The organism is Niallia sp. (assembly GCF_031978665.1).
Taxonomy (GTDB): Bacteria; Bacillota; Bacilli; order Bacillales; family Cytobacillaceae; genus Niallia.
Genome location: NZ_DALZDK010000003.1, coordinates 37,082 through 152,424, shown reverse-complemented (window position 1 = coordinate 152,424; position 115,343 = coordinate 37,082). Strand labels below are relative to the sequence as shown.

General features: G+C 35.4%; 91 protein-coding genes and 2 pseudogenes (1 of these 93 cut by a window edge). 62 read left to right on the top strand and 31 right to left on the bottom strand.

Annotation, left to right across the window (positions count from 1 at the left end; genetic code table 11):
• A protein-coding gene (locus tag RTL21_RS02820) for a glycoside hydrolase family 27 protein (RefSeq protein WP_312093098.1) crosses the window boundary here: on the top strand, positions 1 to 1,061 show its 3' portion. It extends 202 nt beyond the left edge of the window; the window shows 1,061 of its 1,263 coding nt (coding positions 203-1,263); its start codon lies off the left edge, out of view; its stop codon occupies positions 1,059 to 1,061.
• A 40-nt stretch (positions 1,062 to 1,101) separates the two neighbouring features.
• Here the strand turns inward: RTL21_RS02820 and RTL21_RS02815 are convergent, their stop codons facing one another.
• The gene (locus RTL21_RS02815) at positions 1,102 to 1,956 is read right to left on the bottom strand and encodes a helix-turn-helix transcriptional regulator (RefSeq protein WP_312093163.1); all 855 of its coding nucleotides are present in this window, start codon (positions 1,954 to 1,956) and stop codon (positions 1,102 to 1,104) included.
• Between the two features lie 155 nt (positions 1,957 to 2,111).
• Between RTL21_RS02815 and RTL21_RS02810 the strand changes: the two genes are divergently transcribed.
• A complete protein-coding gene (locus RTL21_RS02810; RefSeq protein ID WP_312093096.1) occupies positions 2,112 to 4,778 on the top strand; it encodes a beta-L-arabinofuranosidase domain-containing protein in 2,667 nt (888 codons plus the stop codon).
• Between the two features lie 144 nt (positions 4,779 to 4,922).
• Here the strand turns inward: RTL21_RS02810 and RTL21_RS02805 are convergent, their stop codons facing one another.
• Positions 4,923 to 6,065, bottom strand: a complete 1,143-nt coding sequence (locus tag RTL21_RS02805) for a glycoside hydrolase family 88 protein (RefSeq protein WP_312093094.1) — start codon at positions 6,063 to 6,065, stop codon at positions 4,923 to 4,925.
• A 508-nt stretch (positions 6,066 to 6,573) separates the two neighbouring features.
• Between RTL21_RS02805 and RTL21_RS02800 the strand changes: the two genes are divergently transcribed.
• Positions 6,574 to 8,328 carry a glycoside hydrolase family 35 protein gene (locus tag RTL21_RS02800; protein WP_312093092.1) on the top strand — a complete coding sequence of 585 codons (1,755 nt, stop codon included), beginning with the start codon at positions 6,574 to 6,576 and terminating at the stop codon, positions 8,326 to 8,328.
• A gap of 399 nt (positions 8,329 to 8,727) precedes the next feature.
• Complete coding sequence (locus RTL21_RS02795; RefSeq protein ID WP_312093090.1) at positions 8,728 to 11,271, top strand: LamG-like jellyroll fold domain-containing protein; 2,544 nt, start codon at positions 8,728 to 8,730, stop codon at positions 11,269 to 11,271.
• Between the two features lie 125 nt (positions 11,272 to 11,396).
• Here the strand turns inward: RTL21_RS02795 and RTL21_RS02790 are convergent, their stop codons facing one another.
• Positions 11,397 to 12,263 carry a metal-dependent hydrolase gene (locus RTL21_RS02790; protein WP_312093088.1) on the bottom strand — a complete coding sequence of 289 codons (867 nt, stop codon included), beginning with the start codon at positions 12,261 to 12,263 and terminating at the stop codon, positions 11,397 to 11,399.
• Between the two features lie 40 nt (positions 12,264 to 12,303).
• Entirely contained in the window at positions 12,304 to 12,939 is a 636-nt protein-coding gene (locus RTL21_RS02785) for a hypothetical protein (protein ID WP_312093086.1), read from the bottom strand.
• A 267-nt stretch (positions 12,940 to 13,206) separates the two neighbouring features.
• On the opposite strand from RTL21_RS02785, the gene RTL21_RS02780 reads away from it, so the two are divergent.
• Positions 13,207 to 15,120 carry a glycoside hydrolase family 127 protein gene (locus RTL21_RS02780; RefSeq protein ID WP_312093084.1) on the top strand — a complete coding sequence of 638 codons (1,914 nt, stop codon included), beginning with the start codon at positions 13,207 to 13,209 and terminating at the stop codon, positions 15,118 to 15,120.
• A 181-nt stretch (positions 15,121 to 15,301) separates the two neighbouring features.
• Here the strand turns inward: RTL21_RS02780 and RTL21_RS02775 are convergent, their stop codons facing one another.
• From RTL21_RS02775 to RTL21_RS02720, 12 genes and pseudogenes are all read right to left on the bottom strand, one after another.
• The gene (locus RTL21_RS02775) at positions 15,302 to 17,008 is read right to left on the bottom strand and encodes an adenine deaminase C-terminal domain-containing protein (protein ID WP_312093082.1); all 1,707 of its coding nucleotides are present in this window, start codon (positions 17,006 to 17,008) and stop codon (positions 15,302 to 15,304) included.
• A 13-nt stretch (positions 17,009 to 17,021) separates the two neighbouring features.
• Entirely contained in the window at positions 17,022 to 18,080 is a 1,059-nt protein-coding gene (locus tag RTL21_RS02770) for an ABC transporter ATP-binding protein (RefSeq protein ID WP_312093081.1), read from the bottom strand.
• Positions 18,081 to 18,092: 12 nt separating this feature from the next.
• Complete coding sequence (locus tag RTL21_RS02765) at positions 18,093 to 18,881, bottom strand: ABC transporter permease (protein ID WP_312093080.1); 789 nt, start codon at positions 18,879 to 18,881, stop codon at positions 18,093 to 18,095.
• A 6-nt stretch (positions 18,882 to 18,887) separates the two neighbouring features.
• Entirely contained in the window at positions 18,888 to 19,709 is an 822-nt protein-coding gene (locus tag RTL21_RS02760; RefSeq protein ID WP_312093078.1) for an ABC transporter permease, read from the bottom strand.
• The gene (locus RTL21_RS02755; protein ID WP_312093076.1) at positions 19,706 to 20,662 is read right to left on the bottom strand and encodes a nucleoside hydrolase; all 957 of its coding nucleotides are present in this window, start codon (positions 20,660 to 20,662) and stop codon (positions 19,706 to 19,708) included. Before RTL21_RS02755 ends, RTL21_RS02760 begins: the two co-directional genes overlap by 4 nt.
• A 17-nt stretch (positions 20,663 to 20,679) precedes the next feature.
• Positions 20,680 to 21,729 carry an ABC transporter substrate-binding protein gene (locus RTL21_RS02750; protein WP_312093161.1) on the bottom strand — a complete coding sequence of 350 codons (1,050 nt, stop codon included), beginning with the start codon at positions 21,727 to 21,729 and terminating at the stop codon, positions 20,680 to 20,682.
• Positions 21,730 to 22,155: 426 nt separating this feature from the next.
• On the bottom strand, positions 22,156 to 22,476 hold the full coding sequence (locus tag RTL21_RS02745) for a DUF2294 domain-containing protein (protein ID WP_312093074.1): 321 nt from the start codon (positions 22,474 to 22,476) through the stop codon (positions 22,156 to 22,158).
• 441 nt (positions 22,477 to 22,917) lie between these two features.
• Positions 22,918 to 23,214, bottom strand: a complete 297-nt coding sequence (locus RTL21_RS02740; protein WP_312093072.1) for a hypothetical protein — start codon at positions 23,212 to 23,214, stop codon at positions 22,918 to 22,920.
• 185 nt (positions 23,215 to 23,399) lie between these two features.
• Positions 23,400 to 24,479 (bottom strand): metallophosphoesterase, encoded by a 1,080-nt coding sequence (locus tag RTL21_RS02735; RefSeq protein WP_312093070.1) that lies wholly within the window; start codon positions 24,477 to 24,479, stop codon positions 23,400 to 23,402.
• A 196-nt stretch (positions 24,480 to 24,675) separates the two neighbouring features.
• Positions 24,676 to 24,930, bottom strand: coding sequence for a SunI/YnzG family protein (locus tag RTL21_RS02730; RefSeq protein ID WP_312093160.1), 255 nt, complete (start codon positions 24,928 to 24,930; stop codon positions 24,676 to 24,678).
• Between the two features lie 185 nt (positions 24,931 to 25,115).
• Positions 25,116 to 25,328, bottom strand: coding sequence for a DUF3006 domain-containing protein (locus RTL21_RS02725; protein WP_396954414.1), 213 nt, complete (start codon positions 25,326 to 25,328; stop codon positions 25,116 to 25,118).
• 313 nt (positions 25,329 to 25,641) lie between these two features.
• A pseudogene (locus RTL21_RS02720) lies at positions 25,642 to 26,466 on the bottom strand (ComEC/Rec2 family competence protein); the annotation flags it as partial.
• A gap of 184 nt (positions 26,467 to 26,650) precedes the next feature.
• On the opposite strand from RTL21_RS02720, the gene RTL21_RS02715 reads away from it, so the two are divergent.
• The 8 genes from RTL21_RS02715 (at position 26,651) to dgoD (ending at position 38,430) form a co-directional block, all read left to right on the top strand.
• Positions 26,651 to 29,290 carry a YhgE/Pip family protein gene (locus tag RTL21_RS02715; protein ID WP_312093068.1) on the top strand — a complete coding sequence of 880 codons (2,640 nt, stop codon included), beginning with the start codon at positions 26,651 to 26,653 and terminating at the stop codon, positions 29,288 to 29,290.
• Between the two features lie 245 nt (positions 29,291 to 29,535).
• Positions 29,536 to 31,149, top strand: a complete 1,614-nt coding sequence (locus RTL21_RS02710) for a lactate permease LctP family transporter (RefSeq protein WP_312093156.1) — start codon at positions 29,536 to 29,538, stop codon at positions 31,147 to 31,149.
• Between the two features lie 290 nt (positions 31,150 to 31,439).
• On the top strand, positions 31,440 to 32,840 hold the full coding sequence (gene treP / locus RTL21_RS02705) for a PTS system trehalose-specific EIIBC component (RefSeq protein ID WP_312093066.1): 1,401 nt from the start codon (positions 31,440 to 31,442) through the stop codon (positions 32,838 to 32,840).
• A 106-nt stretch (positions 32,841 to 32,946) separates the two neighbouring features.
• The gene (locus RTL21_RS02700) at positions 32,947 to 34,632 is read left to right on the top strand and encodes a glycoside hydrolase family 13 protein (protein WP_312093064.1); all 1,686 of its coding nucleotides are present in this window, start codon (positions 32,947 to 32,949) and stop codon (positions 34,630 to 34,632) included.
• 116 nt (positions 34,633 to 34,748) lie between these two features.
• Positions 34,749 to 35,030 carry an excalibur calcium-binding domain-containing protein gene (locus RTL21_RS02695; protein WP_396954413.1) on the top strand — a complete coding sequence of 94 codons (282 nt, stop codon included), beginning with the start codon at positions 34,749 to 34,751 and terminating at the stop codon, positions 35,028 to 35,030.
• 497 nt (positions 35,031 to 35,527) lie between these two features.
• Complete coding sequence (locus tag RTL21_RS02690) at positions 35,528 to 36,181, top strand: bifunctional 4-hydroxy-2-oxoglutarate aldolase/2-dehydro-3-deoxy-phosphogluconate aldolase (protein WP_312093062.1); 654 nt, start codon at positions 35,528 to 35,530, stop codon at positions 36,179 to 36,181.
• Between the two features lie 18 nt (positions 36,182 to 36,199).
• A complete protein-coding gene (locus RTL21_RS02685; protein WP_312093060.1) occupies positions 36,200 to 37,207 on the top strand; it encodes a 2-dehydro-3-deoxygalactonokinase in 1,008 nt (335 codons plus the stop codon).
• Positions 37,208 to 37,281: 74 nt separating this feature from the next.
• On the top strand, positions 37,282 to 38,430 hold the full coding sequence (dgoD, locus tag RTL21_RS02680; RefSeq protein WP_312093058.1) for a galactonate dehydratase: 1,149 nt from the start codon (positions 37,282 to 37,284) through the stop codon (positions 38,428 to 38,430).
• A gap of 158 nt (positions 38,431 to 38,588) precedes the next feature.
• Here the strand turns inward: dgoD and RTL21_RS02675 are convergent, their stop codons facing one another.
• Positions 38,589 to 39,260: an NAD(P)H-dependent oxidoreductase gene (locus RTL21_RS02675; RefSeq protein ID WP_312093056.1), complete on the bottom strand. Its 672-nt coding sequence runs from the start codon at positions 39,258 to 39,260 to the stop codon at positions 38,589 to 38,591.
• Between the two features lie 291 nt (positions 39,261 to 39,551).
• Between RTL21_RS02675 and RTL21_RS02670 the strand changes: the two genes are divergently transcribed.
• Both RTL21_RS02670 and RTL21_RS02665 read left to right on the top strand, forming a co-directional pair.
• Entirely contained in the window at positions 39,552 to 40,127 is a 576-nt protein-coding gene (locus RTL21_RS02670; protein ID WP_312093054.1) for a TetR/AcrR family transcriptional regulator, read from the top strand.
• A 37-nt stretch (positions 40,128 to 40,164) separates the two neighbouring features.
• Positions 40,165 to 41,616 carry a DHA2 family efflux MFS transporter permease subunit gene (locus RTL21_RS02665; protein ID WP_396954416.1) on the top strand — a complete coding sequence of 484 codons (1,452 nt, stop codon included), beginning with the start codon at positions 40,165 to 40,167 and terminating at the stop codon, positions 41,614 to 41,616.
• 183 nt (positions 41,617 to 41,799) lie between these two features.
• Here the strand turns inward: RTL21_RS02665 and RTL21_RS02660 are convergent, their stop codons facing one another.
• A complete protein-coding gene (locus tag RTL21_RS02660; RefSeq protein WP_312093050.1) occupies positions 41,800 to 42,474 on the bottom strand; it encodes a YesL family protein in 675 nt (224 codons plus the stop codon).
• Between the two features lie 385 nt (positions 42,475 to 42,859).
• Between RTL21_RS02660 and RTL21_RS02655 the strand changes: the two genes are divergently transcribed.
• From RTL21_RS02655 to RTL21_RS02600, 12 genes are all read left to right on the top strand, one after another.
• Positions 42,860 to 44,197 (top strand): glycoside hydrolase family 30 protein, encoded by a 1,338-nt coding sequence (locus RTL21_RS02655; RefSeq protein WP_312093048.1) that lies wholly within the window; start codon positions 42,860 to 42,862, stop codon positions 44,195 to 44,197.
• A 41-nt stretch (positions 44,198 to 44,238) separates the two neighbouring features.
• Positions 44,239 to 45,294, top strand: coding sequence for a LacI family DNA-binding transcriptional regulator (locus RTL21_RS02650; RefSeq protein ID WP_312093046.1), 1,056 nt, complete (start codon positions 44,239 to 44,241; stop codon positions 45,292 to 45,294).
• Positions 45,295 to 45,381: 87 nt separating this feature from the next.
• Complete coding sequence (locus tag RTL21_RS02645) at positions 45,382 to 46,299, top strand: ABC transporter permease (protein ID WP_312093044.1); 918 nt, start codon at positions 45,382 to 45,384, stop codon at positions 46,297 to 46,299.
• Between the two features lie 9 nt (positions 46,300 to 46,308).
• Positions 46,309 to 47,235, top strand: a complete 927-nt coding sequence (locus RTL21_RS02640; protein WP_312093042.1) for a carbohydrate ABC transporter permease — start codon at positions 46,309 to 46,311, stop codon at positions 47,233 to 47,235.
• A gap of 221 nt (positions 47,236 to 47,456) precedes the next feature.
• Entirely contained in the window at positions 47,457 to 49,085 is a 1,629-nt protein-coding gene (locus RTL21_RS02635) for a type 2 periplasmic-binding domain-containing protein (protein WP_312093040.1), read from the top strand.
• A gap of 93 nt (positions 49,086 to 49,178) precedes the next feature.
• Complete coding sequence (locus tag RTL21_RS02630) at positions 49,179 to 51,512, top strand: glycoside hydrolase family 2 protein (protein ID WP_312093038.1); 2,334 nt, start codon at positions 49,179 to 49,181, stop codon at positions 51,510 to 51,512.
• A gap of 259 nt (positions 51,513 to 51,771) precedes the next feature.
• Entirely contained in the window at positions 51,772 to 52,698 is a 927-nt protein-coding gene (locus tag RTL21_RS02625; RefSeq protein ID WP_312093036.1) for an ABC transporter permease, read from the top strand.
• Positions 52,698 to 53,639 carry a carbohydrate ABC transporter permease gene (locus tag RTL21_RS02620; RefSeq protein ID WP_396954412.1) on the top strand — a complete coding sequence of 314 codons (942 nt, stop codon included), beginning with the start codon at positions 52,698 to 52,700 and terminating at the stop codon, positions 53,637 to 53,639. The genes RTL21_RS02625 and RTL21_RS02620 overlap by 1 nt, the downstream gene beginning before the upstream one ends.
• Positions 53,640 to 53,662: 23 nt before the next feature.
• Positions 53,663 to 55,129, top strand: a complete 1,467-nt coding sequence (locus RTL21_RS02615) for an ABC transporter substrate-binding protein (protein ID WP_312093032.1) — start codon at positions 53,663 to 53,665, stop codon at positions 55,127 to 55,129.
• A 71-nt stretch (positions 55,130 to 55,200) separates the two neighbouring features.
• Positions 55,201 to 55,815 (top strand): YesL family protein, encoded by a 615-nt coding sequence (locus tag RTL21_RS02610; RefSeq protein WP_312093030.1) that lies wholly within the window; start codon positions 55,201 to 55,203, stop codon positions 55,813 to 55,815.
• 12 nt (positions 55,816 to 55,827) lie between these two features.
• The gene (locus RTL21_RS02605; protein WP_312093028.1) at positions 55,828 to 57,519 is read left to right on the top strand and encodes a sensor histidine kinase; all 1,692 of its coding nucleotides are present in this window, start codon (positions 55,828 to 55,830) and stop codon (positions 57,517 to 57,519) included.
• A 16-nt stretch (positions 57,520 to 57,535) separates the two neighbouring features.
• On the top strand, positions 57,536 to 59,026 hold the full coding sequence (locus RTL21_RS02600; protein WP_312093026.1) for a response regulator transcription factor: 1,491 nt from the start codon (positions 57,536 to 57,538) through the stop codon (positions 59,024 to 59,026).
• A gap of 202 nt (positions 59,027 to 59,228) precedes the next feature.
• On the opposite strand, the gene RTL21_RS02595 is transcribed toward RTL21_RS02600, so the two are convergent.
• Positions 59,229 to 61,442: a GH92 family glycosyl hydrolase gene (locus RTL21_RS02595; RefSeq protein WP_312093024.1), complete on the bottom strand. Its 2,214-nt coding sequence runs from the start codon at positions 61,440 to 61,442 to the stop codon at positions 59,229 to 59,231.
• Positions 61,443 to 61,456: 14 nt separating this feature from the next.
• Entirely contained in the window at positions 61,457 to 62,485 is a 1,029-nt protein-coding gene (locus RTL21_RS02590) for a GntR family transcriptional regulator (protein WP_312093022.1), read from the bottom strand.
• A gap of 349 nt (positions 62,486 to 62,834) precedes the next feature.
• Here RTL21_RS02590 and RTL21_RS02585 point away from each other — a divergent pair, with 349 nt between their 5' ends.
• From RTL21_RS02585 to RTL21_RS02475, 23 genes are all read left to right on the top strand, one after another.
• Positions 62,835 to 64,130: a glycoside hydrolase family 125 protein gene (locus RTL21_RS02585; RefSeq protein WP_312093020.1), complete on the top strand. Its 1,296-nt coding sequence runs from the start codon at positions 62,835 to 62,837 to the stop codon at positions 64,128 to 64,130.
• A gap of 28 nt (positions 64,131 to 64,158) precedes the next feature.
• Positions 64,159 to 66,831 (top strand): alpha-mannosidase, encoded by a 2,673-nt coding sequence (locus RTL21_RS02580; RefSeq protein WP_312093018.1) that lies wholly within the window; start codon positions 64,159 to 64,161, stop codon positions 66,829 to 66,831.
• Positions 66,832 to 67,028: 197 nt separating this feature from the next.
• Positions 67,029 to 68,225, top strand: coding sequence for an MFS transporter (locus RTL21_RS02575; protein ID WP_312093017.1), 1,197 nt, complete (start codon positions 67,029 to 67,031; stop codon positions 68,223 to 68,225).
• Between the two features lie 224 nt (positions 68,226 to 68,449).
• Positions 68,450 to 68,740 carry a hypothetical protein gene (locus tag RTL21_RS02570; RefSeq protein ID WP_312093016.1) on the top strand — a complete coding sequence of 97 codons (291 nt, stop codon included), beginning with the start codon at positions 68,450 to 68,452 and terminating at the stop codon, positions 68,738 to 68,740.
• A 62-nt stretch (positions 68,741 to 68,802) separates the two neighbouring features.
• Positions 68,803 to 70,065 (top strand): CYP152 family fatty-acid peroxygenase CypC, encoded by a 1,263-nt coding sequence (gene cypC / locus RTL21_RS02565; RefSeq protein WP_312093015.1) that lies wholly within the window; start codon positions 68,803 to 68,805, stop codon positions 70,063 to 70,065.
• Positions 70,066 to 70,239: 174 nt separating this feature from the next.
• Entirely contained in the window at positions 70,240 to 71,529 is a 1,290-nt protein-coding gene (locus tag RTL21_RS02560) for a helix-turn-helix domain-containing protein (protein WP_312093013.1), read from the top strand.
• A gap of 163 nt (positions 71,530 to 71,692) precedes the next feature.
• Complete coding sequence (locus tag RTL21_RS02555) at positions 71,693 to 71,821, top strand: hypothetical protein (RefSeq protein ID WP_312093011.1); 129 nt, start codon at positions 71,693 to 71,695, stop codon at positions 71,819 to 71,821.
• 16 nt (positions 71,822 to 71,837) lie between these two features.
• The gene (locus RTL21_RS02550) at positions 71,838 to 72,455 is read left to right on the top strand and encodes a hypothetical protein (RefSeq protein WP_312093009.1); all 618 of its coding nucleotides are present in this window, start codon (positions 71,838 to 71,840) and stop codon (positions 72,453 to 72,455) included.
• A gap of 341 nt (positions 72,456 to 72,796) precedes the next feature.
• Positions 72,797 to 74,422 (top strand): peptide ABC transporter substrate-binding protein, encoded by a 1,626-nt coding sequence (locus RTL21_RS02545; protein ID WP_312093007.1) that lies wholly within the window; start codon positions 72,797 to 72,799, stop codon positions 74,420 to 74,422.
• Positions 74,423 to 74,501: 79 nt separating this feature from the next.
• Positions 74,502 to 75,437, top strand: coding sequence for an ABC transporter permease (locus RTL21_RS02540; RefSeq protein ID WP_312093005.1), 936 nt, complete (start codon positions 74,502 to 74,504; stop codon positions 75,435 to 75,437).
• A 6-nt stretch (positions 75,438 to 75,443) separates the two neighbouring features.
• Complete coding sequence (locus tag RTL21_RS02535) at positions 75,444 to 76,382, top strand: ABC transporter permease (protein ID WP_312093004.1); 939 nt, start codon at positions 75,444 to 75,446, stop codon at positions 76,380 to 76,382.
• 49 nt (positions 76,383 to 76,431) lie between these two features.
• The gene (locus RTL21_RS02530; RefSeq protein ID WP_312093002.1) at positions 76,432 to 78,474 is read left to right on the top strand and encodes an ABC transporter ATP-binding protein; all 2,043 of its coding nucleotides are present in this window, start codon (positions 76,432 to 76,434) and stop codon (positions 78,472 to 78,474) included.
• Positions 78,475 to 78,712: 238 nt separating this feature from the next.
• Positions 78,713 to 80,242, top strand: coding sequence for a BglG family transcription antiterminator (locus RTL21_RS02525; RefSeq protein WP_312093000.1), 1,530 nt, complete (start codon positions 78,713 to 78,715; stop codon positions 80,240 to 80,242).
• Between the two features lie 7 nt (positions 80,243 to 80,249).
• A complete protein-coding gene (locus tag RTL21_RS02520) occupies positions 80,250 to 80,720 on the top strand; it encodes a PTS sugar transporter subunit IIA (protein WP_312093154.1) in 471 nt (156 codons plus the stop codon).
• Positions 80,721 to 80,764: 44 nt separating this feature from the next.
• The gene (locus tag RTL21_RS02515) at positions 80,765 to 81,079 is read left to right on the top strand and encodes a PTS fructose transporter subunit IIB (RefSeq protein WP_312092998.1); all 315 of its coding nucleotides are present in this window, start codon (positions 80,765 to 80,767) and stop codon (positions 81,077 to 81,079) included.
• A 13-nt stretch (positions 81,080 to 81,092) separates the two neighbouring features.
• Positions 81,093 to 82,181 (top strand): PTS fructose transporter subunit IIC, encoded by a 1,089-nt coding sequence (locus tag RTL21_RS02510; protein WP_312092996.1) that lies wholly within the window; start codon positions 81,093 to 81,095, stop codon positions 82,179 to 82,181.
• Positions 82,182 to 82,253: 72 nt separating this feature from the next.
• Entirely contained in the window at positions 82,254 to 83,105 is an 852-nt protein-coding gene (locus RTL21_RS02505) for a class II fructose-bisphosphate aldolase (RefSeq protein ID WP_312092994.1), read from the top strand.
• A gap of 24 nt (positions 83,106 to 83,129) precedes the next feature.
• Positions 83,130 to 84,029, top strand: coding sequence for a ketose-bisphosphate aldolase (locus RTL21_RS02500; RefSeq protein WP_312092992.1), 900 nt, complete (start codon positions 83,130 to 83,132; stop codon positions 84,027 to 84,029).
• Between the two features lie 273 nt (positions 84,030 to 84,302).
• Positions 84,303 to 87,266: an EAL domain-containing protein gene (locus RTL21_RS02495; protein ID WP_312092990.1), complete on the top strand. Its 2,964-nt coding sequence runs from the start codon at positions 84,303 to 84,305 to the stop codon at positions 87,264 to 87,266.
• 239 nt (positions 87,267 to 87,505) lie between these two features.
• A complete protein-coding gene (locus RTL21_RS02490; RefSeq protein WP_312092988.1) occupies positions 87,506 to 87,829 on the top strand; it encodes a PadR family transcriptional regulator in 324 nt (107 codons plus the stop codon).
• On the top strand, positions 87,822 to 88,382 hold the full coding sequence (locus RTL21_RS02485) for an HAAS signaling domain-containing protein (protein ID WP_312092986.1): 561 nt from the start codon (positions 87,822 to 87,824) through the stop codon (positions 88,380 to 88,382). Before RTL21_RS02490 ends, RTL21_RS02485 begins: the two co-directional genes overlap by 8 nt.
• Positions 88,375 to 89,166, top strand: coding sequence for a DUF4097 family beta strand repeat-containing protein (locus tag RTL21_RS02480; RefSeq protein ID WP_312092984.1), 792 nt, complete (start codon positions 88,375 to 88,377; stop codon positions 89,164 to 89,166). The genes RTL21_RS02485 and RTL21_RS02480 overlap by 8 nt, the downstream gene beginning before the upstream one ends.
• 226 nt (positions 89,167 to 89,392) lie before the next feature.
• Positions 89,393 to 91,078 carry a methyl-accepting chemotaxis protein gene (locus RTL21_RS02475; RefSeq protein WP_312092982.1) on the top strand — a complete coding sequence of 562 codons (1,686 nt, stop codon included), beginning with the start codon at positions 89,393 to 89,395 and terminating at the stop codon, positions 91,076 to 91,078.
• A 99-nt stretch (positions 91,079 to 91,177) separates the two neighbouring features.
• Here the strand turns inward: RTL21_RS02475 and RTL21_RS02470 are convergent, their stop codons facing one another.
• Positions 91,178 to 91,888 carry a GntR family transcriptional regulator gene (locus RTL21_RS02470; RefSeq protein WP_312092980.1) on the bottom strand — a complete coding sequence of 237 codons (711 nt, stop codon included), beginning with the start codon at positions 91,886 to 91,888 and terminating at the stop codon, positions 91,178 to 91,180.
• Between the two features lie 214 nt (positions 91,889 to 92,102).
• On the opposite strand from RTL21_RS02470, the gene bglA reads away from it, so the two are divergent.
• On the top strand, positions 92,103 to 93,542 hold the full coding sequence (bglA, locus tag RTL21_RS02465) for a 6-phospho-beta-glucosidase BglA (RefSeq protein ID WP_312092978.1): 1,440 nt from the start codon (positions 92,103 to 92,105) through the stop codon (positions 93,540 to 93,542).
• A 286-nt stretch (positions 93,543 to 93,828) separates the two neighbouring features.
• On the opposite strand, the gene pepF is transcribed toward bglA, so the two are convergent.
• On the bottom strand, positions 93,829 to 95,637 hold the full coding sequence (pepF, locus tag RTL21_RS02460) for an oligoendopeptidase F (protein WP_312092976.1): 1,809 nt from the start codon (positions 95,635 to 95,637) through the stop codon (positions 93,829 to 93,831).
• 265 nt (positions 95,638 to 95,902) lie between these two features.
• Here pepF and RTL21_RS02455 point away from each other — a divergent pair, with 265 nt between their 5' ends.
• Positions 95,903 to 96,424 carry a VanZ family protein gene (locus tag RTL21_RS02455; protein ID WP_312092974.1) on the top strand — a complete coding sequence of 174 codons (522 nt, stop codon included), beginning with the start codon at positions 95,903 to 95,905 and terminating at the stop codon, positions 96,422 to 96,424.
• Between the two features lie 49 nt (positions 96,425 to 96,473).
• On the opposite strand, the gene RTL21_RS02450 is transcribed toward RTL21_RS02455, so the two are convergent.
• From RTL21_RS02450 to RTL21_RS02420, 7 genes are read right to left on the bottom strand one after another with little or no spacing between them, the layout of a single operon-like run.
• The gene (locus tag RTL21_RS02450; protein ID WP_312092972.1) at positions 96,474 to 96,611 is read right to left on the bottom strand and encodes a hypothetical protein; all 138 of its coding nucleotides are present in this window, start codon (positions 96,609 to 96,611) and stop codon (positions 96,474 to 96,476) included.
• Between the two features lie 5 nt (positions 96,612 to 96,616).
• Positions 96,617 to 97,267 (bottom strand): class II aldolase/adducin family protein, encoded by a 651-nt coding sequence (locus RTL21_RS02445; RefSeq protein WP_312092970.1) that lies wholly within the window; start codon positions 97,265 to 97,267, stop codon positions 96,617 to 96,619.
• Positions 97,254 to 98,201 (bottom strand): 1-phosphofructokinase family hexose kinase, encoded by a 948-nt coding sequence (locus tag RTL21_RS02440; RefSeq protein WP_312092968.1) that lies wholly within the window; start codon positions 98,199 to 98,201, stop codon positions 97,254 to 97,256. Before RTL21_RS02440 ends, RTL21_RS02445 begins: the two co-directional genes overlap by 14 nt.
• Before the next feature lie 17 nt (positions 98,202 to 98,218).
• Positions 98,219 to 99,583: a PTS galactitol transporter subunit IIC gene (locus tag RTL21_RS02435; RefSeq protein ID WP_312092966.1), complete on the bottom strand. Its 1,365-nt coding sequence runs from the start codon at positions 99,581 to 99,583 to the stop codon at positions 98,219 to 98,221.
• Between the two features lie 16 nt (positions 99,584 to 99,599).
• Positions 99,600 to 99,875, bottom strand: a complete 276-nt coding sequence (locus tag RTL21_RS02430) for a PTS sugar transporter subunit IIB (RefSeq protein ID WP_312092964.1) — start codon at positions 99,873 to 99,875, stop codon at positions 99,600 to 99,602.
• 13 nt (positions 99,876 to 99,888) lie between these two features.
• Complete coding sequence (locus tag RTL21_RS02425; RefSeq protein ID WP_312092962.1) at positions 99,889 to 100,350, bottom strand: PTS sugar transporter subunit IIA; 462 nt, start codon at positions 100,348 to 100,350, stop codon at positions 99,889 to 99,891.
• Positions 100,351 to 102,402: a PRD domain-containing protein gene (locus RTL21_RS02420; protein ID WP_312092960.1), complete on the bottom strand. Its 2,052-nt coding sequence runs from the start codon at positions 102,400 to 102,402 to the stop codon at positions 100,351 to 100,353.
• Positions 102,403 to 102,633: 231 nt separating this feature from the next.
• Here RTL21_RS02420 and RTL21_RS02415 point away from each other — a divergent pair, with 231 nt between their 5' ends.
• From RTL21_RS02415 to RTL21_RS02400, 4 genes are all read left to right on the top strand, one after another.
• The gene (locus RTL21_RS02415; RefSeq protein WP_312092958.1) at positions 102,634 to 103,179 is read left to right on the top strand and encodes a GNAT family N-acetyltransferase; all 546 of its coding nucleotides are present in this window, start codon (positions 102,634 to 102,636) and stop codon (positions 103,177 to 103,179) included.
• 602 nt (positions 103,180 to 103,781) lie between these two features.
• Positions 103,782 to 104,354: a hypothetical protein gene (locus RTL21_RS02410; RefSeq protein ID WP_312092957.1), complete on the top strand. Its 573-nt coding sequence runs from the start codon at positions 103,782 to 103,784 to the stop codon at positions 104,352 to 104,354.
• Between the two features lie 216 nt (positions 104,355 to 104,570).
• Positions 104,571 to 105,422, top strand: a complete 852-nt coding sequence (locus tag RTL21_RS02405; protein WP_312092955.1) for a Cof-type HAD-IIB family hydrolase — start codon at positions 104,571 to 104,573, stop codon at positions 105,420 to 105,422.
• Positions 105,423 to 105,517: 95 nt separating this feature from the next.
• Complete coding sequence (locus tag RTL21_RS02400; RefSeq protein ID WP_312092953.1) at positions 105,518 to 105,646, top strand: hypothetical protein; 129 nt, start codon at positions 105,518 to 105,520, stop codon at positions 105,644 to 105,646.
• Between the two features lie 44 nt (positions 105,647 to 105,690).
• On the opposite strand, the gene RTL21_RS02395 is transcribed toward RTL21_RS02400, so the two are convergent.
• Entirely contained in the window at positions 105,691 to 106,110 is a 420-nt protein-coding gene (locus RTL21_RS02395; RefSeq protein ID WP_312092951.1) for a VOC family protein, read from the bottom strand.
• A gap of 214 nt (positions 106,111 to 106,324) precedes the next feature.
• Here RTL21_RS02395 and RTL21_RS02390 point away from each other — a divergent pair, with 214 nt between their 5' ends.
• The 6 genes and pseudogenes from RTL21_RS02390 (at position 106,325) to RTL21_RS02365 (ending at position 115,012) form a co-directional block, all read left to right on the top strand.
• Positions 106,325 to 107,575 (top strand): ATP-binding protein, encoded by a 1,251-nt coding sequence (locus RTL21_RS02390; RefSeq protein WP_312092949.1) that lies wholly within the window; start codon positions 106,325 to 106,327, stop codon positions 107,573 to 107,575.
• A 257-nt stretch (positions 107,576 to 107,832) separates the two neighbouring features.
• Positions 107,833 to 109,182, top strand: coding sequence for a UDP-glucose dehydrogenase family protein (locus RTL21_RS02385; protein ID WP_312092947.1), 1,350 nt, complete (start codon positions 107,833 to 107,835; stop codon positions 109,180 to 109,182).
• A gap of 239 nt (positions 109,183 to 109,421) precedes the next feature.
• Positions 109,422 to 109,973, top strand: a pseudogene (locus RTL21_RS02380) (N-acetylmuramoyl-L-alanine amidase); the annotation flags it as partial.
• A 75-nt stretch (positions 109,974 to 110,048) separates the two neighbouring features.
• On the top strand, positions 110,049 to 110,426 hold the full coding sequence (locus RTL21_RS02375; RefSeq protein WP_312093152.1) for a hypothetical protein: 378 nt from the start codon (positions 110,049 to 110,051) through the stop codon (positions 110,424 to 110,426).
• A gap of 351 nt (positions 110,427 to 110,777) precedes the next feature.
• A complete protein-coding gene (locus RTL21_RS02370) occupies positions 110,778 to 113,903 on the top strand; it encodes an alpha-mannosidase (protein WP_312092945.1) in 3,126 nt (1,041 codons plus the stop codon).
• A gap of 107 nt (positions 113,904 to 114,010) precedes the next feature.
• Positions 114,011 to 115,012, top strand: coding sequence for an FUSC family protein (locus tag RTL21_RS02365; protein WP_312092943.1), 1,002 nt, complete (start codon positions 114,011 to 114,013; stop codon positions 115,010 to 115,012).
• Here RTL21_RS02365 and RTL21_RS02360 read toward each other — a convergent pair.
• The gene (locus tag RTL21_RS02360; protein ID WP_312092941.1) at positions 115,009 to 115,140 is read right to left on the bottom strand and encodes a hypothetical protein; all 132 of its coding nucleotides are present in this window, start codon (positions 115,138 to 115,140) and stop codon (positions 115,009 to 115,011) included. The genes RTL21_RS02365 and RTL21_RS02360 overlap by 4 nt on opposite strands.
• Positions 115,141 to 115,343: the final 203 nt, after the last annotated feature.

The following is a 115,343-nucleotide window of genomic DNA, read 5'->3' as shown; positions in this document are numbered from 1 at the left end:
TCCCGTTAAATATGGACGAATATTCAAGGTTAATTCCTGCAGAGAATCGCTTTCCTTCCTCTAAGCAGGGACAAGGCTTTAAGGCTTTGGGTGAATACATTCATCAATTAGGATTGAAATTTGGAATTCATATCATGCGTGGAATTCCACGGCAGGCTGTTCATCAAAATACTGCTATTAAGGGAACAGATAAACGAGCTAGAGATATTGCGATGAACAATATTTGTCCTTGGAACTCGGATATGTATGGAGTTAATGTGGATATGCCTGAAGGACAGCTTTATTATGATTCTTTAATGGAGCTTTATGCTTCTTGGGGTGTTGATTTCATTAAAGTGGACGATATTGCTTATTCAAGATTATACGATGATGCCCATAAAAAAGAAATCGCGGCGATTCGTAAAGCAATTGATAAAACAAAACGACCGATTGTTCTTTCTTTATCTCCAGGACCTGCACAACTTAAAAATGGAACGTTTTTGCAGGAGCATGCCAATATGTGGAGATTAACCGATGATTTTTGGGATCATTGGGATGCTTTATATCGCATGTTCGATCGAGCAGAGGAGTGGGTGTCCTATGTTCGCCCAGGAAATTGGCCAGATTGTGATATGTTGCCATTAGGACATATTGGGATTCGTGCTGTTGATGGAGGCGGGGGAGATAACTGGACAAGGTTCACAAAGGATGAACAGTATTTGCTAATGAGTTTATGGACTATTTTCCAATCCCCATTAATGTATGGAGGGACATTGCCAGATATTGATGATTTTACGTTAAGCTTATTTACAAATGAAGAAGTCCTAGATATGTATCAAACACTAACTTATCGTCGCCAAGTTTATCGTGATGATAATTGGATCGTTTGGGAAGGCCGTAGTGAACATAATGAATACATTGCCTTCTTTAATGTAGGAGAATCTAACCTGGAGATTCCGAGAGAGCTAGCTAATAGATTCGTTGGAGCGAATAAAGTAGTGCGAGATTTATGGGGGAAAAAAGATATTCGATTGGAAGAAAAAGTAGTAAATGCTCATAGCGCAATTTTAATTAGAAAGTAAGAAATGAATAGAAACCTAATGTATATATTTAATAGGGTCATTAGGTTTCTTTTTCATAATTAGCATTCTGGGTATTTGCTGTCCCTCTATAAAAAGAAGGAGATACCCCTTCTAATTTTCTGAAGATCCTAGAAAAGTATTTTTCATCCTGATAGCCGCATTCGTAGGCTATTTCTTTAATGCTTTTAGTTCCACTTCTTAAGGCTTTTTTTGCATGATTAATTCGCAGGTCATTAACGTAGCTAGTAAGCGTTTTATTCGTATTTTTAGCAAAGAAATGGGAGAAATAGGCTGTGTTATAGCCGAAATAATTGGCAGCTTCTTCCACACTAAATGGCTGCATATAATGGTGATTTAACCAATCGATAATGTAAAGAACTAAATAATTTACATTGTTATCCTTATCAGATGTTCTCTGATTCGTTATTCCAGAGATGGTTAATAGAATACTTGTAGTTAACGAATCTAATAAGTGCTGGGAATGCCAAGTGCTTTTCATCGTTTCTATCAAGTGATCAACTAACGTGACAATTTTTGTTGTAGGAAACGTATTTGAGTAGAAAGGATCTTTGGGATGATGATGGATAATAGAAAAAAATGAGCTATTGTCAGCGGCATCAATGGTCATAGTAAAGTGAATCCAATAAAAGGATAGCATAGGAAGGGAATCACGTGTCCCTTTAAACCTTAAACCGGGAGGAATAATTAAAATATCTCCTGGTTTCAATGCAATTTCCCTATCATCAAATGTAAGATAAAGTGTGTGTTTAACACCAATTAATAACTCGTAATCAGGATTAGTACGAACGGCATGGTGCCATGGTTCAGTAGAGGAAAATAAACCAGCGACCTTAAAATGAAAGCGTTCCTCTGTATTTGAATGGGATAAAGTCATAATATTCACCTTAAAATCTATTAAAATAGTTTTTGTCCACCATATCAATTATTATTCTAACGACATATTTCTATAAAAATTATATATTTATTTTGTGGGGACATCAATATAAAGCTGCTTCCTAGTTTCTATCTACTATAAGGAGATGAGAAAAAATGCAAGCGATTCCAACGAATCAGATAATTATTATGGATGAAGAATTACGAAGAGCGCAAAATAACTGTGTTCATTACTTACTATCGCTTGAACCAGAGCGATTTCTTTATGAAATCTATAAAGTTGCAGAGTTAGATCCACTTACAGAAGAGGGGTACCAAGGGTGGGAAAGAAGTGACAAAATGAATTTCCGTGGACATTTCTTTGGTCACTACATTTCTTCTCTTTCACTGGCACTGGGAAATGTTAAAGAGGAAGAAGTTAGAACGAAACTACTTGATAAATTAACGATTGCTGTAAAAGGTCTTAGAAATGCTCAAATCGAATACGGGAAAAAACATCCCACTAGTTATGGCTATGTATCTGCATTTAGGGAAGTAGCATTAGATGAAGTGGAAGGATTGCCTGTAGATCCTAAGGAAAAAGAAAATGTACTTGTCCCTTGGTACAATTTGCATAAAATTTTAGCAGGCTTAACCGCAGCATACGAAGCATTGCGAGTTACCTCTCCTAACTTGGCAATGACAGCTTTAGAAACCGCTAGTGCGTTTGGAGATTATGTTTATCAGCGTATGCTAACAATGCCAAATAAGGAAAAAATGTTAACAATTGAATACGGTGGGATGAATGACGGTTTATATCAATTATTCTCCCTTACGAAAAGAAAAGAACATTTGATTGCTGCAAGTTATTTTGACGAAGTTCATTTATTTAAGGAATTAGCTGATGATAAAGATGTACTTGCAGGCAAACACGCAAACACGATGATTCCGAAGTTTATTGGTGCACTGAAAAGATATACAACTTTACAAGTTACTGAATCGGCTGGTCTTCTCTCACGAAAAGAGGTAGAAGAGCTACCTGTGTTTTTAAAGGCAGCAGAAAATTTCTGGGATATTGTTATAAAATTCCATACATATAGCACCGGGGGAAATAGTCAGAGCGAACATTTCCATGAAGCAAATACATTATTTAATGATGCAGAGATCAGAAATGGGGATTGCACTTGTGAGACATGTAATACCCATAATATGCTGAAATTATCGCGGGAGCTTTTTAAAGTTACTGGTAATAAAAAATATCTGGACTATTATGAGAAGACTTATATCAATGCGATTCTTGCCTCGCAAAATCCAGACAACGGCATGATGATGTATTTTCAACCAATGGGAGCTGGGTACAATAAAGTTTATAATCGCCCATTTGATGAGTTTTGGTGCTGTACAGGAACAGGGATAGAGAGTTTTTCCAAGTTGTCTGACAGCTTCTATTTTGTGAAGGAGAATACAGTTTTCGTGAATCTATATTTTTCAAATGAGGTAATTATTCCAAATGCTAATGTGAAGCTAATTCAACAGGTAAATCGGTCAACCGGCGAAGTATCCCTTCTCTTTAGTAAGCAAGAGGATACTACGTTTGAGCCCATTAATCTACGTTTACGGCAACCAGAATGGGTCTCGAAATATCAAACATTTAACATAAATGGCATAGAGCAGACGATTCAATCGACAAATGGTTTTTGGGAAATAACTGTAGAGGAAGAGGCTCATATCGAGTTTACCCTTTATTATCGTATAAAACTTATTAGTGCAAATGATAACAAAGACTATATCTCACTGAATTATGGGCCGTACGTTTTAAGTGCACATCTAGGGCAAAATAAAATTTGGGAAGATATGCCGAACGGAGTATTAGTTCGTGTCGCCACAAGGGATCCGTTAGCAATCACAACATTAACTACAAAAATACCAATAGATGAATGGAGAAGCGATTTATCCTTAAGACTAGAAGAAGTGAAAATGAAGGATAAACTCATTGCTTTTAAGGTGAAAGATATTGAAGAAGATTTAATCTTTTCCCCCTATTATCAAATGCATGGAGAAAGATATGGGATTTATTTTCAACTGCAAGAGAAGGATTCAGAAGCTGCTCAATCTGTCATCAAAAAACAAAAAGAAAGAGAACGAGAAAATAGTCTAATAATGGATCAGCTATTTAATTTTGACGATAACAATTCCGAATATGCCAAACATTTAGAAAAAGAAAAATCAACGGTAAGTAGTTGGTGGGGACATCGATATCGAGTTGCTGAAAGAAATGGTGAATTCAGTTATTTATTTCATGTTGATCCAAGTGTTTCTGAAATCTTTTTAGAATTAAAGTTCATAGCGGAAGACGCAGGGAAGTCCATTATTGTAAGAATGAATGAGGAGACCGAAGGGGAGCGAATGATTACCGTTCCAGCAGTTTCTGAAAAGGGTTTACTATCTGTAAAGCTTGTAATCGAGAATAAGTGGAAAAAGGAGAAAATGAAGCTAACATTTAGGGCACCTAAGGAAGAAGAGAGTTGCCGATTATTTGGCATAACGCTACGTAATTCTCTATCTTATTCCAATGTGGCCAGTATTAAAGGAATTAAAATCAGTGGAGGGATACTAGTACCGTATTTTAATCCTAATACAAAAATGTATATGGTTAAAAAGGAAACAAATAAAATTTTGGCTAAGATAGATGCTGATCCTGCTGTTCTTGTATATGTTAACAATATTTTAATTGATGAAAAACAGCCAAGGGATATAACGGATACTGCAGAGATTAAAATTACTACTGTAGCTGCAGATCGGGAAACGAGCTTGGAATATACTTTGAAAATAGAGAACAGTTGAGTTATGGTAGTATAATAGAAGAATTAAATAGTGAGCGGATTTTGGTAGGTTGCTAGTTGGAGAGACGCTATTCATAAAAAACATCTGACCTCTACATGGAAAGTATCTGAGAGGGCAGATGTTTTTTTGTATATATCAAGCTAGTTACCAAATGAATAGACCTTGTTTGCTCAATGTTAATAGTGCTTCAAGGTAGAAATAATCTCCGTAAATAATAGGATATTCATGGTTCCGTTCGTGGTAAGCAGCTGAACAACGCATTAATAGATTATCAGTATCCGTATCAAAATTACAACTTTTCTCAGTTAAAGCATGTAATAGCCTTAAGGCAGCGTTTATATATTGTTGGCTTTCTTCTGCATCTTCTACTAAATCAGCAATTTGAAGCAAACCACAAGCAGCAATCGCAGCAGCACTATCATCCTGCCACATTGGCTGGTCGCTTGATGCACAAAAATCGATTGGAATTAAACCATTTTCAGGTATATTGGAGATGAAATAATCTGCGACTTGCTTAGCTGTTGATAAAAACTGGTCTTCCTTCGTATGATGATAGCTTAAAGCAAAACCGTATAAAGCCCAGGCTTGCCCACGAGTCCATGCAGAACCATGTCCTAGACCTTGGCCGCCGTGTGATTTTAGATATTCTCCAGTATGAGGATTGAATTCGATGATATGCTTTACGGAACCATTTGGACGGACAAGATATTTTTGGGCAGTGAAGGCATGAGCCATTGCTATTTGTGAAAAGCGAGGATCCCCACTTTCTTTTGTAGCCCAATAAAGTATCGGAAGGTTCATTAAGCAATCAACAATGGCAAGGCCACTTCGATTGGTGGAATCATCATTCCATGCACGTATATATTTTCCGTTCAAATTGAATCGACCTGCTAGGTTACAAGCAGCTAACATTGCACGGTTTGCAGATTCTTGATTTTCGGTGAGAAAGTAGTTAGCTAAAGCCGTCGGTCCCCACTTGAATCCATTGTCATGATCAAGCTTATCAGAAAGCATTAAATTTCTATCAAGCTTCTTTTCTAGTACTTCTGCATTTTCCTTATATATAGGTTCTTTTGTAAGGTTATAAAGCTGCCACATTATTCCGCCCCAAAAGCCATTCGTCCACCAAGCAATATCTGTGTTTGTCCAGTCATCAAACTTACCGTCTGGAGTTGTGGTGTATGGAATCTTATCTTTATTACTATTGGCGACAATATGCATCTTTTTTTCAACTTTTTGTAAAGTGTTAATAACCCATTGTAATTCATTGTCAGCAATCTTCAGCATATGACTTTACCTCTTTTCAATTGTTTAATTAAATGTAAGGGGGCATTTCTAAACAACAGCATTATGACCATGGAAATAGAAAAGTTCTAGAGTTGGATCAATCAAAAGGATATAAATAGTAGAAGAATTATCATTTTATAGAAAACTTGGTGAGCTCATTTGTTATTTAGAATTTATCTGAATCATTACAATGTAAACGATAACATAATTTGGTTGTTTTTGCCTAGTTTTTTCTCTATTTTTTACTAAAAAATAATTTGTTGTTTCCAACATATTTCGATTTATTTATTATTTTTAACCCCATCAAACACTGCTACATTGTTACTAGTTTGGGGAAAGGTAAATGATAAATTTCAGTCGTTTTCTAAATGCCTTACTGTTTCAAAATCTTATATTATTTAGTTTACCTTCTTATACAATTTATGTGTGCGCGTGTTTAAAATGAGAAATAAATGAAAGATAGAAAAAATAAACGAGTGTTTACTAAGTAAATGGAGAGGTGCGTAAAATGAAGAAGTTTGAAATAAAAGATGATTTTTATATGGATAATCAGCCCTTGAAAATTATTTCAGGAGCTATTCATTACTTTCGTGTGGTTCCAGAATACTGGTTAGATCGATTAGAGAAATTAAAAGCATTAGGATGTAATACCGTAGAAACCTATGTTCCTTGGAATTTACATGAACCCCATGAAGGAAAATATGATTTTGAAAAGCGATTGAATTTACGTAAATTTATTCAAACAGCTAGTAATATAGGTTTATATGTGATTCTTAGGCCAGCTCCATATATTTGCGCGGAATGGGAATTCGGAGGATTGCCATACTGGCTAATTAAAGATCAAAGTGTGAAAGTTCGTTTTGATAATCCAAAATTTATGGAAAAAATCAATCGTTATTTTACACAGCTTTTTCCAGAAGTAGTAGATCTGCAAATTACAAATGGTGGCCCTATAATCCTAATGCAAGTGGAAAATGAGTACGGTGGTTATGCCAATGATAAAAATTATATGGAAAGAATGGCGCAAATGATGAAGGAACATGGAGTAAATGTTCCGTTAGTTACCTCTGATGGTCCTTGGGGAGATATGTTAGAAAATGGCTCTATCCCTGAAACAGCTTTACCAACTATTAATTGTGGTTCAAAAGTAAAGGAGCATTTTAAACGACTTAGAGCATTTCATGGAATGAAAAAGCCACTAATGGTGATGGAGTTCTGGATTGGTTGGTTTGATGCATGGGGGGATGAAATTCATCATACGACAGATGCAGAAGAATCTGCACATGAGCTAGCTGATATTTTAGAAGAAGGGTCAGTGAATATTTACATGTTCCATGGGGGGACAAACTTTGGCTTTACAAGTGGCGCTAACTATTATGAGAAACTAGCACCAGATGTAACTAGTTATGATTATGACGCTTTATTAACAGAATGGGGAGATATCACCCCAAAATATCGTAAATTCCAAGAAGTAATTGCGAAATATACCACTTTACCTGAAGTGCGTTTTTCAACAGAAATCCAAAAGATTGCTTATGGGGAATTAAAGATACAGGCGAAAACATCTTTATTCCATAATCTTGATAAAATTAGCAAAAGGTTTCATCATAACTATCCACTAACAATGGAAGCATTAGATCAAGGAACTGGATATATTTTTTATCAAAGTCAAATTGGCAAGGCACGTCCAATTGAAGATTTTCGCTTGATTGAATGTATGGATCGTGCCCAAATTTTTATCAATGATAACCATTTAGCCACTCAATATGATTTAGAAATTGGACAGAAATTAGAGTTTGAATTAACAGAGTCAGATAATCAATTAGGGATTCTTGTGGAAAATATGGGAAGAGTCAATTATTCGGTAAAAATGAATCATCAAGAAAAAGGGATTCGCGATGGTGTAATTATCAATGGAGCTTTCCAAAGTGAATGGGATATCTATGCTTTACCAATGGATAATCTGAATCAACTAGACTTTGAAGCAGCATGGCAATCAGGACAGCCAGCTTTCTATCAGTTTACATTTAATGCTTCGACTATTGGTGATACTTTTATAGATTTAGAAGGATGGGGGAAAGGTTTTGTAACCGTCAATGGATTTAATATTGGACGATTCTGGGAAAAAGGACCGCAACAACGTCTCTACATTCCAGGCCCTCTCTTAAAGCAAGGTGAGAATGAAATTATCGTTTTTGAATCAGAAGGAAAAATAGGAGAATGTATTACTTTAATGGATTTACCTAAGCTTAGTAAAGACTAGGTTGTGATGAGAGTAAACGATTTTGAGACTCCGTTATCAGTTAGCGATTTATTCTATTTATCTATGCCATTAGTAGGAGTAAAGTAATTATTATACTATCAATATTTTACTGAAAATATTGATAGTATTTATTTTTTATAGTAGTTTTTTAGTAAAAATAAGAAAAAGTATTTACTTAAATCCTGATGTTGCATATTATTACATTAATGTAAGCGTATTCTTAATTAAAGAAATGAGATAAGAGTCGATAACGTGGGAACATACATTTACTCGAAATAAAAAGGAAAGGAAAGGAGAGGAGTAATAGCTTTTTTGAGTAAATGTGTCTTTATAAATATTTTTTGAAATACGTTTTTTGTCAGTCCATAGGAGGGAACTATGATAATTAATCCAAAAAATATGATGAAAATTACAGCTCTATCTTTAATCACACTATTTTCTCAACAACTTGTTGGACAAGAAGTATTTGCAAAAGAGAATTCAGTCGACGAGGCATTGATCGCAAGCTTTCATTTTGATGATCCGGAGAATGGGATTGTTGGTTCTGGAGCGAAGGCAGAAGTTCAAGGGACTCCTGTCTATGTAGATGCTCCACATGGAATGGCAGCTCAACTCAGTGAAACTTTTTGGCTTAAAGTCACAAAGAAAAACGGGAAGCCTCTATTAAAAAGTAAAGACGAAATAACCATTTCTTATAATAGTAAGCCTGAAGGAGGAAATGGGTGGGTATTTTATGCCTCGAACGATGAAAAAACGCAAGCCTATCAACAGGAGCGTTATGTAGGAATAATGGATAAAACAAGTGGAATTACAGTGGAACGATACAATAATACAGGATCTCGTCCAGGAAATAATCTATCTACTCCATCCAGTACTTCCTGGAAACATATTGATTTAGTGATTAAGAAAAATAGTACGACTATTTTTGTAGATGGGGTAAAAAAGGATACGAAAGAGAGTACGTTCAAGTTAAGAGATATTTTGTCGGATACAGGAGGAATTATTCAACTAGGAAAAGCGAATTGGGGAAATGGAGAGTATTTTAAAGGATTAATAGATGATGTGAAAATTTATTCAAGAGCTCTAACAAATGAGGAAATCGAGGATAGTTATGTAGCGAGTATAAAAGAAAATCTAGAAGAAATTTATAACCAATATAAGGATACAGAAAAGGGAAGATATACAGAGAGTACTTGGAATAATATCTCTCGAGCATTAACAAATGCCGAATCACTTCTTGGGCAGAATCAACTGACCATTCAAGACTTGAATATGGCTAAAACGCAAATCGAACAAGCATTTCAATATGCGACACATGTTAAAGAAACGGTAGACTATTCGGAAATTGGAATACCTGTGGGGGAAACATGGTTGGATACAGAAGGAAACCATATTCAAGCACATGGAGGCGGTTTCTTACAACAAACTGCTTCAGATGGTAAACCAATCTATTACTGGGTTGGAGAAAACAAAATTCACAATAGCGCAAACTTTTTCGCGGTAAGTTTATACTCTTCAAGGGATTTGGTGAATTGGCAAAATGAAGGAAATATTTTGGATCAATTTTCTGAAACAGTCCCTGGTGCTGAATTAGGATTACAGTATAGCAAGGTAGAACGACCTAAGTTACTTTATAATGAAAAAACAAAGAAATATGTACTATGGGGACATTGGGAGGATGGGAGTGGCTATTCATCAAGTCAAATAATGGTAGCTACAGCTGACAAACCTGAAGGCCCATATGTGTTTCAAGGTCATTGGCGTCCAGGTGGTACAGAAAGAAACTGGAGAAGTAACAATGGTTGGTTTACAGATGAAGAGTATTTTAAATCAGGGGAAAGAGAGCAAATACCAGCATCAGAACAAACAGATCCTCAAAAATATGGGTATGTTTCAAGAGATTTCACTGTGTTCCAAGAAGGGGATACCGCATACTTGATTTCCTCTGAGGGTCATTCGATGAGAATACATCGATTAAATGATCGTTTTGATGATGTAGACTTTACAACCTATTCATTTTCACCATCAGACGTGAAAGATTCTACATTTGAATCCTATAACTTTTATGAAGGGGTTGGCCGAGAAGCTCCTGCAGTTGTTAATGTGGAGAATGATGGATATTATCTTGTAACATCCGGTCAATCTGGATGGCTGCCAAATCAATCAACCGTTGGATATACAAGTGATATTACGAATCCTGATGGATGGTCTCCTTTAAAAGGAAGCGATGGACTCATCCTAGAGAACGCTGCTCTTGGTAATAATAGTACGTATTATAGTCAATCAACGAACATTATGACGATAACCAAACAAGACGGAACAAAACAATATGTATATATGGGAGATCGCTGGAACTCAAAGCAATTAGGTGACTCGAGATATGTTTGGCTTCCGTTAACGATTGACACAGAGAATCATGCTGCATCGATGAAGTACTCTACGGGTTGGAAATTGAATGTGGAAAGTGGAAATATTAGCTTACCAGAGGGTATATCATTAGTTTCACAAGGGAAGACAGCTTATGGTTCAAATGAAGAAGATCCAGCAAGACCAATTGAATTAGCGAATGATGGCTATGAATTTAATTTAAGAACTTCAGGCGATAATACGCATTGGTATCGTCCAGGTGATGCACCATTCGATTATACAATCGATTTAGAAGAAGCATATGATCTTTCTAGAATGGATCTTGCATTCCGTTTATATAACGGATCAGAAATGTATTATCAGTATAAGGTGTATGGTTCTAATAATAATGAGGATTGGGTTGAAATTGCGGATGAGTCCAAAAATACATGGGCAGGATTTAAATCAACTCCTATACAAGGAAAATTTAGATACGTTCGTCTATCTGTGTCTGCAATAAAACGTGTGAATGATAATAGTAATGGGAACTGGGCTAATGGGTTAGTGGAAGTTCAAGTGTATGCAAAAAATAAATAGATAATGTATCAAAAGAAGAGTAAGAAACATATGCAGTTTGTATGATGGACCAAAAGGACCAACCCGTGGGGAATTCGAAATTGCCGCCACTGGTTGGTCCTTTTAATAGTTTTCTAGGAAAAATACTATTTATCCAAATACTCCCCTAAAAAAGATTCACCATTGCGGTAAAATCGTGGATCATATATGCCAATTCTCTTCTTCTCATCTACCACTACAACAAAGGGGGACCATTGATAAAGAGTAGCTGCAGCAGGATTTTCTGCAAATAACAAATCAAGGTCTACTTCATTGTTAGAAGTAATTCGCTCCACAAATTCAGCCTTTGTTAGAAGAGAATCATTAATAATATCAATCGTATCGTCATTTTTCCCAATAATGGTATAATGCCAAGGGATAAAGCTGGCGGAAAGTGCAAGCTCCTGATAATCCAACTTATATTTTTTGTATAAAATAGAGCCTTGTATAGATTGAACAGCGATATGAAGAACAATCAATATCCAACCAATTCGAAACAATAGATATGTCTGTACTTTTGGATAAACCTTTGATGCGACAAATGATAGTAAAAAGATAAACCATATAACTAAATCAACGATTGGAACTGTTCCAAAGGTTAAGCGAACAGCTGAAAAAGGTTCGAGGTAACCTGTTCCCCATGCATTAAACACATCACTAGTATTGTGGATGAATACCGCAAGAAGTGCGATAAAGTAGGATTGGAATCCCTTTATTTTAAAAATAAAACGATTGATGATGTAAAACAATAATGCCCAGATAGGAGCTAGAAAGATCGAGTGCGTAATTCCTCTATGCCACATTTGATATTGTCCAGTTGTATCCCAAAACTGTGAAATAACATCAATATCAGGAATTTGACTAGCACCAATTGAAGTGATGAGCAGGGCGTATTTCTCTTTCTTACTCATTTTTTCTTTATTAACACTTTGATAGATTCCGAATCCAAATAAAGTATGTGTAATAGTGTCCATTTTTCCCCCGTTTCAAAACTGAAGCATGGAAATAGTATCTTTACTTTAATCTCTCTAATATTTCAATATAAAGTTCGTTTTTGGTCGATGTTCCTTTATTCATTTTTACAAGATGAGACATTACAATAATAAAAAAGAATAACCAAGTTACTAGTTTTACAATAAAATCGACTTCTTCATTTACCATCAGTTCTGTGTTAAATAGTCTCGGATTTTGAATGAGATATAACAGGATTCCACTAAACATAGTAGAAAAAATCGCCATCAATGTAGTGTTAAGAGTAACTGCATTTCTTTGTGCTTTAAAGTAGGAGAGTAGTAGATTTCTTTTTTTTCTATCGACTTTTGTAAAAGTCTCTTGAATAAGCTCGAGATTATCTACTAGATTGTATTTTGGCTTAATGTCTTTAAAAAGACTTTGTTCAAGCCTGGTGCTACCTATTCCTCCATCATCCATCCATTCTAAAAGACTTTTATAATGTTTCTTTTTCCATCTTGTTTCTCTATTAGAGAGTAAATGCAAGAAGCTATCTAATAGAAATAAAATAAATATAGAAAGTAGAATTGAAAAAATTCCATTGATAGCTGGTTGATTTAAGACTTCAAATGTACTCATTATTGCCAAACTTAAAAATAACACAATAAAAATAAAAGTAGCCCATAGTATTCTGTTCATAAAATCATCACCAATACATGTATATTTTAAGCAATATTTAACTTTACTTCCATTATAGCAATTTTCTGGAGGTTGAGGGAAGGGGGACATGTAAATAGCATATATAGACTGAGAAAGTAATATTTATATAAAAGGTGGACATATCATGTGAGTAGGTGGAGAAATAATAGAACTTGTTTGGTTAATATTGAAAACGTATTCTTAGGCGTGAATAATACAAATAGAGACTTATTAGTAATTACCATATAATGAATAGGAGAATTGAGCATGCAAAATGTAAAAATGACCGGATCCTTTTGGAAGCACTATCAAGATGTAGTAGCAAATAGCGTTATCCCTTATCAATGGAAAGCTTTGAATGACCAACTCCCTGATACTGAGCCTAGTCATGCAATTGAAAACTTCCAAATTGCTGCTGGAGAATTGGATGCAGAATACTATGGAATGGTATTTCAAGATTCTGATTTATACAAATGGTTGGAAGCTGTAGCGTATAGCTTGCAAAGCCACCCAAATTCACAATTGGAAAAAGACGCAGATGGTGTAATTTCTCTTTTAGGCAGGGCGCAAAACGAGGATGGGTATTTACACACATATTACCAAGTGAAAGAAGGCTTAGATCAGCGATGGACAAATGTCCGGGACAACCATGAATTGTATTGTGCAGGACATTTAATAGAAGCAGCTGTAGCGTACTATGAGAGTACGGGAAAATCGGAGTTGCTGCAAATTGCCTGTAAATTTGCTGATTATATCGATTCTGTTTTCGGTCCAGAAGAAGGAAAAATAAAGGGATATCCTGGACATGAGGAGATTGAGTTAGCGCTAGTTCGATTATTTCTAGTGACGAAAGAAGAGCGTTATTTAAATCTTGCTACGTTCTTCGTGGATGAGAGAGGAAAACAACCACATTATTTTGAAGAGGAAGCAAAGCGATTCGGTCGTGAACCACAGGGATGGTGGAACGGCGATTATGGTTATTCGCAATCACATATTCCTGTACGTGAACAAAAAGAGGCAGTTGGTCATGCAGTACGAGCAATGTATTTATATGCTGCAGTTGCTGATTTGGCGGAATTAAATAATGATTCAACCCTAAAAGCTGCGGCAGAAAACCTCTGGCATTCTGTTGCTCGCGAAAAGCTATTTGTCAATGGTGGAATTGGTGCTAGTGCGTGGGGCGAAGCATTTGCTGGTGCATTTGATCTACCAAATGATACTACTTATAACGAAACCTGCGCCTCTATTGGTTTAGCCTTTTGGGCGAAACGGATGCTACAATTGGAGCCAAAAGGAGAGTATGCCGATATTTTGGAAAATGCCGTCTATAATGGTTCCTTATGTGGAATGGACATTAAAGGAGAACGCTTCTTCTATGTAAATCCATTGGAGGTTAATGGAGAGAGTGCTTGCCAGCGTAAAGATCATAAGCATGTGCTACCTGTACGGCAAAAATGGTTTAACTGTGCATGCTGTCCACCGAATTTAGCACGTTTAATCGGTTCTATTGGAGAGTATTATTATACACAAAAAGGGAAGACAATTTATGTGAATTTATACGGTGATTCTATTGCAAAACTTGACTGGAATGGGCAGGAAGTAGAATTTGTGCAAGAGACGATGTATCCATGGGATGGGGCTATAGCCTTTAAGGTAAATCCATCTGCTTCTGTTGATGGGGATATCGCATTTCGAATCCCTGGTTGGGCAGAAGGAGAATTTACTGTAAGCATAAATGGGGAAAATGTTGCGGGAGAGGAGACAGTTTCCAATGGCTATTTGATTATAAACCGCAACTGGGAGAAAGGGGATCAAGTAAATATACTTTTCCCTACAAAGGCAAAAGAGATTTATGCCCATACAAAGGTTGAAGAAAACACTGGAAAAGTGGCAATCATTCGTGGACCTTTAGTTTACTGTTTTGAAGAAGTGGACAATGGAAATAACTTATCTACTGTATTTATTGGAGACACGTCCATAAAAGAAGTCGAAAATAGTAATCTTTTAAATGATGCAGTTTATTTGCAATTGACTGGCTCGCGTCTACAAAATCATTCATCTGATTTATATTCGTTTAAGAGACCGTATTTAGAAGAAGCTACATTGACTGCTATTCCCTATTTTATGTGGGGAAATCGTGGCAAAGGCGAAATGAAGGTTTGGATGAAAAAACAGATTTAGTCGTATTTTAGTAGTTTTATATAGAAATGGTTTATGAGGCGTGTAAATTCATTTTAAATAGAAACGAGGACATGCGTCGCTGATTAAACACGCTGTCCTCGTTTTTTGAAGCAGATAAAAATTGATTTTCATATAACTAATTTTACTTCGAAGTGTTTTAGCTAACTCTAACCGTTCGTCCCTACACTTCGAATGAAATGACTTTTCCTTCATTGACTGCAATTAACCCGAAGTCTGTTATCTTTAAGGCTGGGCTTACTGGTAGTGACAGGGTGCTTAAGGACATGATGACATTGTAATGTTCATAGCCTAGTGATTTTAACGCGGTTGTTAATTCTTCTACTTGAGCAGCGATCACTTCTAAAGGTTCTTCGGATAGGATACCACCGACAGGTAATGGCACCATAGAAAGGATTTCTCCATTATGCACGCAACAGATGCCGCCTTGGTTTTTAATGACTTCATTTGCAGCGAGCTGCATGTCTTCTTTATTTTTCCCAACGACTAATAGGTTATGATTGTCATGGGAGTAGGTGGTTGCGACAGCGCCTCTTTTTAGGATGTCTCCGCCAATTAGGCCATGTGCTTTATTTTGATTTTTTTGATAGCGTTCAAATGTTTTAACTAAACAATAGGGACTGTCCACCCATTGTAATCTGCCTGCAACGATAGATAATGTGTCTTGTCGTTCTTCTGTAAAAGTCGAGCCGTTTTGCACATGAATAGTACGAACGGTTACATTGTTTTTCTCCGCGTCCATAGAAACTTCAAATTCTTCAGCGCTTAATGGAGATAGCTTCACACTTTCATAGAAGGATGGAGGGAATAGTTTCGAGACAGCGTTCTGCACATATGGTAGCTCATGATCAAATACCTTTTTGCCATCTTTATACACAGCATCAATGAAAAAGTCATCCAAATTACTAACTATCACAAAATCAGCAATTTTACTTGGTGCGATAACACCTCTGTCATACATTCTCATTCGCTTGGCAGGGGTATAAGTACATGCATAAATCGCATCCTCATAAGACATGCCCATTGAAATAGCCTTCTTTAGCAGTACATTTAAATGGCCTCTTCTCTGAAGAGAATCTGCCATTACATCATCTGTCACAAAACAAAAATGTTCTTTTACTGGATGTTCGATTAAATAATCGATTACTTCTGGTGTCATCGATTTCTCTTGGATTTCTAAAAACATGCCAATCGCGATTCTTTCCTTCATTCCTTCAACGGTTTGATGTGTATGGTCGGAGCCGACTCCAGCAAATGCGATTCCTTGTAATTCGTCATCCAACAGCTTTGGCACATGCCCTTCAATAATTAGTTCAGGATAGTTTTTGCGGACAAACTCTAAAATTTGATTCGTTTTGCAATCAGGTTTGGCAAGGACGTCATAGTAATTCATGATTTCGCCTAAGCATTTAATAGACTCTGTCTGCATTAATTCTTTAATATCTTCTATCTCAATCGCGCCGCCTGTTGTTTCCATGGAAGTTGCAGGAACGGAGCTTGGAATGCCATAAAACATATCGACTACTTCATTTTTACTTGCTTTTATCATTTCTTTTACACCGGCTATGCCAAATACATTGGCCATTTCATGGGGTTCAGGAACAATCGTTGTTACCCCGTTTTTGATTAAAGCATAGGAAAAAGTTGTTGGTGTCACCATCGTACTTTCGATATGCAAGTGAATATCAATTAAGCCTGGTACGATATATTTTCCAGTAGCGTCAACCATTTCACTTGCTTGGAAAAATTCTTGTCCTTTTTTCCCGATATAAAAGAATTTCCCATCCTTGATGGCGATATTTTCTTTTCTAAATTGCTTAAAATAACTATTAAAAACCGTTCCATTTAAAACAAGTGTATCTACTTGCACGACAAACCCTCCTCTATTCCACAAGCACCATTTGATCCTTTGGAATAATTACCGTTACTTCTTGTCCGTTTTTGAATGGCTGAACCATTTCTTTATTGATCGTAAAATCACCTAGCGCGGTTTGAACCACATATTGATAGCTTCTGCCGAGGAATGTTGTAATCTTGATCGTTCCATTTATCCCGTTCTTTGGAATAGATGTTGTGCTTGGCTCCATCATAAAATCGTCTGGACGAATGGCACCGACTTTTTTATTAGGATTTTCCATATGGGCATGGCGATCAATCGTAAATACTAATCCAGCTTTTTCAAGTTCGATATAATCCTTGTGATCGGTACGTTTATCAAAAGTAATAAAGTTTTTAAATCCAATAAAGTCAGCGACGAATTTCGTTTCTGGATACTTATAAATAGTCGCAGGATCGCTTAGCTGTTCAATAATACCTTTGTTCATAATCGCAACCTGATCCGATATGGAGAAGCATTCCTCTTGGTCATGGGATACATAGACAGTTGTAATCCCTAGTTCCTGCTGAATTCTGCGAATCTCAACTCGCATATTGACTCTCAGGTTTGCATCTAGATTACTTAACGGTTCATCGAATAATAGAATGTCTGGTTCAATTACTAAAGCTCTCGCAATCGCAACACGCTGTCTCTGACCTCCAGATAGCTCGCTAGGAAATCGCTGTTCAAATCCTCTTAGATTGACAATTTCCAGCATATTTAGAACACGTTTCTCGATTTCCTTTTTGCCAACTTTCCGTAAACGCAATCCGAAAGCAATATTGTCAAAGATGGAAAGATGGGGGAATAGTGCATAGTTTTGAAAAACAAAGCCGAAGTTCCGTTTATTCACAGGAACTTTTGTATAATCTTTATCTTGAAAGATAAAATTACCTTTGCTTGCTTCTAAAAATCCCGCAATCAAGCGCAGTGTCGTTGTTTTTCCACAGCCACTCGGACCTAATAAAGAAACAAGCTGCCCTTTTTCAATGCTTAAATTAAAATCTTCTAATATATTTTTCTTCTCATAAGCGACAGATACATTTTCTAAAGTAAATAAAGCCATTTTTATCCTCCATTAACTTTTCGTGAAATAAGACAATCCCATTAATCTTTCAACTACAAACATAAAGATGGCAGTAAGGAACATTAATAGAACAGAGATGGCTGCAACTGTAGGATCAAAATAATTCTCTACATATAGCAGCATTTGAATAGGGAACGTACTTACACCGGGTCCGGTCATATAAACAGAAATATCGACATTATTGAAGGACTCTAAAAAGGCAATCATGACTGCTGCAATAATGCCTGACTTAATATTCGGCAATACTATGCTAAAGAATGTCCCGATTCGATTTGCACCAAGGCTGAGTGCTGCTTCTTCTATGGAAAAATCAAAGTTTGCAAGACTAGAAGAAATCACACGAATAATGAATGGCAGCATGATGATCGTATGACCAATAAATAGGGATAAATAAATAGGAAGGTTGTAGGTCACGACAATATAGCGTAAAAAGGAAAAACCTAGAACAATTCCTGGAATAAGAATCGGAGAAACAAAGATAGCATTGATGATTCCCTTGCCAGCGAAGTTAAACCGGCTAAGTGCATAAGCTGCCGGGACGCCAAGCAATAATGCTAAAATGTTCCCTGCGATAGATACGATAATGGATGTCTTAAACGTACTTAAAAACATCTCGACTTTAAAAATATTTTCATACCATCTAAAGGAATACTCTTCTGGAGGAAACTTCAGAATACTTCCGCTCTCAAAAGAGGTAATGGATATTATTACAAGCGGCCCTAATAGAAAAATAAAAACGAGGATCGTAAACAGGGCCAATCCTCTATGTTTCTCTTGCATACACGTTTACCCCTTTGGATTTAGTTTTTTTGCAACACCGTTCATGATGGAAATAATGATAAAGGTAACAAGAATCATAATCGTTGCCACAATAGAGGCAAGCTTCCAATCATTTAGTGTAATCGCATTTTGATAAAGAAAAGTGGAAATAACCCGTTGTTTGCCACCTAGTAAGGCTGGTGTTGTATACGCGGTAAAGCTTCCCACAAACACTAAAATACTCCCAATAACAAGGCCTGGAACACATAATGGCACAATGATTTTCATAAATGACGCGATTTTTGAAGCACCAAGGCTTTCTGCTGCACGCAATAAGTCATTGTCGATATTCTCCATAACGCCAACGAGTGTTACGATAATTAATGGAAGAAAGAGGTGAACTAATCCGATAATAATGGCATTTGGCGTATATAAAAGGTTTAGCGGCTCTTGAATAATGCCTAGGCTCAACAATGTTTTATTTAACACGCCATTTTTCCCAATGATAATCATCCAACTAAACGAGCGGACGACAGGGCTTGTCAGCAATGGGAAAATCGTAAACAACAAGAGGATGGCTTTTCTTTTGCTAGGAAGCTTGGCAATATAATAGGAAACGGGAAAGCCAATCAAAATACAGATAAAGGTAGTGAGTAAACTTACTCGCAAAGTAGTAAGAAGGATATCGATAAAGTATTTATCCTTAAAAAAATTGATATATCCTTGTAGGCTAAAGGTTCCTTGGTTATTGAATGTTGTCCCAATCATCGAAAGGATTGGAATCACTAAAAATATCGTTAAAAATAATACACCGGGTAGTAAGAGTAAATATAAATATCGTTTCTTCAAGACGTCACTCCCTTTCCTAAAAAGTGACCATTTAAAATGTCGATAAACATTTGGAAAAAGGCTTGATCATCCACTTTTAAGGAAACATATAAATTTGCTTTTTTATTTAGGCGATTTTGAAAGTCACAAACGAGCTGACCATCACATAATTCGCTTCTCGTTTCAATATCGACGAAATACTTTTCGGTTTCTACTATCCCTTTATTTAAGGCAATTCCAACTGCTAGTGGATCATGCATCGCACAAGCATGAACTCCGTAGCGATTAAAATATTTCTGCTGATAGTCATTTGTGCTTGTAGCAATATAATCTGCTAATATTTTATCGGTAATTAAATCAAGATGATTTTTCGTCAATAATGCTTTTCTTGTTACATCCAAGCCAACCTGAGTGATAGAAGGGAAGCCTGCATGTAAGACGATTTTGGCCGCTTCTGGATCAACATAGGTGTTAAATTCAGCGGTTGGGGTAACATTACCTGATCCTTTTACTACGCCCCCCATGAAAATAACTTCTTTTACGTGATTTGTAATTTGCGGGCATTTTTTCACTGCTAGTGCTAAATTCGTTAATGGTCCAGTGAACACTAATGTTACCTCGCCAGAAAAGCTAAGAATAGAATTAATCAAAAAGTCAGGAGCAAAGCCATCACTCACCGGGTGAGTAATAGCTTCTGACTTTAAGGCGCCGCCTAAACCATCTTCCCCGTGAATGCGGTGTTCAAAGAACGGTTTCCGAAGTAGGGGAGTGGACGCACCTTTTATGACTGGGATATAATCTGCTTTTACTAAATCTAATATTTTGCATGTATTTTTAGTTGCTTGGTCTAAGGAGACATTTCCGTTAACGGTTGTAATCCCCAAAATATCAAATGCGTTGCTCTTTACTGCTAGTAGAATACCAATTGCATCATCAATGCCAGTGTCTACATCCAATATTAGCTTCTCTTTCATGATGACCCTCTTTTCTATTATTGAACTAGCTCACGATTCCAGCGATCGATCCAACCTTTTAAGTTATCATTGATAAATTTCATATCTAATGTGTGTAAGCTTGCAATAACATCTTGGCCATATGTTAAACCTTCCGCTTCTTCTTCTGTTAATTCAACTTCTGTATTAACAGGTGAATCTACTTTGTTTTTTGCTGATTTTTTTTGCGCTTCTTTTCCTAAAATATAGTTGATGAATTTTTCAGAAAGTTCCTTTTGGTCTGTATCTTTCACTACGTTCATCGTATTCATAACAGCATATCCGCCTTCAGCTGGCGTAACAAATTCTGCATTAGGCACTGCTTCTTGTAAATCAGCAAAATACATTTCCATGATTGGACCTGCAGCTATTTCACCTTGAGCAAACATATTTACAAATTCAGATGTTTGTCCATATTCTTTGACGACACTTGGCATTAGAGCCTTTAATTGTTCAAAAGCTTTATCTTCGTTAAATGTTTCTTCCCCACTAACTAAAGAAGCTGTATCCACTATCATTGGACCTGTTGTGGATGTGATGCTAGGAATTGTTATTTTTCCTTTTAAATCATCACTCCATAGATCCTTCCAAGAAGTAATCGGATTTGCTACTTCATCAGGATTATAAGCAATTCCAAACTGAGCGATTGTGTATGCTGGACCATATTCTTCGCCAAGTGGAGCTTTTGCTGCTTCATAAATATTGTCTAGGTTTGAAAGTTTACTGCGATCAATTGTTTCAAATAAATTATCTTCAATTCCTTGTTGTGCATAGTAGTCTGATAGGAAAATGACATCGACGTCTGAATTTCCTTGTCTTACTTTATTTAAGCGATCGGCATTATTACCTGTATCTAGTACGATTTCTACATTATTTTCTTTTTCAAATGGTGCATAAATTTCATTGCGGAAGAAGTCTTCATTAAATCCCCAAGTGGAAACGACAAGCTTTTCTTTTTTTTCTTTGCTGCCGTTTGATGCGTCGTCTGAACTACAAGCGGCTAATAGTAAGAAGGATGATGCTGCAACTGCACTAACTAATTTTTTCATTTTCATTTTTGGACCCTCCAAATGATTTTGTTTGTTAATGGTTTAAAGACTATCTTTCTTGCAAGCGTTGATAATAATAAAAGGCTATTTTCTAAAGTTTGTCGCTATCGCCCGCAGCCGGAATACACTTTGCTTTCCGTGGGGCTCGCGCTGAGCCGCTTCGTCGATACGCTCCTGCAGGGTCTCAGACTGTCTCGCTAATCCCACAGGAGTCTACGTGTATTCCGGCTGCTAATTGTTTCCAACTGATTCTTTTTTCCTATTGATAAAACAACAATCTTTTAGAAAACAGCCTAATAAAAAAAGACAAGCTTAAATAGAATTATCCTTCTACTTAAGATTGTCTTTTCTTTGTAAACAAAGATTAAACTTATCCTTTGTATATATCGGCCTTCTGCTTAGATAAATCCAAGAAGAAATCCAAGTTTAATTTTTAGATAATACAATGTTTGTAAAAGCAAGCTGTGTGAAAGAATCATAATCCCTAAGAATCGCTTCAATATTCCAATTTGTCGTTTCTTCTAGTTGTTCTTTTAGCTTTTTCTTAAAAAGTAAGGACAGATGAAAGTCAACCTCTAGTTTAAGGCTCGGTACTTCTCCTTCCAGAGCGGCAGAGCGAGACGCGCGAGGATGCTTTGCGTGAAGCGTAATAACATTCTGATCAATTGTCACCTTCAGTAACGTCGTACCAGCACCAAATAATTCCTTAGAAATCTTATTGTAGACATGAGATAAAAATTTCTTCATTTCATTTGCATCGATGATAAATCACCTGCCAAACTATTGATATTGGTAATTATACATATTATTTTTAACTATTTCAATAGAATGTGCGGATTTTGACGAAAAAAAAATTTTTTTGTCGTGTAATTGGAGAATGGAAGGGTAAAAAACGAACTATTGAATTTTTGGAAAGTTGCTATAGGAATGATGGAGACAGTTCTAATGATTTCTGTTGGTATTATTAGGAAAGAGGCGGTTCTGAAAAGTTCTATTATAATATTGTTAAAATTACATATATTCATAACCTTATAATATTATTTTTTATTTTACTAGTGTTTTGTGAGATTTTTTTACGTTATTTTAGAAGAAGTTGCATAGGGATTGCCTCGGAAACCAAATGTTATGTTTCGTTTTAATAATTGCCAACATTGTTTTCAGTGGTCTCGAACTATCCCTATGTATCCGCTAAAAAGCATCTGGATATTCTTCTTGGAAATATTGCAAAAGGGCAGGTAAGTTTTTTTGAAATTCTAAACAAAGCTGTTGGCCAAGTGGGGCAGCATAAATTTTTTTCTGGCAAAATGGACAGACAGCCTTTTCCTTAAATTTATGCTTTACATTTATGGGAAAAAGATGATTGGCTTTCCCAATTAGAAATTGATAGTCATAATTGTTTATGCGAAATAAAACTTCTAGTCCATGAAAACTTTTAGATGAATAAATAGTAATAGCCTCGAAAGGAAGTTCTCTAATTGCAAGCATAAATGAATTCCGCCCTTAAATATTTTATTTGTATAGTCTTTTTTTATGATTAAACTATATCATTAATTCGTATCGTATTCAATTAAACGAAGGGATTATCCCCTGAATCAGAGTACAGGAGTATACGGAAACCTGCCAAATTTGAAAATCAAAAAAAGGGAAGCGAAAGAACCGTTCCCTTAAGGTCATATACTTTCTTTCGCTATCCATCCTAATTTGCCATCTTTTTTTATCAATGTATATCCTGAGCAACTATCATCAACAATGGACACTTGCTCTCCTTTTTGTACGGTTAATTGGGCACAGGATACGTCGGTTTTTGCTTGATACTTGTCATCGCTAAGTGGATGAATGTATTCGTTTTTCACAAAAAGGACGCGATCTGTCTCTAACTGCTTGCATTGTGTGAAGTAATCGTTTTTTGTTAGTGGCTGAATAAAGTAATAGGGATAATTAATAGAACCAGCCCAAGAAGTGTCAGCCTGAAAGTCTTGAAGCACTGTCCGAGTAGGGAAAGAGTCTACATATGTATAAGAAAATGTATCATCTTTGATTATTAATGCATTTAGCTGTCCAGTTGGCTTTACCATATTTCCACCGTCAATGGCGATTATTTTTTTGTTCTCATCAATGATTGGATTATCAGAAGGTAGGTCTGTTGAATAGTTTACTACCGGCCAATGTCCAACGACCACGTATTTATTTGCTTGATGGTTCTTTTCGAAAAAAGATGGGGTAGAAAGGGCAATATCGCGATCTGTTTCCTGCCAATTCTCGATATCTTCTAACCCTGCATGAACAAAGATATACTGTTCTGTTTCGATTGCAGTTGGTAGGTTCATCAGCCAATTGATTTCTTTTGTAAAATGTTTCATTAGTAGCTGTTTGATTTCTTGAACCGTTGTCACCTCAGTAAGAACAAAATCTAGTTCTTCTAACCACTCATTTAATAGAGAGTATTTTTGCCTTGCAAGATATATTAATAGAGCAGGATTCTCATTCAAAAGCTCCTCTATCAACGCATCGCAGTTTCCCTCTGTTACATAGATATTTGGATGATTCAAAGATAAATCCATCATATATCGGACTACTTCTTTACTATTAGCTCCTTTTTCGCACATATCACCGTTTATGACTAAGTAATCTCCTTGGTGATAATCCACTTTCTTTACTAGCTTCTTTAAAAGGTCAATATCTCCATGGATATCAGAAATAACGATGATTCTGCTGTTATCAGGAATGGATACTTTTTTTATTTTTTCCACTATTGGTTGGCTCCCTTATTGTATTCATAGAATTATTTGAATTTACTATACTATCATTATAGTAAATGGAGCAATGGGATAGGTATGTTTTTTCAAAAGACGGATTGAGTATTTCTATTAATAGGCTCCTTCAAAGCAAAGCTTTTCCATTACCAAAAAACACCACAAATCAGGCGAATTTGTGATGTAAGATAATTTAATGGTCCCTTATCCATGTTAAAATTTTGCTCTTCAAATTTCCGATGCTTGTGAAAATAATATAATTATCTGTTTTGGTATGTATGATAACTCTGTCCAAGTTTCCATAGGGAAGACCAATTCTTATTCCGGTTACTTCTTTTCCAGCATATGTTTCATCATTTTCTACCGCAGTTATGTCTAATAAGGGAATATCGATGGTGCTTAGCTGCCATTTTATTTGTAAGTTGTCGTTTTGTTTTGTTACTTTCACTGCCAATGCTTATCACCTCTGTCTTTTTCGATAGTATGCTTACGGATAGTATGGTGAAAAGTTTCATTAGTGATATGTTGGAAATGGTGTTTCTTAATGGATGAAAGGGGGAGGGGAGGAGTTGTATTATATAGAAAAAGACGATTCTTTTGCTTCCAAAAGGAAGTAAAAGAACCGTCCCTCTATCAATCTTCCCAGACGTCGTTCATGAGGTCTTCGATTTCTTTCCGAAGTTTATCTGTCTCAGTTTTAAGTATTTTCGCTTTGGTGCCGGTGATTTCTACTACATCTCCGACAGCAGCTTTTTTTGGTAGGATACTTTTTGGAAAGTCTTGTGTTTTTCCATTAATTTCGATGACAGCGATATTTCCTTCGAAACGGTCAATAATCCCTTTCATGATTCTCTCCTTATTTCGGTGTAAATGAAGTTTGGGTTTTGTATGTCTTTCCATTATAGCTAGCTGAAATGTCTACGACTACTTTATAGCCTTTTGCAGCTCGACCTATTTTTACAGGCAATGCTTTGCCTATTGTTCCTTTATAAGTAGTTGTTGTGCTCTTATAACGGAATACTGCTTTATAGGTTCCTTTTGGGATTCCATTTACCGTTAAACGAATCGTACTATTTTGTTTTGGTTTTGTATTATCTAATTTTGCCGTTAATTTATAGCTGGATGCAGGTTTTTTGGTTGTGCTTGTACTAGTTGGTTTTGTATTAAAACTAATCGTTTTTCCATCTGAAGTGGCAATAATCGTTCCTTGTTTATCGGTTCTGAATACTTTTGCTTTACTGCTAGTTAATCTTTTTAATGTATCAGAAGTAGGATGGCCGTAGCTATTCTTTCCTACAGAGATTACAGCGTAAGATGGTTTTACTGCTTTTAAAAAGGCAGAGCTGGTTGAAGTCTTAGCTCCATGATGACCAACCTTAAGGACATCGGCTTTTAAAGTCTGTTTGGAATTTATCATGTCTGTTTCTGCTTTAGTCTCTGCATCTCCTGTGAACAGGAATGATTTTTTTCCATAGACAAGACGTAGAACAGCACTCCAATCATTTAAATCACTTTTACTATAGGTTTTTACAGGAGCGACAAATTTGGCTGAAACCCCTTTTAATGGAATAGAAACGCCTTTTTTAGCGGTCTTAATGGTTACGCCTTCTTTTTTTACAGAACTCAAGAAATCTTTATAAACTTGTGTTGTGTGGCTTACTTTTGGAGCATAGATAGATTTTACTTTAAATGCCTTTAATACTTCGTCTAAACCACCCATATGGTCAGCGTCAGGATGTGTGGCAATCATTACCTCAATATCTTTTACTCCCTGTTTCTTCAGGTAGGATACGACGTCACTTCCATCTCTATTCCCACCATCGATGATAATATCGTCTCCATTTGGAGTCTTGATGTAAATACTATCTCCTTGCCCTACATCAATAAAATGTACCTGTAGCTTATTAGCAGCGGATGCAGGTGATACAAATACAGTAGATAGAAGCAAGATAAATATTGGCAATAATACTTTTAGTTTTTTCATATATGACTATTCCTCCTTATGCCAAGAAGAAATATATCACTATTTAAGAGTGAAATCTATCTAAATTACATAAATTGAAAAAAATACCATTCTACATAAAAACCATCTCTCTTTGCACCCATGAATGCATTTCTGTACATCTCCATACAATAACAAAAGCTAAGTTTAAAAAAGGGTGATTTTTTTGAAAAATGTATTTACTATTTACCGAAATGATTGGGTTCGTATTTTTAATGCGCCTGTTGCTGCGCTTTTAATTATTGCCTTAATGGTCTTGCCATCACTTTATGCGTGGTTTAATTTAGCGGCTTCGTGGGATCCATATTCCAATACAAGTGGGATAAAAATTGCTGTAACAAATGAAGATGATGGGGCTATTCTTCGTGATACTAACGTAAATATTGGAGATGAAATTGTTGTGAGCCTAAAGGAAAATGATAAGCTTGGCTGGGAATTTGTAAGCATTGAAAAGGCTAGGAAAGGTGTTACAAAAGGAGATTATTATGCAAGCCTGCACATACCACATGATTTTTCTGCTAAGATTGCAACGATTTTAGAAGACAAACAAGTAAAGCCTGAAATTGACTATAGTGTAAACGAAAAGCTAAACGCAATAGCGCCAAAGATGACTTCTACTGGTGCTTCTACAATTGTGCAACAAGTGAAAGAAAACTTTATACATACCGTAAGTGAGTCTGTTTTGAGTGTTTTTAATGACGCTGGAATTAAACTGGAAGAAGAATTGCCGACGATTCGAAATATAGAAGAGAAAATTTTTGCATTAGAAAAAGAAGTTCCTAAAATAAATGAACTGGGAGAAAAGGTGGTAAAGCTTGAAAGTAAATTACCGAAAATCAATAAACAAGCGCAAAAAATCTTAGCATTAGAAGCTGCTTTTCAGGAGATTAATGAAGCCAGTAAAAATATCCTGTTATTAGAAGAGAAGCTTCCAGAGATAGAAAAGGTAGGAGAAGGCATTCTTCTATTACAGGAAAAAGCGCCAGAGATACAAAAACTAGCGGATGGAGTAATGGAGATAGATGCTCATTTTACTGATATTAGTGAAATGGTAACAAGCGCATTATCGAATGTAGAAGATATGCAATCATTTCTTGAAACAGCAAGTGAATCATTAGAGCAAGGGATAAATAATGGAAAGCAAATTGCAGATGTACTCCCATCGTTTATGGAAGCAAATGGGCAAGCCCTTGATACTGTTGGTCCTGTTTATAAGCAAAATCTTCTACTTTATCAAAAAACGGCTGATGCTGTTCATCAATTTGCAGCATCAGTAAATTCAGGAGCACTAACAGAAGAAGAAGTTTCAAACTTACAGGCACAAGTGCAAACAAGCATCGATAGTTTAACACGGTCGATTTCATTATTTACTACTCTAAACAGTGCAACTTCAAATGGAGATGAAGCTTTTTTAACAGAAATAAAAGACTTACAAGCATTACAAATAAATTTTCAGCAAGAAAAAGGGAAGCTTCAGACGATTCAGGCAGATGATGAGGAAGAAGCAAGCACTTTAATGGCATTATCACAAGAAGCAATAGAGCTTAGTACTGCCCTAATAAATCGTTATGATAAGCAAACAGAACCAGCAATTAATCGTACTTTAGAGGAGATAAAGGATTCTGCGCAAAATGCAATGAATGATTTAGAAAGTGCACAAGAGAATATACCAAAGCTAGAAGAGACAATTAAAAATACAGAAGCGTCACTAACTTTTGCAAAGGAAGAATTATCAAAGATTAACGCTGATTTACCTACAATAGAAAAAGAGATTCATGAAGCGACAAACTTAATACAGGATAATATGGATAAAGTTGTAGCAGGCATTAATGACGCCGCAAAATTTTATAAAGATTCCTTTCCAGCTTTAAAGGAAAAGATTCATGCAGCAGCAGGCTTTGTTCGTGATGATCTTCCCGCAGCTGAACAAGATATTTCTAAAGTAGCAGCTTTTATTAAGACTGATTTACCCAAGGTAGAAGATGCAGTTCATAAAGCGGCAGATATGGTACAGAATGAACTGCCAAAATTAGAAGAGACATTGACTAAAACTGCAGATTCTATTCGGACTTTTGAAGACGAATACGATCTAGGTGAGATTATTTCATTGTTGAAAAATGATATACAGCAAGAGAGTGACTTTATATCTGATCCCATTGTGCTAAATGAAAATTCTCTGTTTCCAATTCCTAATTACGGTTCAGCGAATTCTCCTTTTTATACAACCTTAAGTTTATGGGTTGGTGCCTTATTGCTTATTTCTTTATTAAGAGTGGATGTTCGAAATCCTGAAGGAATGTACACGTCTAATCAAATATACTTTGGCAGATCGCTCACCTTTGTAACAATCGGATTATGCCAGAGTCTGATTGTTACACTAGGAGATATATTTATTTTAAAGGCATATGTAGCGAATCCAGTTGCGTTTGTGTTATTCAGCATGTTTATTAGCATAATATTTATGACCATTGTTTACACATTGGTTTCTGTTTTTGGCAATCTTGGCAAAGGATTAGCGATTATTTTTCTTGTGTTGCAGTTATCTGGTTCTGGTGGTACCTTTCCTATCCAAGTTGCACCACCTTTTTTTCAGACCATTAATCCTTTCCTGCCATTTACACATGCTATTAACCTGTTAAGAGAAACAGTAGGCGGAATGGTGAAAGAAACAGTATTATTTTCAATTAGTATGCTTCTTGTTTTTAGTGCGATTGCCTTCATTGTTGCACTCTTTTTAAAAAAGCCATTGGAAAATGGAACGAAAAAAATGACAGAAAAGGCAAAAGCAAGCGAGATTATTCATTAATAATAGATAGAGCAGTAACAATAAGAATTTAGCAAAATATAATAATGGACTAGAGGATAATAAAATGCGTCAAGGACTGTTTCATATTTCTAATTAGGAAATATGAAACAGTCCTTTTTGCTTGTTTTAACGAATAATTAGGCAGCGATAAGGGAAAAAGAAGGAAGATGTAAATGTTAAGAAAGAGTATTAATTCTAGTTTCCTTGCAACTGCAGTTAATCGTGTAGGAGGAGAAAAAAATAAAATGACACCTTGGAATCAAGTATATCATCCATTAAATAATTTATGGATTTCAGCATTGGTTGCTGCAATTCCTATCATATGCTTTATCTTATTGTTGACGGTGATGAAACTAAAAGGATATATTGCTGGTGCATATAGTATGGTCATTGCTGCACTAGTAGCTATTTTTCTTTATAAGATGCCAACAATCCTTGTGTTAATGGCAGCTTTTTATGGGATCATAGCTGGTATATGGCCGGTAGCTTCTATCGTATTTGCAGCAATCTTCCTTTATAAAATAACGGTTAAAACAGGAAAATTTAAAATAATTGAAAATAGTATTTCTTTTATCACCTCTGACCAACGATTACAAGTAATTATTGTAGCTTTCTCTTTTGGAGCGTTTTTAGAAGGTGCTGCTGGTTTTGGAGCTCCAGTTGCTATTACAGCTGCAATTTTAGTAGGTTTAGGCTTTAGCCCTGTATATGCAGCAAGTCTATGTTTAATCGCAAACATTGCTGGTGGTGCATTCGGAGCAATGGGAATCCCAGTTACCGTCCCTTCTATACTAACAGGGCTAGATAGCTTAATGGTCGGTAGGTACACAGCTATGGTTATTCCTGCTATTAGTATACTTGTTGCGTTCTTACTAATAGGTATCATCGATGGATGGAAAGGAATTAAGCAAACTTTTCCTGCTATTTTAGTCAGTAGTATGTCATTTGCTTTCACACAGGCAGTGGTGCTTTACTTTGTTGGTGCAGCTTTAGCAGATATTTTTGCTGCGATTGTCAGCTTGATAGTTCTTGCATTATTTTTACAAGTCTGGCAGCCAAAAGAAATATATCGAATAAAAGAAGAAGAGGGAGCGCAAAAAAAGAGCTATTCTTTAGGTTCCATTGCTTATGCGTGGCTGCCTTTTATTTTTTTAACAATTATTGTTACTCTATTTAATTTATCCATTGTAAAAGATTTATTTAGTCCGGGAGGCCCATTAGAAAAACTGGTTTTTTTACTTCCGATTCCATTTTTAAACAATAATGTTATAAAGTTACCACCTATTGTTCCTGTGGAAACACCATACTCGGCAGTATTTAAATTAGATTTATTTTCATCTACAACTACGGCAATCCTCATAACAATTATAGTTGCATGCTTTCTTTTTAAATGTAGTAAACAGTTGTTAGGAGAAACATTGAGAGAAACCGCAAAAGAATTATTTTCTCCTGTATTAACGATTTGTAGTGTGTTAGCTTTTGCCTATATTTGTACTTATTCGGGTATGTCTTCCACACTTGGTTTGGCGTTTGCCTCTACAGGAAATATCTTCCCATTATTTTCGCCTGTTTTAGGATGGTTAGGTGTATTTTTAACTGGTTCGGTTGTAAATAGTGGTTCGTTATTTGCACCATTGCAAGCTGTAACAGCATCTCAAATTGGGATAATTTCTGAAAAAATGGTTGCAGTGAATGTAATGGGCGGTACGATGGCAAAAATGATTTCTCCACAGTCTATTGCCGTTGCAGCTGCTGCAGTAGGACTTTCAGGACAAGAAAGTAAATTATTTAATATCACCATAAAATATAGCATCATTTTACTTGTGTTAATTGGCATAATTAGTTGGCTTTTGTTTTAGGTGGCCGATACAAAAGTATATCCTGAGATTTTTATGATTTCTGTACGTTTTTTTGCATATTTAACAGACAGAATGGATTACTAGGTTTGTTAGAAAAATGAAATGTATTTCTAATAAAAAGGAAAAAAATGAAATTGTAAACGTATAAACTTTTCTATTGACAACTTGTATATACATCTATATTATTATAAACATATCTTGTATATACAAGATTCGGCAATTTGGTGAAAACGCTTTTAATAATTAGAAAATAGAATTTATCTTTATCATAGAGTAGGGGGACACATAGAATGAGCGTCGATAGACAGCAAGTTAGCGACATAATTGAAGCAATTGGCGGCAAAGAAAATATTTCGGCTGCAACACATTGTGTGACAAGATTAAGATTTGCATTAGTAGATGAGGGAAAAGTAAATAAAGAGAAGCTGGAATCAATTGATTTGGTTAAAGGTTCATTTTCAACGAATGGACAGTTCCAAGTAGTAATTGGTCCTGGTACGGTAGAGAAAGTATACAAAGAATTAATCAATCAAACAGGAGTAACAGGAGGCTCAAAGGATGACGTAAAAAAAGCTTCTGAACAAAATTTAAACCCATTACAGCGCGCTGTAAAAATGTTAGCTGATATTTTCATCCCAATTTTACCTGCGATTGTGACAGCAGGTTTACTAATGGGGATTAACAATGTATTAACTGGGGAAGGTATCTTTTTCGATCAGTCAGTTGTACAAGCGTATCCACAGTGGGCAGATATCGCTAGCATTATCAATTTAATTGCGAATACAGCGTTTACTTTTTTACCTGGATTAATCGGATGGTCTGCAATGAACCGATTTGGCGGCAGTCCTTTATTAGGGATTGTTCTAGGATTAATGCTTGTTCATCCAGATTTATTAAATGCATGGGGATATGGAGCGGCTGAAGAAATTCCAACATGGAATATTTTCGGATTAGAAGTAGAGAAAGTTGGTTATCAAGGACAAGTTTTACCAGTACTTATTGCATCTTATGTATTAGCAAAATTAGAAATTTTCTTAAGAAAAAGAATTCCGGATTCCTTCCAAATGCTATTTGTGGCGCCAGTTGCCTTATTAATCACAGGATTTGTATCTTTCATTGCAATCGGGCCAATCACATTCTTTATTGGTAACCTGATTACAGATGGTGTTGTAGCTATCTTTGATTTTGCTCCAATTTTAGGAGGATTAATTTATGGTGGTCTATATGCACCACTTGTTATTACTGGAATGCATCATACTTTCTTAGCAGTAGATTTACAGTTAATCGGAAGCACTGGCGGAACATTCTTATGGCCAATGGTTGCTTTATCCAATATTGCTCAAGGTTCAGCAGCCCTTGCGATGTTGTTTGTAGTAAAGGATGAAAAATTAAAGAGTTTATCTATCACATCAGCTGTGTCAGCTTATCTTGGTGTAACAGAGCCAGCATTATTTGGGGTAAACTTACGATTCCGTTTTGCTTTCATTTCAGCCATAATCGGATCTGCAATTGCCGGTGCCTTTATTTCCATTCAAGCAGTAAAAGCACCTTCGATCGGAGTAGGAGGATTGCCAGCATTCCTTTCTATTTTCCCGGAAAATTGGGGATCATTCTTCATTGGAATGGCTATTGTAATAATCGTACCTTTCCTTTTAACACTATTATTCGGTAAAGTACGCAAAGTACAATAATCAATAAAGGGAAAACTAGATAACAGAAGATATCAAATGAAATGACTCATATTGGTATCTTCTGTTGTTTTATTTTATGTGCAGTGAATAAAAAGGAGATATTATCATGAATAAAAATAAAAGATGGTGGAAAGAAAGTGTTGTTTATCAAATATATCCGAGAAGCTTTATGGACAGTAATGGGGATGGGATTGGTGATTTACAAGGAATTATTTCTAAATTAGATTACCTAAAAAATCTAGGCGTAAATGTTATTTGGCTATCGCCAGTTTATGAATCACCGAATGATGACAATGGCTATGATATAAGTAATTATCAAGCGATTATGCGCGAATTTGGAACAATGAAAGATTGGGATGAACTTCTTCAAGAAATTCATCGACGTGATATGAAATTAATCATGGATTTAGTCGTAAATCATAGTTCAGATGAACATAAATGGTTTGTAGAAGCAAAAAAATCAAAAGAAAATCCTTATAGGGACTATTATATTTGGCGAAAAGGAAAAGATGGAAAAGAGCCAAATAACTGGTATTCCAATTTTGGTGGTTCTGCGTGGCAATATGATGAACAAAGTGATGAATATTATTTGCATCTTTTCTCCAAAAAACAGCCAGATTTAAATTGGGAAAATCCGAATCTTCGTAATGAAATCTATGAAATGATGCAATGGTGGTTAGATAAAGGAATTGATGGTTTTCGAATGGATGTTATTAACTTTATCTCCAAGCCAGAAGAACTGCCCGATGGAGAACCAAAGCCAGGGAAAAAATATGCTTCTGGAAGCAAATATTATCGAAATGGACCGAGAATCCATGAGCATTTACAAGAAATGAATAACAAGGTTCTATCCAAATATGATGTAATGACAGTAGGGGAAATGCCTGGTGTTACCCCAGAATTAGCTGAAATATATACAAAAGAGGAAAATAAAGAATTGAACATGGTATTCCAATTTGAGCATATGGGATTGGATAATGGACCAAATGGGAAATGGGATTTAAAACCCCTTGATTTGCTTGATTTAAAGATAAATCTCACGAAATGGCAAAAGGCTTTAGAGGATAAAGGATGGAACAGTCTGTATTTCAACAATCATGATCAGCCTAGAATTGTTTCCCGTTTTGGAAATGACGGTGCCTTACGAGTAGAATCTGCTAAAATGTTGGCGACCTTGCTACATATGATGAAAGGAACTCCTTATGTTTACCAAGGAGAAGAAATCGGTATGACCAATGTTCAATTTGATTCCATAGAGGATTATCGAGACATTGAAATTCATCAATTTTATCAGGAACAACTAAAAGAAGGAATGCCAGTAGAAAAAATTATGGAAAGCATTTATGCAAAAGGCCGAGATAATTCCCGAACACCGATGCAGTGGGATAATACGGAAAATGCAGGATTCACAACAGGGACACCTTGGATAAAGGTAAATAACAATTATAAAAAGATAAATGTCCAAGATGCAATCACTGACCCTGATTCTGTCTATCATTATTATCACAAGCTTATTGAGTTAAGAAGAGAACATGAAGTTATCGTTTATGGAAGCTATGATTTGCTGTTGGAAAATCATCCAGAGATATTTGCCTATAAGCGTACTTTGGATGGAGAAACACTTGTTGTTATTTGTAACTTTAGTGAGAAAGAGATAGAGACGGACCTTGTACAAGAACTGTCCTATAACTCAAGCCAATTGTTAATAAGTAATTATCATGATACGGATGTGGAAGTAAAGGGAGCGATGCTGCTTCGACCATATGAGGCGAGGGTATATTTGCTTAAATAACGAAAAGATATGATTATGCCTAAAGGGAAAATAAAGAAGAGACTGAGACAAAACTTTCTGATGCTGAAAGCCAAGCAAAAGAGTATGAGGATAGCAAAAAAAAGTACAAAGAAAAAGTGGATACTCTAAAAAGTGAAAAAGAGTCACTGGAGAAGGAAATAAGTAATTTAGAAGAAGAAGTGGCTTCAGCAAAATCACAATTAAGTTCTTCTAGTACTGCTTCGAATTCTAGTAATTCATCAAGTTCTAATAGTACTTCAACAATTAGTTCAGGCAACAATGACTTTGCTAACTGTACAGAGTTAAGGACGGTTTATCCTAATGGAGTAGCAAGTTCTCATCCTGCTTATACATCTAAAATGGATCGGGATAAAGATGGATATGCTTGTGAGAGATAGTATTATACAAATAGTTTGATGGAATTAATAGATACGGAAAATAGGAAAAGACACAAGTTCACTTAACTGAATTTGTGTTTTTTTATTTTTTATCTGGTTTTGTAAAAATGATTATAACTCGTGAAAGGTTTATAGTCAGAAGTCCATAAAGGAACTGTCCTTCTGATTTCTTTGTGGGCCTATCAAAAGAGGATTATCTTTATTTTTATCGAATTCATAAATGAAAGCGTTTTACAAGTTCGATTTTAAGATATATGGAATTACTAGCAGCTTTATATTTGGTTTCTTGGTATGTCTAGGTCCAGTGGAATCATATATTGATAGCAAGGAAGCAAATCATTGAGTGAGACTGTAGAGTACAAAATGATTTAGGCAACTTAAATTATTTGGAGTTCAGCGAATAACTTAGCATGAAATGGAGTATTCAAATGTGCAGAACATCAATATGTGAGCGCTGTAATACCTCTTGTAAAAAACATAAAAAAGGAGTGGTTTAAATGGAGTCTGTATTGCAAACGTTAGGACAAGAAAAGATTATTTCAGCAATAAGAATTCAAACAGGAGAATATATTAGCCAGATTGTTGAAAGTTTGTATAACGGTGGAGTGAAAGTAATTGAAATAACCATGAACACCCCTAACGCTTTAAAGCACATCGAAAAAATCAAAATAGATTTTCCAGATGTGCTTATAGGCGTTGGCACTGTATTGGATGAAGAAACGACAAGGTCGGCTATTTCAGCAGGTGCTTCCTTTATATTATCTCCAACTCTGCACGAAGCCTCTATGAAAATGGCAAATCGATATAATGTTCCTTTTATCCCAGGTGTTTTAACACCAACAGAAGTCCTTCAAGCCTATGAGTACGGTGCTAAAGTAGTTAAAATATTCCCTATCAGTTCACTAGGACCAAAGTATATTAAGGATTTGAAAGCACCTTTGGCTCATATAGACATGATTCCAATGGGGGGAATAACGGTGGCAAATGCTTCCGAATTTTTGAAAGCTGGCAGTTTTGCTTTAGGGATTGGCTCTACTTTGGTTAATGATAAATTGATAAAAGACTTAAATTTTGAAGAAATAGAAAGACGGGCAAAACAACTTGTGAATACTGTTCAAACTTATGAAAATGCAATAACAACTACTCTTTAGAGTAAAGTGGTGAAAATAATGAAGATTATTACAATCGATGCTGGTACGACTAATTCAAGAATTTACTTAATAAATGAAAAAAATAACCATATTATTGATGTGGTTAAAAAGAATGTTGGTGTAAAGAACATAGCCATTAACGGTTCAGTGGATGTTTTGAAAAATGAACTTTCTTTTGGGATAGAAGAGATTGTTCAGCGAAATGACTGTAATTTTCAAAATATCCATTATATTGTCGCAGCTGGCATGATTACTTCGAATCTAGGATTAGTGGAGGTTCCTCATATTGCTAGTCCTTGTGATATGAAAGATTTTGCAACAGCATCTGTTGTAAAAATATTACCAGAGTTCTTTAACATTCCGTGCATTTTTATTCCAGGAATGAAAAACTCCATACCGGAAGATCAAGTATTAGGTTTTAGAGAAGAATTAAATAAACTGGATGTTATGAGGGGAGAAGAGGTAGAGACAATTGGGCTAATAAAGCAACTTCAATTAAAGGGGAAGGGCATTATGATTTTACCAGGATCTCATACTAAATATGTTTTAGTTGAAGATGGTTTCTTATTATCCTGTTTATCAACTTTAAGTGGAGAAATTCTATATGCTATTCAAAAAGATACTATTCTTTCTAGCTCTATTACAAAAGAATTAATAAAGGTAACGGAACAGGATGCTTTATTAGAGGGCTTCCATTCTAGTGAAACGAATGGATTAGTTCGAGCATTATACCAAGTGAGATTATTACAACTATTTGAAAAAATGAATGATAATCAACGTGCCAATTTTTTAGTGGGTGCTGTTTTGGCATCTGATATAAAAGCGCTGAAAAAGTTAGAGGCAGAAATGAATCCAGATTGGATTGTAGTGGGTGGTGGAGACCCTTTGCGAACATCCTTTGTAACTATTTTGAATCATTTACATTATTCCAATGTAATAGAAGCAACGGATGGTCAAGTGAAATTAAGTACTATCTTAGGCGCGAAAGAAATAGCAAATAGGAAGATAAACAATGCAATTATATAAGTTAATAATTGAATAAGGAAATGAATCAATAGGTTAAGAAGCAAGTATTCTATTAAAAAGGCGGTTTAGAAACGATGAAAATTATAAATTATGAGTTGTTTACAGTTCCACCAAGATGGTTATTCTTAAAGATTCAGACAAGTGAAGGTATTGTTGGATGGGGGGAGCCTGTTGTAGAGGGAAGAGCCCATACGGTTAAAGCTGCTGTGGAAGAATTAATGGAATATTTAATTGGTAAAGATCCGCTAAGGATTGAAGATCATTGGAATATGCTTTATCGATCGGGCTTTTACCGAGGGGGTCCTATCTTAATGAGTGCTATAGCAGGTATTGATCAGGCTCTTTGGGATATCAAAGGGAAATATTATGGGGCTCCTGTTTATGAATTAATGGGTGGAGCTTGTCGTAACTCCATGCGTGTTTATTCATGGATTGGCGGAGATCGCCCATCAGACGTAGGCAAGGCAGCTAGAGAAGTGGTGGACGCTGGATTTACAGCAGTTAAAATGAATGCGACAGAGGAATTACAGTATATCGACACCTATATGAAAATTGATCAGGTTGTCGAGCGTATCTCAGCCGTCCGAGATGCTGTTGGCAATGACGTTGGAATCGCGATAGATTTTCATGGAAGAGTACATAAGCCAATGGCGAAAATTTTAGCAAAAGAGCTAGAGCCATTTCGTCCAATGTTTTTAGAAGAACCAGTGCTTGCGGAAAATAATGAAGCCTTGAGAGAAATAGCTAATCATACTCATATTCCCATTGCAACAGGAGAAAGAATGTTTTCGAGATGGGATTTTAAATCAACATTAGCAGACGGCTATGTAGATATTATTCAGCCAGATCTTTCACACGCAGGAGGAATTACAGAAGTAAAGAAAATCGCATCCATGGCAGAAGCATATGATGTTGCTTTAGCACCACATTGTCCTCTTGGTCCTATAGCACTTGCAGCATGCCTGCAAGTTGATGCAACCTCTCATAATGCATTTATTCAAGAACAAAGTTTAGGTATTCATTATAATGAGGACAATGATATTCTTGATTATCTTAAAGACAAAAGTGTATTTGCGTACAAAGATGGATTTGTAAAAATTCCTCAAGAACCAGGTCTTGGTGTGGAAATTGATGAAGACTATGTTCGTGAAAAAGCGAAAATTATTCATAATTGGAAAAATCCAATTTGGCGTCATAAAGATGGAAGTATCGCAGAATGGTAATTGAATGCTATCGCAGAATTATTGGTAGAAAATCGGTTGCTAGCTTTATTTAAGAAATCCGTAAACAGGCAATATATTTTTCGTTTTTGATACTTCCCCCGCTTTATTGCATAGCTTTTAAAGCGGGGGTTCAAAGGAACTTTACATCGAATAAACTCCTAAACCCACTTCACCACATCATCAAATGCTTTCCGTGTTTTCGGATGCGGTTCTTTCGCGCGATAGCCAAATGCTACCATAACGGAGATTCCTAAATGACCGTTTTCTAAAAGACCTTCTGAATCTAATAGCTGATTCATTTTTTCGATATGGAACCCTTCAATTGGACAAGAATCAATTCCGATTTGGGCAGCCGCTGTCATCATATTTCCAAGAGCAATATACGTTTGTTTAGAAGCCCAGTCGAATAATGCGCGATCGTTGTCTAAGTGGAAATCGCCTTTTTGGAATTCTTCAATGCGTTCGATCATTTTTGGAATGATTTCGGCAGGCAATTTAGAGACATTCGTCAATTGATTTTTTAAATAGGCAGAATCATACACTGTATCCAATTTTGTTCTAGCTAATAAAATAACAAAATGACTTGCTGCTGGAATTTTTGTATAAGCTCCCCAAGAGGATTGTTTGATTTTATCGAGTAATTCTGGGGTTTCAATCACAAGAAATTTCCAAGGCTCTGTACCGAATGAGCTGGGGGAAAGACGGCCTGTTTCTAAAATAAAGTGCATGTCATCTTCTGAAATTTTCTTCGTAGGATCAAACTCCTTTGTAGCATGACGAAAGTGATAAGCATCAAGAATCTCTTGTTTTAATTCTTCTTTATTACGCATAATATTTCTCCTTCCATATACCTTCTCTAATTACCCATTATTCTTTAAGATAACCAATTTACGAAAGAGTATATCAAAGAGAGAGAATACTTTCTAAGAATCTGTTTGATATTTTTAAAGAGGGAATCCACCATGTGAATGAAAACGCTCACTTTAAAAAGCATGTAAAGAAGCGGTATTTTTTGAATAAAAAGAAGAAAAAATCATATAGTAATTTCTTGACACTACCTATTTCACTCATTATTATTATGTAGACCAGTTGTTATATTTTTTGAAAAAGAGATGATTCTAATGAAGAAGGGTAACAGTAAAAGAGAAGCTATTCTAGAGACCGCAGCTAAACTATTTCAGCTACAAGGATTTCATGCTACTGGGCTTAATCAAATAATTGATGAGAGTGGTGCTCCAAAAGGTTCCTTATATTATCACTTTCCAAATGGAAAGGAAGAAATTGCTTTAGAAGCAATTAAGCGAATGCGGGAGCTAGTAGTGGAAAAAATGAAAGGGGACTTATACTGCGGCGATACACTGGTGTCTGCTTTTCAACAACATGTGAATGCTATTGCAAATGAGTTTGATCAAATGGGTACCAGTGCACTCGAAGGTCTGCAAATTAGTTTGATTGCCTCGGAAACGGCGTTAACACATGAAACGCTGCGCTTGGCATGTGATGCTACATTTACAGATTGGCAGGCTCTTTATACGAATCGATTAGAGGATTTTGGCTTTGAAAAAGAGCTGGCAAAAGAGTTGGGCATTACTTTGAATGCAATGATAGAAGGTGGCTGCATACTTGCTCTGACGAATAAGAGTGGTAACCCGCTTCGTTGTATTTCGAATCAAATAGCAGTGCTGTTAAGACAATAATCTTTATGGATATTAAAGGAGGAAAAGGAATATGACAATGGATATTCCCGCTAAAGGCGAAACAATGGGAAAAAGTGAGTTTAAGACGATTCCTATTATCGCATCTTTTTTAATTGCGGGCTTTGTTGGATTATTTAGTGAAACGGCACTGAATATGGCATTAAACACAATTATTACGGATTTTGGAATTAAGGAAACAACCGTGCAATGGTTAACAACTGGGTTTTTATTAACGCTTGGTATATTAGTTCCAGTATCTGGTCTTATTTTACAATGGTTTACGACAAGACAGTTATTTATAGCTTCTCTTGTCTTTTCGATTTCTGGAACGATAATAGGGGCGATTGCGCCAACGTTTAGTTTGTTAATGATTGCTCGTATCGTTCAAGCAGTTGGAACGGCACTATTATTGCCGCTTATGTTTAATACTATTCTCGTGTTAATCCCTCCACATAATCGTGGAAAAGTAATGGGAATGATGGGGCTAGTAATTAGTTTTGCTCCAGCAGTAGGACCAACTATTTCTGGTTTAATCCTTCGCTCTCTTACATGGCACTGGATTTTCTGGGTATCTCTCCCATTATTAATTGTTGCACTTGTTTTTGGTTTTGTATTTATGCAAAATGTAACGACACCTACTAAGCCTAAGATAGATATCCTATCAATCATTCTATCGACGATTGGATTCGGTGGAATTGTTTATGGATTCAGTAATGCTGGAGAAGGCGGAGGCTGGGGAAGTCCAGTAGTCATTCTTTCTATCGGTATAGGGCTTGTTGCATTAATCGTTTTCTCTATCCGTCAAGTGAAAATGAAACAGCCAATGATGAATTTGAGTGCTTTTAAATACCCGATGTTTGTATTGGGTCTGTTACTTCTTATGATTATTATGATGGTAATGCTTTCGTCTATGATCCTATTACCACTATATTTACAAAATGTTCTGGCATTAAGCACGTTTACAGCAGGATTACTACTTTTGCCAGGTGGATTAATCAATGGATTCTTATCACCTATTATGGGAAGCCTTTTTGATAAGTTTGGACCTAAATGGTTAGTTATTCCGGGCCTTGCGCTAGCAACTCTTTCTTTATTTGGATTTTCAACCATTGATATTGATACATCATCAGGCTTTATTATTGGTCTTCTGATGGTCTTAATGATTGGAGTATCTATGGTAATGATGCCAGCACAAACAAATGGTCTCAACCAATTGCCGCCAGAATTGTATCCACATGGAACTGCGATTATGAATACATTGCAACAAGTAGGTGGTGCGATAGGAACGGCGATTGCGATTTCTTTATTGACTACAGGTTCAAGCAATTATTTAAGTGATGCAGCAGATATGACCAATCCATTAACTCCATTGCTTGCCTTTACAGCAGGGGTACAAAAATCATTTAGCTTTGCGATTATTGTTGCTGTAATTGGTCTTGTTCTATCTTTCTTTATTAAACGTGTGAAAGTAGATCATCCATCTCATTAATAAGTAAGCAATTGGAAAATGAAAATCGATTGTAAGAATCTAGTTCAGCGCCTAAAAAAGTGCTGATCCGATTCTTACAATCGCTTTTTTATCTTGGCATTAAACCATTTCACCAATTACCCATAAAGGATGTATTTTTATTATATGGAAGAGTTTTTCTTTCTCCACAGACCTATCTACATATTACGAAGTTGAAGTTACCCCACGATGAAAGATGAAGAAAGATCCGTACGCGCAAATGGATCCAAATCCTAAGAATAGCAAAAAAGGTAAGAGGTTAAAGCTTATGTAAAAACAGGCAATACTAATAAAAGCAATACCTAGTGTATGAACGGGACGACCCAAAGTTAGTAAGAAAGCATTTTTCATAGTCTGAAAAAGTGTTCCCTCATAATGTACAGAGAGAGAGAAAAAGTTAATCGTGATCACCACCATAAACAGGGCTACAACTAAAAATAGATAATAAAAAGGTGACTTTATAGTGGAGAAGTAGTAAAAATCTAAAATCAGAAATAGCCAAACGATAGTTAAAACAATTCCTCCTAATAAGCTGCGTAAATAATTCTCTTTATAAAATTTCCAAAAAGAAGGAAACAACTTAATTCCTAGTTCACCTTGGACCCATTTTCGTGCTATACCAAACAGAGCAGTGGTAGATGGGAAAAGGAGAAAAGGTGATAGGATGGCAATTAATGGGATAATAGCGAGCAATTGTTGTGGCTGTGTACTAACAAATAAGTGAAACGCTAAGTAAAAGATAGGAAGGTTAAACAGTAGCCAAATAATATTTAAAAAAGCAATTCTTGTAATCCATTCTGAAACAATAAACAGGCGAGTTACTATATTTTTTGTCTCCATTAAGAGTTCCTCCGATTCCTTTTTATAATAAAATTAAAACGTTTTTATCTATTGGTGATAATTCTATTATTACATGTCCCATTTAATTGGTAAATAAAATAATATTAATTGTTTTATTCTAAAATTTTTATAGCAAATACAAAAAAACACGAAAAAGGTATTGTCACTAGAATAGTAAGGTGTTATTCTATAAACGAATAAAACGTTTTTATAGATAAAAGATAAATCGTCATCATTTATCTAATTATTTCGTTTTTAATTTATTTCACCCTTTTCGCAAACGCTTTATATCAATATTTATGAATTAACCTACCTAAAATGTGGGTATTTTTAATAAAATGAATAAAAACGTTTTTATTTTTGTGTTTAAGAAGGAGTGTACTAGATGAAGATTAATTTATCCACAACCACATATGAAGATAACAAACTACTAACAAAGGATTCTGTAGCTGAATTTACAAAAGATAATAATATTGAGATGAAGGTAGTGAATATATATCCCGAATTAGAGTATCAAACTTTTGATGGATTTGGTGGTGCTATTACCGAGGCCGCTGGCTTTACATATTCGAAAATGAGTAAGAGTTCACAACAGAAGTTAGTAGATGCCTATTTTGGAGAGAACGGCAATCGCTATAATCTTATTAGGACTCATATAGACAGCTGTGATTTTTCTGTGGGTCAATATGAGGCAATGAGTAATCCAGAGGATAAGGAATTCAAGACTTTCTCATTAGCTAGAGATGAAGAATATATCCTGCCGTTATTGAAAAAAGCGCTGGACGTTTCCGATAAGCCGATAGAATTAATGTTATCTCCTTGGTCCCCACCAGCCTTTATGAAAACAAACGAAGAAAGAGTAAAGGGGGGCAAGCTAAAGCCAGAATATCAACAATTTTGGGCTGAGTATATCTGTCGCTACATAAAGGAATACCAATCAAAAGGTTTTCAAGTAAAAATGTTAACGATTCAAAATGAACCCAATGCGAAACAAACTTGGGATTCTTGCTTATATACAGCAAACGAAGAAAAAGAATTTCTAAGAAACTATCTATATCCTACTCTTCAAAAAAATAATTTAAGTGAGATAGAAGTATTCATTTGGGATCATAATAAAGAAAGAATGTATGAAAGAGCTGCTACGATAATTGATGATCAAACTGATAAAATGATTGATGGTGTAGCTTTCCATTGGTATACGGGTGACCACTTTGACGCCATTGGTCTAGTGCGAGAGAAATTCCCAGAAAAAAAATTAATTTTTACAGAAGGTTGTGTTGAATACAGTAGATTTAACACTGCTGGTCAATTACAAAAAGCCCAAATGTATGCCCATGATATTATCGGCAATATCAACGCTGGCATGAATGCATTTATTGATTGGAATATTATTCTAGACAGACAGGGAGGACCGAATCATGTTGGCAATTATTGTGATGCCCCAATTATGTGCGACACAGAAAATGATCAGATCATGAAAAATCTTTCTTATACTTATATTGGCCATTTCAGTCGATATATCAAACCTGGAGCAAAAAGAATAGCTTCGACTAAATATACAGATAAGTTAGAGATTGTTAGTATGAAAAATCCTGATAATCAAATTGTTCTAGTCATGCTTAATCGATTCGAAGAAGATTTACCAATTGCATTGCGATTGAATGGAGAAGTTAGTCAATTTACTATCGCAGCTAATTCAATTGTTACGGCTGTACTAGCTTAATTCCCGCAGTGACACAAACAACTATATATGATATAAAGAGTATGTATAAAAATAAAAACGTTTTTAATCACGAGGAGGTGGTTCCTATTTCTAAAGTTACCATTAAAGATGTTGCAAGAGAAGCTGGGGTATCAATCTCTACTGTTTCCAATGCTTTGAACGGGGTCGATGTCCTGCATCCAGATACAAGAGACCATGTATTAAATGTCGCGAAACGATTGAATTATATTCCGAATTTAAATGGGAAGAATCTGAAATCAAATGCGACAAAAGTAATTGGTCTATTCATCACAAGCATGAAGGGACCATATTATGATCAATTGGTTGATTCTATCTCAAAGGAATGTGAAAAGTTAGGTTATGAACTAAATATTTTTATTACGAAAAATGACCGAACTGCCTTAAGTAATATTTTAGGGAAAAGAGTAGATGGAGCCATTATCTCCAATGAATTTATCGATGAACAAGATGTTGCAGTTCTTGAAGAATCTGGGATTCCAGTCGTATTTATTGATCGAGAAAGAGTAAGCAAAACAAGTTCATCTGTTATCTTTGATTCCTATAAAGGTGGGCAAGATGTAGCTCGTTATCTTCTTAATCTTGGGCATAAACGGATCGGATATATTAGAGGGTTTGATCATTTGTATGATGATATAAAGCGATATGAAGGATTTAGAGATACATTAGCCGATGCAAATATTTCCTTCTATGAAGAAGACTTATTAATCGGATATTTTGAAGAGGAAGCAAGCTTTAGTGTGGTAAAAGCATTTGTGAGAAGTGGAAAGGACTTGCCTGATGCCTTTGTGGCTGCTAACGATCTTAGTGCAATTGGCTGCATTAAGGCATTGAAGTCAGAAGGGATCTTGGTTCCAAAAGATATTAGTGTGATTAGTTTTGATGATATCGATTTAAGCGAATACTTTACTCCCCCGTTAACAACAGTAAATAACCCCATAATCATGCTTGGGAAGCTTACGGTAGAAAGACTGCTTGGCATTATTAAAGGAGAAGGTATAGGGAAACTGGATAAACTGGAAGGAAGCTTAATTGTCAGAGATTCATGCGCTATCAATAAAAGCATACTAATAAGGTGATATTTTATGTATTACCTTATTGAATGAAATGAAAACGCTTCATTATGTGTTTTAACATTTTAATCCGATTTATAAGGAGGTATTTACATGAAAAATAGCCGCTTTGGGAAGGGATTTAGGGCACAGCTACCGTTACAAATGATGGTTTTGCCAGGCATTATTTTTATGATTGTCTTCTGTTATGTCCCTATTTACGGAATTGTGATTGCTTTTAAAAGTTATTCGGTAACGGATACGATTGCTTCTGCTCCTTGGGTAGGTTTAGAAAATTTTAGAATTGCCTTTTCTGATAAATTCTTTTGGGAATCAGTAGTTAATACACTAGCAATCAGTTTTCTGAAGCTATTGATTGGTTTTACTGCGCCTATTATTCTCTCGATTCTTATTTTTGAATTAAAAAATGGCTGGTTTAAAAAAATCGTGCAAACTGTCTCTTATTTACCACACTTCTTGTCTTGGATTGTAGTAGGAGGAATGCTGTTAAGCTGGTTATCCACAACAGGAATTTTCAATGAGCTATTAGTTGGGGTTGGAATATTGGATCAACCGCGGAATTTCATGATTGAGGCTAATAGCTATTGGCTAATCGCTGTATTATCAGACGTATGGAAGGAAGCTGGTTGGGGAACGATTATCTACTTAGCAACTATGTCAGGAATTGATCCAACCTATTATGAAGCTGCAAAAATAGATGGAGCAACGAAGCTTCAACAAATTTTCCATATAACACTACCTTTAATGAAGTTTATTATTTCCTTAATGTTTATTTTGGCAGTTGGTGGTTTGTTGGGATCTAACTTGGATCAAACATTAGTATTAATCAACCCGCTAAATACATCACATGCGGAAGTGATCAATTCTTATGTCTATAAAGTTGGATTGGCGCAAGGTGACTTCTCCTATGCAACCGCTGTAGGGTTAGCAGTCTCTATTGTATCGTTAATACTTGTGTTAGTAACCAATAAGTTTACTAAAAAAATGAATGATAATAAGTCTGTTTTCTAGGAGGGTGTCATGAAAACAAATCCAAATATAACGGAGTTAAATCCAAAAGTTTTTCGCAAAAAAAATCAAAAGCTAAAAGAAAACAGAGTCTTTAATATTGTGAATATTATCTTTTTAACGCTATTTACTATTATTATCATCTATCCAATCTGGAATATTGTTGTTAAATCATTTAGTAGTCCAGATACCCTTTATCATGTCGGTTTAAAACTGTGGCCGGAGGATTTTTCAATCATAAACTATAAACTCGTATTCAATGATCCTACTATCTGGAATGCATTTATGGTTTCAGTTTTAAAGACTGTGATTGGAGTTTTTACACATGTGCTTTTAACAGCCATGGTTGCCTACGGTATGAGTAAACAAAATCTGATTGGTCGTAACTTTTACACGGTTTTAGGTGTGGGAACAATGTTTTTCAGCGGAGGAATGATTCCAACTTATTTATTAATGAGATCTCTTGGATTACTTGATAGTTTTTGGGTTTATATTATCCCATCGTTATTTAGCTACTACGATATGCTGATATTGATGAACTTTTTCCGTGAGATCCCTCATTCGCTAGAAGAATCAGCGAAAATGGACGGTGCAGGTGTATGGACCATCTTTATGCGAATTGTCCTTCCGCTTTCCACACCTGTATTAGCAACAATTGCCTTATTTAATGGTGTGTTTCAATGGAACGATTATATGACAGCAAAATTATATATTAGCAATGAAGCTTTGTATCCGATTCAAATGAAATTATATGAGATTATTGTGCAAACTCAAGCTGCTGCTAATATGCAAACGGCAACTTCTGTGGTTATCCCAACAACCTCCGAATCTATACAATTAGCTACTATTGTGATTGCGACTGTACCAATTGTCCTTGTTTATCCTTTTCTGCAGAAATATTTCTTGTCAGGAATGATGATTGGTGCAGTTAAAGAATAGGATGGCGATTTTTTCATCTAAAGTATAAAGGAGGTGGTTAACTAAGAAAACGCTAACATAATTTGGCTCCGATAAGTTATGTAGAGGATATTAAGGGAGAAATGATTTGGTCTAAGAACGTTACTTCATAATAGTGGCTGTGAAAAAGATAGATAGGAACTTTCATTTGCCACAAAAGATAATCTACTTTTATAAATACCAATTATAGGGGAGGCTTTATCATGAATAAATCAATCTATCGGATCAGTTTGGTCTTCTTATTAGCTATATCGCTAATACTTACGGGCTGTAGCAATAATTCGAAAAAGACAGAGGCTAATTTAGAAGAAGAGGCAAGATATACAATTGATGAGAACACCCCGGCATGGAAACTAGATAAACAAGAAAATACCGAGTTAACTTGGTATGTGAATGCAGAGTGGTGGAATAAGGATTACGGCAATGATACCATTACGAAAAAATTAAAAGACGATCTTAACCTTGATATTAAATTTTTAACCGGTGATGATACGAAGTTAAATACATATTTCTCCGGTGGAGACTTACCAGATATAGTAACTATTTTTGGCGGGAATACGAAGGCAGCATTGGATGCAGAATCTTGGGCACTTCCATTAAATGAGTTAGCGGATAAATATGATCCCTATTTTTATAAAGTAGCACAACAGCAAACTTTGGATTGGTACAAATTAGAAGATGGAAACACATATGGCTATCCGAGTTATTCGAATACACAAGAGCATTATGAGAGCGGAGCAATTCCAGGTAATGATGCATTTATCATTAGACAGGATGTATATAAAGCAATTGGCAGTCCTGATATGTCAACACCGGACGCGTTTTTAGCTGCTTTAGACAAAATAAAGAAACAATTCCCTGATTTAGTTCCTTTTGGGTTTAAGGGATTCTCAGCTGCCGGGGATGCTGGATCTTTAGGTGCTTCATTCCAGAATCATATTGGGGTTCCGATTACAACAAATGATGGAAAATGGAATGACAGAAATCTAGATGAAGACTATTTAACATGGGTTAAAACATTTAATGAAGCATATAAACTAGGCTATTTAAATGATGATACTTTTTCAGATGATGGTCCATTATTTGAAGAAAAAGTTTCTAATGGTAGATATGCGACAATTATGGCCAGTGGTGTAGCTCAGCTTTACACTTTCCTGCAAAAAAATCTTGCCGCACATCCTGATCAAAAATATATTGCCATCGACGGTCCGAAGAGTGCAGTAGGAAACGAACCAACCTTGACTCAATCCGGAATCTCTGGCTGGTCTGTAACCTATATTTCGAAAAAAGTAAAAGATCCTCAAAAGGCAATTCAGTTGTATACGTATTTATTAAGTGAAGAAGGACAGTATTTAACAACATTTGGCGTAGAAGGGGAAACATTTGAATTTAATGAAGAAGGAAAAGCAGTCCTATTACCAGAGATAGCAAAATTGCAACAGGATAATCCAGATGAATATAAAACGAAGTATCGTTTAGGCGAATTCTGGTTTTTTGGGCATGACACATTTAAAGTCCAGCATGGGGAAGTGGAGCCACTTGAGTCTACGGAACAGATTCAAGCTTGGGGAACGCCATATTTAAAACCGCAGTTCGTTATTGAAAATATAGATCCAGATCAAGGAACAGCAGAAGCTAGATCTTTAACAAATATTAATTCCCAATGGGCAACAACATTAGCGACGTTATTAAGAGTTAAAAATGACGAACAATTTGATCAAGTTTTAAATGACTATAAGAAATTTTTGGATGGAAATAATTTTGATTCGATTGTGAAAGTCCGCAATGAAAAAATGGAAAAGAATATTGAAAAGCTTGGTTTAGATAAATAGTAACGATTCGGAAGAATGAAGGGAGTATCTCTCCTTATTCTTCCTTTTTAATAGTTACATCTACTAAATAAATAGACTGGATGGTGATGATGAGTGTCAAAAATATCGATACAAGAGAAAGAAAAGAATGTTGGTAGTTTATCAGCTTCCTTACAATTAAAGGAGATAGATGGAAAAACAATAGCCTTTCAAAATAAAATTCCTTATCCATCCTTTGAGCCGCAAAATAGATTAGTATTTTCTCTTGCAGGCTTGTGGAAGAAGAAGCGTTTTGAAGCAGATCATGATTGGTCTTTATCTTTTCGTGATGATAAGTGGATACAAAGGACTGAAGAGGATGCACAGGGGATTACGAAGTCAGAGTTTGATGATGATAAGTGGGCAACACATCCTTTGCCACTATCTGAAAACAAGTTGACAGGAAAAGAAGAAAAGGGAGGGGCAGAAACATACGAAAATGGAGTGTGGTATCGTAAAACCTTTGAATTAGATACTGATTGGGAGGGGAAAAGCATTTCCCTAAAATGCTTAGCTGTTTCCTATGTGAGTGATTTCTGGATTAATGGGCAGTATGTTGGCTACCATGAAGGAGGCTATACACCCTTCGCATTTGATGTCACTGCCTTTATTAAAAGCGGAGTTAACACCATTACTATCCGTGTGGATAATCCCCCTTGGACAACAAGAGTAGACACCGTTCCTGCTCAAAATAATGATTTTTTCAACTATACAGGTGTTATCCATGATTTATATCTAGAGGCAACGAAAGGAGTCCATGTAGCAAGAGCAGATATTGTTCCGAAAAATTTGCAGGGAGATGTAGAAATTTCGGTAACATTAGAAAATCGCTTGGATCAGGAAGCAGAGGTGATATTAAATGGTGAGCTGTTCGATACAGATTATCAAACAGAAAACTGGCTAGCAAGTCCTTCTGCTGAAAGTATCTGTAATAATTTGCTGGTTGTGTCAGGGATGGAAGAGACTAAAGTAGTGCTGAAGAAAAAGGAAACGAAAGTCATGACCTATCATGTCAAAATAGAAAATCCGAAGCTATGGAGCATTAGAGAACCAAATCTATATGTTTTTGCAATTGAGCTATCCTCTAATCAGAGAAAAATAGATCGGTTTGCGACACAGTTTGGGATTCGTACACTAGAAGCGAAAAAGGCAAACATCCTATTAAATGATAATCCTGTGTTTCTAGCAGGCGTTGCTAGACATGAGGAATGGCCAGATTGCGGTAGGACAGCTTCTTGGAATCGCATCAAAGATGATTTGTTGAAAATTGCTGATTTGCAAGTCAATCTAATCAGAACTGCCCATTATCCAAATCATATCTATACCTTTTTACTTCTTGATCGAATAGGCTTGCCTGCGATGAGCGAAATCCCGCTTTGGCAGTTTGGAACGAGCCATTATCAAGCACAAGAAAAGAGAAAAATATCTTATCAAATGTGGAGGGAAATGGTTTTTTCTAATTATAACAGGCCTTCTATAATGATGTGGAGTACACAGAATGAATCAAGCGATATTCTATATCGAAAAGCATATAATGAAAAATTAGTGAAGGAGTTAAAGGAAACTTATAACGATGGTAGATTAATCACACAAAGTGCGGCGGCCGACCAGCCTGGTTATGAAGATGCCTCAATGGAACCACTAGATGTAGCAGGCTGGACGATGTATTTTGGGATTTTCCATGGCAGTACCCCTTATGAAGGAACACGTAACTTTATTGAGCAGGCACATGCCAAATGGCCAGATAAGCCAATCATAAATACCGAATATGGAATTTGGAGCAATGCGGACGATAGTTTCCTTGAGAAACAAGTAGAAATATATAGGGATGTACAGCATGCCTTACTTGAAAAGGCTACCGTCTTTCCGAAAGGGCTACTAAATAAAGAAGGCTATATTGCAGCTATTGATTATTGGACAGCGTTTGACTGGTATGTTAATCATAATAATTTCTATCAAACGATGGGAATGTATCGTATGGATCGTAAAACAACGAAGCCATTGTATGGTGAATTTGTGAGAGATCACGAAAGATTAATGGAAAAGACAAATGGCATAGGGATAAGCGGTTCTTCTGTAAAGTCGATTGAATTGAATGGGATAATAGATCAAGCAGAAATGGGAAGTGTGATATATACTTTACAGCAGCCTGTTGATCTCTCAAAATATCATTATTTGGTTATTAGAGTATTAGATAAAGAGAATGAAGCTGGATTTGATATTGAAATAAGGAATGGAGAGGGAAATAGTACTTCTTATCGAACATATGGGATGAAAGCAAATCAAATGTTTGATGTCTATATTCCTCTTTGGACAATGGAGCAACATGTCATTTCTCAGGCAACTGCCATAAAATGCGGCTTTGAAGAAAATCGTAGTCTAGAGGTCTTTGAAATGTACAGACTTTAAGGTATAGCTAGACCTTTAAAATGTTGATATGGAACGCTTAGGACTTTTTGTCTTAAGCGTTTTCGTGATATTAAGGTAAATCACTAAACACGTTGAGTTGTTAGAATAAAAGGTACTTGACTCTAATGTAAAGCACATCCCAAAAACATATAATTCGTTTATTTTTTCCTATAATTTGTTTATTGGTTCTGATTCTCCTCAATATTATAATTTAGATATACGAAAGAAAACGTTTTCTAAGAAAGGGGGAGATGGAAGAATGGCCATGTTAAGAAATTTGTGGAGGAATAAGGCGTTTTTATTAATGGCATTGCCAGGCACCGTTTGGCTAATATTGTTTTTCTATATTCCAGTATTTGGGAATATAGTCGCATTTAAAAATTTTCACTATTCAAGTGGCGGTTTTTTTCAAAGTTTGCGAGAAAGTCCTTGGGTTGGATTTGATAACTTCAAATTTTTATTTTCTTCAAATAATGCTTACTTGATTACGAGGAATACAGTCTTATATAATGTGGCCTTTATTGTTTTAGGGTTGATTTTTGCTGTCTTTCTGGCAATTGTGCTTAGTGAGCTACGCTCGAAAAGAATGATTAAAATCTATCAAACATCGATGCTATTTCCGTATTTTTTATCATGGGTTATTATCAGTTATTTTGTATTTGCATTCTTGAGTCCAGACAAAGGTTTAATGAATAGCATCATCGCCCTTTTTGGCGGAGAAGAAATTAATTGGTATAACGAGCAAAAATATTGGCCATTTATCTTGATTATGTTAGGAATATGGAAGGGTGTCGGCTATAATAGCGTCATTTATTTCGCGAGCATTATGGGAATCAACTCAGACTATTATGAAGCTGCAATGGTAGACGGCGCATCAAAGTGGCAGCAGATAAAAAATATTACGATTCCCCAGCTAATACCTTTAATTTCAATCCTATCTATTCTATCTGTAGGAAATATTTTCAGAGCTGATTTTGGATTGTTCTATCAAATACCGCGAAACTCTGGTGCTTTATACGAGGTAACTAGTGTATTAGATACATATATCTATAACGGACTAACGAGTACTGGAGATATCGGGATGACCGCTGCTGCAGGTCTTTATCAATCTGTTGTTGGCTGTATTTTAGTAGTGTTAGCTAACTTTATTGTTCGCAAATTTGATGAAGAGTCAGCACTGTTTTGATGAAAGGGGGTCCAAATCACACCGTGAAAAAGAAAAAAATTGAACATGTACAAGTGCGAACCTTTAATAAAAACACGAACATCTTTTTTAATATTATGGTAGGCTTGTTTGCTTTCTCTTGTATCTTTCCATTTCTATTTGTCATCATTATTTCCTTTACAAGTGAAACCTCCCTTTTAACGAATGGTTATGCATTGTGGCCAAGTGAATGGAGTATAAAAGGTTATACCTATTTAGCTGATTTGAAAGACCAGATTATTCAATCTCTATTTATTACTGTATTTGTTACAGTTGTTGGAACTTTCATTAATGTTGCTTTTACATCAAGCTATGCCTATGCCATTTCTAGACCTAATTTTCGATATAAGCGATTTTTTACAATCTTCGCGTTAATTACGATGTTATTTAGTCCTGGTATGGTACCGAGCTATATTGTTATGACAAATATGCTACAGTTAAAGGATACAGTGTGGGCCCTTATCCTTCCTATGGCTTTAAGTCCATTTAACATCATTGTAATGCGAACATTCTTTAGAAGACAGGTTCCAGAATCGATTATTGAATCTTCTCGTATTGATGGTGCAAGTGAAATGAGGATATTTACACAGATTGTATTACCCTTAGCTGTTCCTGGAATTGCAACTATTAGCTTATTTGCTGCATTAGGATACTGGAATGATTGGTTTAATGCACTACTATATATTCAAAGCGATAATCTGGTGCCACTTCAATATTTATTGATGAAGATTCAAAGTAATATTGATTTTATGACGCAAAATGCTGGTTTAAGTGGGAACTTATCGGGTGGTATGGCTGCTATTCCGAAAGAGGCTACTCGAATGGCAATGGTTGTTATTTCTACTCTTCCGATTGCTTGCAGCTATCCATTTTTTCAACGGTATTTTGTTAGTGGCTTAACGATTGGCGGGGTAAAAGAGTAATTAAATAAAAGGGGGATATGTAAATGAAGATGAAGAAAAAAGTTCCTTTTCTGCTTGTACTAATGTTGCTGGTTGGCACCGTGTTAGCAGGCTGTAGTCTAAAAGGGAATTCTACAGTTGATAACAATTCCAAAGATGGAGTAACCACTTTATTGATGTATCAAATTGGGGATAAACCGGAAAATTTTGATGTGTTAATGGATAATGTGAATAAGAAAACGGAAAAGGAAATCGGCGTTCGTGTTAATTTACAATATATTGGCTGGGGAGATTATGAGAAAAAGATGTCAGTCATCGTGTCCTCTGGTGAAAATTATGATATAGCTTATGCGAATAATTACGTAACAAATGCGCAAAAAGGAGCTTATGCAGATTTAACGGATTTACTTCCGAATCATGCGAAAGAAGCATATGACATGCTAGATCCTGCTTATATTGAAGGAAACACAGTTAATGGTAAGCTTTATGCTTTTCCAGTAAACGGCAATGTGTATGCACAAACGATGTTCTCCTTTAATAAGCAGTATATAGATAAATACAACCTAGATATTTCTAATGTGGAAGCATACAAGGATCTAGAGCCTCTTTTAAAAGTAATCAAAGAAAATGAAAAAGATGTGATGCCGTTCTCCGTGGGTCAAGGGTTCCGCGTTTTACCAAATATGGATTTTGTATTAGGAAATGGCATGCCTTTTGCAGTGGATTTAAATGGAGATACATTGAAAATTATTAATCAGTATGACAATGAACAAATGAAAGAAAACTTAAGAATCATGCACCAATACTATAATAAAGGATATATTGCAAAGGATGCAGCAACAAGCAATACCGAATATCCTTTAAACAGTGGCACATGGTTTGTTCGTCAAGAAACACAAGGGCCGTATGACTACGGTGATACACTATTATCAACAGTAGCAGAGCAGCCGATTGTATCAAAGGCTATTACGGATCCAATTAAATCAACTGCACAGGCGCAAATGGCAAACTTCGTTGTTTCTAGTAATTCTAAGAATAAAGAAAAAGCAGTAGAATTCTTAGGTCTCTTAAATTCTGATCAAGACCTATTAAATGGATTGATTTATGGAGAAGAAGGAAAGGCATGGGAAAAGGTAGGCGATAATCAGGTAAAATTGCTAGATGGCTATAAATCAAATAACCATATGGCAGCTTGGAATACAGGAAATAACAAAATTGTTTATGTTCAAGATTCCATTACAGATGAACAAATCAAACAGAGAGATGAAAATATTGCGAACGCAACAAGCTCACCAATTCTTGGTTTCACATTTAATACTGACTCCGTAAAAACGGAAATTACAAATATTTCGAATGTGATGAGTCAATACCTTGATGGCTTAAATACAGGAACATTGGATCCGGATAAAGCGATTCCAGAATTAAATGAGAAACTAAAAGGTGCTGGATATGAAAAAGTCCGTGAAGAAATGCAAAAACAATTTGATGCATTTCAAGCATCTAAAAACTAATCTTCAAAAGGTGCGTTAGCTCTAGTTAACGTGCCTTTTTTCATCATATAATAATAGAAAGGAGAATAGACATGATAGCGTCCTTTTTAACAACTTTTTTTAATCGATTTTATGTCGTATTAAAACTGAATCTCTATTTTTGGCTATTAACCATTATGGGAGGAGTTATTTTTGGAATCGGTCCTGCTTTTTTGACGATAGTAAAGCTGTTTCAAGCATTTCGGTGGGAATATCAGGAATTGACATGGGGAAATGTTTTCTCTACCTTTAAATCTAGCTATAAACGAGGGAATTTCTTTTTTGGAGGGTTCTTATTACTCGGAGTAATTTTAAGCTATAATCTTTACTTTTCTCTCCAAATCAATCATTTGATCTTTTTAATTATTGATTTTCTGCTAATCTTTGCGCTTTTTTTAATGGCTATCAGTTTCTTGTTTATGCTCTTTATTGAATCACAATATGAAGCAACCATAAAAAATGTATGGAAGTTGTCACTACTATTGTTTTTTATGGACTTTTGGACGCTCCTCAAGCTTGGGGGGGTGCTTGTTGCCGTTTCAATTCTTACCTTCTATAATCCAGCATTGATTTTATTCGGAAGTATCTCGCTGTTTATTATACTAGCTAGTTTTATTTCCAACAAACTCTTTACAAAACTGAATGAAAAACTAGTATATGTTTCTTAAGGATGATGCTAATTGGGAAGTAAATATTTCATTAATTCGCTATTAAAAACGTATTCAATCATCTTAATTGCTGCTGTTACACTGTTTGCGTTATTAGTTAGCTACAATACTAGTCAGGCTAAGCAAAGAGCGGCAATTGATACCGTTGAAAGGGTTGCTAATCAATTGGAAAATACTGTGACAGACAATGAGAAGAAGCTAGATAAAGTTGTAGCTAATTTAATGGCAAACTCAGAGATGATTACGAGCATTTATCAGTATTTTGAATTAGAGCCAGCTGCTTATTTGCAAAAATCCTTAAGTGAGCAAAAAAATAACACCTTTCTTTATCTTCCTAGAATTGTAACAGAGATGTACTATATGGACGATGATATCGAATCGGTCAGCATTTCTTTAAATGATTATAAGGAAGTATACTATTCTACGAAGAACAACAAGGGAGGAAAGAAATATATCAATGTTCCTGTCTTGAAGAATCAAGTAGTCTATCAAAAGGCGCTAAAGGATCCTAATACACTATCACAAATTGGTATTGTATCCATTGTCTTTAATGATAAAGAATTAGAACGAATTTTAGACAATGACAAAGAGAAAAATTCTCTTCAAGTGGCGATTATTTCTGATACAAAAAAGCTAGTATACTATCAAGGAAGAAATAAAAAAGATGCATCTCTTCAAAAAACAATAGAAGGGAATCTAGAAGAAGCATCGGTTATTAGTCTTAGAGACTTAGAACAGCAATATTATATTAAAAGAGTGAATACAAGCAATGATTTTGAGGTTTTAGCATTTGTCAGCAAAAAGGCAGTTAATAAACAATCGATGCAAAGTCTTGTTTTCTTTTTATTTGTTAGTGCCATATTAGATGGAATTCTACTATATGGTTTGCGGAAAACATTTAAACGATATGTTATTCAAGTAGAAGATATACAAAAAGTAACTAATCAAGTATCTAATGGGAATATGGGAATCCGAATAGAAGAAAACACGAAACTAGGAGAGTTGAAAGATATTTCCCATAGTATTAATCAGATGCTAGATAGCATTAATCGAAACATAGAGGATATTTATAACTTGGAAATAAAACAAAAGGACGCCAATATGAGAGCACTTCAGTCTCAAATTGATCCACACTTTCTTTATAATACGCTAGAGTATATTCGTATGTATGCAGTTAGTGAAGGAGCAGATGAATTATCGAATGTCGTATACGTTTTTGGAAGCTTATTACGCAATAGTATCACACAAGAGAAGGTCGTAACGATTAGGCATGAGCTTGAATTTTGTGAGAAGTATGCTTATTTGTATCAAATGCGCTATCGTGATCGAATCGCTTATGGATTTCAGATAGAGAAAGAGCTTGGAGATATAAGCATTCCTAAATTTTCGATCCAGCCCCTTGTGGAGAATTTTTTTATTCATGGCATTGATCATACAAGGAAAAACAATACAATTAGTGTAAAGGTTTCAAGGCAAGACCAGCATACATGCATTTCAATCAAAGATAACGGAACAGGAGTACAGGAAGATAAATTGGTGAAAATCAACGAAATGTTGAAAACGCCTTCTTCGGAAAATAAGTTTGAATCCTCTATTGGCATACAAAATGTAAATGCAAGATTACGTTCCTATTTTGGCGACACCTACAGTATGACTTTAAAGATAAATCCATTAGGAGGATTGACAATCGAAATCTTGTTTTAAAAGGAGAGGATGAACCTTGTATAAAGTTCTGCTTGTTGATGATGAATATATGATAGTCAGAGGTTTGCAAAAGCTCATTCCATGGGAGGAGCTTGGATTTGAAATTGTCGGCATTGCTGGCAATGGGCTAGAGGCATTAGAATATGTCCGCAAGCAAAGGGTGGATATTGTTATTACCGATGTTACCATGCCAATTCTTTCTGGCATCGACTTTTTAAAAAAGGCACAAAAAGAAACGATATTTTTTCGCTTTATCGTGCTATCAGGCTACCAAGAGTTTGAATATGTAAAAGAAAGTATTCAAATGGGGGCAGAGAACTATTTGATTAAACCAATTAATAAGGAAGAATTAATTGAGACGTTAAAAAAATGCATCAAAGAGTTTGAAGAGGAAAAGCGACGAATGCAAGGAGAGAAGTTCTTACTTGAACATCTATTAAAACGATGGGTTCATGATGATATCGACTATATGGATTTAAAAAAGATGCTGAGCACCTTTGATCTCTATACAGAATCAAATAGGTATCAGGTTCTGATCTTTCCCTATGAAAAGAATCTGAATGAGCCTGTTCATCAGATGTTACATAAGCGCAAGGACCTGTATTTTTTTCATCATTATGAAGAAGGGCAATGGATTATTATCTATTTTGGGGAAAGAGAGGAACTTAATCACTTACTAAAAGCAATTGAAGTGCTGTGTCGCCCAAAAAAGGTTGTTTTTGGCAGAGGGGAAGAGGTAAAGAGAATGGCTGATGTCTCGATTAGCTATGAACATGCAAAGAGTAGCCTATATCTTTGTTCCTTTTATGAGCACAAGCAGCACCTTGCAGACTCTGAAATGATGAATGCATTAAATGAGAATGTCCCAAATCTATCTTTCTTAGCGTTTAAGAAGGCGCTAGGTATAAGGAATATAAAAACAATCCAAAAAGAAATTAACCAAATTTTTGATGGGTTAATGGAATATGCTGCTTCTCCTGAATACACCCGCTATATTATTTTCCTTGTTTTTATGGATATTTATCGAGAGCTTGAGATTCAGGATGAATTAATCTATGAAGAGATGGTCGAGAAAATAAATAAAGCCAGTTCCTTTACGGAGCTTCAAATGATTATTAAGGATCTTATGGACAATCTCAAGTATAAAAAATTTAAAAGAGAATACAGTATCAATGTTCAGAATGTCCTAAAAATCATTCAAGAAGAATACAGCGAAGATTTAACGTTAAAGGCTATTGCAGAGAGGCTCCATTTAAATGTAATGTATGTAGGGCAGATTTTTAAGAAGGAAACAAATAAAAGCTTTTCCCAATACCTAAATCATTATAGAATCAAGCTAGCCCAAAATTTATTATTGCATTCTGATCTAAATATAAACGAAATTTCTGAAAAAATTGGCTATATGAGCCCTGGTTACTTTTATAAAAACTTTAAAAAATATTGTGGCATTTCGCCAAAAGAATTTAGGGATAGCTATCAGCAATTATTTCTGCCGATTGATGAGTAAAAAAGGGACACTAAGGCTTTGATCCATGCATAATCTTAGTGCCACTGCCTTTTTATCCCACTCTTAACGGACAGTAAGATTCTCCCCTATTGCTTAGGAGAATACGATGAAGATAAGTGGGAGAACAACTGTCCATAAAGGTCCGATTAGTTCAACTAACCATCAGTGGGGAGGAGTGCGCCCCACTGATGGAAGTTTCACTTTATATGGCTTTCCCAGTATCCGTTGATAAGGAATAAGGGAGTTCATCTACTGCATATTTCTTGTCTAGTGGGACGAGGCCAAGCTGAAAGTCTAGCTTACAGCCTTTAATGAGTGAATCATGATTTAAAAATAGCTTATTATATGTTTCGTTATTAACAGCAAGCTGGTGAATAAAGTTAAATTGCGGCTGATTAAATTTGGTTGAAATGTCGATTTTCTTATCATTCGGAAGATGAATCGTAACCGAATCAAAGATAGGAATGCCAATTACATACTCTCCTGTTCCAGGGCAGACCGGATAAAAACCCATGCTGTTAAAGATAAACCAGCCAGACATGCTGCCATTATCTTCATCACCAGGATAACCGGTTGGACAGCTGGAAAATAATTGTGTCATTAATTGTTTTAATAAGACTTGAGAAGAGGCAGGATCTCCCGCATAGGTAAATAAATAAGGCAAATGGAAGCTCGGCTGATTGGATATTGCGACTTGCCCAAAATCAATGGCAGCCATTTCGCTCATTTCATGGATTTCGAATCCATAGCCTTTTGTTTCAAAAACAGGCTCCTGATTGCACAGCTGGACTAATTTTTCTCTAAAAGGCTCTTTTCCTCCATAGGAATCGATTAATCCTGCGAAGTCGTGAAAAACAGCAAAACTACTCTGCCAAGCACTTCCTTCGGCATAATCTTGTCCCCAGCTAAAGGAATTAAACGGCTCTTCTACTTTTCCCTGTTTATCTTTTGCGCGCATAAATCCGGTTTCTTTATGGAAGATATTGCGGTAATTATATGCTCGTTTTTCAAAAGCCTTTTCAATCTCTTTATCTCCTAGTTGTTTCGCTACTCTGCTAATACAAAAATCGCTGTAAGCGTAATCAAGTGTATGATTAACACTTTCATGATGGCTGGAAGGAATGTAGCCATAAGTATCATAGTCCTCGATTCCTTGGCGCCCATAAGTAGGTTTTGAGCTTACGGTAGAAGCTGTTTTAACCATTGCTTCGAATAATTCTGGAAGGAGATCAAGTGCAATCCCTTTTATCGCCGCATCAGCAATGACAGCATCAATCAATGTGCCTGGCATAAGTCCTCGTTCATCTGGAGATAGCCATTTTGGCAAAAAGCCAGTTTCTCTATAGTTGTTTAAAAATCCTCGCAGCATTTCCTCGTATTCATTTGGAATAAGAAGAGAATAAAGAGGATAGACGGTACGGAATGTGTCCCAAAAGCCATTATTCGTATACAGTACACCTGGCTTTACTGTTTTGCTCGTCGTATCATAATGAATCGGTTCTCCTTCTTGATTTACTTCATAAAACTTTTGGGGAAATAGAAACATTCGATACATACAGTGATAAAAGGTTTTAACCGCTGAAAAATCTCGATTTTTCACTTCAATTTTATTTAAGTAATATTCCCATGCTTCTGCTGCTTTCCTTTTGAGCGCAGCAAAAGTAAAAGGGGACAGCTCTTGGGTTAAATTCCATTCTGCTTGAGCGCTACTAATAAAAGAAGTCGCAAGACGAGTTTCTAATGGTTCGCTTTCATTCAATAAAAACCGAATTAAAAACTGTTGATCCTCTCCAGATGCTGAAAGAGCTGGAGTAAACGATTTATCCTCTTGAAAAAATCCAGTATGCACTTGATTAATAGAATGATTAAAGGTCATTGCAAAATACATTTTGAAATAGGGATCTTCACAGCCGGCAAAATTAGAAACATAACCAGTTATTTGTTTTTTATCGATATCTAGGGAAATTTCACCTTTGCCTGGAAGTAAGAGTGACAAACCTGGCAGGTTGGAATCTTTATAATCAGAACGAAGAATAGCGCCATATGTAGTAGGAACCAGTTCGTTCTTAATTTGATAGCGTGCCTGGGTTATTTGTAAATAATGTGGCTGATAAATGGCACTCTCTGGTCGATAGGAGCTTTGATAATGATAAATATCAGCATTTTGAAAAGAGCCTGAAATGGGCGTTACTAATAAATGAGAGAAATCCCCCATCCAAGGACTAGGCTGATGGGTTAGACGAAATCCTTGAAACACACGATCTCTTGGATGGAAGAACCAGCTTCCATTATTATGCTTTGTTTGCGGAACAAAGAAATTCATTCCAAATGGAAAACCAGTAAGGGGAAGTGTGTTCCCGTTTGAATAGCTATATTGATTTTCTGTCCCTTGTCTTGTATCAATTAATTCTAGCATAGACATCTCTCTCCTTAATTCGTTGATTCTCTAATTATTATTTCAATAGGAACTATAACAGATTGAATATCTTGTTTTTTATCGATTAATTGAATAAGCTGTTTGGCAGATTGATATCCTATCTCCTCGAATCTTTGGGCAATCGTTGTTAGTCCTGGGTCTATAAGTCCAGATGCTTGGATATTATCAAATCCGATAATAGAAAAATCTTCAGGGATTTGATAGCCGCAGCTTTTGATTTCTTTCATTAAATGAATGGCGTTAATATCGTTCTCTACAATAACCCCTGTAACGTTTTCTTCCTTTAGTTTATCGATAAAGCCACTGGTGTCTTCCTTGGGATTTACTACTTTTGAATCGTGATAATCTAATTTAGCTTGGTGAATCGCTTTTAAATATCCTAAGTAGCGTTCCCGGATAGTCGAGCTTCGTTCTAGGTTTTGGGTCGCGTAAAAAAGGATTTTTTTATGTCCTTGCATAATCAAATGTTGAGTAGCTAAATATCCGCCTTGCATATTATCAGATGTAATAAAAGGAAAAGGAATGCTTTCGATTTTCTTATCGAGCACGACAACCGGAAATTTTTCGAGATATAATGTATAAAGAATATCTAAATGGGATGTCCCAGCCTCTGGGTAGAGAATTAATCCAGCATACATAGACGTGATTTTTTTTGAGTCAAGCTTCGTAAGATATGTATTGGTCTGGATTTGGACTGTGTAGGATGAATTCTCAATAAAACGGCTAATTCCTTGTGTATAATCCCCTAAGCCTGGGTTGTTGGGAAAAGGCAAGATAAAGAGAATGACGTTAGAATGAACTTGCTTCTGTTCGGAAACGAAGCTTCCTCTCCCTTGTATCCTTTCAATTAACTGCTGATTTTCCAATTCTGTTAAAGACCTTTTAGAGGTTATCCGACTGACATTATAATGCTTTGATATTTCTAATTCTGTAGGTACTTGATCGCCTGGTCTTAATTCCCCGGATTGAATTTGAGCCATTATGTCTGAGACGATTTTCTGATAAAGCGGTTCTTTTTTCATTATAAACTCCTTAAATGATATATCAAATTTATTATAACATGAAAATGGTTACAGTAAAGATTGTTTTTGGGAAGATAGAGACTTTTTCATTTTTATCCCAATTTAACGGGCAGTAAGACGCTCACCTCTTACTTAAGAGAATTTGAGGAAGAGAGGTGGAAGATTAACTGTCCGTATAGGTCTAGATGGTTCAACTAACCATCAGTGGGGAGGAATAAGTTATTATGATAAAACTCCATTAAAAGAAAACAAGGTATAGGAAAACAGTCAAAGAAAAGCTAGACAATTGGAAAATTTAAAACTAAAATAGTGATAAATGATATATCAAATTCGAAAAGGGGTTTAAAAAATGTCATATCAAAAAACAGCGATGTCATCAGTACGAGAATTTATGAAAATGATTACGGAAAAATGCGGAGAAGAACATGCTGATTGGGCAGTTAATTTCAATACATGCTTTGCCAATACATTAGAAACAACGGTCGAAAAGCTGGAGGACGGAACTACTTTTCTTGTAACTGGTGACATTCCAGCGATGTGGCTTAGAGACTCAACCGCACAAGTTAGACCATATTTAGTACTGGCAGAAACAGATGAGGAAATGGCTAATATGATTGCTGGACTTATCGAAAGACAATTTCAGTATATTTGCTTAGACCCGTATGCGAACGCTTTCAACAAGGCGGCGGATGGAGCAGGACATCAAACTGATCTAACGAAAATGAATCCATGGATATGGGAAAGGAAGTATGAGATCGACTCTTTATGCTATCCTATTCAGCTTAGTTATTTGTTCTGGAAGGCAACAGGAAAAACAGATCAATTTAATAATACGTTTCAAGAAGCAATTCAAAAAATAATGCAAGTATGGGTGGTAGAACAAGATCATACGAATTCACCTTATACGTTTGAAAGAGTAACGGATAGAAAAGAGGATACCTTGGTGAACAAGGGGCGGGGAGCAGGGGTAGTACCAACTGGCATGACTTGGTCAGGGTTTCGACCAAGTGACGATGCTTGTGCTTACGGTTATTTAGTGCCTTCCAATATGTTTGCTAGCGTAGTCCTTGGTTATTTAATAGAGATTTATGAAGATGTTCTCTTGGATAAGAATCTTGTTCCTGAATTCAAAAAATTAAAAGCAGCTATAAAAAGGGGAATTGAAGAATTTGCTGTAGTTCGCAATGAAGACGGAGAAGAAATTTATGCCTATGAAGTAGATGGAAAAGGCAATTTTAATATAATGGATGATTCGAATATTCCTAATCTATTGTCTGCTCCGTATCTTGGATTTATAGAGGAGAAGGATGAGAGATACCAAGCTACACGCCGGACTGTGCTTAGCAAAGAAAATCCTTACTTTTATAAAGGGGAACATGCAGAGGGGATAGGAAGCTCTCATACACCGGTAAATTATATTTGGCCAATTGCTCTTGCGATGGAAGGTTTGACTACTGAGGATAAAAAGGAGAAAGAGAGAATCCTGGATTTACTTGTATCCTGTGATGGAGGAACACATTTAATGCATGAGGGGTTTGATGTCGATGATCCATCTCGATATACAAGAGAGTGGTTCTCTTGGGCGAATATGATGTTTTGCGAGCTTGTAATGGATTACTTTGATATTCGAGTGAAGAAAAAATAACAAAGAAGCTAACCGAGGAGTGCTCTAGATGAAAAAAGTGTATATTATTTCCCATAGTCATTGGGATAGAGAATGGTATTTGCCTTTTGAACAGCATCGAATGCGACTTGTTCAATTAATCGATGATTTACTAGAATTGTTTGAAATAGATCCCCATTTTGATAGCTTTCATTTAGACGGTCAGACAATTATTCTTGATGATTACTTGGAGGTAAAGCCGCAAAATGAATGGAAACTCAAAAAGTATATTCAAGAGGGAAAATTAAAGATTGGTCCTTTCTATATTCTTCAAGATGATTTCTTGATTAGTAGTGAATCGAATGTACGTAACCTATTAATTGGATTGCAAGAATGTCGAAAATGGGGTTCTCCTGTTAAGTTAGGTTATTTTCCGGACACATTTGGTAATATGGGGCAGGCACCACAAATCCTTCAACAGTCAGGTATGGATGTAGCAGCCTTTGGTAGAGGCGTGAAACCTACAGGATTTAATAATATTGTTATCAATGATGATCAATATAGTTCACCATTTTCGGAAATGTGGTGGGAAGGTCCTGATAAATCCTCTGTTTTAGGCATTCTTTTTGCAAATTGGTATAGTAATGGAAACGAAATTCCTGTAGAGGAAGTAGAAGCGAAGCAATTTTGGGATCAGAAATTAAAGGATGCCCTTCAATATGCATCAACAGAACATCTACTGTTTATGAATGGCTGTGATCATCAGCCAGTGCAGAAAAATATTACAAAGGCAATTGAGGTTGCTAATGCTTTATATCCTGACATAACCTTCATACATAGTAGTTTTGATGAGTACATGAAGATTTTGAAACAGGATATTCCTGAAAATCTACACACAGTGAAAGGAGAATTAACTAGTCAGGAGACGGATGGTTGGTATACGTTAGCAAATACCGCTTCTGCAAGAGTGTATCTGAAACAAAGAAATACAGATGTTAGTAGATTGTTAGAAAATGTAGCAGAACCATTGGCTGCAATGGCGTATCAAAAAGAGGGGGAATATCCTCATGAAATGTTCCAGTTTTCCTGGAAGCAATTGATGCAAAATCATCCACATGACAGTATTTGCGGCTGCTGTGTGGATGAGGTACATCGTGAAATGATGACTCGCTTTCATAAAGCAGAGGAAGTTGGACAGTTTATAAAAAAGGAAGCCATGAATCGACTAGCAGAACAAGTTGATACTAGTTACTTTCCAGATGAAAGCCGCCCATTTATTGTCTTTAATACAGCTGGCAGTGCAAAAACAGGTTCAGTAGAAATCGAGATAGAGTGGAAGAGGCTTCCGTTTTCTAGTGGACGTCCAGATGAATTGTATCGCAAGCTAAAAGCAGAAGAACTTCCAACGATAAAAGTCATCGATGAACAGGGAGTGGAGATTCCAGCAAGATTAATCTGCACGGATATTCGTTTTGGATATGATCTGCCAGAGGATCGTTTTCGTCAGCCGTTTATTGGTGCTTATGTGACCGTGGAGCTCCTGATAAATCAAATGAGCCCATTATCTTGGAAAACTTACGCGCTTATAGAAGGGGAATCACAGCAGCGAGAATGCAAAAGGTTTGTTCAAAATAATGGTCAGCTTTTGGAAAATGATCATGTGAAGGTGGAAATAGAACAAAATGGTACATTGACCATTTGGGATAAAGCGACGAATAGTATATACACTAATTTCCTTGTTTTTGAGAGTACTGGAGATGTTGGCAATGAATATATTTACAAAATGCCAAAAGGAGATCAGCCTATTTTATCTTCTGCAGGGACTGTAAAGATAGAAGTTCTCGCAGATACATTTGCATATGGGGAAGTGCTTTTAACACAAAAAATGATTATTCCGGAATCAGCTGATGAAAGGTTATCAGAGGAACAGAAGGGATTAATTGAATTTCGTGAACGAAACGCGGGTCGTTCGAAAAAGCTAAAAACATTAGAACTGAAAACGAAAATAAGATTAGAGTCAAATAGTAATCAGCTTTTGTTCGAAACATCATTTGATAACCAAATGAAGGACCATCGCTTGCGGGTGCTTTTTCCAACAGGTATTCATGTAGATGAACACGAAGCGGATAGCGTTTTCGAAGTAGTGAAGAGGCCGAATAAAGTAAATTCCGGCTGGGAAAATCCAACTAATCCGCAGCATCAGCATGCATTTGTTAATTTGCATGATGGGCATAGAGGGGTTACGGTTGCTAATTATGGACTTAATGAATATGAAATAGTTGAGGATACTATTGCAGTAACTTTGCTTCGAGCAGTTGGAGAATTGGGGGATTGGGGTTACTTCCCAACGCCGGAAGCTCAGTGCCAAGGAAGGCAAACAGTGAAATTCGCAGTAGGATTTCACGATAGTACGAACAAGTTAGAATCCTATCATGCAGCGATTAATTTCCAAATTCCTTTTTCGAGTGTTCAAACGGATATCCATAAAGGTACGTATCCGTCCACATATGAATTTATACAATTGGACGGAAAGGCTTTTCGATTAACAGCCTTTAAGCAGAAGGAGAACAGCAAGGAAATAGTTCTTCGAGGATATAATTTAACAGGAGAAAAACAGCCTTTATCTGTGGCATGTAATGGGAAATATCCGAGCAGATCCAATTTATTGGAAGAAATGAACGGGGAGCTGTTCGATTCCCATCAAATGAAGGAAGCGGAGATTTGTACGTTTGTTTGGGAGTGAGATGAAGGGAAAAAACAAGGAGTGTTTAACCGTTTTTATGACGGATAAACACTCCTTGTTTTTATTGTGTCGGCGTTTTAGCTCCTTGAGTTAAAGCTTCAGAGCATAATGAAAATAGTCAAGCTGTTATTCTAGACTTTTCCTTTTGAAATAATTATATTATATAACATCTAGTCTGATGGAAGGAATTAAGGTAAATGAATAAAAAAACAAATTTTCTCATCTTTCTTTTAGCGATTAGCTGTGGAGCAGTTGTCGCTAATATTTACTATGCCCAGCCAATTATCCAATTTATTTCTGCGGATCTACATATTTCTTCTAATTTTTCTGGACTTTTAACAACTTTAACGCAAATAGGATATGGTGCTGGTTTATTTTTTTTAGTGCCGATGGCGGATTTATACAAAAGTAAGCGAATAATCGTCTTTCTATTAGGACTGACAATCCTTTCATTAATTGGAGCTTTATTATCAACAAATGGCTTTCTCTTTTTGTTCATTGTTACCATTATAGGAATCGGTGCTAGTGCAGCTCAAATGCTTGTTCCGTTAACGATGAAAATTGTACCAAAAGAAGAAGCTGGAAATTATATTGGAAAAGTAATGAGTGGGCTTTTAATCGGAATTATGATTGCGCGTCCATTTTCAATCGCTGTTACGGATTGGGTAGGATGGAGAATGGTCTATTTTTTTTCTTTCCTTCTCTTAGTTTCTATTTTGCTATTATTATTGAAATTTTTGCCGGACTTTGAAGTAGAATCAAACCTTGGGATAACCTATCCTGCTTTATTACGTTCGATGGTAAGAGTTTTATTTGATACAGTGCCTTTACAGCAAAGAGCGTTTTATCATGCCTGTATATTTGCTACGTTTAGTTTATATTGGACGGTTATGCCGATATTATTAAGATCCGAGTCCTTGCGTTTCTCAAATAATGAAATTGCGCTCATTGGTTTTGTTGCTATTGCTGGAGCATTATTGACTCCTTATATTGGGAAGTTAGCAGATAAAGGTTATATATACTTTATGACAAATGTATCAATAGGCCTGGTTATCCTTTCTATTGTTCTTCTGTTTTTTGTAAGAGATCATTCGTTTATAAGCATTGTGCTTATCGTCATCTCTGGAATTATTCTAGACATTGGTGTAGCAGGAAATATGTTATTGGGTCAAAAGGTTATTTATAGTTTAAATCCATCGATTAGGAATAGACTGAATGGATTGTATATGACGATCTTCTTCTTAGGCGGAGCTTTTGGCTCTTGGGTTGGAAGTTATAGCTATTATCAATTTAGTCCGGAGGCTGCTTTACTCTTTGCTATAGCATTTCCGATACTTGCTCTCCTTGTTCATATTTGGAAGGGAAATGTAACTTTAACAAAGGCTATTGGCTAGTTAGAGACACTTCAAATAGAAAAAATGAATGGCTGAATTTTTAGATGTATTCATTCATTTTTTCTCCTCACTCTTCTTTTTATAATCTCCGTTGAAATGAACGTTTTCCATAACATTAACTGTCTGTATAGATAAAATAAGCATGGCGTTTTTTTCCTAATGATTATTCTTTGCAATTTACCAAATACTAGTTGTATTCTGGTTCATCATTAGGAGGCTTACTATTGAATACTGTAGAAAGAGAATATGATAAAAGGGTTCTTTACTTACATGGCTTAAATGAATTAAAACAAAGGGATATAAGGATTTCTCCTACCCCATATAAAAATAAATTTTCTGATTTTCGGAAGAATAGTAATTATTTATTTCATTCAGGGTATGGTTTACATGAGAAAGGGTTGAATGGTTCTCGTAGTAAGTGCGTAAAAAGAAGAAAACACCCTATCCTTACTACTCTAACTGTATTTGGGATTGGGGCAATTTTCTTAAAAGCAATGAAAAATTCAAAAAAATAACAGAAGGATACCTGCTGTTGTTTTTTTATTGATAACCGTTTAGGTTTAAAGGAGAGTCAGAAATGTCAACAAAATCAAAAATACCTTCAGAAAAAGGATTAGATAAAACTGTCACTCTACTAAAAGAAGGGTACTTATTTATTAATAAAAGAATGGATAAGTATAAAACGGATATTTTTAAGGTGCGTTTATTGGGTCAACAAGTTATTTGTATAAGAGGAGAGGAAGCTGTGAAAGTCTTTTATGACACGGAGAAGTTTCAACGTAAAGGTGCTGCTCCAATGCGCGTGCAACAATCATTGTTTGGGAAAAATGCGATTCAAAGCTTGGATGGTGAAATACATCTTCACAGAAAGCTGCTCTTTATGTCATTATTGACACCTGCTCATCAACAAAAACTAGCTACTCTTACAACAGAATATCTTGCTGATGTTATGAAACAGTGGGAAAATGCTGATCAAGTTGTTTTATTTGATGAAATGAAGCATCTTTTATGTAAAGTAGCTTGTCAGTGGGCAGGAGTTCCGCTTGCAGAAACAGAAGTGACAGAACGTGGGGACGATTTTATCGCAATGGTTTATGCTTTCGGAACAATTGGTCCCGTGCATTGGAAAGGAAGAATGGCTCGTAACCGAGCAGAACGATGGATAAAGGATTTGATGGAAAATGTACGCAATGGAAAAGTAGTAACGGAGCAAGGAACGGCTCTACATGAAATGGCTTTTTATAAAAAAATAGATGGAACACAGCTTGATACGCAAATGGCAGCTATCGAATTAATTAATGTGTTAAGACCAATTGTGGCAATTTCTACTTTTATTACGTTTGCTGCATTAGCTATGCATGAGTATGTGGAAGAAAAAGAAAAACTTCGTTATGCTGATAATCATTATATAGAAATGTTCATCCATGAAGTGCGTCGATATTATCCCTTTGGACCATTTCTCGGTGCCCGTGTACGAAATAAATTTATTTGGCGTGGGCATTCCTTTCAAAAAGGCTCACTTGTGTTATTAGATATATATGGGACCAATCATGATGCTCGTCTATGGGGAAATCCTACTCAATTTAATCCTGGTCGATTTGAAAATTGGGACGGGGGATTATTTGATTTTATTCCACAAGGTGGAGGAGACCCAGCAAAAGGACACCGTTGCCCTGGAGAAGGGGTTACTGTCGAATTGATGAAAGTAGTTTTACGAGCTCTTTCAACAAAAATGGAATATGACGTACCGAATCAAGATTTACAATATAATTTAAGTCAGATGCCAACATTGCCAAAGAGTGGATTTATCATGAATAATATTAAAAAGTTGGTAGAATAGCACCTATTAAAGAAACTTGAACTGTTTTTCTTGGACAGGACAAGTTTCTTTTACTTATTTCAAAATTGATAGTATAATTTTATTTTTTGCAAAAGTACAGAAAATTTCATTATATATTTTCAATTAAAATGGTATAAGAGCGATATAATAATTGTAATAGCAAATTAAATGGAAATGAAAGGAAAGAAGGAAGATGAAATGGTAGGTGAAAGAATAAGACAACTGCGAATTCATAAGCAGTTAACACAAAAAGAGCTTACAGAAGGTATATGTTCTATCACTTATTTAAGCCGGATTGAAAATGGACAAATTAATCCTTCGGCAGAGTTTCTAAGAAAAGTATCGAAAAGACTTGGGTATGATTTAACCGAGTTAAGTAGCCCGAATAGAGACGAGAAAACGCTGGGAATTGTAGAAAATTATAAACGGAACGGCGAAATAACAGAAGAAAATCTCTCTTATTTACATATCCAAACACTAGAGTTGAACTCTACAGAAATAAATCTGGAGATCTATGGAGTTCTGTTGAGGTACTATACGACGAAAGGGGAAATAGAGCAGGCAAGGAGCATTTACAACTTATCGAAAAGGTTTATTTCTGGAGAAATGAGTGTGGAGTTAGAAGAAGAATATTTTTATTATTTTCTGGCTTGTGGAAACTTCTTTTATTGTCTTCAGGACTTTACACTTGCAAATCATTATTATTCTAAAGGGGAAAGTTTGCTAAAAGATAAAGATAATTTAGAGGCTGCAAAATTATACTATAATCTTAGCTTGGTTAAGCAAAGGACTTATGCTAATCAAGAGGTTAGTCTTTATTATTCACAAAAAGCCTATGAAATATTTAAAAAATATGGAGAAAAAGAAAATATCATTATTGTCTTAATTACACTTGGGGTCCAATATCAATTAAATAATGAATTAGATACTTCAATGGAGTGCTTAAAAAAAGCAGAAGCTATTATAGTAAAAGATAAAGACAGGGAGAAATATGTAAGCTATACTGCTATGATTCAACATAATATGGGCAGAATTTATGAAAAAAAGAAGGATTATCGCGGTGCTGTCACATACTATATAAAAAGCATGGAAAAGTTTGAAAGGCATTCGTTAGAGCAACAAAATGTTTATCCATTAAAAAGATTGGTAGAAATCTATATAGATCTAAAAGATTGGGTTTTAGTTGATAAGTATTTAGAAAAGGCAATTGCCATAACAGAAAAACATCAGTTAAAGTACGATTATATTCGTCTTAATATGATTAAACTATCGGTGAAAAAAATACAAGGGAATGAGAGTTCCTATGAAAAAGGGATGCAAAAGCTACTTGATACAGCCATACAATTAAATCAGGGAGCTTTAATCAAAAAAATTACGAAAGAGCTTGGGAATCATTTTTATGAAAAGAAAGCCTATAAAAAGGCAGCCGATCTTTTAAGGAGAGCGCTAGATTATGAGAAATAAAACTCGGAATATTTCAAGTGGTTTAGTCGTACGCTTTGTTAAATTACATAGGAAAAAATATATTTAAATGATAGAAAAAATAATAGAATTTTACTTCTTTCAATAAACAAATCATATGCGTTAAAGTATTAGTAACAAAACATAAATGATAGGAGTGTTTACATTGAAAAAAGTAATTTTAGCTGTTCTTGCTCTCGTAACTTTAACATTAGGGGTTAATTTAGATAAGGCTTTTGCTGAAGCCGAAGCTCAACCAGGACCATTTAGTATTGTTAATAAGGTAACGGAGTAATAGATGGATGGTGGAGATGAATAATCAGTTAATGCAACAGATATTTGTAAACTATCAAGATCAAATGAATCGAGATTATTTACAGCCATCAACTTCTCATATTGTCGCGTGTTCCATTGAAAAACATCATAAAAATATACGGAAAACAAGGGATTCGCTTTTTCACAAAAATACGCTCGCACAGATTTTATTTGAGGTGTTTGACAAGTTTGAACCAGAATTTATCCAAGCTATTTCTCCTTTAATTATTAAATTGAATCAAGATGTTGTTGCAGGAATACCTAATAATGGCGTTTACAAGTTAGATGCTGAAAATGAAATTTTTGTTCAACTAGATCACATCGAGAGCAATCAATTTCAAGAGGTTGCAGTACATCAAAAGCAACTTGGCATAAAGTCTAATTTAGGGATTTCCTATAAACTTTTAAGAAAAGATAAAGAGACATTGGATACTTTGATCAAGGTAATGAAAAAACTAAATTATTACCTATCCTTGCATGGAGGAGTGGAATCGACTATCGCTATAGCTGATTTCATATCAGAACATCAAGAGAAAAAGCTATTATTGCCTCCTTATATTTTCGTACAGTGGTTGTATCCTACAAGTAATTTTAGAGATTCTTTCATCTCGTAGTAGAGAAAAATTTATATTATAGTGATTAAAAAGGTGAGCTTGCGATCAGCAAATCGCCTTTTTTTGAGAAAAAGGAATCTATATTTAAGGGGAAGTATAAGGGATACCTTGTGCTTTTTTGCTTTATTAGTCTATAGATTTACGGATGATTATTATTGTGTTTTGATTTTTCTAAATATTTAAAATAGTAATTGACCTCCTTAATAAGGGGAAGTATAATGATTTTATGTTATAAGAAGTAACATCTAATGACTCTCATCAATTTTCGGCTATTATTTTTGTCAGAAAATATAACATTTTTTTGTTGTGTACATGCTATATACATAATAAGGGGGAAAAAGATGAGAAAATGGTGGATGTTAAATGTATCGGTAATTGTAGTATTCATGCTATTGCTTAGTGGATGTGCTGGCTTTAGCTCAAGTGAAGGAGAAAAATCTAGCAATGAAGAAGTTAGTTCATTGAATCTAGCGTTAGAATCAGATATACCAGATTTAAATCAAACGAAATCAACGGATGGAACATCTTTTACCATCTTAAATAATGTACTTGAAGGTCTTTATCGACTTGATAAGGACAACAAACCTCAACCAGCTATGGCTGAAAGTGTAGATATATCTGAGGATGCATTAACCTATACCTTTCATTTAAAAGAGGGAATTAAATGGAGTAATGGAGAACCAGTTACAGCAGCAGATTTTAAATATGCTTGGCTAAAAACATTAGATCCTGATACAGCAAGTGAGTATGCTTTCATTATTGCTCAATTTGTAAAAGGAGCAGCAGAATATAATGCTGGTGAAGCAGATGAATCAGCCGTTGCAGTAGATGCACCAGATGATAAAACACTCGTTGTTACATTAAATCAGCCTACACCATTCTTTCTTGATTTAACTGCTTTTGTTACTTATTTCCCACTAAATCAAAAGTTTGTGGAGGAAGTAGGATATGACAAATATGCATTAACAGCAGATAGCATTCTTTATAATGGCCCCTATGTATTAACCTCTTATGATCAAGGAAAAGGTGTTTCATTAGAAAAAAATAAAGAATATTGGGATAAAGATAATGTCGCAGTAGATAAAGTGAATTTAGATGTTATTAAAGAAGCAAGTACCGCTCTAAATTTATATGATTCTGGGAAACTGGATAAAGTTTACTTACAATCATCGGATGTAAATAGCTATAAAGAGAAAGAAGGCTATGGAACTGAAACGATGTTCCGTACTTATTTTACGCAAGTGAATTTACAAGAAAAACCATTTGATAACGAGAAGATTAGACAAGCATTTCAATTAGCGTTTGATCCGAAAATTTTAACAGACACTATTTTAAATAATGGTTCACTACCAGGCACAGGGGTAGTTCCAGCTGGTATTAGCGGAAACAGCTCGTCAACATATCGTGAAATAGCAGGTGATGTCTTTACACCAGATCCGGCTAAGGCCAAAGAGTTACTGGAAGAAGGAATAAAAGAGAGTGGCGAATTACCGCCAATCGAATTATTGGCATCCGATGATTCTGTTTCTAAAGATACGGCAACATTTTTACAAAGTGAGTTTAAGAAGAATCTAGGTGTAGATGTATCAATCGTAACGAAGCCGTTTAGTGGAAGACTGGAAGCGATGCGTGACGGAGATTTTATGATTGCAATAAACAGATGGGGAGCAGATTATAATGACCCGATGACATTCATTTATGAATGGCTTGGACAGCCACCATCTGGATCCCGTGGTTATTTTGAAGATAGCAAGTATCAAGAATTAGTATTGGCTGCGCAAACGGAAACAGATGTAGATAAACGAATTGACTTGTTTATCGAAGCAGAAAAGATTCTGATTGATAAAGGGATTGTTGGTCCACTCTATTTTGATGGAAGAGCGTTTATGATCAATCCAAAAGTAAAAGGTTTAGAATTGCCGCCTGGTGGTTCATTAGAATTGAAATATGTAACAATCGAAAAATAAAGAATGTAGATAGGAGGGAGAGTTTTTCCCTCCTACTCTATTAACACAAACGAAATTTTTCATGGAAAGGGGTGTTTGTATGGGGAAATTTATTGGCATAAAAATTTTAAATATAATCATTACACTATGGATTATTGCAACGATTACTTTTTTCTTGATGAAGATGTTGCCAGGCTCTCCTTTTAATGAAGAAAAATTATCTAGTCTTACAGATGAAGCAAGAATGGAGTTTCTAGCAAAATATGAATTAGATAAGCCAGTTTATGTGCAATATGGAAAATATTTAGTGAATCTTGTAAAAGGTGATTTAGGAATTTCTTATTATTATAAAGGACAGTCTGTGAACGAGCTTTTATCCAGTCGTATTCTCCCTTCGGCATTTCTTGGTGTGCAGGCCATCGTTCTTGGATTATCCATTGGGTTAATTCTAGGGATGATTGCCGCCTTAAAACATAATACCGTTTGGGATTATCTCACGATGTTCATAGCAGTAATCGGTGTTTCCGTTCCGAACTTTGTATTTGCTGCCCTTTTGCAATATATAGTTGCGTTGAAATGGGGTTTATTTCCGGTAGCATTTTGGGAAGGATACGATAGTTCCATCCTTCCATCGATAGCATTGTCTTTAATGATTATCGCGCTTGTTTCCCGATTTACGCGAACAGAAATGCTAGATGTTCTGCAGCAAGATTATATTTTAACTGCTAAATCGAAAGGGCTCAGCCAATGGGGAGTTATTATCAAACATGCTGTGCGAAATGCGATGATTCCAGTTATCACGATTCTAGGGCCGGTTGCGGTTAGTATTTTAACTGGTTCATTGGTTATTGAAAATATTTTTAGTATTCCTGGCATCGGTAGTCTATTCGTTGATTCTATTAAGTTTAATGATTATACAACCATTATGGGAGTAACCCTATTTTACAGTGCCTTTTTTATTCTAACGATGCTCGTTATTGATCTTTTATATAGTGTTATTGATCCAAGAATTCGAATTAGCGGATTAAAGGGGTGATGATATATGGCAGAACCAAATCGTAAAATAGATCAGTTACCAGATGAACTATTCGAAGTTGTTGGAAGAAAACAGGAGGAGCTCGAACAAATTTCTCAGCAGTCTTTTTCTTTTATGAAAGATGCATGGATCCGTATAAAAAAGAATAAGGCGGCTATTGCTAGCTTAGTCATCTTATTGTTAATTCTTTTGCTTGCGGTATTTGGTCCATATATGAATGGTTACACCTATTATCAAACAGATTATGATAAAACCTATCAACCTCCTAATGGAGAACATTGGCTAGGAACTGATAAGTTTGGGAGAGATCAATGGACGAGAATTTGGGAAGGAACAAGAATTTCCTTATACATTGCCTTTTTAGCTAGTATTCTCGATTTAGCAATTGGAGTAACCTTTGGTTCGATTTCTGCATTAATTGGCGGGAAAGTTGATAGCTTGATGCAACGAATCATTGAAATCCTTATGGGGATTCCCCATTTAGTGATTGTCATTCTATTAATTATGATGATGAAGCCAGGGATTTTTACCATTACTGTTGCAATGGTTATTACAGGTTGGGTTAATATGGCCAGGATTGTAAGAGCACAAATTTTAAAATATAAAAATCAAGAATTCGTTCTTGCTGCACGCTCGTTAGGCGCAGGAAATAAACGGATTATTGTCAATCACATGATTCCAAACACGATTGGCTTAATTATCATTAATATGATGTTTACAATACCAAGTGCTATTTTTACAGAAGCATTTTTAAGTTTTATTGGACTAGGTCTCCAAGAACCAGCTGCATCCCTTGGAGTTTTGATAAACGATGGTTTCCACTCTATGCGGAATCAATTTTACTTACTGATTTATCCGGCTATTATCATCACTGGATTAATGGTGAGCTTTAACCTATTAGCAGATGGATTAAGAGATGCTTTTGATCCCAAATTGAGAAAATAATTTTGGAGCAATGGTACATAATGATAGACTTTTTGGGGAGGCATAGAAAATGGATACAATTTTAGAAGTAAAGGATTTACACATTTCCTTTAAAACTTATGCCGGGACAGTTCAAGCGATTAGAGGAGTTGATTTCCATTTAAAGAAGGGAGAAACATTAGCGATTGTAGGTGAATCTGGCTCAGGGAAATCGGTAACGTCAAGAGCAATAATGAAATTGTTGCCCGAAGGAATATCGACTATTAGCAAAGGTGAAATCCTATTTAATGGGCAAGATTTGGTCTCCCTATCTGAACGAAAGATGCAAAATATTCGCGGATCGGAAATTTCGATGATTTTTCAGGATCCAATGACTGCCCTCAATCCAACGATGAAAGTTGGACTACAAGTAGTGGAGAGCGTAAGAAAGCATCGAAAAATAGCTCAAAAAGAAGCAAAGAAAATTGCTTTAGAATTATTTGAGCTGGTCGGAATTCCAAATGTGGAGCTAAGATATAATCAATATCCTCATCAATTTTCTGGGGGGATGAGACAGCGAATAATGATCGCATTGGCACTAGCATGTAATCCGAAAATTTTAATTGCAGATGAGCCGACGACTGCACTAGATGTAACCATTCAAGCGCAAATTCTCGATTTATTAAAAGATATACAGAAAAAAACAGGTACTGCCATCATTTTGATTACCCATGATTTAGGGGTAGTTGCTAATATTGCGGACTCTGTTGCTATTATGTATGCAGGCAAAATTGTTGAAAAAGGTACAGTTGATGAAATATTTTATGATCCTAGACATCCTTATAATTGGGGATTATTAAGTTCTATGCCAAATTTGGATACAAAGGGAGAGTTAATCTCTATTCCAGGATCGCCACCTAACTTAATGGATCCTCCGAAGGGTGATCCATTTGCTGCAAGAAATGAATATGCAATGGCGATTGATTATCAATTAGAGCCACCAATGTATCAAATTACTGATACCCATTATGCAGCAAGCTGGCTGCTTCATGAAAAAGCTCCTAAGATTACGCCTCCTGTAAGTGTGAATGAAAAAGGAATTTCTTTAGTCCAGAAATCGCTGGATTTAGAAGATAACGAGGGACATCGTTATCTATCTAGTGAACCAATCATGGAAGTGAAAAACCTTAAAAAGTATTTCCCATTAGATAAAAATCAAACATTAAAAGCGGTTGATGATGTTAGTTTCCACATTATGAAAGGAGAGACACTAGGACTTGTCGGTGAATCTGGCTGTGGAAAATCGACGACTGGCCGAACCATATTAAAGCTATATGATGCAACAAATGGAGAGGTTATTTTTAATAAAAAGAAGATTAATGGAAATGTAAAGAATGAAGAAAAGAAAGCAATCCATCGAAAAATGCAGATGGTGTTCCAAGATCCATACGCGTCTCTTGATTCACGGAAAACGGTGGAAGATATTATTGCAGAGGGGATGGATATCCATCAATTGTATCAAACGAAGGAAGAAAGAGCAGAGAAGGTAAAAGAATTACTGGATTTGGTTGGCCTTCAAAAAGAACATGCAAGCAGATATCCCCATGAATTTTCAGGTGGGCAACGACAACGAATTGGAATAGCCCGAGCTTTAGCAGTTGATCCAGAATTTTTAATTTTAGATGAACCTATTTCTGCTTTGGATGTATCCATTCAAGCACAAGTAGTTAATCTATTGAAAAAGCTTCAAAAGGAAAAAGGATTAACCTATTTGTTTATTGCTCATGATTTATCGATGGTGAAATATATTAGTGACCGTATTGGTGTGATGTATTTAGGAGGATTAGTGGAACTTGCCCCTGCAGAGGAGTTATACAAAGAGCCATTGCATCCATATACAAAAGCGTTGTTATCTGCGATTCCCATTCCAAATCCAAAAGTAGAACGGAGGAGGGAACGAATTGTTTTAAATAGTGATCTTCCTAGTGCGATTTCTCCCCCAACAGGCTGTAGATTTAGGACTCGTTGTCCAATTGCGACAGAAATGTGCAAGGAAGCACCAGAATGGAGAGAGGTAAAGGAAGGAAGATGGGTTGCCTGTCATTATAGTGAATCAATGAATGAGATGGCTTAAAAAGCAAGGAATTTTATATTTCCTTGCTTTTTGTTATGGATAGAATGAGAACCCTTTTTCGGTATATAGCAAAAACGAAGAGAGTCTCCCTATTACTTCAGATAGACACAATGGCATAGCTTAAAACGAAATCCCGTTTTAATAGGGACACAAAATCCATTATAATTTTGTAATTGTGTATCCGTTTTCAATCGAATAAGATAATAGCATAGAGATAAGAAAAGAGGTGAAGTAATTCGTGAGTGAAGTCATGAATGAGCGTCATCAAATGATTCTTAATATCTTAAGAAAGGAGAAACGTTATGTAACAGCTGCTGAGTTAGCAGAAGCGCTAGAAGTTTCCAAAAAAACAATTTATAGAGATATCCAACAAATAATAGATGCAAATTCAATGCTATTTCGGATAATAAAAAAAGAAAATTTTGGTTATTATTTAGAAAATAATAAGAAAACACTAGAAAGTGAAACTACAGTATTTGATTATCCAGATGAACGCCGTTTGAATCTATTATTATATCTTCTGTCGATTGCACCCTGTAAAACCTCAATTCAGAAAATATCGGAGAAATACATCGTAAGCCAAAGTTCTATCCTCAACGACTTTAAACATATTGAAAAAGAATTAAAGCCATATAACTTAAGATTAATAAGAACAAATGAAGGAACATTTATAAAGGGAGATAAACTATCCATTTATCGTTTAATGGCGGTGATTATTGAAAATTACTTAACTCAAATGGGTGATCCTTTTAGTCAATATGATATTCCTGATTCAATAAAAAAAGTAAAAGTAAAAAATAATAATTTATTAAAAATTAAAAAGTTACTACATGATATTCAAGTAGAGCATGATTTAAGCTTAGATCAGCCTTATTACCTAACTTTATTTTGTTCCCTTCTCTCAATAATAGAAAAACAAAGTAATAAGCTTATATTAAACGAAGAATTAGTATTTGAAGAGATAGATAATAACTCTAGTATCTATTATGTATGTAAAAGTTTGGTTGGTGAAATGGAAAAGTGCTTTTCAATCCAATTAAAAGCATATGATATTTATTCTCTATACTATATTTTGAAAGCGTATAAACTTAATTCACGCTTTTTATTGAATCAAGATACAGAACAGTATCAAAATGAACAGGTGATTCTTTTAGCAAATAGATTAATAGCGAGAGTTACAGAAAATAGTGGCTATCAGTTTGATACTGATGATGAGTTATTAGAAAGATTAAATTTGCATATGCATGCGATGATATACCGACTAAGTCACCGGATATATATTATTAATCCAATCTTAAAATCCATTAAATCTAACTTTACAAATATATTTGGCTTAGTAAAGATTAGCATAAACGAGTTAATAGAAGAGGGGCATTGGGAGAGGTATATAACAGATGAGGAAATCGGCTATATTACTTTATACTTTCAGATATCTTATGATGATCATTTTGCTAACCAGATTCCTATATTAATAGAATGTACAAGTGGAATTGGCACTTCTCATTTGTTAAGTGAAAAAATAAGAAGAACTTTTCCTGATATCCATATAAAGAAAATTATTGCTCAACAACGAATAAAACAGATAGACTACGAAGATGTAGAACTAGTAATTTCTACTGTGAAAACACATAGTATCATTGATAAGCCAACCATTCTTGTGAGTCCTATTTTAAACCAAGAGGATAAATTTAAAATAGATCAATTCATTAAGGATTACTACAATCAACAAAGTATTATCAGTGGAAAATGGAAAGGTCGGAGGGGATAAAGTGGACATGAGAATAGAAGAATTGGATTTTAATAAGGTTGTAACTGAAGACCTTATAGACTTAAATTTACAAGGAACTACGAAGGAAGAAGTACTTAGTCAGTTAACCGATTTATTATTTGAAAACGGCTGTATATCTAATAAAGAAGGATTTATAAAGGACGTGATGTTTCGCGAAAATGAAGGAGTAACAGGTCTTGAAAAGGGGGTAGCCATTCCTCATGGTAAATCTGAGCATGTATTAAAGACTTCCATTGCAATTGGTAGAACAAAAACATTTGTAGAATGGGAATCACTAGATGGGAATCCAATTAATATTATTATCTTATTTGCGGTCAAGGATTCTGATAGAACAACTATCCATATTAAACTATTACAAAAGGTCGCTGTCTTATTAGCAGATGAAGAGACAATTGGTAAGTTTCAAACACTTCAAACGAAGAGTGAATTTTTAAAGGTATTAACTAAAAATGAATAAGGTAAGAATCTTGCAAAATACTTTTTTACTGGAGGAGGATTAGTATGAATATTGTTGGAATATCTGCGTGTACTTCTGGAATTGCCCATACGTATATTGCTAAAGAAAAATTGATAAAAGCGGGTCAAGAATTGGGGCATAAGGTTCGAATTGAAACGCAGGGAACGATAGGAATTGAGGATGAGTTAACGGCTAAGGAGATTAAGGAAGCAGATTTAGTAATAATTGCTGCCGACATTAAGGTTAGTGGTAAAGATCGATTTACAGGAAAAAAAATAGTGGAAATACCAACACATATTGCGATAAAGGCACCAAAGCAACTATATCAAAAGATTGAAGCTGAGCTAAATAAACAGTGAGGAGGTCTATTATATGCTTAAGAAAATGCAAATAAAAAAGCATGCTTTAACTGCAATTAGCTACATGCTACCACTTGTTGTTGCATCAGGACTACTTATTGCGATTGGCAATCTTACAGGTGGTTCGGTTATTGAAGATTATAAAGCTTCATTCGATATTCCCTCAGCTCTTGTTTCTTTAGGAGTCCTTGGAATGGGCTTACTAGCACCGGTTATTTCAGGAGCAATAGCATATTCTATAGCTGATCGTCCGGGTATAGCTCCAGGGTTATTAATGGGGTTAATAGCGAATGCGATTGGAGCAGGATTTTTAGGTGGAATGCTAGGTGGATTTATTGTTGGTTACTTTGTCTTATTTTTAAGAAAAAAATTAAAAGTTCCTAAGTGGGCAGAGGGCTTAATGCCAATGATGATTATACCTTTAATATCGAGTTTGGTTATCGGATTACTTATGTTTTTTGTACTTGGAGTTCCAATCGTGTGGGCAACAGAAGGTTTAACTTCCTTTTTAACAAGTATGCAAGGTTCTATGCGATTTGTATTTGGAGCGATATTAGGTGGAATGGCGGCATTTGATTTTGGCGGTCCAGTTAATAAAGTAGCTTCGTTGTTTGCAGATGGTTTGTTATTAGAAGGCATATATGAGCCAGAGGCTGTAAAAATATTAGCATCAATGGTTCCTCCTTTTGGTGTAGCCATTTCATGGGGACTTTCTAAATTATTCCGTAAGAAAAGGTATACAAAAACAGAAGAGGATAATATTAAGATCGCTCTGCCAATGGGAATATGCATGATTACGGAAGGTGTCATTCCAATTGCAGCAGTAGACATTGTAAGAGTTGTAGCATCCTGTACGATTGGAGCAGCTATTGGGGGTGGATTCTCTATGATGTGGGGAGTAGGATCTCCTGTACCATCTGGCGGTATGTTTATTGTGCCTGCAATGACACATCCAATTCTATTTTGTATGGCATTGCTTATTGGCTCATTCATTACAGGAATCATGTTGTTTTTATGGAAAAAAGAACCTGCTGTGGAAATAGAAGAAACTTCAAGCGAAGAAGAAAAAGTTGATCTATCAGATATTAAAATATCTTTTTGAAAGAGGAAACCTAAAGATTTTATCTAGTTTGATAGAGAGGTAAAGAGTAATTTTTGAAGGAGGAGAACCTGAATGTATGTTTCAATGAAGGGGATGCTTTCTCGAGCCAATCAGGGAAATTATGCAGTAATGGCAATTAACTGCTTTAACTTGGAAACAGCAAAGGCAGTGATTGGAGCTGCTCAGGAGTTAAGAGCACCAATTATTATTGATTTATTACAAGAGCATTTAATTCAGCATTTAGGAAGTAAGTTGTTGACAAGTCCAATTATAGAAATGGCAAATGCAGCAAGTGTGGAAGTTGCGATTAATTTAGACCATGGGCAGGATATTGGGTTTGTGAAGAGGTGTTTAAAAGATGGATTTTCAAGTGTCATGATGGACGCTTCTTCTTATCCAATTGAGGAAAATATTAGAATAACAAAAGACATGGTAGAATTTGCACAAATATATGATGCAAGTGTAGAAGGAGAAATAGGCAACATTGGTTCTATTTCTAGTAATCATATGACTGATAATGAGATGTATACGAATCCTGAGTTGGCAATTAAATATGCAAAGGAATCAGGAGTAGATGCGTTAGCCATTTCTTATGGTTCTAGTCATGGGGATTACCCTAATGGTTATATTCCAGCTTTCCATTTTGATATTTTAGAAAAAATTAAAAGGGAAACTGGTATACCTCTAGTTCTTCATGGAGGATCTGGATGTGGGGAAGAAAATATAAAAAAATCTGTTTCTCTTGGTATTAATAAAATTAATGTTGGCTCCGATTTTTTTAAATCACAGTTAAATAGTATAAGAGAAAACATGAATTCTAATGAATTAGATTACTTTAATATTATTCATCAGACTATCGCCGCGGGGAAAGATTTAGTGAAATATTATATTCAATTGGCAGGATCTGAAGGAAAATCATTATAAAATTGTGGAAAAGAGGGGAATAGTATGTTATTAAATATGAAGCAATTATTAGAAGTTGCGCAAAAACATCAATTTGCAGTTGGGGCATTCAATGTGGCGGATAGTAATTTCCTTAGAGTGGTAGTAGAAGAGGCGGAAAGCAATAATTCACCAGCTATTATCGCTGTACATCCAACTGAATTGGATTTTGTAAAGGATGAATTCTTTTCATATGTGGTATCAAGAATAAAGAATAGCCATGTCCCATTTGTGCTACATTTAGATCACGGTGGAAATTTGGATGATATTATGCGGGCTATTCATGTAGGATTTAGTTCTGTGATGATAGATGGCTCATTGCTCCCGCTAGAAAAAAACATTCAATTGACGAAACAAATTGTTGAAGTCAGCCATTCGCTAGGAGTATCAGTGGAAGGAGAATTAGGAACAATTGGTAATACAGGTACCTCGGTCGAGGGAGGGGTATCTGAGGTAATTTATACAAGACCAGAAGATGCGCAAGAATTTGTAGAAAAAACAGGGGTAGATACATTGGCTATTGCAATTGGAACTTGTCACGGTATTTATCCAAAAGATATGAAGCCAAAGTTAAGAATGGATATTTTGAAAGAAATTAAAGAAATTGTCGACATTCCGTTAGTGTTGCATGGGGGTTCCGCTAATCCAGATGAAGAGATTGCAGAAGCTGTTCAAATTGGCATTCAAAAAGTGAATATTTCATCGGACTATAAGTACGCTTTTTATAAAAAGTGCCGTGAAATTTTGGCCGAAACAGAGCTGTGGGATCCAAACGCAATTTATCCAGCGTGTATTGATGCAGCTAAAGAAATAGTAAAATATAAAATGAATTTGTTTCAATCCATTGGAAAAGCTGAGACTTACAGAGAAGAAAACGTGATATCGTGGCGTGGAGAATGGGTATAGATTGAAAAAAAAGGGGGGGAGGTATCCTCTCCTGATTTTTTCATAGCTAAATCTACAATTTCTAACTCCAATTACCCCCTCTAATTTCTTCCAAATAAACTGAATAATCTTATGTTTTCCTATCAATCCCTTTATAATATAGTTAAATAGAAGTAGGGGAAATATTCTATTTCCAAATATTAGTTAGCTGTGAACTGTTTGTAATTTGCAAATTTTATGATATCTTACAGTAAAGAACAAGAAACGAAACGATATAAGAAAGAGGAGGAAAAAGTGAGCAGATTAAAGGATTTCATGCAGAAATTTAAAAAGGATGAAATAAGTCATCCTGATTTTACTAACTATGATCATGCATCTGCCCTTAATGCTGATACCTTTCGAGCCCTTTACGATAATCATCCAGATGCTGTTTTTTTGTTGAATTTAAAAGGAAATGCTCTTGATTATAATAGCTCAGTCAAAAAAATCTTTGGATATAGTGATGAAGATCTTTCTGGAAGCTTTCTAAAGTTTTTTGATCAAAAAGATATGGAGAAAAGGGAAATATATTTTAAAGGTGCCCTAAATGGTACTGCACAAAACTATCATGCTGTCATTTTTCATAAAAATGGTGATTCAATTGATGTAGATATAACATATATTCCGATGATAAATAAGGATAATGAAGTGATTGCTATTTATGGAATGGCTAAGGATATTACGCTTTATAAAAAAAGTACGAGAGATCTTGTGCAGATAAAAGATAATCTTGAATTATCTCAACAAGTTGCAAATTTTGGAAGTTGGGAATATGACATCCTAAACGATGAATGGTATTGGTCGAAGCAGCAATATAAAATATATGGACTCAAACCAGATGAAATTGTCCCAAATCTCGGAAAAATCCTGCAATTTATCCATCCAGAAGATCGTGAAAATTTTGAACAAACATATCGAAATGCAATTAAGCTGAAGCAAGACTTTAAACAGGAATATCGAATTCGACGAAAAGATGGGGCACTTCTCTATGTGGTAGAGGAAGCCAAATTAATTCAAGATAAGAAAAAAGATACCCTTAAACTTATTGGTACGATTTTAGATGTTACATTAAGGAAATTAGCGGAGCAAAGGCTCAAAGAAAATGAACTTAGATATAAAAATATTTTTGATAATTTAGAAGTTGGAATTTGGTCTATTGATGCAAAGAAAGATCAACTATTATTACATTCACCTGGTATGGAACATGTATTAGGTCATCCAATGGAAGAAATAAACAGTCTTGATTTTTATAAGAATATTATACATCCTGAGGATTTACCTATATTTATAAAACACCATCAGGATTTTTTCCAGAAGGGGATTCCTTTAAAAAATAATTATCGAATTTATCAAAAGAATGGTTCGATTAGATGGATACAGGATCAAGCGATACCAGTATTCGATGAAAACGGAGATCTAATTAGATTGGACGGGATTTTCACTGATATAACAGAATATCGAGAAGCGGAAGAGGTTATTAAGCATCTTGCCTATAATGATTATTTAACCAATATACCAAATAGACGAAAATTTGATGAAAAAATAGATTCATTAATTGAGGAATGCACTGCAAATAATACGAATTTCTTCCTTTTAAATATGGATTTAGATGCTTTTAAAAATATAAATAGTTCATTGGGAAGTAGAATTGGTGATCAATTATTGCAAGGATTTGTCCAAAGAATTCAAAGGATAGTAAAGCAGCCCACTTTCTTTGCAAGAATAGGAAGTGACGAGTTTAGTATTTTGCTTGAGGATAGCCCCCTTTCAGAAGCCCCAGTGAGATTGGCAAATGAAATAATTAGTCAGCTTCAGCAGCCATTTTTTATTGATCGCTATGAATTATATGTTACAGCAAGCATTGGGATTAGCTCCTTCCCGTCGAATGGAGAAACATCGGAAGAGTTACAAAGAAATGCAAATGCGGCTTTATTTCGGGCCAAAGAAAATGGAAAAAATAATTTTCAAATCTACTCCTCTTCTTTAAATATTGAGTCCTATAAACTATTTACGATGGAAAGAGACTTACGAAAGGCAATAAAGAATAATGAATTTTTCGTATATTTTCAGCCAAAGGTCCATGCGATTACCAATAAAATAGTAGGGGCAGAAGCTTTAATACGTTGGAAGCATCCAGAGTGGGGGATGGTATCACCGAAGGATTTCATATCCATTGCCGAGGAGAATGGCTTCATCATTGAGATAGGGGAGTGGGTATTAAAGCAAGTATGTCAGTATTTGAAGACTTGGGAACAAAGTGATTTACCATTGGTGCCAATTTCCGTGAATATATCGCCAAAGAGCTTTTTACGGAAGGATTGGACGACCAGTGTTTTAAATATTATAAATGACTGGAAGGTGAATCCTTCTTTATTAGAGTTCGAAATTACCGAAACTACCTTGCTTCATCACAATGAAATGGTGCAAAACTCCATTGAGTTTTTGAAAGAAGTAGGAATAAAAGTATCTTTGGACGATTTTGGAACGGGATATTCTTCCTTAACCCATCTTGAAAGATATCCGATTGATACGATTAAAATTGATAAATCTTTTATCGGGAAAAAATTAAATGAACGCTCAGAAATGATTATAAAATCTACACTTTTTCTGGCAAAAGGGTTGAAAATGACCGTTGTTGCAGAAGGAGTGGAGACAATGGAACAATTAGAGTTTTTACAACAGCAAGGATGTGAAATAATCCAAGGTTATCTATTTAGCAAGGCTGTGTCTGAACCGGATTTTAAAGATTTGCTCAAGCAAGAAATTCTTTATCCTGCTAATACGGATGAATTAGTGAATATTAAAAATAGGAGAAAATATAATCGACTCCATTTATCGTTCCCATTAAGTGCAGAAATGACACTAATCTTTATAAATGGCCGTAGAGTGAATCTTGGGAAAACAGAAGTGCTAATTAAAAATATTGGTTATGGAGGCATAAAAATATTATCAACTTTAGAGCTTCCAGTTAGAGCTGATTTTATCTTACAGTTTGAGGCTACTATAATGAATCAACAGGTAAAATTAAACGGAGTGATTGTTTGGAAACAAGAGGATAATGATATTTACCAATATGGAATCAAGTTTCATGTGAATCCTGAAGAAAAAGAATCTTTAGTCCAATTGTTAAATAAGTTTTCCAGTGAATTACGCAAGTCTCCTGTAATTGAAGGATGTAATTTTATTCAAGAGAATGAAATTACTTATTTGAAAAAGTAGAATTTAAAAGGGTCATCGAGATATTTTCTCTTTGGTCCTTTTCGTCTTCAAAGATAAATAATCAGCCATTAGCATTTCCATGCCATCTAAACAAATAGATACAGGGAAATAGTATATTTTTTATATAGTACCTTGCAATAAACAATACTGAATGTTATATTATTATTGTGTAGTAATGGTTTTGCAACAGTACTGTTTAATGTAAGGTACTGAGCGATGAATATAGGTAGGTGGAAAAGGTGAATGTACAGTTTAAAAAAGGTGTATTAGAGTTATGTGTGCTTGTACTTTTGGATAAAAAAGATCGCTATGGTTACGAGTTAGTTCAGAAGATATCAAATCAAATTGAAATATCAGAGGGTTCCGTTTATCCATTGCTAAGAAGGTTAACAAAGGAAGAATATTCTACAACCTACTTACAAGAGTCAACAGAAGGTCCTTCACGTAAATACTATAAGTTAACGGACAAAGGAAGAACCTATCTTTATGAGCTTATTGCGGAGTGGAATGAATTTTCTACTGGTGTGAATCAATTAATAAAAGAAGGTGTGAAAAATGACTAAAGACCAATTTTTTAAACAGTTACAGGCGGGATTACAAAAGCTTCCGGCTGAAGAAAAAAAGGATATCCTGCATGATTATGAAGAGCATTTTTTTATAGGGATGGAAGAAGGTAAAACAGAGGAAGAAATTGCGCATTCTTTAGGATCTCCTCAGCAAATAGCAAAAGAGTTATTAGCCACTTACCATCTTGAAAAGGTAGAAAACACGATTTCAACAGGAAATATTTTTCGAGCGCTATGGGCAGTGATTGGTTTAGGATTTTTTAATCTTGCTATTGTTCTTGGTCCCTTTATTGCATTAGTAGCGCTTATTGTATCAGGCTGGGTAGTTGGAGCATCTTTTATCCTTTCTCCGTTACTTGTCATTTTCGATAGCGTATTACAGCCAAGTGGATTTGCACTTTTCCCATTGTTTATGTCGCTTCTACTTGTAGGATTGGGAATATTTATAGCGATTGGCATGTTCTATCTAACTAAATTTTCCATGAAAGGGTTTGTAACCTATTTGAAGTTTAATGCTAAATTGGTGAAAGGTGGCTTAAAGAATGACTAATTTAAAAAAATTAATGATAACTGGGATTGTCCTAATTATAATAGGCACTTTAGGTAGTTTTCTTACCTTTCGTGATAATGGAATAGATATTGCAGAGGAAAAAGTGTTCAAAGAAAGAAACATTACTGCTGTAGAATTGGAGTCAAATAATGCAGCGGTTGAAATTATACCTACTACAGATCCGGAAACAAAAGTAGAGGTAGTTGGAAAAGGTACTAAAGATACAATGACAAATTTAACTGCAAAGGTAGATGGAGAAACACTGATTGTAAACTTGGAAGAAAAACAGATTGGTTTTATTCATCTTGATTTTGGCTCCCTTACATTAAGGATTGCATTGCCTGAGAAACAATATAAATCAATGATCATTAATAATGATAATGGAAAGATTAATATAGCAAATCTAGGTGTTGAGCAGTTAAAAGCAGAAAGTAATAACGGCCGAATCGAAATGAAAAACATCCTATCAAAAAAAGTAGAAGTTAATTCAGATAATGGCAGAGTATCGTTGGAGCATGTAATTGGTAGTATTAAAGGGAAAACCAATAATGGGAAATTTTCTATACTAACAGCTGCTTTAGATCAACCAATAGAGTTAGAAACAAATAATGGAAGCATCGAGATTGAAACAGAGAATGAACCCACAAACGTAACCTTTGATGTCCATGTCGATAACGGTAGCATTAATATTTTAGATAAATATAAAGGAAGTACAGTGATTGGCAATGGAGAAAATCTAGTGAAATTGACAACGAATAATGGGAAAATTCATGTGTTGAAATAGTAAAGCCATCTAAAAAAAAGACAACTTTTACACAGAAGATGTCTTTTTTTTGTGTGTTATTTTATCTATTGAAAGCTCATTAGAAAAAAATTTTAAAAAAGAAAAATGACACCGGATACAAACTATATATAAATTCAATGTTTCCGATATATATAAAGTATATAGTTAAAAAAGAATCAAAGACAAATAGCTATGAAAAAGCAGAATAGAAACACAGGGGGATAAGATGAAAATAAAATATCAACTAGCACTCATTTTCTTCATTTTAATTATATCTATGCTCGGAATAGGATTTTACAGTAATGGCAGCTTACAAGCTTTAATAACATATAGTAAGGAACTAACAGCTGCAAAAGAAATGCAGCGTCTTGTTACGCATTTACAATATCGCATTGCTGGAGTCTCTAATGATGAACGAGGCTTTCTTCTTACAGGAAATAAGGAATACATGGACGGAATTAGTGAAAAAAAATCGGATATCAATGATACATTAATAGAAATGGAAAATTTATCGAATTATCGTGTGTATGAAGAAGATATCCAAGTATTTCATACTAGTCTTCAATCGTATTTAACGACAAGTGATCAAGTGCCAGAGGTTTTTAGCGAAGACAAAGCTTCTGCAGAAAAACTTCATTTTGAGGATTTACGTACATTGCGAAAAGAAGTACTGGATCCAGCTGTGAATGAATTAGTGGAGCACATCAATCAAGATGTTCTTTTAATTGAAGAACAAAATGAAAAAAATAATGAACTAACAAAAATGATTTTAATTATCATCATTATTATTGCAACAATTTTAAGCATCGTATTAGGGTTTATTTTACTTAAGTCTATTTTGGGCCCGTTAAATAAAATAAATAGTCAATTGCAAAATATTGCATCTGGTGAAGGGGACTTAACACAAAGAGTGAAAGTAAATGGGAAAAACGAATTTGGTCTTTTAGCAAATTCGTTTAATGCATTTGTTGGATCTCTTCAAACGATGATAGGCAGTGTAGGGGAAACTTCCAAAAATGTAGCACTAGCATCCGACGAATTAGCTTCCAGTATGGAACAATCAACAGTAGCTGCCGAGCAAGTTGCAAATGCTGTTCAAGCCATTGCGGAGAATGGGAATAAACAAGATACACTTACGCAAAATAGTTTAATAGAGGTTAACAATTCCTTGGATAATATTAAGAATGTGGCGAATACTGCTAGCCAAGTTGCAAATGAATCACTGCTTATTAAAAGTAAAGCTAAGGATGGAGAATCAGCATTGGCAGAAATGCAAACGCAAATGGGGACAATCCATTCATCCGTTGATCTAGCAGGAAATGGATTGAAATCTCTTGTTCAGAGTACGAATGAAATCATCCAGGTGTTAACTAGCATCGAGAATATTTCGAATCAAACGAATTTGCTGGCGTTGAATGCTTCGATTGAAGCAGCTAGAGCCGGTGAGCATGGAAAAGGGTTTGCAATTGTTGCAGAAGAAGTAAGAAAACTATCGGAGATGACAAGTGGTTCCGTTAATCAAATTCATACACTTATAAGCTCTATTCATAAACATTCCGATTCTACGGAGAAAAATATGTCTTTAGTGAAAGATAATGTAGAGTCTGGAATAAAATTATCGGATACAACAAATGAACATATAAAAGAAATTCTAAATCGCATTGAAGCGATAACGGTTCATATTGAAAATATGGCGGAAACGACACAAGAAATTACAGCAGAGGTTCAAGAAGTTCAAGAGTCAGTTGAAGAAATCGCTCATACTTCTCGTGAAACATTAGAAAGAACAGAGAGTGTTGCGGCAGCAACAGAAGAACAAACCGCTTCCTTCCAAGAAATTTCAAGCTCTGCAATTGCATTATCTAAAATGTCAGAGGAACTGCGGTCTTTAGTTTCTAGATTTAAAATTTAGGAGAAAGCTCTCTTTCTTTATAAATGTAACTTTCTTAAAAATAAAAGAGGAGCACTATTAATTGTGACTCCTCTTTCATTACCTCTAAGACAAATTAAATTAAAAGAAGTGGCTATTTGCCTGTATAAAAAACTGGGATTGCTGGTAGTTATAAGTGACTTTTGAAAAGTCAAAGGGCTGTCCATTTGTTAAATGAAAGATGCTTTCTACTAGTAATTTAGGGGCATCTTTTTCTAATCCTAAATAAGCTGCTTCTTCCTCACTTAACTTGTCCACATGTAAATAGACATCCGAAAAGCCAACTTTTAATCCTAATCCTTCTGTTATGTAATGAAAAATTGATTCAGAAACGATTTCTTTATTTAAATAGGTAATGACGGACTTATTATAGTAGGATTCCTCAAGGCAAAGGGTTTGCCCGTTTATATAGCGAATTCTTTTTACATAATAAACATCCTCTTGAAAATCCATGTTTAAATTGAACGAAACTTCTTCTGTAGGCTTTCTTACTTCTAGCTCGATTATCTTTGAAGTGAGCGCATAATCCTCTAAATCCTTTTTAAATCCTTGATTAGAAAGTAAACTGATATAGCCTTTTCGATTTTGTCTTCTTACAAAAATACCGCTACCTCTTACTTGAAAAATAATTCCTTTTTTTTCTAATAGTTCTAAGGTTTTTATAATCGTGCTTTTACTGACACCGTATTGATTCATTAAAGTTTCAATAACCGGTAGCTTACTTCCTTGCTTCAGTTTATGTGCTTCAATATATCTTTCTATTTCTACTGCAATTTGCTGGTATTTTAACATATAGATACCTCGATTATCCTTAAGCTTTATAGCTGGATTATAGCATATATGGTAAAAAAACTCATTCATATTAATTAGGTATAAAATAATTGTATTGTGTTTTTATTATTATACCGGTACAATTATAATGTGAATGTAAGATTATGATGAAAACGTTTGGAATAAAATAAGCGTATAAACTATTTGGTCAGATAGATTAGAAGGAGGAAAAACAATGAGTAAAATGCCAAAAGATTTTTTATGGGGTGGCGCATTAGCTGCACACCAATTCGAAGGCGGCTGGAACCAAGCTGGCAAAGGTCCAAGTGTTGTAGATGTTATGACTGCAGGTGCCCATGGTGTGCCAAGAAAAATAACGGACACAATGGAAGAAGATCAATTTTATCCGAATCATGAAGCAATAGATTTTTATCATCGATACAAAGAGGATATTGCCTTGTTCGCAGAAATGGGCTTAAAGTGCTTACGAACCTCGATTGGATGGAGCAGAATTTTTCCAAAAGGAGATGAATTAGAGCCGAATGAAGAAGGATTACGTTTCTATGATCAAGTATTTGATGAATTATTAAAATATGGAATTCAGCCAGTTATTACGCTATCCCATTTTGAAATGCCATTACATCTAGCTAGAGAATATGGTGGTTTCAGAAATAGGAAGGTAGTCGATTGTTTTGTGCGATTTGCAGAAGCATGTTTCCGTCGCTATAAAGATAAAGTGAAATACTGGATGACATTTAATGAGATTAATAATCAAATGGATGTATCTGGTCCACTATTCTTATGGACCAATTCAGGAGTAACAGTAAAGGAAGGGGAAAATGCAAAAGAAGTGATGTATCAAACGGCACATCATGAATTAGTTGCCAGTGCCTTAGCTGTGTCCATTGGGAAAAAAATAAATCCGGATTTTCAAATTGGTGCAATGGTATCCCATATTCCAATCTATCCGTATTCTTCTAATCCAGAGGATGTTATGTTAGCAGAAGAAGAAATGAGACAACGCTATTTCTTCCCAGATGTACAAGTCCGTGGATTCTACCCGAAATACGCTTTAAAGGAATTTGAACGAGAAGGCTATTCTATTACCTTTGAGCCTGGTGATGAAGAAATTTTAAAAAATGGGACAGTTGATTATTTAGGATTTAGTTACTATATGTCTACCACAGTGAAGAGTGATGTGACAAATAATAATGCAGGGGATATTGTAAACGGAGGATTACCGAATGCAGTCGAAAATCCGTATATCAAATCAAGTGACTGGGGCTGGTCCATTGATCCAACAGGTCTTCGTTATGTGTTAAATCGCTTGTATGATCGCTATCAAATCCCATTATTTATTGTGGAAAATGGTTTTGGAGCTATTGATACGGTTGAAGCGGATGGAGCTATTCATGACCAAGAAAGAATCGAGTACTTAAAGGCTCATATTGAAGCGTTAGAAAAGGCTGTAACGTATGATGGGGTTGATTTGATTGGATATACTCCATGGGGAATTATTGATATTGTCTCCTTTACAACAGGTGAGATGAAGAAGCGTTACGGAATGATTTATGTTGATCGCGATAATGAAGGAAATGGGTCGATGAATCGTTCGAAGAAAGACTCTTTTTATTGGTATAAGGAAGTCATTCAATCGAATGGGGAAAAGCTGTAAAAATTGAAAAAGTGGGGAAGGGGAGTTGAAGTTCCTTCCCCACTTTTTCTAAAAGGTCTTTTATTTAGGCTGTTTTCGTAAAGTTTGTTGCTATGACCCGCAGCCTGAATACACTTCGCTTTCCGTGGGGCTCGCGCTAAAGCCGCGGTCTGCCTTTGGCCTGCAGGGTCTCAGGCTGTCTCGCTAATCCCCGTGGCGTCTACGTGTATTCAGGCTGCTCAGTTTTCCTCATTAATTGGTTTTTTCTATTGAGAAAGCAACAATCTTTTAGAAAACAGTCTTTTATTTAATAACTTGCCTCAAGCTCATCTATTAAGCTTCCAACATAAGCTACTGCTTTTTGGATTGGCTCTGGTGTGGACATATCAACATTTGCTAGTTTCATTAGCTCAAATGGTTTTAGTGTGCCACCAGCTTTCAGAACGGTTAGCCAGCGATCAACGGCAGGCGGTCCTTCTTCTTCAATCATTTGAGAGACAGCAGTAGATGCTGTAAGTCCTGCTGAGTAAGTATATGGATAAAGTCCCATATAATAATGTGGTTGGCGCATCCATGTTAGTCCTGCACCTTCATCTATTTCTACGCTATCCCCCCAGAATGACTTTAAGACTTCGATGTTTTGCTCACATAAAACTTTAGCTGTAATCGGGGTTCCTTGTTCTGCTAAGTCATATATTCTTCTTTGCAATGCCCCTTCTAAAATATGGGTAACGAAATTATGATAATACGTACCTAAAGATTGAAGGATAACCCATCTTCTTATTTGCATATTAGTAGATTTTTTAATAATATGCTTGCTCAAAAGCATTTCATTCATAGTTGATGGTGCTTCGATAAAGTAACGGGATGGTCGAGTATTTGAGATAATTTGATTTCTTCCTGCAAGAGCAAAATGTCCTGCATGTCCAAGTTCATGGGCTAGTGTAAATGTATTTCGCATCGAATTATGCCAGGTCATTAAAATATAAGGATGAGCTCCATACGGGCTGGAGCAGAATGCCCCTGACCGTTTCCCATGGTTATCAGCTAAATCTACCCAACGGTCCTTTAAGCCTTTTTCCATTATATCCATATATTCTGGTCCCATGACATCAAGTGCCTCTAGAATAAGATTGGATGCTTCTTCATAGGTGATTTCAGGATCATAGGTTGTGTCAAGTGGTGCCTTTAAGTCACAATAATGGATTTTTTCTAGACCTAAAACCCGTTCTTTTAATTTTGCATATCTTTGCATATGTGGCGCTAATTCTGTAAGAATGGTATCTAGTTGGTTATGGTACATTTCTTTTGTTACTTGCTGCTCTTGTAAAAGCATATCGGTTACAGATTCATAGTTACGAAGACGAGATTCAATTACTTGTTTTTTCACCTCTGTTGCATAGGTAGCCGCATACGTATTTTTATAACGATTTAGTCCTTCGGTAAAAGTGACGTATGCTTTTCTTCTAAGCTCTTTATCAGAGGATTCTTCATACTTCTCAAATGAATTGAATGTTAAAGGATATTCCGTCCCGTTATCTGTTACAAAAGAGGAAAAATCCATATCGGATGTTTTACTTCTTTGATAAATCATATATGGAGAACTATGGATTTCACCAAAGGCTGCTAATACTTCCTCTGTTTCTGGTGTTAGCATATGAGGCTTTGCTTCCATTAGATCCGTAAGTGTTTTGGAGAAAACCTGCAGTTCTTCCTCCTCTTTCATGTATGTATTTATTTTATCACTTGATAGAGTAAGGATTTCAGAATCAATAAAGGAAAGACTGGAACTGACTTTTGCATAAAGGGAAGAAACAATAGCATCGTTCTCTTGATAAACAGGATTGGATCCATCTGCAGACTGATTAAGATTAGCATATGTGACGGCTCTCGATAATCTTTCACTTAGTGCATCTCTTGCTTTGAGGCATTCCAATAAAATTTTGGCATTCTGATGAAACTGACCCTTATATTGAGTGACAGTAGGAATGTCCTCTTCGATAGAGACTATTTCCGCTTTCCAAACTTCTGCGGTTTCGAATAAATCTCGTAGATCCCAAGTGTGTTCCAAAGGAACTTCTGAACGGTAAAGCGTTTTTTCCATCTCTTTATTCATTTTCATTCTCCTCTACTAGTAAAGTATTTCGTTTTTCGAAACGATAGTTTGATTATACAATAAACAGAATAAAAAGTGTGAATATTTTGTTTATTTAATTATTAGATAGTTATTTAATTAGGAGTGAAAAACAAAAAAGACTACGCTTTTTTCTATGAATAATTGTATAATGGAAAATACAATCTTACCATTTCACTAAATTTTACAATTATTTTAAGTAAGCTAAGTTGCTGAAAATGGATTAAATAAAAAGGAATGAATGTAATTGCCATTAAAATTTTCACGTAAAAAAAGATTTTATCTATTATTTTTCATTTGTATTGCTTCCATGATGGTAATCTTTTTCTTCTCACATATGCCGTATCAAGAACAAGATATTAAGCCATTCTTACGAGATAAAGTGGATCTATCTAATGTCCCATTACCATCTATCCGTTTTGAGTATGATGGACAAATTGTTTCCTCTGATGCTGATCCCTATGGATTTATAGAATTCTTATTCCGCAAAGCTGGACATGTTATCGGTTATTGCCTATTATGCCTTCTTCTTTTTCTAACGCTTATGCACACAAAAATAAAACGAAAATGGGTGTATGTATTAAGCGGTACTCTCACACTTCTTTATGCACTATCAGACGAATGGCACCAAAGCTTCGTACCAGGCAGAACAGGCCATTGGCAAGACGCAATTATTATCGATGGTATTGGAGTACTATTAGGGTTATTTGTTGGGTATATAGGGACGGTTTTTTGGAAGCGTAAGGGCACAACGGGACGGTTCTTCTGATTCCTTTTAAATGGAATCAAAAGAATCGTCCCACGAGGACTATTTTTCCTTAAACGTTCTTGTATTGTTTATAGGCAATTATTGCAGCTACTAATGCAAATATCGAGATGGATGGGGAAGAATAAATATAACCTAAGACTAATAATATGGCACTAATGAAAATCCATATTTGAATATTTGCTTTCATTGTTATTACTCCTCTAGATTGTATTGATATTCTTTATTTTCATCCATTTTTTTAATGTTTAATGCATCGAAAATCAGCGCTTTTGCAGCAACATATGCATTATATTCGACGCGTTCAAGCATATCGTATGCTTTTCGAAGTGACTTATCTAATACAAGAATGCCATGTTTATTTAATAACATTGTTTTAGGGATGGGTTCATCCTTTAAATTTGCCACATATTCTTTAACAATGAGCGCTAATTCCATGGATGTAGCTGGTGCAAAAGGTAAGACAGGTATGTGACCGAGCTTTTGAGTAGCTTCTGTTAAATTAGGAAGATCCATACCTATCGTCGCGAAAACCATTGATTCTTTTGGATGTGCATGAAGGACGCAGCCGATATCCGCTTTCTCCCGATAGCAAGCCATATGCATATTGATTTCTCGAGTTATTTTGCCATCTCCTTCAATCTTTTGCTCTTGCATATCGACGACTAAGATTTCTTCTGGAGTTAAATTACAATGTTTAGCTTGTGACATTAAGGTTGGTGTCATAATAATATGGTTTTCATTCATCCGTACACTAACGTTCCCGCCAGCTGCATTTGTCTCAAAACGATCAAACATCGTTTTGACAACTTTACATAAATCTTCTCGTTCTTTACGATACAACATAATCATCGCTCCCTAATTTTTTTATGGAAATTCTATCAAAATAGCTTTCTGCTTCTTTGACATCAAAATCAGTAGAATTATGTTTAGTAACTTTTGAGGCAGCACATCCCGTAGCATATTTCATTATAGTCTGAAGGTCTTTCCCCTTTACTAGTTGAGCAATAAATGTTCCTACAAATACGTCTCCTGCGCCTGTATCATTTTGTTCTTGAACGCTAGGGGAACTAACATGGTAAATCGCATTTTTATGCGCAACATAACTTCCACCTTTTCCTAAACTAACGACTACATAATCTATTAGTCTTGCTAATTCTTCTATTTTTTGAATAAGCGTAGTGTTTGTATCTCTTAAAAGTACCTGCACTTCGTATTGATTAGGTTTGATAAAATTAATCCCCATGTCAACAACCGCAGCAAGTGCTTCCCCTGATAAATCGCAGGCGATAAAGCTATTCTTGCTCTTAATGGTATTAATAATTTCCTGCAGTTGTGCTATAGTGTAGTTAGGCGGCATAGAGCCGGCAATAACAACAATGTCTTTTTTTGTTACAAACTGATTGAGAAAATCAATTAGTTTGTAATGACTTTTTTCAGATACATGAAAGCCATTTTCTGTTATCATCAAACTTCCTGCATTGGTGTCATCCATTACAACCATGCATTCTCTCGTTGAAGCGCCATCTTCAACGAGAAGATGATGACGGATGCTTTTTTTAGCTAATATATTCCCCATCAATTGCTGATTTACTTCCCCGATATAACCGAGTGCTTCGTTCTCAATATTGAATTTTGTTAATACATTAGAGACATGTAACCCTTTTCCACCTAAATCGTATTCTACGTTTTGAACACGATTGGTTAGTTTTTTTGTTAATGTTCCTTTTATCTTAATTAAACGATCGATAGCCGGATTAAGAGTAATTGTGTAAATCATTTTTTTCACCCTCTTTGTTAGGCCGCAGAATTTTGTTCTTCTTCCTTTTCAAATTTTTCTGTTCTTTTTTTCATCATTTTGTAGTAAGCGATAAATAAGGCAACCCAAACGACTACCATAATAATCCCCAAAATACTACCACCTGTTGCACTTGCAAAGATATAACGGAACACTGGATATTCAAGTGTACTCCAAGAAATTAATTGTCCATCTTGAACTGTTACTGCACCAGTATCATTTGCTAATTTGGTAATGGTAGAGGCAAAACCAGTAGCAACGTATAAGAATATCGGTGTTGTGATAACACCTAAAAGAAGCATACGTAGCAAGTTGCCTCCCGTAATAATCAGAGCTGGTACAGCTAAGGAAATATTAATAATACCTGCGAATGGAAGGATATTATTTCCTGGTAGAATAATGGCATACACTAAAGTGATTGGAACCATTAGAATCATTGCAACCCAAGCTTCATTACTACCAGCTAAAATTGGCCAATCCAGCCCAATAAACAGTTCGCGATTTTCAAATTTACGCTTCATAAAATCTGAAATAGCTTCAGACAGTGGTGATAAGGCTTGCATAAATAATTTTGCTACCATTGGGAATAAGGTTAATGCAGCTGCTGCCTGTATGGCAAGCATTAATGTATTTTGAATAGAATATCCAGCAAAAACCCCCAATAATCCTCCGATTATAAATCCCATGACATGATTCTCTGCAAAGATGCCAAGTTTATCTTTTAATGTATCTGCGTCGACATGTTTATCTAAGAAAGGTATTTTGCTCAATAGCCAATTGAAGGGAAGAAGAAATACAGCAAATATCATCATACTATGTGAACATGTAATTCCAGGAATTCCAGTGATTTTTTCAATTTGTTTTTGGTTAACATCTGCTAAAAGCAATTCAACGATCATTTGAATGGCAGCAACTATAAAGGCCAAAATGACATTACCACTTACTCCTATAATTAATACAGCGGTTAAAATTTTGCCCCAAACATTCCATAAATCGACATTTAAAGTTTTTGTTTTATTAAGTAACAGTAAGATAGCGTTTACAACCATCTGCAAAGGAAACATTAAGAAGGCTAACGGCCAGGCCCATGCAAGGGTTGCCATAGAAGTCCAACCACCATCTATTATATTGAGCTGAATTCCTGTTTTTTCTACCAATGCCTGTGCGGCAGGTGTTAGAGCATCAAGCATAAATCCAATCACAATTCCCATCCCGACAAAGGCAACCCCTAAAATGATTCCAGAACTTAAGGCTTCTCGGAATTTCATTCTTGCGATGATACCAACAACAATCATAAGTAATGGAACAAATACTGCTGCTCCAAAGTCTAATATATATTGAAAGAAACTTTGAATTGCATCCATTTTGTTTCACCTCATATTATTTTAGTAGGGAGATTAATTTATCTGTTTCTTCTTGCAAACCCATACCAGTTAGAAAGGCAATTCCATTCAAAGTCGGAATATCATATTGTTTCTTTGCCTTCGTGATCGCGATATAGACATCACTTGATTTGACATGTAAGTCCAGAGATTTAATATCAACGGCTTCAACATTTGCTCGAACTCCATTTTTCTCAAGGATTTTTTTAACCTTTGATGCTACTGTTTGACTAGTTGCAACTCCAGAACCACAAGCAATGATTACTTTTTTCATTTTGGTTTCCTCCTCAAATAGATGTTTGTAAAAACGCAAATAGCTCTTTTTTATCATAATTTTTAAGATTTTCAACAAATGAAGGGTTATTAAACCTTTCCATCAAAGTTTGAAGAAGGGTGATTTGTCCATTTGGATTCGTAATGCCAAGAATAAAGAAGCAATCAATATCGATTACATTATCATCTGTTCCCATATGAATAAAAGGCAGCTTATATTGATTTTTGGCGACTGCAACAAATGGCTTTGTAATATGCACAGGATCTGTATGTGGAATTGCAACATGAAATGTTTCTAATGCTAATCCAGTAGGATATTCTTTTTCTCGTTCAATGATGGCTTGGATAAAGGTTGGTTTTACATAATCGAGAGAAATAAGTTGATTACCAATGATATAAAAGAGTTCTTGTGATGTCTTTGCTTCTAGATTTGTAAAAATTAGTTCTTCTTTAATTAATCCGGTTGTTTTAAGCATTTATTTCACCTCCTTTTCAGTAGATTCATTTAACACATTCAGTATTTCCTGTGCATGAGTTGCCTGAAAAAGGATATCTGACTTCTGATTATCTAAAAATAATTCATTAAGTGCTAAAAGAGTGGGAACATGATGATTGTTATCTTCAGGAGCTATTACAACAATCATTTTGGCTAGTTCCCCATCTGGCATATATATGGGATGTTTGCACACCAATATACTATAGTCTTCTTTTAAAACTCCTTCGGAAGGCTTTGCGTGAGGAAGGTAAACAGATGGTCCAATCATCATTCGACTACTGTCATTTTCAAATGATTCGATGACTTTATTTGTATATCCATCTGTAATGGAGCCTCTTTTCTCCATTGGTACAAGAGCAACAAGCAATGCGTCCTTCCAACTCATTTCATCCTCAGTAAACAAAATATTTTCAGGATGAAAGGTAAATAACTGATCTGTATCTTCTAAGTTGCTCTGTACTATTGGCTCTTCTGTCGTTTCCTGATAAAAGTTTACTATTTTATTAGAAACTTTTTCATAATCATCTGTATTTAAGTATTTTTTTATATGATGAACTAACTCCTTCGCTTTATGGTTTATGTCTTTCTCTATGCTGCTTCTAATTTGTTTTCTAAGTGCAATTCGAGCCTCCCTATTTAACACAGGGTGAACAATAACAATTCTTTTAGTCGTATTTAAGGGTACTGTAGAAAAAATAAAATCAACGTCATCTTCATGCTTTTTAAAATTTCTTTCTGCATAGGCCCCAAGAAATCGGAAGGTTGGGAACATACCTTTTAATGTTTCTAATAGAAATTTAGAAACAGATGTACCATTGCGGCAGACTACCATGGCAGTAAAAATGTGATCTCTTTCGTCCTGTGTTTCATACAGCCAAGCTTGTATATGCATTGCGAGATAGACAATTTCTTCTTTGGAAAAAGGTTTTCCAGCAAAATTTTCTAGTGGGAACACAGATTTGGAAATAATGGTAAATAGAGAAGAATATTCTTCGATAAATTGCTCAATAATAGTGTTTTGAACATTTAAGCGCATCCAAGATCTATAGATGGCAGGTCTTAAATGTACGAGCAATTTTTCCTTCATTTCTTTTTTTCGAATAAGATCAATTGCTAAGTTTTGTTCTACCACATCTAAAAATTCATCGACTGCAAACTGTAAGTCCTCTCCTCGCGATAAATCCAATGCTGATTCAAGCATATTAGAGGATAAAACTTGTAAGGAAAGATAAAGCTTATCTCTTTCGGATAAATCTGTTAAGTCCCAAAAAATATTCTTTAATATATCTAATTCTCGTGTATTCTCTAAGTTAAAGCCGTTTATTTCTGAAAACCATTCACGTTTAAATGCCTTTATTCTTTTTATGATGAACCCTAATATAATCGGAAGATGTTCTATTTGCTCATCGGTAAAAGATATTTTAAGTGTTTTTTCAACTTTTAGCAGTCTTTGTTCTAATAAGAAAAGGTCATTACGATAAATAAACTGCTTTTTTTCTAGTAGCGGGATGGCAAAATCATGGAGTAGGAGCGTTTTTAATTCCGTAACTAACAATTTGCGAAGATTGTATTCTGTGCCAATAATTTTATATCCGTTTGTTCTTGAATATTCAACTTGTATGGAGTAGCCTTTGACTCGCTCTTTGATTATTTTGATATCATTTAATAACGTATTTTTACTTACATCAACAAAGTCAGCTAAGTCTTGTAACGAATAATAAGATGAGTCCGTAAGTAGTAATAGTATGATTAAGCTCATCCTTATTTCTGGAGATAAATAATCTAGATTTATAAATTTGGATGATTTAAGAATATGATAAAGATATTCTCTTGTTTCATTTTTTAATTTTACTTGGTCGTCATATCCAATGGTTATCGGTGGTATATGATTGGCGCTCAGATATTTATTAATAAAATAGATTTGTTCTTTTGGAGAAATCTTTCTATCATGAATATCCTTTTCAATTATGGTCAAGGAAGTAGTTTGATTAACTAAAAGATGAAAAATAATTTCATTTAATTCACTTTTCATTGTTTTCACCTCCATATCTGTTGTTATATTACTTGTATTACGTTACCGTTAATTTCATTATACACAATATAAAATTCACGGAAGACTAGTTAATCACAATTATGAAAATGCTTACATTTCATTGATTGTGTTTTGAGGAAGCATGGAAGAGATAGTTGAATTAGCCCTTTACTACCAATTGATTATTAGAAAGAAATAGTCGATGATAAATAAAGAGAGGAGTTGGGATCATTGTATCAGGATAAAGAACTAACAATAAGACGAATAAAAGAGGAGGATCTCCATCCTCTTTGGACGCTGGCATTCAAAGAGGAAGCACCAGAATGGAAAAAATGGGATGCTCCGTATTATGCGCATAAAGCGATAAGCTATGAAGCGTTTTTAACAAAAAAAGAACGATACTTAGAAAGAGACGATTACTGGGCCATTACCGTAGAGGAAGAGCTGATTGGCACTGTTGGATATTATTGGGAACATGAGCCATCCAAATGGTTAGAGATGGGGATTGTTATTTATAATCCAAATTATTGGAGCGGTGGATATGGAACAAGAGTGGTAAAGCTTTGGATCGCCCATTTATTTAAAAAAATGCCATTAGTTCGTGTCGGATATACAACATGGTCAGGTAATGAGCGAATGATAAAGGTTGGAGAAAAACTGGGGATGACGATGGAAGGGCGGATGAGAAAGTGTCGCTACTATAACGGCGTATACTATGATTCTATTCGCATGGGGATTTTAAGAGAAGAATGGGAGAGTAGGAATAAAATCGAATAATGGAAAGAATGATGCCCAACAAACGAAGTGTTGGGCATCATTCTTTCCATTAAAAGTGTTGATATCTTAATATTCTCAATGAAAGCTGCATAAAATTATGTACTATTCATCATGTGCTGCCATTATATTTGGATTATAATAGAAGAAAAGTAGCAATGGAATCAAGTAAGCATGGAAAATGAATGAATGGAGTGAGGTCCATGAAGAAAAAGGTTGAGTACGTATTTTTCTGCCAGCATTGTGGATTGCCTCAACGTATTCCAGCGTTTGTGCTAAAAACGTACTTATGTGATGACATGGTAAAACAATACTATTGCAACAATTGCAGCCGTGAAAATGTAATTCCCCCATATATAAAAAAGCTGAAATCAGAGCTCTAATGGAAAATTTATCTATACCCTTAAAAAGCCAAGTGCACTATGCACTTGGTCATTTTATTTTTATTAAAAATTTTAACAAGTTAGCTCTTATTTAGTTGAACCGAAAGAACACTTTTCCATTTTTTATGAGTATTTACCAATAGTTTGTACAAACTATTTAAGGCGAAACGTTATTAAATCACTATCTTTAATAATGGAAACTTTAAGTAGGAGATGAATGAATTGGATTATAAGGAATACTGGGGAAAAGTTTATGAACAAAATGGGTTATTGCATTCTTTATATACTTCTTATTGGGATAAATATTCTGATTTTGCTACATGGCAATTTTGGCTGATTTTAGTTTCGTTATTCTTGCCACTAATCATCCTGTATTTTGCAGTAGATAGAAGAAGATTATTTGAAATTTTATTCTTTGGCTATACTGTCCATTTACTATGGGCCTACATAGATATTGCGCTTAGTAGAGCTAACTTTTTAACACATACGTACTTTCTTTTTCCGATGCTTCCTAATGCATTAAATATTACAGGATCCTTTCTTCCAGTAGGATTTATGTTAGTATATCAATATGCTACGAATCATAAGAAGAATTTTTATATACTAACCCTTCTATTAAGTGCCATCTATACCTTTATATTTGCTAATATTGAAAAGGCTATTGGCTTAGTAGTATTTCATAGAGGAGTAAATGCCTTTCATTTATTCCTTTTGGATTTAGTGATTGTTTATGTAGCGTATTGGTTTATAAGGTTATTGTTGAGATTTAGGATTACAAATCGAGAAGAAGAGTAATCCTCTTTAGGAAAAAGCATGTGTTGAAAAAAGCACATGCTTTTTCCTTTAGGCTGCGGGGGTATAGCAACAAACTCTACGAAAACAGCTTTCCCTAAAGTATATTGTTAAGAGCCTAATAATTAGGTTTAACCCTTCCATATTAATCATCTATATTTGAGCAAAAATGTAACGAGGTGTATACTGGCGAGTGAGATTGTTAAAGGGGGAATTATTTTGTTAAAAAAGCCAAAGGCTATTTTCCTGGATATGGATGGTACTATTTTGAATCATCAGAACCAGGTAAGTCTGAAGACAAAGGAAATTATTGATGATTTACGGAGGGATGGCTTCTTCGTATTTATAGCAACTGGAAGATCCTTTGACGAAATTGCATCCGTAGTGCCAGAGGGATTTGAAGTCGATGGATATGTTACATCTAACGGCATGGCTGGATACGTAGGGACAAATTGTGTTTTTCAGCATACTTTACCTTTAGAATTGGTGGAAACAATTATTGAAAAGGCAAGGGAGTATAAAGTATACTACGAGCTTTTTCCATATGGTGCCTCTCGAATGACATTAAAACAGGATAAAGAGTATATTATACATGAAATCAGAGAGCCAAAGCCTGAAAGTGTTGGAATTAATGAATGGCTTTCTCGAAAAGAAGCGATTAATGGAAAAATTGCTTGGAAGGATTCGATTGAGGGGAGAGAGTTTTCGAAGTTCTATTTTTTTGCTCGAACGAAAGAGCATATTAATCAATGGAAACAGGTGCTAGAGGAATTAAGAAAAGAAGTGGATTTTACTGCTTCTACATCCTCCAGTCATAATGTAGAAGTAATGGTTGCGAATGTGAATAAAGCCACTGGTATTGAGCAAATGTTAGCGAAATTTAACCTTTCAGTGGAAGAGACAATGGGAATTGGAGATAGTGATAATGACATCCAAATGCTTCAATATGTTTCCATGCCAGTTGCCATGCAAAATGCACCAGACCACATTAAAGAATTAGCTGCAGAAGTAACAGAGTTAACCTGTGATGAAGATGGAGTTTGTCATTTCTTAACAACTCGTTTCAGATAACGAATTTCTACTTTGTTTTGTTGTTTTTTACCATATTATTCGTTGCTCCATCTGGAAACCCTATTAGAGGGTAAATAGAAAGGAGCGCGAAGAAGATGACAAAGAAATATAATAATGGCAGCAAGAATCAAAGCTCACCGAGAGGAAATCAATCGAGTGTCAGCGGAGATAACAGCAAAGGAAATAAGCGGAATAAAGATCAAAGCGATAAAACAGAAGATTAAGCAAAGCCAGCTTTACATAAGCTGGCTTTACTTTATAAAAAAAGCTAAAAAGTATGCTTCTGTAATTTTTGAATATTTGCAGAGTGGAATGGTGAATCAATTGGTTCATCAACAACACTAAATAGATTTCCATCCAAATCCAAAAAATCAAAGTATTTCATCCCACCAACATCCTTTATTGCAGTTGTTTCCACTTCGTTTGTATTCAGAAATTGATATGCTTCCTCAATATCATCCACGATAAAATTAAAATAAACATTTTTTTCTTTCTCTTTAATTGCAAATTCAGTAGGTTGACGTTCCTCCACTTTCATTAATGCAAGTTGAGTTGAACCATTTAAAAAATAAAAGCCAGCCCCATCTTCCCACTCATCAATTTTCTGTATCCCAAGATTTTTTTCATACCATTTGATTGCTTTCTCTAAGTCTGTAACCGGAACAAAGATACTGCCAATTCTAAACATATTTTGTTTGTCTCCTTTCCAACTTATATCCACTTAAGATATTTATTTTTTACTTGGAAGAAGAATTCTTAATTATGTATTGGAATAAATATCTTTCTTTTCATTATACAATTTTTAAAACTGAATATCTTTTTCGGAAGCAAAAAAAGGAGTTTAGCGACACAGGCTCGAATAATAATGTAGCTAAACTACTTAGAAGGGCTGGTTTCTACAATTGTTAGCTTTTCCTACCATCGAACAATTATCTTATCATTTATTAGTGATTATCTTACCAATCGTTTGGTATCTATTAGTTAGTAAAGAAGAAATTTCACAACGAAAAAAATTAATTTCAAATTTTTCTTTCATCCTATTTATGATGCTTGTATTTACTATGGTACATCCAATTGAGATGGAAGAGGGTTTTTTTTACGATCTTAAAGTGGTTCCCATTCTATTAGCGTTTGTCTATGGTGGTTTAAGGACAAGTATCCTATTAACCATGATTTTGATCGGATATAAATTTTTTATGATAGGAAATGGTTTTTACATAAATATCGTAAATTACTCCATTGTGGGCGCCATCATTCTAATTTTAAAAAATAAATTGGTAGCTCTTACATTTAGAGAAAAATGGAAAATTATTATAGGTGTTTATTGGCTATGCGCTTTCACACGAGTTATATATATTTGCATAACAGATCAACTAACCCAGCTTCCTTTTGTATTGGTTTATACGTTTACTACTTGGGGAGCATTATTTATCGTGATCAGCATGGTCCAATATAATGAGGAGAAAATCCTTAATCAGAAAAAAATTCAAATGGCAGAACGATTAAATGCGGTAAGCCAATTAGCTGCATCTGTTGCACATGAGGTAAGAAATCCAATGACGTCTGTAAAAGGATTTCTGCAACTAATACGTGTGGATAGCAATTTGTCCGAAAAACAAAGAAAATATATTGAAATATCCTTAGGAGAATTGGCACGTACAGAAATGATCATCAGTGATTATTTATCGATGGCAAAACCTGTTTCAAAAGAAGAAGAAAATCATCTGGATATTACAGCTGAACTGAGAGGCATTATTGAAATAATGACCTCTTATACAAACAACCATAATATTATAATCGATGCTGTCATCCCTAATAATCTATATTGTAAAGGGAAGAGGAATGAATTTAAGCAAGCGATGATTAATATGATGAAAAACAGTGTAGAAGCAATGAATGGGAATGGTGTCTTAACGGTCCGTGCGTATACCCTAGGTGAAAAAATTTATATAGAAATCGAAGATAATGGAATCGGGATGACGAGTAAACAGGTGAAGCAACTAGGAACCCCGTATTATTCCACGAAAGATAAAGGAACAGGTATTGGTTTAACCTTGGTGTATCGAATTATTAGAGATATGAAGGGGGAAATATCTGTTGTCAGCAAAAAGGGACATGGAACAACATTTAGGATTGCCTTAATAAAATTATAAGCATTAGAAAAAAATGTCGATTCTACTTTGCAAAGAATCGGCATTTTTATTTAGATTTTCTTTTCAACTGATAATGAAAAATTTACATTCCTTTACCAAAACTATAAAAAGGATAAATAGAGACCTAATATCAAACCTGTAAACTATTATTATTACTAGTAGAATCGTGTGTTTTGTATAAAAGTAGAGAGGTCTTTGGCATCTGTGCAATATCAATGTTTGCACTTTGTAATCTTTTACATAAGGAGATTGTTAGGATGAATATAACAGTAGCAGGTACAGGATATGTTGGTTTAGTAACAGGGGTTTGTTTAGCGGAAGTTGGTCATCAGGTTACGTGTGTGGATCAGGTACAAGAGAAAATTGTTCTTTTAAACTTAGGGATTTCGCCAATTTATGAGCCGGAACTAGATGTATTAATAGAAAGAAATTCAAACGCGGGGAAATTAGCATTTACTACAGATTATGAACAGGCATATGCTCATTCAGATATTATTTTCATTGGAGTAGGAACGCCGGAGAATGAAGATGGTTCAGCTAATTTAAATTATGTATTTCAAGTGGCAAAACAAATTGCAGAAAGTGTTACTCGTGATTGTTTGATTGTGATTAAATCAACGGTTCCTATAGGGACGAACGACCGTGTTGAAACCTATATAAAAAATCACTTAAAACATAAAGTTGCTGTTGAGGTTGCATCTAATCCAGAATTTCTTGCACAAGGAAGTGCGATTAAAGATACACTACACGCCTCTCGAATCGTAATTGGGGTAGAGAGTGAGCGAGCAAAGGAACTATTAACATCTATCTATGAGCCATTTAAACAGCCAATTTTAACAATGAACCGTCGCAGTGCTGAAATGGTTAAATATGCATCGAATGATTTCCTTGCGTTAAAGATTTCTTTCATCAATGATATTGCCAATTTATGTGAAGCAGTTGGAGCAAATATTGAAGATGTTACTAGCGGGATGAGCTATGATGGACGCATTGGAAAAAAATTCTTAAATCCAGGTATTGGATATGGCGGTTCTTGCTTTCCAAAGGATACGAAAGCTCTGCATTGGCTTGCTGAAGAGGAAGGCTATGTATTACGGACGGTAAAAGCTGCGATAGAGGTAAATGAAAAACAAAAATTCAAGCTGATTTCAAAAGCTCGAAGTGAATTTGCTTCCTTCCATGGGATGAAAGTGGCTGTATTAGGGCTTACCTTTAAACCTGGGACAGATGATTTACGAGAAGCTCCATCTATCCCAAATGTACGTTTATTATTAAATGAAGGGGCGAGCGTACACGTATTTGATCCAGTAGGAGCAGAAAATTTTAAAAAACTCTTTCCTACAGAAGTTGTTTATGAAAAAACACCGGAGAAAGCACTTGAGGCGGCAGATATTTGTTTCATTTTTACTGAATGGGATGAAATTAAGACGATTGATTTAACGGTCTTTAAGGAGAAGATGAAGGTACCGTTTGTTTATGACGGACGAAATTGTTTTCCATTAGAGGAAGCAAGGAAGGCAAATATTAATTATTTCTCGATCGGGCGACCTGAAGTAAGAGTGATGGCGGTTGGCGGCAGAGATGGGAATGGTTTCCTCATTTCATAGTCTAGTTGATACGATAAGCAATTGGAATGGGGAATAAGTTTAAATGACCATTAAAAATTATTAGTAATAAACCAAGGGATTCTCATTATTAGTAGAGAGTCCTTTTTTTATTGGATCATTCAAACTATTGATAGGAGCGCTTAACTGCAAGGTGTAATGACCCTAAATATCGCGATTGGCACAGATGACAGCGATTTTCATAAAATAATATATAACACCAAAATAGGGAGTGAAGAAGAATGGTGAAAATCTTTATTGATGCAGGACATGGTGGGACTGATTCAGGTGCAGTAGGCAATGGATTACAAGAAAAAGTATTAACACTAACTATTGCTAAGAAAATAGAAACATTATTAAAAAGTTATGAAAACGTCAGTGTAAGAATGAGTCGTACTACTGATACAACGTTATCATTAACGCAACGTACGAATGCAGCTAATACGTGGGGAGCAGACTTCTTTCTATCCGTTCATATTAATGCAGGAGGAGGTTCCGGCTACGAGGATTACCGTTACAATACTTTATCTGCAACAAGCAATGCTGGGAAAATCCAAGCCGCTATCCATGCAGCAGTAATGAATGAACTGAAAGCTTTTGGTGTCATTGATCGTGGAGCTAAATCAGCTAATTTTCATGTATTAAGAGAGAGTAATATGAATGCTATGCTAACGGAAAACCTTTTTATTGATACGAAAGCAGATGCTGATTTGCTTAAAAGAAATGATGTGTTAGACGCGATAGCCCGTGGACATGTAACAGGTATAGCAAAAGCATTTAATCTTAAAGTAAAAACGACTCAACCAGCTCAATCAACTCAACCAGCTCAAAAACCTGTCGCTACTACCACTACTTCGTCTGCCCCATCTATTATTTATGATGCACATATACAAGGCGTTGGCTGGCAAGGCTGGAAAAGAGATGGTCAAACAGCAGGAACAACTGGCGAGTCCAAAAGACTAGAAGCGTTAACCGTTAGATTGGAAAATACAAACGCCGCATTAGAAATGCAAGGCCATATTCAAGGTAAGGGCTGGACAGCAATAAGAGGAAACGGTGAAGTAATTGGAACAATCGGATTGGGATTACGTATGGAAGCTATTCGATTAAAAGTCACAGGTTTAAATGTTCAATATAGGGTTCATGTGGAATATGAAGGTTGGACAGATTGGAAAAGAAATGGAGAGGAAGCCGGTACTACAGGTCAAAGTAAACGAATTGAGGCAATCGAAATCAAGTTTGTATAGTTCATATGCAACTAAATTGAGTTCAAATAGGAACATTTCAAATTTAATGCTTGATGATAGAAAAGGGTAAATACAATGAAAAAGCCCTAGTAAATAGGTTAATCCTATTTCTGGGGTTGTATATCTTACATAGAAAAGAGAGGTTTTAGGTAAAGGGATTGCAATTGTTGTTCCAACAACAACCTCGCTTGTTGCGTTTATTTAATAATTGGTAGGAGCATAAAACAGATTTCTTTTTGCAAATAAAATTTTTCTTTCCCTCCCCTTAAATTTATCCGTTGACTATCACTCTTATTATAAGATAATGTAGGTAGTCGAAATTTTAGAAATTATCTTACAAGGAGGGTTTATATGTTCTGGACAGAGAAGAAATTAGATGCAAGAGTCAAGGAACTAGAAAAATATCGTTATCGAGATTCCATTTTTATAGAGTCATTTTATATGCGATTAGACGAAGATGGTGAAATCGGTGCGAGACCACCGGAAAATGGGAAATGGACAACCATTAAAGTTGGGGATAATTGGTCAGGAAGAGATCAGTATGCTTGGTTAAAGACCGAAGTAGCGATTCCTGCTAACTGGAAGGATAGACAAGTACTAGGATATTTTGATTTTGGGATTACGGATGGTGGAACAAATTCAGGTTTTGAATCATTGTTATATGTGAATCAAAAAACGTATCAAGGGGTAGATGCTAACCATCGCGAAGTGTTTCTAAATGAAACGCATTGTGGAACAAATGTCAGCTTGATTTTTCGATTATGGTCTGGCTTAGAAGGAGGCGGAGTGCCGCGTATCCAAGAGCATAAGATTAAGACGGCCAAGATTGGATGGCTCGATGAAGCGACAGATGATTTATACTATACGGCAAAAGCAATGATCCAAACGATACATATTTTAGATGAAAATCGTCCGGAATATCAAACTCTTCTTACGGCTTTAAATCGCGCTTTTTATGAAGTAGATTGGACAGAGCCAGGTTCTGACGTATTCTATCAATCTATAAGCACAGCAAATAATTATTTGAATACTGCTCTAGATAAAATGGATAAACATACTGCTGTAACGATTCATGCAATTGGTCACACACATATAGATGTAGCGTGGTTGTGGCGTTTGAAGCATACACGAGAAAAAGCAGCACGCTCTTTTTCAACGGTACTTCGCTTAATGGAGAAATATCCGGAATACTTGTTTATGCAATCACAGCCTCAGCTATATGCCTATATTAAAGAGGACTATCCAGAAATTTATGCTCAATTGAAAGAAAGAGTGGCAGAAGGCAGATGGGAGCCAGAAGGTGGGATGTGGCTCGAGCCTGATTGTAACTTGCCTTCAGGAGAATCCTTTGTCCGTCAATTACTGCATGGGACAAAGTTCTTAAAAGAAGAATTTGGTGTGACTAGTAAATATTTATGGTTACCAGATGTCTTTGGCTATAGTTGGTCATTGCCACAGATACTAAAAAAATCAGGGATTGAGACATTTATGACGACGAAGATTAGCTGGAATCAGTATAATCGAATGCCACATGATACGTTTCAATGGCGAGGTATTGATGGGACGGACATATTGACTCATTTTGTTACAACTCCTTATCCGAACAGCAGGGGCTGGGCGTATGATTATAATGGCGAAATGCAGGCAGATGTTGTACAGGGCGCATGGGATAATTATAAAGATAAAAATATTACGCAGGATCTGCTCATGTCGTATGGCTATGGCGATGGCGGAGGCGGAGTAAACAGAGATATGCTGGAAATGCGTCGAAGATTTGACCGAATTCCTGGTCTCCCTGCTGTGAAATCGACAAAAGCTGGCGATTATTTCGAGGCACTTCATGAAAAAGTAAATAGTACAGAGGAGTATGTCCATACTTGGGATGGAGAACTTTATTTAGAGTTTCATCGAGGAACGTATACAAGTCAAGGGTATAATAAAAGAAGCAATCGGAAAAAGGAATTATTGTATCGGGAAACAGAATTACTTAGTGTATTAGCTAGTGTGTTTACTGAGGATTGGTCCTCTTATCCACAGGACGAGCTTCATAAAGGCTGGACTATTTTGTTACGAAATCAGTTCCATGATATCATTCCAGGCTCCTCCATTCGAGAAGTGTATGAAGATAGCATTTTAGAATATGAGGAAGCAGAAATGCTAGCATATGAAGCCCAAGGGAAAGTTTCTAACAGCTTAATAGATAAAAATAACTTCCATTATACAGTGATAAATGATTCCTCTTGGACACGTTCTGGAATAGTAGAAATTCCAGTAAAGCCAGGACTGGAAGAAGGACAGTGGCTATCAGAAAAAGAAAAAGTACTTCAAGCTGAAAAAGTGGATGGGAAATGGCTTGTTCAATTGGAGGATGTTCCATCCCATGGATTAGCTAATCTTTTATTTACATCTATTAATGAGGAAGAAATGAATAAGCAATCCTCATTTGTGATGAATGGATCGGGGATTGAAACGCCTTTTTATAAAATTCGCTGGAATGAAAAAGGGCAATTAATCCGTATTTTTGATAAAAAAGTACAAAGAGAGATTTTAAAAGACAATCAAGCAGGAAATGTACTTCAAGTATTTGAAGACAAGCCATTAAGATGGGAAGCTTGGGATATTGATATTTTCTATCAAGAAAAGCATCAAGAAATTTCATCACTTGTAAGTATCGAAATTATTGAAAATAATTCATTGCGAGCAGTAATAAGATTTACGTGGACCTATCATCATTCTAAATTAGAGCAGGAGCTTATCCTTTATTCAGAAAGCCCAAGAATTGACTTTAAGACAGAGGTTGATTGGCATGAACAGCATCAGCTATTAAAAGTTGCCTTTCCAGTAGTGGTTCGCACAACACAAGCAACTTATGATATTCAGTTTGGAAATGTACAAAGACCGACACATTGGAATACAAGCTGGGATTATGCAAAGTTTGAGACAGTTGGACATCAATGGGCTGATCTATCAGAGCATGGCTATGGAATAAGCCTTTTAAATGATTGTAAATATGGCTATGACATTAAAGATTCAACGATGCGTCTTTCCTTAATTAAATCTGGTACTTATCCAGATTATTTACAGGATCAAGGAACACATACTTTTACTTATTCGCTTTTGCCCCATGAAGGTGATTGGAGAGAAGGGGAAACCGTCCAACATGCTTGGGATTTAAATCAGCCGTTAAAAGGAATGGAAGGAGAGCTAAAATCCAAAGATTTCTCGTTATTCCAAGTAGTATCCAGTCATTGTATGATTGATGCGGTCAAAAAGGCCGAGGATGAAAATAAAATTATTGTTCGTTTACATGAATTTATGGGAAAAAGAGGTAAGGTAGAGTTAACGTCAGATGCCCACATAAAAGCGTGGCAGGAATGTAATCTCATGGAGGAAACAATTGATGAGAAACAGGAAAGCACAAAGCTAAGGTTTGATATAAAACCATATGAGATTAAGACATATTTAGTGGAAATTTAATAGTATTAAGGCAGACTCTAATCGATTAATGGGTCTGCCTTTTGCATGCTTTATTGAGAGGATGCTTATACTAAAGTGGTAAAAATCAGCTATAGTGAGGACTTAGTATGAACACAAATAAATGGAATGAAATAACGATTTTAGTCATAAAAATAGCGATTGGATCAGCAATCGCTTATCAAGTATCTAAACTTCTAGGCTTAAGTCATTCTTATTTAGCACCGCTATCACTCATTCTATGCTTACAACCATCTCTTGATCAGTCTGTCCAATTTTCCTTCCGCAGAGTAGTGGGAACCATCATTGGAGTAGTAATGACAACCTTTATCATACAGTATGTTCCGCTGACTAGCTGGATGCTAGGAGTATTACTTTTAGTAGGAACAGGGATTGCGATGGCCTGTAAATTAAATGCAGTAATCCTTCATCAAGTTGCTTTGTCGATTTTATTAGTCTTTGCCTTAGAAAAAAATGCTGGAGATTATGGTATGGATCGGATTACTGGGACATTTATCGGGTCGATCATTGCTGTTTTTTTTCAATTAGTTATTTTTCCACCGAACTCGCTGAGGAAGGCTTCCCAAAATTACGAAATGCTTACAGAGAAATATGCTGATTTACTTCATCATATTTCAACTTGGATAGATTCTGATTTAGGCAAAGAAGAAGCTGGAGAAATAGATAGACTAAATAAAAATTTGCTTCAAGCAATAGAAACTACACAAAAGGATCTTCAATCAGCAACGAAAAATATAAAATACACCATATATAATAGAAGAAACTACAAAAAAATAGTCTATGCTAATACAAAAAAAGTCGAGGATATGAAGGAAGGCCATTCCTATTTAACGAATATAATAGCTATTTTAAAAGATTGGCACCAAATAGGGACACTAGATTTACTGGAAAAACAGCAACTCATCAAACAGCTAGATCTACTGGAAAAAATATTTCATGCCAAGTTTATGGGGACTCAAAGAGAAGAGGAGATGGCGAAGGATAAAATATTTATCCTCCCAAGTCCATTACAGTCAGAGATCCAATGCTATAGAGGTTCTATTTATGTAGAAATGAAAAAACTTGCGAGTGTAACCATTAAAAGAAGTTAGTGTATTTTTTTCTTTGATATTTGCAAAACTTGTTCTAAAGTGGTTAAATTTTTCTCTATTTTCTTTAAATCAGAATGGCATTTTTTTAATATGCTTTGAATTTCATTCCATTTATTGTTTTGATTCATAAAAGATTCTCCTTACATAATGTGATCGTAGTAAAAATTATGTTTAGGAGAGAAGCATTATTCAAATTTTGAGCGTTTTTCTTTTAGAGGGGGACATTAGTGTAAAAAGGTCCAGCAAGGTGGTGCTCCTTTGTGTAGGCATATGAATATATGATCCAAAAAGTAAATATATGATCCAACCGAAAGGAGATATGATCCAAAAA

What these genes read in the sequence shown, in the direction of transcription:
- RTL21_RS02815 (WP_312093163.1), bottom strand. Translation starts at nt 1,956, where the DNA reads ATGACTTTATCCCATTCAAATACAGAGGAACGCTTTCATTTTAAGGTC.
- RTL21_RS02810 (WP_312093096.1), top strand. Translation starts at nt 2,112, where the DNA reads ATGCAAGCGATTCCAACGAATCAGATAATTATTATGGATGAAGAATTA.
- RTL21_RS02805 (WP_312093094.1), bottom strand. Translation starts at nt 6,065, where the DNA reads ATGCTGAAGATTGCTGACAATGAATTACAATGGGTTATTAACACTTTA.
- RTL21_RS02800 (WP_312093092.1), top strand. Translation starts at nt 6,574, where the DNA reads ATGAAGAAGTTTGAAATAAAAGATGATTTTTATATGGATAATCAGCCC.
- RTL21_RS02795 (WP_312093090.1), top strand. Translation starts at nt 8,728, where the DNA reads ATGATGAAAATTACAGCTCTATCTTTAATCACACTATTTTCTCAACAA.
- RTL21_RS02790 (WP_312093088.1), bottom strand. Translation starts at nt 12,263, where the DNA reads ATGGACACTATTACACATACTTTATTTGGATTCGGAATCTATCAAAGT.
- RTL21_RS02785 (WP_312093086.1), bottom strand. Translation starts at nt 12,939, where the DNA reads ATGAACAGAATACTATGGGCTACTTTTATTTTTATTGTGTTATTTTTA.
- RTL21_RS02780 (WP_312093084.1), top strand. Translation starts at nt 13,207, where the DNA reads ATGCAAAATGTAAAAATGACCGGATCCTTTTGGAAGCACTATCAAGAT.
- RTL21_RS02770 (WP_312093081.1), bottom strand. Translation starts at nt 18,080, where the DNA reads ATGGCTTTATTTACTTTAGAAAATGTATCTGTCGCTTATGAGAAGAAA.
- RTL21_RS02765 (WP_312093080.1), bottom strand. Translation starts at nt 18,881, where the DNA reads ATGCAAGAGAAACATAGAGGATTGGCCCTGTTTACGATCCTCGTTTTT.
- RTL21_RS02755 (WP_312093076.1), bottom strand. Translation starts at nt 20,662, where the DNA reads ATGAAAGAGAAGCTAATATTGGATGTAGACACTGGCATTGATGATGCA.
- RTL21_RS02750 (WP_312093161.1), bottom strand. Translation starts at nt 21,729, where the DNA reads ATGAAAAAATTAGTTAGTGCAGTTGCAGCATCATCCTTCTTACTATTA.
- RTL21_RS02745 (WP_312093074.1), bottom strand. Translation starts at nt 22,476, where the DNA reads ATGAAGAAATTTTTATCTCATGTCTACAATAAGATTTCTAAGGAATTA.
- RTL21_RS02740 (WP_312093072.1), bottom strand. Translation starts at nt 23,214, where the DNA reads ATGCTTGCAATTAGAGAACTTCCTTTCGAGGCTATTACTATTTATTCA.
- RTL21_RS02725 (WP_396954414.1), bottom strand. Translation starts at nt 25,328, where the DNA reads ATGAAAGGGATTATTGACCGTTTCGAAGGAAATATCGCTGTCATCGAA.
- RTL21_RS02710 (WP_312093156.1), top strand. Translation starts at nt 29,536, where the DNA reads ATGACACCTTGGAATCAAGTATATCATCCATTAAATAATTTATGGATT.
- treP (WP_312093066.1), top strand. Translation starts at nt 31,440, where the DNA reads ATGAGCGTCGATAGACAGCAAGTTAGCGACATAATTGAAGCAATTGGC.
- RTL21_RS02700 (WP_312093064.1), top strand. Translation starts at nt 32,947, where the DNA reads ATGAATAAAAATAAAAGATGGTGGAAAGAAAGTGTTGTTTATCAAATA.
- RTL21_RS02690 (WP_312093062.1), top strand. Translation starts at nt 35,528, where the DNA reads ATGGAGTCTGTATTGCAAACGTTAGGACAAGAAAAGATTATTTCAGCA.
- RTL21_RS02685 (WP_312093060.1), top strand. Translation starts at nt 36,200, where the DNA reads ATGAAGATTATTACAATCGATGCTGGTACGACTAATTCAAGAATTTAC.
- dgoD (WP_312093058.1), top strand. Translation starts at nt 37,282, where the DNA reads ATGAAAATTATAAATTATGAGTTGTTTACAGTTCCACCAAGATGGTTA.
- RTL21_RS02675 (WP_312093056.1), bottom strand. Translation starts at nt 39,260, where the DNA reads ATGCGTAATAAAGAAGAATTAAAACAAGAGATTCTTGATGCTTATCAC.
- RTL21_RS02670 (WP_312093054.1), top strand. Translation starts at nt 39,552, where the DNA reads ATGAAGAAGGGTAACAGTAAAAGAGAAGCTATTCTAGAGACCGCAGCT.
- RTL21_RS02665 (WP_396954416.1), top strand. Translation starts at nt 40,165, where the DNA reads ATGGATATTCCCGCTAAAGGCGAAACAATGGGAAAAAGTGAGTTTAAG.
- RTL21_RS02660 (WP_312093050.1), bottom strand. Translation starts at nt 42,474, where the DNA reads ATGGAGACAAAAAATATAGTAACTCGCCTGTTTATTGTTTCAGAATGG.
- RTL21_RS02655 (WP_312093048.1), top strand. Translation starts at nt 42,860, where the DNA reads ATGAAGATTAATTTATCCACAACCACATATGAAGATAACAAACTACTA.
- RTL21_RS02650 (WP_312093046.1), top strand. Translation starts at nt 44,239, where the DNA reads ATGTATAAAAATAAAAACGTTTTTAATCACGAGGAGGTGGTTCCTATT.
- RTL21_RS02645 (WP_312093044.1), top strand. Translation starts at nt 45,382, where the DNA reads ATGAAAAATAGCCGCTTTGGGAAGGGATTTAGGGCACAGCTACCGTTA.
- RTL21_RS02640 (WP_312093042.1), top strand. Translation starts at nt 46,309, where the DNA reads ATGAAAACAAATCCAAATATAACGGAGTTAAATCCAAAAGTTTTTCGC.
- RTL21_RS02635 (WP_312093040.1), top strand. Translation starts at nt 47,457, where the DNA reads ATGAATAAATCAATCTATCGGATCAGTTTGGTCTTCTTATTAGCTATA.
- RTL21_RS02625 (WP_312093036.1), top strand. Translation starts at nt 51,772, where the DNA reads ATGGCCATGTTAAGAAATTTGTGGAGGAATAAGGCGTTTTTATTAATG.
- RTL21_RS02620 (WP_396954412.1), top strand. Translation starts at nt 52,698, where the DNA reads ATGAAAGGGGGTCCAAATCACACCGTGAAAAAGAAAAAAATTGAACAT.
- RTL21_RS02615 (WP_312093032.1), top strand. Translation starts at nt 53,663, where the DNA reads ATGAAGATGAAGAAAAAAGTTCCTTTTCTGCTTGTACTAATGTTGCTG.
- RTL21_RS02610 (WP_312093030.1), top strand. Translation starts at nt 55,201, where the DNA reads ATGATAGCGTCCTTTTTAACAACTTTTTTTAATCGATTTTATGTCGTA.
- RTL21_RS02595 (WP_312093024.1), bottom strand. Translation starts at nt 61,442, where the DNA reads ATGCTAGAATTAATTGATACAAGACAAGGGACAGAAAATCAATATAGC.
- RTL21_RS02590 (WP_312093022.1), bottom strand. Translation starts at nt 62,485, where the DNA reads ATGAAAAAAGAACCGCTTTATCAGAAAATCGTCTCAGACATAATGGCT.
- RTL21_RS02585 (WP_312093020.1), top strand. Translation starts at nt 62,835, where the DNA reads ATGTCATATCAAAAAACAGCGATGTCATCAGTACGAGAATTTATGAAA.
- RTL21_RS02580 (WP_312093018.1), top strand. Translation starts at nt 64,159, where the DNA reads ATGAAAAAAGTGTATATTATTTCCCATAGTCATTGGGATAGAGAATGG.
- RTL21_RS02575 (WP_312093017.1), top strand. Translation starts at nt 67,029, where the DNA reads ATGAATAAAAAAACAAATTTTCTCATCTTTCTTTTAGCGATTAGCTGT.
- cypC (WP_312093015.1), top strand. Translation starts at nt 68,803, where the DNA reads ATGTCAACAAAATCAAAAATACCTTCAGAAAAAGGATTAGATAAAACT.
- RTL21_RS02560 (WP_312093013.1), top strand. Translation starts at nt 70,240, where the DNA reads ATGAAAGGAAAGAAGGAAGATGAAATGGTAGGTGAAAGAATAAGACAA.
- RTL21_RS02550 (WP_312093009.1), top strand. Translation starts at nt 71,838, where the DNA reads ATGAATAATCAGTTAATGCAACAGATATTTGTAAACTATCAAGATCAA.
- RTL21_RS02545 (WP_312093007.1), top strand. Translation starts at nt 72,797, where the DNA reads ATGAGAAAATGGTGGATGTTAAATGTATCGGTAATTGTAGTATTCATG.
- RTL21_RS02540 (WP_312093005.1), top strand. Translation starts at nt 74,502, where the DNA reads ATGGGGAAATTTATTGGCATAAAAATTTTAAATATAATCATTACACTA.
- RTL21_RS02535 (WP_312093004.1), top strand. Translation starts at nt 75,444, where the DNA reads ATGGCAGAACCAAATCGTAAAATAGATCAGTTACCAGATGAACTATTC.
- RTL21_RS02530 (WP_312093002.1), top strand. Translation starts at nt 76,432, where the DNA reads ATGGATACAATTTTAGAAGTAAAGGATTTACACATTTCCTTTAAAACT.
- RTL21_RS02520 (WP_312093154.1), top strand. Translation starts at nt 80,250, where the DNA reads ATGAGAATAGAAGAATTGGATTTTAATAAGGTTGTAACTGAAGACCTT.
- RTL21_RS02515 (WP_312092998.1), top strand. Translation starts at nt 80,765, where the DNA reads ATGAATATTGTTGGAATATCTGCGTGTACTTCTGGAATTGCCCATACG.
- RTL21_RS02510 (WP_312092996.1), top strand. Translation starts at nt 81,093, where the DNA reads ATGCTTAAGAAAATGCAAATAAAAAAGCATGCTTTAACTGCAATTAGC.
- RTL21_RS02505 (WP_312092994.1), top strand. Translation starts at nt 82,254, where the DNA reads ATGTATGTTTCAATGAAGGGGATGCTTTCTCGAGCCAATCAGGGAAAT.
- RTL21_RS02500 (WP_312092992.1), top strand. Translation starts at nt 83,130, where the DNA reads ATGTTATTAAATATGAAGCAATTATTAGAAGTTGCGCAAAAACATCAA.
- RTL21_RS02485 (WP_312092986.1), top strand. Translation starts at nt 87,822, where the DNA reads ATGACTAAAGACCAATTTTTTAAACAGTTACAGGCGGGATTACAAAAG.
- RTL21_RS02480 (WP_312092984.1), top strand. Translation starts at nt 88,375, where the DNA reads ATGACTAATTTAAAAAAATTAATGATAACTGGGATTGTCCTAATTATA.
- RTL21_RS02475 (WP_312092982.1), top strand. Translation starts at nt 89,393, where the DNA reads ATGAAAATAAAATATCAACTAGCACTCATTTTCTTCATTTTAATTATA.
- RTL21_RS02470 (WP_312092980.1), bottom strand. Translation starts at nt 91,888, where the DNA reads ATGTTAAAATACCAGCAAATTGCAGTAGAAATAGAAAGATATATTGAA.
- bglA (WP_312092978.1), top strand. Translation starts at nt 92,103, where the DNA reads ATGAGTAAAATGCCAAAAGATTTTTTATGGGGTGGCGCATTAGCTGCA.
- pepF (WP_312092976.1), bottom strand. Translation starts at nt 95,637, where the DNA reads ATGAATAAAGAGATGGAAAAAACGCTTTACCGTTCAGAAGTTCCTTTG.
- RTL21_RS02450 (WP_312092972.1), bottom strand. Translation starts at nt 96,611, where the DNA reads ATGAAAGCAAATATTCAAATATGGATTTTCATTAGTGCCATATTATTA.
- RTL21_RS02445 (WP_312092970.1), bottom strand. Translation starts at nt 97,267, where the DNA reads ATGTTGTATCGTAAAGAACGAGAAGATTTATGTAAAGTTGTCAAAACG.
- RTL21_RS02440 (WP_312092968.1), bottom strand. Translation starts at nt 98,201, where the DNA reads ATGATTTACACAATTACTCTTAATCCGGCTATCGATCGTTTAATTAAG.
- RTL21_RS02435 (WP_312092966.1), bottom strand. Translation starts at nt 99,583, where the DNA reads ATGGATGCAATTCAAAGTTTCTTTCAATATATATTAGACTTTGGAGCA.
- RTL21_RS02430 (WP_312092964.1), bottom strand. Translation starts at nt 99,875, where the DNA reads ATGAAAAAAGTAATCATTGCTTGTGGTTCTGGAGTTGCAACTAGTCAA.
- RTL21_RS02425 (WP_312092962.1), bottom strand. Translation starts at nt 100,350, where the DNA reads ATGCTTAAAACAACCGGATTAATTAAAGAAGAACTAATTTTTACAAAT.
- RTL21_RS02420 (WP_312092960.1), bottom strand. Translation starts at nt 102,402, where the DNA reads ATGAAAAGTGAATTAAATGAAATTATTTTTCATCTTTTAGTTAATCAA.
- RTL21_RS02400 (WP_312092953.1), top strand. Translation starts at nt 105,518, where the DNA reads ATGACAAAGAAATATAATAATGGCAGCAAGAATCAAAGCTCACCGAGA.
- RTL21_RS02395 (WP_312092951.1), bottom strand. Translation starts at nt 106,110, where the DNA reads ATGTTTAGAATTGGCAGTATCTTTGTTCCGGTTACAGACTTAGAGAAA.
- RTL21_RS02385 (WP_312092947.1), top strand. Translation starts at nt 107,833, where the DNA reads ATGAATATAACAGTAGCAGGTACAGGATATGTTGGTTTAGTAACAGGG.
- RTL21_RS02370 (WP_312092945.1), top strand. Translation starts at nt 110,778, where the DNA reads ATGTTCTGGACAGAGAAGAAATTAGATGCAAGAGTCAAGGAACTAGAA.
- RTL21_RS02365 (WP_312092943.1), top strand. Translation starts at nt 114,011, where the DNA reads ATGAACACAAATAAATGGAATGAAATAACGATTTTAGTCATAAAAATA.
- RTL21_RS02360 (WP_312092941.1), bottom strand. Translation starts at nt 115,140, where the DNA reads ATGAATCAAAACAATAAATGGAATGAAATTCAAAGCATATTAAAAAAA.